General features: G+C 73.4%; 122 protein-coding genes, 12 pseudogenes and 1 riboswitch (2 of these 135 running past the window's edge). Of the genes and pseudogenes, 68 read left to right on the forward strand and 66 right to left on the reverse strand.

Features of this window, described 5'->3' with window-relative positions; all coding sequences use genetic code 11:
• Positions 1-501 carry the 5' portion of a type I methionyl aminopeptidase gene (gene map, locus FF36_RS01685; protein ID WP_044883289.1) on the reverse strand. 270 nt of this gene lie to the left of the window's left edge, so only the first 501 of its 771 coding nucleotides appear in the window; it begins with the start codon at positions 499-501; its stop codon lies beyond the left edge, outside the window.
• Between the two features lie 88 nt (positions 502-589).
• Between map and FF36_RS01690 the strand changes: the two genes are divergently transcribed.
• Positions 590-853 (forward strand): helix-turn-helix domain-containing protein, encoded by a 264-nt coding sequence (locus FF36_RS01690; protein ID WP_044883135.1) that lies wholly within the window; start codon positions 590-592, stop codon positions 851-853.
• Positions 854-1058: 205 nt separating this feature from the next.
• On the opposite strand, the gene FF36_RS01695 is transcribed toward FF36_RS01690, so the two are convergent.
• Positions 1059-1565, reverse strand: a complete 507-nt coding sequence (locus FF36_RS01695) for a MarR family winged helix-turn-helix transcriptional regulator (protein WP_044883136.1) — start codon at positions 1563-1565, stop codon at positions 1059-1061.
• 63 nt (positions 1566-1628) lie between these two features.
• Here FF36_RS01695 and FF36_RS01700 point away from each other — a divergent pair, with 63 nt between their 5' ends.
• The 3 genes from FF36_RS01700 to FF36_RS01710 all read left to right on the forward strand — a co-directional run bounded on the left by FF36_RS01700 (position 1629) and on the right by FF36_RS01710 (position 3854).
• Positions 1629-2426 carry an SDR family NAD(P)-dependent oxidoreductase gene (locus tag FF36_RS01700; protein WP_242422231.1) on the forward strand — a complete coding sequence of 266 codons (798 nt, stop codon included), beginning with the start codon at positions 1629-1631 and terminating at the stop codon, positions 2424-2426.
• Positions 2423-3142, forward strand: a complete 720-nt coding sequence (locus tag FF36_RS01705; RefSeq protein ID WP_044883138.1) for a hypothetical protein — start codon at positions 2423-2425, stop codon at positions 3140-3142. Before FF36_RS01700 ends, FF36_RS01705 begins: the two co-directional genes overlap by 4 nt.
• 73 nt (positions 3143-3215) lie before the next feature.
• Complete coding sequence (locus FF36_RS01710) at positions 3216-3854, forward strand: NAD(P)-dependent oxidoreductase (protein WP_044883139.1); 639 nt, start codon at positions 3216-3218, stop codon at positions 3852-3854.
• Here FF36_RS01710 and FF36_RS01715 read toward each other — a convergent pair.
• The 4 genes from FF36_RS01715 to FF36_RS01725 form a co-directional block, all read right to left on the reverse strand.
• Complete coding sequence (locus tag FF36_RS01715) at positions 3799-4791, reverse strand: EamA family transporter (protein WP_044883140.1); 993 nt, start codon at positions 4789-4791, stop codon at positions 3799-3801. The genes FF36_RS01710 and FF36_RS01715 overlap by 56 nt on opposite strands.
• Positions 4758-5075, reverse strand: coding sequence for a 3-oxoacyl-[acyl-carrier-protein] synthase III C-terminal domain-containing protein (locus tag FF36_RS39855; RefSeq protein ID WP_082121590.1), 318 nt, complete (start codon positions 5073-5075; stop codon positions 4758-4760). Before FF36_RS39855 ends, FF36_RS01715 begins: the two co-directional genes overlap by 34 nt.
• Complete coding sequence (locus FF36_RS35825; protein ID WP_044883141.1) at positions 4957-5271, reverse strand: hypothetical protein; 315 nt, start codon at positions 5269-5271, stop codon at positions 4957-4959. The genes FF36_RS39855 and FF36_RS35825 overlap by 119 nt, the downstream gene beginning before the upstream one ends.
• 277 nt (positions 5272-5548) lie before the next feature.
• A complete protein-coding gene (locus tag FF36_RS01725; RefSeq protein ID WP_044883142.1) occupies positions 5549-5755 on the reverse strand; it encodes a hypothetical protein in 207 nt (68 codons plus the stop codon).
• A 132-nt stretch (positions 5756-5887) separates the two neighbouring features.
• Here FF36_RS01725 and FF36_RS01730 point away from each other — a divergent pair, with 132 nt between their 5' ends.
• Positions 5888-6301: a putative glycolipid-binding domain-containing protein gene (locus tag FF36_RS01730; RefSeq protein WP_255354292.1), complete on the forward strand. Its 414-nt coding sequence runs from the start codon at positions 5888-5890 to the stop codon at positions 6299-6301.
• A gap of 39 nt (positions 6302-6340) precedes the next feature.
• On the opposite strand, the gene FF36_RS01735 is transcribed toward FF36_RS01730, so the two are convergent.
• Entirely contained in the window at positions 6341-6907 is a 567-nt protein-coding gene (locus FF36_RS01735; protein WP_199865298.1) for a DUF6817 domain-containing protein, read from the reverse strand.
• Positions 6908-7018: 111 nt separating this feature from the next.
• Here FF36_RS01735 and FF36_RS01740 point away from each other — a divergent pair, with 111 nt between their 5' ends.
• Positions 7019-7375, forward strand: coding sequence for an ArsR/SmtB family transcription factor (locus FF36_RS01740; protein WP_044883143.1), 357 nt, complete (start codon positions 7019-7021; stop codon positions 7373-7375).
• Between the two features lie 121 nt (positions 7376-7496).
• The gene (locus FF36_RS01745) at positions 7497-7799 is read left to right on the forward strand and encodes a YciI family protein (protein ID WP_044883144.1); all 303 of its coding nucleotides are present in this window, start codon (positions 7497-7499) and stop codon (positions 7797-7799) included.
• A 138-nt stretch (positions 7800-7937) separates the two neighbouring features.
• Here the strand turns inward: FF36_RS01745 and FF36_RS01750 are convergent, their stop codons facing one another.
• From FF36_RS01750 to FF36_RS01775, 6 genes are all read right to left on the reverse strand, one after another.
• Positions 7938-8810 (reverse strand): NAD-dependent epimerase/dehydratase family protein, encoded by an 873-nt coding sequence (locus FF36_RS01750; RefSeq protein WP_044883145.1) that lies wholly within the window; start codon positions 8808-8810, stop codon positions 7938-7940.
• A 103-nt stretch (positions 8811-8913) separates the two neighbouring features.
• On the reverse strand, positions 8914-9393 hold the full coding sequence (locus FF36_RS01755) for a hypothetical protein (protein ID WP_128423241.1): 480 nt from the start codon (positions 9391-9393) through the stop codon (positions 8914-8916).
• 26 nt (positions 9394-9419) lie between these two features.
• On the reverse strand, positions 9420-9929 hold the full coding sequence (locus tag FF36_RS01760; RefSeq protein ID WP_082121592.1) for a cobalamin biosynthesis protein: 510 nt from the start codon (positions 9927-9929) through the stop codon (positions 9420-9422).
• A gap of 7 nt (positions 9930-9936) precedes the next feature.
• Positions 9937-11583 (reverse strand): cobyrinic acid a,c-diamide synthase CobB, encoded by a 1647-nt coding sequence (locus FF36_RS01765; RefSeq protein ID WP_082121593.1) that lies wholly within the window; start codon positions 11581-11583, stop codon positions 9937-9939.
• Positions 11584-11587: 4 nt separating this feature from the next.
• Complete coding sequence (gene cobO, locus FF36_RS01770; RefSeq protein WP_044883147.1) at positions 11588-12196, reverse strand: cob(I)yrinic acid a,c-diamide adenosyltransferase; 609 nt, start codon at positions 12194-12196, stop codon at positions 11588-11590.
• A gap of 1 nt (position 12197) precedes the next feature.
• On the reverse strand, positions 12198-14780 hold the full coding sequence (locus tag FF36_RS01775) for a VWA domain-containing protein (protein ID WP_044883148.1): 2583 nt from the start codon (positions 14778-14780) through the stop codon (positions 12198-12200).
• A gap of 250 nt (positions 14781-15030) precedes the next feature.
• Positions 15031-15144: riboswitch (cobalamin riboswitch) on the reverse strand.
• Positions 15145-15208: 64 nt separating this feature from the next.
• Between FF36_RS01775 and FF36_RS01780 the strand changes: the two genes are divergently transcribed.
• Positions 15209-16060 (forward strand): pentapeptide repeat-containing protein, encoded by an 852-nt coding sequence (locus tag FF36_RS01780; protein ID WP_082121594.1) that lies wholly within the window; start codon positions 15209-15211, stop codon positions 16058-16060.
• A 14-nt stretch (positions 16061-16074) separates the two neighbouring features.
• Here FF36_RS01780 and FF36_RS01785 read toward each other — a convergent pair whose 3' ends face one another.
• Positions 16075-16593: a GNAT family N-acetyltransferase gene (locus FF36_RS01785; RefSeq protein ID WP_052680895.1), complete on the reverse strand. Its 519-nt coding sequence runs from the start codon at positions 16591-16593 to the stop codon at positions 16075-16077.
• A gap of 98 nt (positions 16594-16691) precedes the next feature.
• Here FF36_RS01785 and FF36_RS01790 point away from each other — a divergent pair, with 98 nt between their 5' ends.
• Complete coding sequence (locus tag FF36_RS01790) at positions 16692-17498, forward strand: methylenetetrahydrofolate reductase (RefSeq protein WP_044883150.1); 807 nt, start codon at positions 16692-16694, stop codon at positions 17496-17498.
• A 108-nt stretch (positions 17499-17606) separates the two neighbouring features.
• The gene (locus FF36_RS32225) at positions 17607-18137 is read left to right on the forward strand and encodes a GNAT family N-acetyltransferase (RefSeq protein ID WP_082121595.1); all 531 of its coding nucleotides are present in this window, start codon (positions 17607-17609) and stop codon (positions 18135-18137) included.
• Positions 18138-18229: 92 nt separating this feature from the next.
• Here FF36_RS32225 and FF36_RS35830 read toward each other — a convergent pair.
• Positions 18230-18367, reverse strand: a pseudogene (locus FF36_RS35830) (Tn3 family transposase); the annotation flags it as partial.
• A gap of 205 nt (positions 18368-18572) precedes the next feature.
• Between FF36_RS35830 and FF36_RS01800 the strand changes: the two are divergent.
• Complete coding sequence (locus FF36_RS01800; RefSeq protein WP_044883152.1) at positions 18573-19256, forward strand: formylglycine-generating enzyme family protein; 684 nt, start codon at positions 18573-18575, stop codon at positions 19254-19256.
• A 185-nt stretch (positions 19257-19441) separates the two neighbouring features.
• On the opposite strand, the gene FF36_RS01805 is transcribed toward FF36_RS01800, so the two are convergent.
• The 4 genes from FF36_RS01805 to FF36_RS01820 form a co-directional block, all read right to left on the reverse strand.
• Positions 19442-20053 (reverse strand): dTMP kinase, encoded by a 612-nt coding sequence (locus FF36_RS01805; protein ID WP_044883153.1) that lies wholly within the window; start codon positions 20051-20053, stop codon positions 19442-19444.
• 124 nt (positions 20054-20177) lie between these two features.
• Positions 20178-22031, reverse strand: coding sequence for a hypothetical protein (locus FF36_RS01810; RefSeq protein WP_063925250.1), 1854 nt, complete (start codon positions 22029-22031; stop codon positions 20178-20180).
• A gap of 81 nt (positions 22032-22112) precedes the next feature.
• Positions 22113-23153 carry a hypothetical protein gene (locus FF36_RS01815; protein ID WP_128423242.1) on the reverse strand — a complete coding sequence of 347 codons (1041 nt, stop codon included), beginning with the start codon at positions 23151-23153 and terminating at the stop codon, positions 22113-22115.
• A gap of 899 nt (positions 23154-24052) precedes the next feature.
• The gene (locus FF36_RS01820; protein WP_044883295.1) at positions 24053-25039 is read right to left on the reverse strand and encodes a site-specific integrase; all 987 of its coding nucleotides are present in this window, start codon (positions 25037-25039) and stop codon (positions 24053-24055) included.
• A 319-nt stretch (positions 25040-25358) separates the two neighbouring features.
• Between FF36_RS01820 and FF36_RS01825 the strand changes: the two genes are divergently transcribed.
• Together FF36_RS01825 and FF36_RS01830 are read left to right on the forward strand one after the other, a co-directional pair.
• Positions 25359-25853: a hypothetical protein gene (locus FF36_RS01825; protein ID WP_044883156.1), complete on the forward strand. Its 495-nt coding sequence runs from the start codon at positions 25359-25361 to the stop codon at positions 25851-25853.
• A 148-nt stretch (positions 25854-26001) separates the two neighbouring features.
• Positions 26002-26880, forward strand: a complete 879-nt coding sequence (locus FF36_RS01830) for an LLM class flavin-dependent oxidoreductase (protein WP_220386436.1) — start codon at positions 26002-26004, stop codon at positions 26878-26880.
• A gap of 27 nt (positions 26881-26907) precedes the next feature.
• On the opposite strand, the gene FF36_RS01835 is transcribed toward FF36_RS01830, so the two are convergent.
• The 3 genes from FF36_RS01835 to FF36_RS01845 all read right to left on the reverse strand — a co-directional run bounded on the left by FF36_RS01835 (position 26908) and on the right by FF36_RS01845 (position 29870).
• Positions 26908-27531: an HD domain-containing protein gene (locus tag FF36_RS01835; RefSeq protein WP_044883297.1), complete on the reverse strand. Its 624-nt coding sequence runs from the start codon at positions 27529-27531 to the stop codon at positions 26908-26910.
• Between the two features lie 38 nt (positions 27532-27569).
• Positions 27570-28220, reverse strand: a complete 651-nt coding sequence (locus FF36_RS01840) for a DsbA family oxidoreductase (RefSeq protein WP_044883157.1) — start codon at positions 28218-28220, stop codon at positions 27570-27572.
• A 720-nt stretch (positions 28221-28940) separates the two neighbouring features.
• Positions 28941-29870 (reverse strand): hypothetical protein, encoded by a 930-nt coding sequence (locus tag FF36_RS01845; RefSeq protein ID WP_044883158.1) that lies wholly within the window; start codon positions 29868-29870, stop codon positions 28941-28943.
• Positions 29871-30167: 297 nt separating this feature from the next.
• On the opposite strand from FF36_RS01845, the gene FF36_RS36775 reads away from it, so the two are divergent.
• On the forward strand, positions 30168-31322 hold the full coding sequence (locus tag FF36_RS36775; RefSeq protein ID WP_063870310.1) for a toll/interleukin-1 receptor domain-containing protein: 1155 nt from the start codon (positions 30168-30170) through the stop codon (positions 31320-31322).
• A 28-nt stretch (positions 31323-31350) separates the two neighbouring features.
• On the opposite strand, the gene tatA is transcribed toward FF36_RS36775, so the two are convergent.
• Entirely contained in the window at positions 31351-31695 is a 345-nt protein-coding gene (tatA, locus tag FF36_RS01855) for a Sec-independent protein translocase subunit TatA (protein WP_063870309.1), read from the reverse strand.
• A gap of 261 nt (positions 31696-31956) precedes the next feature.
• Here tatA and FF36_RS01860 point away from each other — a divergent pair, with 261 nt between their 5' ends.
• Positions 31957-32238 (forward strand): GlsB/YeaQ/YmgE family stress response membrane protein, encoded by a 282-nt coding sequence (locus tag FF36_RS01860; protein WP_044883160.1) that lies wholly within the window; start codon positions 31957-31959, stop codon positions 32236-32238.
• Between the two features lie 128 nt (positions 32239-32366).
• On the opposite strand, the gene FF36_RS01865 is transcribed toward FF36_RS01860, so the two are convergent.
• Positions 32367-33248, reverse strand: a complete 882-nt coding sequence (locus FF36_RS01865) for a TIGR03620 family F420-dependent LLM class oxidoreductase (protein WP_044883161.1) — start codon at positions 33246-33248, stop codon at positions 32367-32369.
• 444 nt (positions 33249-33692) lie between these two features.
• Here FF36_RS01865 and FF36_RS01870 point away from each other — a divergent pair, with 444 nt between their 5' ends.
• The 12 genes and pseudogenes from FF36_RS01870 (at position 33693) to FF36_RS01920 (ending at position 41211) form a co-directional block, all read left to right on the forward strand.
• Positions 33693-34319, forward strand: a complete 627-nt coding sequence (locus FF36_RS01870; protein WP_242417935.1) for a fluoride efflux transporter FluC — start codon at positions 33693-33695, stop codon at positions 34317-34319.
• Positions 34316-34690, forward strand: a complete 375-nt coding sequence (locus FF36_RS01875) for a fluoride efflux transporter FluC (protein WP_044883300.1) — start codon at positions 34316-34318, stop codon at positions 34688-34690. The genes FF36_RS01870 and FF36_RS01875 overlap by 4 nt, the downstream gene beginning before the upstream one ends.
• A gap of 300 nt (positions 34691-34990) precedes the next feature.
• Positions 34991-35623 carry a DUF2599 domain-containing protein gene (locus tag FF36_RS01880; RefSeq protein WP_242422233.1) on the forward strand — a complete coding sequence of 211 codons (633 nt, stop codon included), beginning with the start codon at positions 34991-34993 and terminating at the stop codon, positions 35621-35623.
• A gap of 106 nt (positions 35624-35729) precedes the next feature.
• Positions 35730-36641 (forward strand): sigma-70 family RNA polymerase sigma factor, encoded by a 912-nt coding sequence (locus FF36_RS01885; protein ID WP_044883162.1) that lies wholly within the window; start codon positions 35730-35732, stop codon positions 36639-36641.
• A 125-nt stretch (positions 36642-36766) separates the two neighbouring features.
• Positions 36767-37351, forward strand: coding sequence for a SigE family RNA polymerase sigma factor (locus FF36_RS01890; RefSeq protein WP_044883302.1), 585 nt, complete (start codon positions 36767-36769; stop codon positions 37349-37351).
• On the forward strand, positions 37348-38409 hold the full coding sequence (locus tag FF36_RS01895; RefSeq protein ID WP_044883163.1) for a hypothetical protein: 1062 nt from the start codon (positions 37348-37350) through the stop codon (positions 38407-38409). Before FF36_RS01890 ends, FF36_RS01895 begins: the two co-directional genes overlap by 4 nt.
• A 70-nt stretch (positions 38410-38479) precedes the next feature.
• Positions 38480-39058, forward strand: a complete 579-nt coding sequence (locus FF36_RS01900; protein WP_044883164.1) for a TetR/AcrR family transcriptional regulator — start codon at positions 38480-38482, stop codon at positions 39056-39058.
• A gap of 67 nt (positions 39059-39125) precedes the next feature.
• The coding region (locus FF36_RS36780; RefSeq protein ID WP_242422245.1) for a DUF4865 family protein at positions 39126-39669 on the forward strand (544 nt) is incomplete at its 3' end.
• Position 39670: 1 nt separating this feature from the next.
• A pseudogene (locus FF36_RS36785) lies at positions 39671-39815 on the forward strand (DUF4865 family protein); the annotation flags it as partial.
• Between the two features lie 63 nt (positions 39816-39878).
• Positions 39879-40544 carry a class I SAM-dependent methyltransferase gene (locus tag FF36_RS01910; protein WP_044883166.1) on the forward strand — a complete coding sequence of 222 codons (666 nt, stop codon included), beginning with the start codon at positions 39879-39881 and terminating at the stop codon, positions 40542-40544.
• 150 nt (positions 40545-40694) lie between these two features.
• Positions 40695-40898: pseudogene (locus FF36_RS35310) on the forward strand (TetR/AcrR family transcriptional regulator); the annotation flags it as partial.
• A 16-nt stretch (positions 40899-40914) separates the two neighbouring features.
• Entirely contained in the window at positions 40915-41211 is a 297-nt protein-coding gene (locus FF36_RS01920; protein WP_063870308.1) for an SAM-dependent methyltransferase, read from the forward strand.
• A gap of 50 nt (positions 41212-41261) precedes the next feature.
• On the opposite strand, the pseudogene FF36_RS36790 reads toward FF36_RS01920, so the two are convergent.
• Together FF36_RS36790 and FF36_RS36795 are read right to left on the reverse strand one after the other, a co-directional pair.
• Positions 41262-41613: pseudogene (locus FF36_RS36790) on the reverse strand (methyltransferase); the annotation flags it as partial.
• 4 nt (positions 41614-41617) lie between these two features.
• Positions 41618-42044: pseudogene (locus FF36_RS36795) on the reverse strand (class I SAM-dependent methyltransferase); the annotation flags it as partial.
• A 26-nt stretch (positions 42045-42070) separates the two neighbouring features.
• Between FF36_RS36795 and FF36_RS01930 the strand changes: the two are divergent.
• Positions 42071-42901, forward strand: coding sequence for a helix-turn-helix transcriptional regulator (locus FF36_RS01930; RefSeq protein WP_052680897.1), 831 nt, complete (start codon positions 42071-42073; stop codon positions 42899-42901).
• Here FF36_RS01930 and FF36_RS01935 read toward each other — a convergent pair.
• The 6 genes and pseudogenes from FF36_RS01935 to FF36_RS01955 all read right to left on the reverse strand — a co-directional run bounded on the left by FF36_RS01935 (position 42868) and on the right by FF36_RS01955 (position 48427).
• The gene (locus FF36_RS01935) at positions 42868-44190 is read right to left on the reverse strand and encodes an alpha/beta hydrolase family protein (protein ID WP_044883168.1); all 1323 of its coding nucleotides are present in this window, start codon (positions 44188-44190) and stop codon (positions 42868-42870) included. The genes FF36_RS01930 and FF36_RS01935 overlap by 34 nt on opposite strands.
• A gap of 108 nt (positions 44191-44298) precedes the next feature.
• A complete protein-coding gene (locus FF36_RS01940; RefSeq protein ID WP_052680898.1) occupies positions 44299-45216 on the reverse strand; it encodes an SDR family NAD(P)-dependent oxidoreductase in 918 nt (305 codons plus the stop codon).
• Between the two features lie 75 nt (positions 45217-45291).
• Positions 45292-46389, reverse strand: coding sequence for an NAD(P)/FAD-dependent oxidoreductase (locus tag FF36_RS01945; protein ID WP_044883169.1), 1098 nt, complete (start codon positions 46387-46389; stop codon positions 45292-45294).
• A 170-nt stretch (positions 46390-46559) separates the two neighbouring features.
• Positions 46560-46890 (reverse strand): annotated as a pseudogene (locus FF36_RS36800) (class I SAM-dependent methyltransferase); the annotation flags it as partial.
• A gap of 11 nt (positions 46891-46901) precedes the next feature.
• A pseudogene (locus FF36_RS36805) lies at positions 46902-47423 on the reverse strand (class I SAM-dependent methyltransferase); the annotation flags it as partial.
• Positions 47424-47599: 176 nt separating this feature from the next.
• Positions 47600-48427 (reverse strand): MerR family transcriptional regulator, encoded by an 828-nt coding sequence (locus tag FF36_RS01955; RefSeq protein ID WP_044883171.1) that lies wholly within the window; start codon positions 48425-48427, stop codon positions 47600-47602.
• Positions 48428-48510: 83 nt separating this feature from the next.
• On the opposite strand from FF36_RS01955, the gene FF36_RS01960 reads away from it, so the two are divergent.
• A complete protein-coding gene (locus FF36_RS01960) occupies positions 48511-49155 on the forward strand; it encodes a dihydrofolate reductase family protein (protein ID WP_044883172.1) in 645 nt (214 codons plus the stop codon).
• Between the two features lie 62 nt (positions 49156-49217).
• Here the strand turns inward: FF36_RS01960 and FF36_RS01965 are convergent, their stop codons facing one another.
• From FF36_RS01965 to FF36_RS01970, 3 genes are all read right to left on the reverse strand, one after another.
• A complete protein-coding gene (locus FF36_RS01965) occupies positions 49218-49907 on the reverse strand; it encodes a class I SAM-dependent methyltransferase (protein WP_044883173.1) in 690 nt (229 codons plus the stop codon).
• A 119-nt stretch (positions 49908-50026) separates the two neighbouring features.
• On the reverse strand, positions 50027-50521 hold the full coding sequence (locus FF36_RS35315; RefSeq protein WP_157866917.1) for a hypothetical protein: 495 nt from the start codon (positions 50519-50521) through the stop codon (positions 50027-50029).
• Positions 50522-50742: 221 nt separating this feature from the next.
• On the reverse strand, positions 50743-51261 hold the full coding sequence (locus FF36_RS01970; RefSeq protein ID WP_236705920.1) for a GNAT family N-acetyltransferase: 519 nt from the start codon (positions 51259-51261) through the stop codon (positions 50743-50745).
• 222 nt (positions 51262-51483) lie between these two features.
• On the opposite strand from FF36_RS01970, the gene FF36_RS01975 reads away from it, so the two are divergent.
• From FF36_RS01975 to FF36_RS36810, 3 genes are all read left to right on the forward strand, one after another.
• Positions 51484-52269, forward strand: a complete 786-nt coding sequence (locus FF36_RS01975; RefSeq protein ID WP_082121596.1) for a phosphotransferase — start codon at positions 51484-51486, stop codon at positions 52267-52269.
• A 560-nt stretch (positions 52270-52829) separates the two neighbouring features.
• On the forward strand, positions 52830-54371 hold the full coding sequence (locus FF36_RS01980; RefSeq protein WP_242422235.1) for a hypothetical protein: 1542 nt from the start codon (positions 52830-52832) through the stop codon (positions 54369-54371).
• Between the two features lie 308 nt (positions 54372-54679).
• Positions 54680-55225, forward strand: a complete 546-nt coding sequence (locus FF36_RS36810) for a hypothetical protein (RefSeq protein WP_044883176.1) — start codon at positions 54680-54682, stop codon at positions 55223-55225.
• Positions 55226-55302: 77 nt separating this feature from the next.
• On the opposite strand, the pseudogene FF36_RS01990 reads toward FF36_RS36810, so the two are convergent.
• A pseudogene (locus tag FF36_RS01990) lies at positions 55303-56409 on the reverse strand (LysR family transcriptional regulator); the annotation flags it as partial.
• Here FF36_RS01990 and FF36_RS01995 point away from each other — a divergent pair.
• The 4 genes and pseudogenes from FF36_RS01995 to FF36_RS02010 all read left to right on the forward strand — a co-directional run bounded on the left by FF36_RS01995 (position 56323) and on the right by FF36_RS02010 (position 61069).
• Entirely contained in the window at positions 56323-56781 is a 459-nt protein-coding gene (locus tag FF36_RS01995) for a M20/M25/M40 family metallo-hydrolase (protein WP_199865302.1), read from the forward strand. The pseudogene FF36_RS01990 and the gene FF36_RS01995 overlap by 87 nt on opposite strands.
• Before the next feature lie 271 nt (positions 56782-57052).
• Positions 57053-57586 carry a hypothetical protein gene (locus FF36_RS02000; protein ID WP_044883177.1) on the forward strand — a complete coding sequence of 178 codons (534 nt, stop codon included), beginning with the start codon at positions 57053-57055 and terminating at the stop codon, positions 57584-57586.
• Positions 57587-57667: 81 nt separating this feature from the next.
• Positions 57668-60755 (forward strand): annotated as a pseudogene (locus FF36_RS02005) (Tn3 family transposase).
• Positions 60752-61069, forward strand: a complete 318-nt coding sequence (locus FF36_RS02010) for a hypothetical protein (protein ID WP_044883178.1) — start codon at positions 60752-60754, stop codon at positions 61067-61069. Before FF36_RS02005 ends, FF36_RS02010 begins: the two are co-directional and overlap by 4 nt.
• A gap of 34 nt (positions 61070-61103) precedes the next feature.
• On the opposite strand, the gene FF36_RS36815 is transcribed toward FF36_RS02010, so the two are convergent.
• The 3 genes and pseudogenes from FF36_RS36815 to FF36_RS36820 all read right to left on the reverse strand — a co-directional run.
• The coding region (locus tag FF36_RS36815; RefSeq protein WP_339325587.1) for a DNA-methyltransferase at positions 61104-61463 on the reverse strand (360 nt) is incomplete at its 5' end.
• A 1-nt stretch (position 61464) separates the two neighbouring features.
• A pseudogene (locus FF36_RS40570) lies at positions 61465-61607 on the reverse strand (site-specific DNA-methyltransferase); the annotation flags it as partial.
• A complete protein-coding gene (locus FF36_RS36820; protein ID WP_044883179.1) occupies positions 61604-61996 on the reverse strand; it encodes a DNA modification methylase in 393 nt (130 codons plus the stop codon). The pseudogene FF36_RS40570 and the gene FF36_RS36820, both read right to left, overlap by 4 nt.
• Before the next feature lie 99 nt (positions 61997-62095).
• Between FF36_RS36820 and FF36_RS40575 the strand changes: the two genes are divergently transcribed.
• The coding region (locus tag FF36_RS40575) for a hypothetical protein (RefSeq protein ID WP_479686766.1) at positions 62096-62571 on the forward strand (476 nt) is incomplete at its 3' end.
• A gap of 1 nt (position 62572) precedes the next feature.
• A pseudogene (locus FF36_RS40580) lies at positions 62573-63106 on the forward strand (tyrosine-type recombinase/integrase); the annotation flags it as partial.
• A 101-nt stretch (positions 63107-63207) separates the two neighbouring features.
• Here the strand turns inward: FF36_RS40580 and FF36_RS02030 are convergent.
• A complete protein-coding gene (locus FF36_RS02030) occupies positions 63208-63429 on the reverse strand; it encodes a hypothetical protein (RefSeq protein WP_128423244.1) in 222 nt (73 codons plus the stop codon).
• A gap of 385 nt (positions 63430-63814) precedes the next feature.
• On the opposite strand from FF36_RS02030, the gene FF36_RS02035 reads away from it, so the two are divergent.
• The 3 genes from FF36_RS02035 (at position 63815) to FF36_RS02045 (ending at position 65289) form a co-directional block, all read left to right on the forward strand.
• Entirely contained in the window at positions 63815-64567 is a 753-nt protein-coding gene (locus tag FF36_RS02035) for a M20/M25/M40 family metallo-hydrolase (RefSeq protein ID WP_199865304.1), read from the forward strand.
• 85 nt (positions 64568-64652) lie between these two features.
• Entirely contained in the window at positions 64653-64880 is a 228-nt protein-coding gene (locus tag FF36_RS36825; protein WP_044883182.1) for a protein kinase family protein, read from the forward strand.
• A 43-nt stretch (positions 64881-64923) separates the two neighbouring features.
• A complete protein-coding gene (locus FF36_RS02045) occupies positions 64924-65289 on the forward strand; it encodes a hypothetical protein (protein WP_044883183.1) in 366 nt (121 codons plus the stop codon).
• Positions 65290-65466: 177 nt separating this feature from the next.
• Here the strand turns inward: FF36_RS02045 and FF36_RS02050 are convergent, their stop codons facing one another.
• Positions 65467-66840, reverse strand: coding sequence for a hypothetical protein (locus tag FF36_RS02050; RefSeq protein ID WP_044883184.1), 1374 nt, complete (start codon positions 66838-66840; stop codon positions 65467-65469).
• Between the two features lie 396 nt (positions 66841-67236).
• On the opposite strand from FF36_RS02050, the gene FF36_RS35320 reads away from it, so the two are divergent.
• Entirely contained in the window at positions 67237-67614 is a 378-nt protein-coding gene (locus tag FF36_RS35320; RefSeq protein WP_157866916.1) for a hypothetical protein, read from the forward strand.
• Between the two features lie 231 nt (positions 67615-67845).
• On the opposite strand, the gene FF36_RS40585 is transcribed toward FF36_RS35320, so the two are convergent.
• From FF36_RS40585 to FF36_RS02070, 4 genes and pseudogenes are all read right to left on the reverse strand, one after another.
• A partial coding sequence (locus FF36_RS40585; protein ID WP_422615062.1) for a CHAT domain-containing protein occupies positions 67846-68267 on the reverse strand: 422 nt, incomplete at its 5' end.
• Between the two features lie 68 nt (positions 68268-68335).
• A pseudogene (locus tag FF36_RS40590) lies at positions 68336-69130 on the reverse strand (CHAT domain-containing protein); the annotation flags it as partial.
• Positions 69048-69500 (reverse strand): hypothetical protein, encoded by a 453-nt coding sequence (locus tag FF36_RS35845; protein ID WP_044883186.1) that lies wholly within the window; start codon positions 69498-69500, stop codon positions 69048-69050. The gene FF36_RS35845 and the pseudogene FF36_RS40590, both read right to left, overlap by 83 nt.
• A 5-nt stretch (positions 69501-69505) precedes the next feature.
• Positions 69506-69979, reverse strand: a 474-nt coding sequence (locus FF36_RS02070; protein WP_479686769.1) for a hypothetical protein, incomplete at its 5' end; no start/stop codon positions are given.
• Positions 69980-70255: 276 nt separating this feature from the next.
• On the opposite strand from FF36_RS02070, the gene FF36_RS02075 reads away from it, so the two are divergent.
• From FF36_RS02075 to FF36_RS02105, 7 genes are all read left to right on the forward strand, one after another.
• On the forward strand, positions 70256-70663 hold the full coding sequence (locus tag FF36_RS02075) for a hypothetical protein (protein ID WP_044883188.1): 408 nt from the start codon (positions 70256-70258) through the stop codon (positions 70661-70663).
• On the forward strand, positions 70660-70911 hold the full coding sequence (locus FF36_RS02080; protein WP_044883189.1) for a hypothetical protein: 252 nt from the start codon (positions 70660-70662) through the stop codon (positions 70909-70911). The genes FF36_RS02075 and FF36_RS02080 overlap by 4 nt, the downstream gene beginning before the upstream one ends.
• A gap of 73 nt (positions 70912-70984) precedes the next feature.
• Entirely contained in the window at positions 70985-71374 is a 390-nt protein-coding gene (locus tag FF36_RS02085) for a hypothetical protein (protein WP_044883190.1), read from the forward strand.
• 77 nt (positions 71375-71451) lie between these two features.
• Positions 71452-71880: a PadR family transcriptional regulator gene (locus FF36_RS02090; RefSeq protein WP_044883191.1), complete on the forward strand. Its 429-nt coding sequence runs from the start codon at positions 71452-71454 to the stop codon at positions 71878-71880.
• A complete protein-coding gene (locus tag FF36_RS02095) occupies positions 71877-72482 on the forward strand; it encodes a hypothetical protein (RefSeq protein ID WP_044883192.1) in 606 nt (201 codons plus the stop codon). The genes FF36_RS02090 and FF36_RS02095 overlap by 4 nt, the downstream gene beginning before the upstream one ends.
• A 152-nt stretch (positions 72483-72634) precedes the next feature.
• Positions 72635-72913, forward strand: coding sequence for a hypothetical protein (locus FF36_RS02100; protein WP_044883193.1), 279 nt, complete (start codon positions 72635-72637; stop codon positions 72911-72913).
• Positions 72914-73068: 155 nt separating this feature from the next.
• Positions 73069-74022 (forward strand): DMT family transporter, encoded by a 954-nt coding sequence (locus tag FF36_RS02105; protein WP_044883194.1) that lies wholly within the window; start codon positions 73069-73071, stop codon positions 74020-74022.
• A 119-nt stretch (positions 74023-74141) separates the two neighbouring features.
• Here the strand turns inward: FF36_RS02105 and FF36_RS02110 are convergent, their stop codons facing one another.
• A complete protein-coding gene (locus FF36_RS02110) occupies positions 74142-75029 on the reverse strand; it encodes a hypothetical protein (RefSeq protein ID WP_044883195.1) in 888 nt (295 codons plus the stop codon).
• Between the two features lie 284 nt (positions 75030-75313).
• On the opposite strand from FF36_RS02110, the gene FF36_RS02115 reads away from it, so the two are divergent.
• Entirely contained in the window at positions 75314-76312 is a 999-nt protein-coding gene (locus FF36_RS02115) for an NAD-dependent epimerase/dehydratase family protein (RefSeq protein WP_044883196.1), read from the forward strand.
• Positions 76313-76397: 85 nt separating this feature from the next.
• On the opposite strand, the gene FF36_RS02120 is transcribed toward FF36_RS02115, so the two are convergent.
• Entirely contained in the window at positions 76398-77108 is a 711-nt protein-coding gene (locus FF36_RS02120; protein WP_044883197.1) for an MOSC domain-containing protein, read from the reverse strand.
• A gap of 179 nt (positions 77109-77287) precedes the next feature.
• Here FF36_RS02120 and FF36_RS02125 point away from each other — a divergent pair, with 179 nt between their 5' ends.
• Positions 77288-77779 (forward strand): TIGR03618 family F420-dependent PPOX class oxidoreductase, encoded by a 492-nt coding sequence (locus FF36_RS02125; RefSeq protein WP_110431406.1) that lies wholly within the window; start codon positions 77288-77290, stop codon positions 77777-77779.
• On the opposite strand, the gene FF36_RS34795 is transcribed toward FF36_RS02125, so the two are convergent.
• Positions 77767-78057, reverse strand: a complete 291-nt coding sequence (locus FF36_RS34795) for a hypothetical protein (protein ID WP_128423245.1) — start codon at positions 78055-78057, stop codon at positions 77767-77769. The two genes, FF36_RS02125 and FF36_RS34795, sit on opposite strands and share 13 nt — an antisense overlap.
• 120 nt (positions 78058-78177) lie before the next feature.
• Between FF36_RS34795 and FF36_RS02135 the strand changes: the two genes are divergently transcribed.
• The 6 genes from FF36_RS02135 to FF36_RS32260 form a co-directional block, all read left to right on the forward strand.
• The coding region (locus FF36_RS02135; protein WP_242422238.1) for an SAM-dependent methyltransferase at positions 78178-78985 on the forward strand (808 nt) is incomplete at its 3' end.
• A 222-nt stretch (positions 78986-79207) separates the two neighbouring features.
• Positions 79208-79732, forward strand: coding sequence for a PadR family transcriptional regulator (locus FF36_RS02140; protein ID WP_044883200.1), 525 nt, complete (start codon positions 79208-79210; stop codon positions 79730-79732).
• A complete protein-coding gene (locus FF36_RS02145) occupies positions 79729-80514 on the forward strand; it encodes an ABC transporter ATP-binding protein (protein WP_082121600.1) in 786 nt (261 codons plus the stop codon). The genes FF36_RS02140 and FF36_RS02145 overlap by 4 nt, the downstream gene beginning before the upstream one ends.
• A 47-nt stretch (positions 80515-80561) precedes the next feature.
• On the forward strand, positions 80562-81549 hold a 988-nt coding region (locus tag FF36_RS40305), incomplete at its 3' end, for an FtsX-like permease family protein (RefSeq protein WP_339325588.1).
• Between the two features lie 635 nt (positions 81550-82184).
• Positions 82185-82760, forward strand: a complete 576-nt coding sequence (locus FF36_RS40310; protein WP_339325589.1) for an ABC transporter permease — start codon at positions 82185-82187, stop codon at positions 82758-82760.
• A gap of 106 nt (positions 82761-82866) precedes the next feature.
• Positions 82867-83145, forward strand: coding sequence for a hypothetical protein (locus FF36_RS32260; RefSeq protein WP_055408116.1), 279 nt, complete (start codon positions 82867-82869; stop codon positions 83143-83145).
• Here FF36_RS32260 and FF36_RS02155 read toward each other — a convergent pair.
• Positions 83106-83744, reverse strand: coding sequence for a DsbA family protein (locus FF36_RS02155; protein WP_082121602.1), 639 nt, complete (start codon positions 83742-83744; stop codon positions 83106-83108). The genes FF36_RS32260 and FF36_RS02155 overlap by 40 nt on opposite strands.
• Positions 83745-83832: 88 nt before the next feature.
• Here FF36_RS02155 and FF36_RS02160 point away from each other — a divergent pair, with 88 nt between their 5' ends.
• Positions 83833-84468 carry a TetR/AcrR family transcriptional regulator gene (locus FF36_RS02160; protein ID WP_044883203.1) on the forward strand — a complete coding sequence of 212 codons (636 nt, stop codon included), beginning with the start codon at positions 83833-83835 and terminating at the stop codon, positions 84466-84468.
• Between the two features lie 438 nt (positions 84469-84906).
• Here FF36_RS02160 and FF36_RS02165 read toward each other — a convergent pair whose 3' ends face one another.
• Both FF36_RS02165 and FF36_RS02170 read right to left on the reverse strand, forming a co-directional pair.
• Positions 84907-85980 (reverse strand): endonuclease/exonuclease/phosphatase family protein, encoded by a 1074-nt coding sequence (locus tag FF36_RS02165; protein ID WP_157871693.1) that lies wholly within the window; start codon positions 85978-85980, stop codon positions 84907-84909.
• A 519-nt stretch (positions 85981-86499) separates the two neighbouring features.
• Positions 86500-87711: a beta-ketoacyl-[acyl-carrier-protein] synthase family protein gene (locus tag FF36_RS02170; RefSeq protein ID WP_082121620.1), complete on the reverse strand. Its 1212-nt coding sequence runs from the start codon at positions 87709-87711 to the stop codon at positions 86500-86502.
• A gap of 282 nt (positions 87712-87993) precedes the next feature.
• Here FF36_RS02170 and FF36_RS02175 point away from each other — a divergent pair, with 282 nt between their 5' ends.
• Entirely contained in the window at positions 87994-89085 is a 1092-nt protein-coding gene (locus tag FF36_RS02175) for a hypothetical protein (protein WP_128423247.1), read from the forward strand.
• 72 nt (positions 89086-89157) lie between these two features.
• Positions 89158-89712 carry a hypothetical protein gene (locus tag FF36_RS02180; RefSeq protein ID WP_044883205.1) on the forward strand — a complete coding sequence of 185 codons (555 nt, stop codon included), beginning with the start codon at positions 89158-89160 and terminating at the stop codon, positions 89710-89712.
• A 130-nt stretch (positions 89713-89842) separates the two neighbouring features.
• On the opposite strand, the gene FF36_RS02185 is transcribed toward FF36_RS02180, so the two are convergent.
• Together FF36_RS02185 and FF36_RS02190 are read right to left on the reverse strand one after the other, a co-directional pair.
• On the reverse strand, positions 89843-91078 hold the full coding sequence (locus FF36_RS02185) for an epoxide hydrolase family protein (protein WP_044883206.1): 1236 nt from the start codon (positions 91076-91078) through the stop codon (positions 89843-89845).
• An 86-nt stretch (positions 91079-91164) separates the two neighbouring features.
• Positions 91165-91524 (reverse strand): hypothetical protein, encoded by a 360-nt coding sequence (locus FF36_RS02190; RefSeq protein WP_044883207.1) that lies wholly within the window; start codon positions 91522-91524, stop codon positions 91165-91167.
• 89 nt (positions 91525-91613) lie between these two features.
• Between FF36_RS02190 and FF36_RS02195 the strand changes: the two genes are divergently transcribed.
• Entirely contained in the window at positions 91614-92564 is a 951-nt protein-coding gene (locus FF36_RS02195) for a Clp protease N-terminal domain-containing protein (protein WP_199865306.1), read from the forward strand.
• Between the two features lie 121 nt (positions 92565-92685).
• A complete protein-coding gene (locus tag FF36_RS02200; protein WP_044883209.1) occupies positions 92686-94173 on the forward strand; it encodes an amidase in 1488 nt (495 codons plus the stop codon).
• Here the strand turns inward: FF36_RS02200 and FF36_RS02205 are convergent.
• Together FF36_RS02205 and FF36_RS02210 are read right to left on the reverse strand one after the other, a co-directional pair.
• Positions 94157-94798, reverse strand: a complete 642-nt coding sequence (locus FF36_RS02205) for a class I SAM-dependent methyltransferase (protein ID WP_044883210.1) — start codon at positions 94796-94798, stop codon at positions 94157-94159. The genes FF36_RS02200 and FF36_RS02205 overlap by 17 nt on opposite strands.
• A gap of 9 nt (positions 94799-94807) precedes the next feature.
• On the reverse strand, positions 94808-95716 hold the full coding sequence (locus FF36_RS02210) for a helix-turn-helix transcriptional regulator (protein ID WP_044883211.1): 909 nt from the start codon (positions 95714-95716) through the stop codon (positions 94808-94810).
• A gap of 9 nt (positions 95717-95725) precedes the next feature.
• Between FF36_RS02210 and FF36_RS02215 the strand changes: the two genes are divergently transcribed.
• Entirely contained in the window at positions 95726-96271 is a 546-nt protein-coding gene (locus tag FF36_RS02215) for an SDR family NAD(P)-dependent oxidoreductase (protein WP_242422240.1), read from the forward strand.
• A gap of 43 nt (positions 96272-96314) precedes the next feature.
• Here the strand turns inward: FF36_RS02215 and FF36_RS02220 are convergent, their stop codons facing one another.
• The 5 genes from FF36_RS02220 to FF36_RS02240 all read right to left on the reverse strand — a co-directional run bounded on the left by FF36_RS02220 (position 96315) and on the right by FF36_RS02240 (position 99521).
• Complete coding sequence (locus FF36_RS02220; RefSeq protein ID WP_044883212.1) at positions 96315-97175, reverse strand: class I SAM-dependent methyltransferase; 861 nt, start codon at positions 97173-97175, stop codon at positions 96315-96317.
• Positions 97172-98191, reverse strand: a complete 1020-nt coding sequence (locus FF36_RS02225) for a cation diffusion facilitator family transporter (RefSeq protein ID WP_044883213.1) — start codon at positions 98189-98191, stop codon at positions 97172-97174. Before FF36_RS02225 ends, FF36_RS02220 begins: the two co-directional genes overlap by 4 nt.
• Positions 98131-98451: a hypothetical protein gene (locus FF36_RS02230; RefSeq protein ID WP_128423249.1), complete on the reverse strand. Its 321-nt coding sequence runs from the start codon at positions 98449-98451 to the stop codon at positions 98131-98133. The genes FF36_RS02225 and FF36_RS02230 overlap by 61 nt, the downstream gene beginning before the upstream one ends.
• A gap of 39 nt (positions 98452-98490) precedes the next feature.
• On the reverse strand, positions 98491-98898 hold the full coding sequence (locus FF36_RS02235; RefSeq protein WP_044883215.1) for an ArsR/SmtB family transcription factor: 408 nt from the start codon (positions 98896-98898) through the stop codon (positions 98491-98493).
• A gap of 137 nt (positions 98899-99035) precedes the next feature.
• Positions 99036-99521, reverse strand: coding sequence for a group II truncated hemoglobin (locus tag FF36_RS02240; protein ID WP_199865307.1), 486 nt, complete (start codon positions 99519-99521; stop codon positions 99036-99038).
• A 417-nt stretch (positions 99522-99938) separates the two neighbouring features.
• Here FF36_RS02240 and FF36_RS31345 point away from each other — a divergent pair, with 417 nt between their 5' ends.
• Both FF36_RS31345 and FF36_RS02250 read left to right on the forward strand, forming a co-directional pair.
• Entirely contained in the window at positions 99939-100211 is a 273-nt protein-coding gene (locus FF36_RS31345; RefSeq protein WP_199865308.1) for a hypothetical protein, read from the forward strand.
• Between the two features lie 19 nt (positions 100212-100230).
• Positions 100231-100431, forward strand: a complete 201-nt coding sequence (locus tag FF36_RS02250) for a hypothetical protein (protein ID WP_044883216.1) — start codon at positions 100231-100233, stop codon at positions 100429-100431.
• A 137-nt stretch (positions 100432-100568) separates the two neighbouring features.
• Here the strand turns inward: FF36_RS02250 and FF36_RS02255 are convergent, their stop codons facing one another.
• The 3 genes from FF36_RS02255 to FF36_RS02265 form a co-directional block, all read right to left on the reverse strand.
• Entirely contained in the window at positions 100569-101510 is a 942-nt protein-coding gene (locus FF36_RS02255) for a ribose-phosphate diphosphokinase (RefSeq protein ID WP_044883217.1), read from the reverse strand.
• Positions 101511-101649: 139 nt separating this feature from the next.
• Complete coding sequence (locus FF36_RS02260) at positions 101650-102885, reverse strand: ABC transporter permease (RefSeq protein WP_044883318.1); 1236 nt, start codon at positions 102883-102885, stop codon at positions 101650-101652.
• Positions 102878-103714 (reverse strand): ABC transporter ATP-binding protein (locus FF36_RS02265; RefSeq protein WP_242422241.1); only part of this gene is annotated, 837 nt, incomplete at its 5' end. The genes FF36_RS02265 and FF36_RS02260, both read right to left, overlap by 8 nt.
• 662 nt (positions 103715-104376) lie before the next feature.
• On the opposite strand from FF36_RS02265, the gene FF36_RS02270 reads away from it, so the two are divergent.
• Positions 104377-104733, forward strand: a complete 357-nt coding sequence (locus tag FF36_RS02270; RefSeq protein WP_044883218.1) for a hypothetical protein — start codon at positions 104377-104379, stop codon at positions 104731-104733.
• 56 nt (positions 104734-104789) lie between these two features.
• On the opposite strand, the gene FF36_RS02275 is transcribed toward FF36_RS02270, so the two are convergent.
• Entirely contained in the window at positions 104790-105359 is a 570-nt protein-coding gene (locus tag FF36_RS02275) for a TetR/AcrR family transcriptional regulator (RefSeq protein WP_044883219.1), read from the reverse strand.
• Positions 105360-105479: 120 nt separating this feature from the next.
• Between FF36_RS02275 and FF36_RS02280 the strand changes: the two genes are divergently transcribed.
• Positions 105480-106364, forward strand: a complete 885-nt coding sequence (locus FF36_RS02280) for an SDR family oxidoreductase (protein ID WP_044883220.1) — start codon at positions 105480-105482, stop codon at positions 106362-106364.
• 67 nt (positions 106365-106431) lie between these two features.
• On the opposite strand, the gene FF36_RS02285 is transcribed toward FF36_RS02280, so the two are convergent.
• Positions 106432-107439 carry a class I SAM-dependent methyltransferase gene (locus FF36_RS02285; protein WP_044883221.1) on the reverse strand — a complete coding sequence of 336 codons (1008 nt, stop codon included), beginning with the start codon at positions 107437-107439 and terminating at the stop codon, positions 106432-106434.
• 181 nt (positions 107440-107620) lie between these two features.
• Complete coding sequence (locus tag FF36_RS02290; RefSeq protein WP_236706036.1) at positions 107621-107893, reverse strand: hypothetical protein; 273 nt, start codon at positions 107891-107893, stop codon at positions 107621-107623.
• Positions 107894-108237: 344 nt separating this feature from the next.
• On the opposite strand from FF36_RS02290, the gene FF36_RS02295 reads away from it, so the two are divergent.
• On the forward strand, positions 108238-109347 hold the 5' portion of the coding sequence (locus FF36_RS02295; protein ID WP_044883222.1) for an MFS transporter. It continues 420 nt past the right edge of the window; 1110 of the gene's 1530 nt are visible here — the first part of the coding sequence; its start codon is at positions 108238-108240; its stop codon lies off the right edge, out of view.

Here is a 109347-nt window from a genome sequence, read left to right on the forward strand (position 1 = left end):
GATGCCATAGCCGGCGGCGCGCCCGACCCGACCGATGGCGGCGGCGATGTCGCCGAGGCGGCCCCCGGGGACGGCGGCGGCGATGCCGGCGGCCAGCGCCGCGGCGGTGGTGTCGATGAGGGCGGCGTCGCCGGGGTGCGGGGCACCGACGGTGAAGCTGATCGCGGCGTCGCCGACCCAGCCGTCGAGCTCGGCGCCGCAGTCGATGCTGACCAGGTCGCCGTCGCGCAGCGGGGTGTCGCCGGGGATGCCGTGGACGATGACGTCGTTGACCGACGCGCAGATGACCGCGGGGAACGGTGTCGGGGCGAAACCGGGATGGTAGTGCAGGAACACCGGGATGGCCCCGGCGTCGCGGATGATCGTGTGCGCGACCGCGTCCAGTTCGCGGGGGGTGACCCCGACGGCGGCGGCGTCGCGGGTGGCGCGCAGCGCGCGGGCGACGACCGCCCCGGCCGCGGCCATCGCCTCGATCGCCGCGGCCGACTTCAGCTCCACCATCCCGACCACCCTTCCCTGCCCACGCCGACGCGGCGTCACACCCGCCGCACCAGTCCCCAATTACTATACCGGTATTACTATCACGGGTATGGTGCGCACGCCGTTGACCAGGGCGGAACGGGAACGCGGCGAGCGGCTGGGTGCGCTGCTGCGGGCCGCGCGCGGTGAGCGCAGCATGGTGGAGGTCGCCGCCGCGGCGGGGGTGTCCGCGGAGACGCTGCGCAAGATCGAGGCCGGCCGCATCGCGACGCCGGCGTTCTTCACCGTCGCCGCGCTCGCCGCGGTCCTCGGCCTGTCCCTGGACCTGTTGGCCGACGCCTGCGACCCGGCGGCGCTGAGCGCCCTGGACTAAGCCGAGCGCCCTGGACTAAGCCGAGCGCCCTGGACTAAGCGGACCGCCCGCCGGCGGGAGCGGGTACCGAGGACGCCGGCGACGCCGAGGACGCCGGCGACGCCGAGGACGCCGGCGACGCCGAGGACGCCGGCGACATGGTCGGCCAGGGCACGGTGGCCTGTCGGCGCCCCTGCCGCGGCGGCGCCCGAGCGTTTCGGCGCGATCAGGTCGGCGGGGGCTGCTGGTATCCGGGGTGGACGCCGGGAGTCAGCCCCTGCTGGGCGGCGATGGCCGCCAGCAGGCTGGACAGGTGCGCGCGCTGGGCGTCGTCGAGCGCGGCGCAGATCTGGTCCTCGTGGGCGGCGGCGAGCCCGCGCATCCTCGCCATGACCGCACCGCCCTCGGCGGTCAGCTGCAGGGCGTGGTTGCGCCGGTCGGTCGGGTTGCGCGCGCGGGCGAGCAGTCCTTTTCCCTCCAGCCTGTCGACCAGGGCGACGATACGGCTCGGTACCACGCCCAGCTCCTCGGCCAGGGACCGCTGGCTGCGTCCGGGCCGCGCGGCGATCATGCGCAGGATTCCGACCTCGGCGGGGATCAGCCCGAGTTCGCTGATCCGCTCGGCGAACCGTGCCGCGGCGTGCGCGCCGACCTGGGCGAGCAGGAACGCCGTCCCCCTCGGTGGGCGCTGCGCCGCCGCCTCGTCGCGGCCGGTCGGCCGGTGTGTGGTCATGGAAGCGATGGTAGCGACAGAGAATGATTCTATGCTATGAATGGTTCACCATAGAGAACTGAGGTGACTGTGGACATGATCAACGACGCCGGTGCTCGCCGGCCGCACTATCCGGACCTGGCCGGCAAGGTCGCGCTGGTGACCGGCGGCTCCCGTGGGATCGGCGCCGCGACCTGCCGGGCGCTGGCGGCAAGCGGCGCCAGGATCGCGGTGAACGGCCGTGACCACGCTGCCATCGACGTCGTCGTCGCGGCGATCGCCGCCGATGGCGGCACGGCGGTGCCGGCGCCCGGTGACGTCACCGACGCCGCCGTGGTGGGACGCCTGCGCGCGCACGTCGAGCAGACGCTGGGCCCGGTGGAGGTCCTCGCGGTGTTCGCCGGCGGCCAGGGCTCCCCCGTGCCCACCGTCGAGCTCGACCCCGCTCGCTGGCAGGCGGTCCTCGCCTCGGAGCTGACGTCGGTGTATCTGACCGTGACCGCCTTCCTGCCCGCCATGATATCCCGGGGCGGTGGGTCGATCATCACCATGTCCTCCACGGCAGGTCGCCACCCGGGCGGCGCCAACGCCGCGTACGCGGCGGCGAAGGCGGGCGTGGTGATGTTCACCCGGCACCTGGCGAACGAGGTCGCCAGGCACGGCGTCCGCCTCAACTGCCTGGCCCCCTCGGCGGTCCTCAACGACCGCATGCGGCGGTCGATGTCCGCCGAGCAGCTCCAACGGCTGTCGGCGGTGTTCCCGCTGGGCCGCGTCGGGCAGCCCGACGACATCGCCCAGGCCGCGCTCTACCTGGCCTCGAACGCCTCCTGCTGGGTCACCGGGGTCACCCTCGACCTGACCGGCGGGCGCGTGATCCTGTGACGATCGCTGCGCGTTCCGGCCGGCAGGGCGGCGGCGGACCGCCCCTGGGTATCCTCGCCGTGGTGTTCACGGCGCTGCTCGTCGCCGGGCTCGCCGTGAGCACGGCCATGGCGGGCGGCGACATCTTTCCCTCACCGTTCAGCTCGTCGCCGACGATCCTGGCGTACTTCCACGACCATCGCGATCCCGTGCGCGTCAGCGCGTTCCTGCAGTTCGCTGCCTCGGTCCCGCTGGCGATCTACGCGGCCACTGTCTCGGCCCGCCTGCGCACTCTCGGCGTGCGGGTACCCGGCCCCACCATCGCCCTGGCCGGGGGCGTGGTGGCCGCCACCATGCTCGCCCTGTGCGGGCTGGTCAGCTGGGTGCTGGCACGTCCGGACGTCCTCGACGAGCCGGCGGTCGTGCGGGCACTGCACGACCTGGCCTTCGTCACCGGGGGCACCGGGCACGTCGTCTTCCTCGGCCTGCTGGTCGCGGGCGTCGCCGTGCCGGGGCTGCTGGCCGGACTGCTGCCGCGCCCGCTGGCGGTGGCCGGTCTGGTCGTCGCCACCATCGCCGAACTGTCCACGATCACCCTGCTCGTCTCCGACGCGGCGGTGCTGCTGCCCCTAGCCCGGTTCACCGCGTTGGCCTGGCTCGTCGCCACCGGCTTCCTGCTGCCGCGCACCCGGGCCACCAGGGCCAACAGGGCCACCAGGGCCGGCACGAACATCTGAACCCCGGCCGCAACCCCCGGCGGGTGCCGCGGCCCGCGTCGCCTGGGCCCATCGGGGTCCGTCAGGAGCAATCGTGAAGCTGCTCATCTTCGGCCCCACCGGTGGCACCGGCGCCCGGCTGGTGACCCAGGCGCTGCAGGCCGGTCACGACGTCACCGCCGTCGCCCGTCACCCGGACCGGGTCCCCGCGGGCGAGCATGCCCGCCTGACCGTCATCGCCGCGGACATCCTGGCGCCCCCGGGGTGGAAGGCCGCCGTCGGCGGGCAGGACGCCGTGCTGTCCTGCCTGGGCAGCACCGAGCGCAGGCATCCCACCACCGTCTACTCCCAGGGCGCGGCTGCCATCATCGACGCCATGCGCGACGCCGGGGTGCGACGGCTGGTGTGCCTGTCCTCGGCGGGTCTCGACGTCGCGCCGGGCACCGCGCTGCCCCAGCGGCTCGTCACCACCGTGGTCATCCGGCGTCTCTACCGGCACGGCTACGCCGACATGACCATCATGGAACGCCTCCTCGCCGCCAGCGGCCTCGACTGGACGGTGATCCGCGCACCGATGCTCACCGACGGGCCGTTCACCGGGCGCTACCGCACGGCGGTCGACCAGCACCTGGTGAAACCGAAGGCCGTCTCCCGGGCAGATCTCGCCCACTACATGCTCACCCATCTCGCCGACCGCGAGAGCTGGCAGAAGACCGTGCACATCTCGTCGTGAACCGTCCCTGCGTCGGTTGGCTGTCTGGTCGTCGGACCGGCTGCTTCGGATATGCGACGGTCGTTGCCTTGGGTGTGCGCTGTGCACTATCGGGGTCCTCATCGCCGCCCAGGCGGGTGGATGGGCGAGCCGTTCGGGCTGGGGGTTGCTGTACGGCGGGTGGGATGTCCGGAGGGGGCATCTGGGTTCGCAGGTAGAGGACGGCCGCGATGAGAACGGCCGCGCTGATGAGCTGACGCAGGTTGAGGGATTGACCGAGCCAGAGCCCTGCGAGGACGACACCGAAGACGGGTTCGAGAGCGGTGGCGGCGGAGGCCGCCTGCGAACCCGCCCGGGCGACACCCCACGAAAACAGAACGAAAGGTGCGAGGGTGCCGAGAATGCCGACGAGCAGGACGTCGGGGAGATGGCGGGTGTCGGTGAGGATGCGTGGCCAGCCCTGCGGGGCCTGGATGATCACCCAGGCGAGTGCGGAGACGGCGAAGGCTCGGGCCATGGAGGAAGCCGCGCCGTAGGCGCGGCTGGAGCTTTCGCCGAGGACAGAGAACGACGCGACGGCGACAGCGGTCAGCAGGCCGTAGGCGAGACCGGTCAGACTGATCCGGCCGGTTCCGGCGGCCAGTCCGAACACGAGGGTGTGCCGAAACCGCGGGGGGTTCTCGCTGATGGAGGTCCGATCGCCGGCGCGGGCGTGCCAGAGGTAGCTGAACAGGCCAAGTCCCACGGCGGTGACGTACGTACGTGCCTCCACCAGCTCGAGAGGCGCGACTCCGGCGCGGAACGATTTGCCAGCGGTGGCGTCGAACGCCCACAGAACGGTCGCCGCGGTGACAGCGAGAAACCCGACCTGGCTCTGGGAACGGCCGGCCCGCGGCGGCGACGCGCCGCGGGCCGGCCGCCAGCTCAGGCGTGCCAGCGCAGGAGAACACTTCCCCATGTCATGCCTCCTCCGAAACCGAGCAGCAGGACGGTGGAACCGTCATCGAGGCGGCCGGCGCGGACGGCATCGTCAAGAGTGACACGGTGGTGTCGGTGGCAACGAGTATCGCCAGGACGGCCGCCGGGACCACCTGCCAGACGAACTGCCGCACCTCGCGACCGTTCATCGGGAGCCTGTCCCCGTGTGCTCCCGGATGTGCGCCGCCTCCGGTGCACGCCGTGCCTTGACCCGCGGCAGGTCCCGCAGCGCCGCCACGATCGGCGCGCCGGCCGGCGTCGCACCCCCGGCGATTGTTTCGGCCAGCAGCTCCAGGAATCCGGTCACCGCGGCGTAGCGGGTGACCAGCTCGGTACGCCAGTCCGCGTCGTCGTCCTCGGCCTCGTCGGGTAGATACTCCGCGACCGTCGCCAGCGCCGCCTGCAGCTTCTCCCGCGGCACGGCCTGCTCGATCGCGGTCCACATCTCCGCCAGGGTCATCCCTGCCCGTCCCCTGCCAGTGGCACGTCGAGGAGCACGGTGACCGCAGCCGCGACCCGTCCGGCGGCCTTACGGAAGCGGGGCAGCGCCTTGAGCCGCTTGCTGTCGCTGACCCGTTCGGCGCGGGCCAGCAGCTTCGTCGCCAGACGTGCTGAGGGCGCTGTTCGGCTCCGGCTCGGCGCCGCGTCGCTGACGACAACCGGCCGCTGCCGGTCCCCGCACTGCGCTGCGGGCTCGCACGTGCCGGCGGGGGCAGGTGGGCCGTGCGGAAGTGGAGTCAGTCGGCAGCGACCGCCTCGGCGGGGGCTCGAACACCGGGGCGGCGCAGGATCGCCTGGGCGGTGTCGCGCAGTTGGCGGGCGCGCAGGCTGAGGTCGGCGGGGTCCAGGTGCTCGGCGGCGTCGAGGATCGTCGCCCGGGCGCGGCGATGGTCGGCATACCGGGCCTGCTCGTCGGCGGTACGGCGTTCCTGCGGGGTGGCCATGTGTCTCCCTGGTGGGACGGGCCCCGGCGGCGGGATGCCGGTCGGGGTCTGCGCTGGTGACGGCGGGTGGGGAGCAACGGCAGTGGGCCCGCCCGCTCAGTGTGCGCCGGCACCGGTCGGCGAGACGGATTCGTGCCGGGGCCCACATCCCGTGAGGCGACTGTGCGCGGGCGGTCGGCCACTGGATCCCGGTCGGTCACGCTCGAAGCCGACCGCGGCGGGCGATGGCTGGTCAACGGTGCGGTCGCGGCGGATCTGGAGGGCTTCCGCGACGTCGATCTGGAATCGTCGGCGGTGACGAACGCGCTGCCGGTCCGCCGGCTGGACCTGGCCGTCGGGCAGCGGGCCGACGCCCCGGCCGCCTACGTCCGCGCCGTCGATCTGACCGTCCACCGGCTGGAGCAGACCTACACCCGCGCCGCCGACGACGGATCATGTCAGCGCTACGACTACACCGATCCCACGTTCGCCTTCGCCTGCCAGCTCACCTACGACGACTCGGCGCTGGTCGTCAACTATCCAGGGATAGCCACCCGCGCGCTCTGAACGCTCTCGGGACGGCGCCGTGGGCATCGATCCGATCGCTCAGGGCCGCAGAGTCGCGGCGCAGTCCTGCCACGCCACGGCACTGAGGAGCGGACGCGTGCGGGCGAACAGGGCGTGCAGACGGGGACCGACCTCCGCGGCGAACGTCGGATTGTGCCGGGCAAGGTCGAGTTCGTTGGCGGCGGTGAGCTCCATGAACTCCCGTAGCTCCCTGCCGCGGACCGGTTGCACCCGGCCGGTGAACCGGTCGCGGAATTCCACCTGTGAGGCGGCGGAGAGGCGAGGGTAGACCCAGGCTCGATCGCAGCTGGCATACCGGTAGACCAACGTCTCGACGTCCGCGCCCACCATCGTGGCCACCTCGCAGCGCCGGGAGAGGTCCACCAGATGCGGGGCGAACCCGTCGGTGCCGTAGACGGCGTGGCATAGACCCGCCACCTGCAGCACGCTGTCGGCCCGCCACCGCGCGAGCAGGTCACGCACGCGCAGCAGATGGTCGAACAGGGTGCCGCCGGGATGGTCGATCCTGGCCGCTCCCCAGGACAGCAGAAGATCTTCGGCTCCGATGGCCGTCGGGTCGTCGTCGCCGAGACAGTCGCCGATCACGGGCACCATCGTCCCAGGCGCGGACTTACCATGACGGCGGGACCGGCAACGGCGTGACGGTCGCCCGGTGACGGGTTGCCGGCTGCCGGTCCGCGCCGCAGGGAGATGGTCATGACGCAGTCGACGGCCGCCGACGGGCCGGTCCGGACGCCGGCGCGCACGCAGAGCCTCACGCATCGCGACCCGGCGCAGGTCAGCCTGCAGGAGGCCCTCGACGCCCTCGGGGACCCGGTGCGCCGCGCCATCCTGCGCATGCTGGCCGACCACCCGGACTGGACGCTGCCCTGCGGCAGCTTCGAGGTGCCCGTCAGCGCGGCCACCCGCAGCCACCACTTCGCGGTGCTGCGCGCGACCGGACTGCTCGAGCAGCGCGACACCGGCCCCCGCCGGTTCAACCGGCTGCGCCGGGCCGAGTTCGACGATCGTTTCCCCGGGCTGCTCGACCTCGTCCTGCACGAGGACCCCTGAGGACCCCTGAGAACGTCGGAAGATGTCCGAGGACGTCTACTGATCCGGCTACCGACCCCGCAGCCGGGCTCGCCACCGCGGGCGCACGGCGCGTTCCCCGCAGAAGGGTGCCTTCCTGCCGATGTTCGTCATCGTGCTCCGTTACCTTCGCCCGATCGAGGAGGTCGACCGGCTGCTGGCCGAGCATCGCGACTACCTGGCCCGCTACTACGACCAGGGCGTGTTCCTGCTCTCCGGCCCGCGCACGCCGCGCACCGGCGGGGTCATCCTCGCCGACGGCGTCGACCGCGCGACGCTGGAACGCATCCTCGCCGAGGACCCCTTCCAGCAGGCGGGCGTGACCGCCACGGACATCATCGTGTTCGCCCCCGTCGGGCGGTCCCATCCCGACCTCGCCCGGTTCCTCCCCGCATCCCCGGACTGACGGCCCGGCGGCTCGCGGTCAGTCCGCGACGACGGCGCAGCAGATCATGGACGGCGGCGCGCGGAGCGGTTCGACCGCGGGTCGCCGCCGCTGGCCCCTGCGCCGCTGGCGCCGCGTGCGCCTGCGCCGCTCTACGGTCTACTTCGCGCGGGAAGGTCGCCAGCGGTGCCGCGGTGCCCAGCCCAGCAGCGTGCGCGCACCCGAGGTGTCGATCAGTGCCCGGAACGGATCCTGGAGATACTCCGCTCCCCCGCGCCAGGCGACGTCGGGGAGCAGCCGCGTGACCAGGGTACGGGCGTCGTCGTGGGCGGAGGAGATGTCGGCCGCGCACAGCAGCAGCCGATGGTGCCCGGCAAGCGGAGCGGTCAGCGCCCGTTCGACCGCCGACGCGAGGTCCCGCACGTCGAGGAAGGCGCCGTACTCCCAGATCGGCGACCATTCGAAGGCGGGATCGTCACGTCGGGCCCGCCGTATCCCGGCGTAGGTCTGTTCGGTGAACACCCCGGGTGGGCGCAGGCAGACTGTGTAGACGCCGGTCGCGGCGGTGGCCGCCTCGCACATCTGCTCGGCCAGCCATTTCGATATCCCGTACGCACCCGCCGGGCGGGTGGGATGGCGGTCATCGAGGGGAAGGTAGGACGGCCGGCCGCGGCCGGCGAAACAGCCCAGCACGTCCACGCTGCTCATGACGACCACCCGGGGCAGACCGTGCCGTTCGGCTGCCCGCAGCACGTTGCTCGTCCCGACCACGTTGGTCTCGAACACCCGCGTGTCCGTGCCGGTCGTGGCCGGTCCGAACTCCGCCAGGCCCGGATCGTCGACCGGCTCGTCGAGGGCGGCCAGGTGCACGATGGCCCCGCAGCCCGCGGACATCCGCTCGAGATCGGCGCCGTCGCGTACGTCGTGCCCGTTCACCAGATCGAATCCCATCGTCTGGTGTCCGGCCAACGTCAGCGCCGCTGTCACGGCCCGGCCCACCAGCCCCCGGTCTCCGGTTACCAGAACACGCACGGCCCGACAGCCAACCAGCCCGCCCCCCTGTTGCGCGAGTCATATTTCGGCGGAGAAGTCCGCGGCGGAGCGCCGCGCCTGCACGGCGAGGAGACCGGCTGCTTCACGGGAGTCTGGCCACGATGAGATCACCGAGGTGGCGGGCGGTGCCGGGGGCGGCTCCTGCTCCGACGACGACCGAGATGTAGGCCGCGCCCTTCAGGAGGTGGACTTCCTGGACGTTGCCGGGGCTGGTGTAGCTGTAGCCCACGTAGCCGGCACCCGACAGGTCCTGCTGCGGCCGTTGGGCCGGCGCCGCGCGCGACGACTGGTAGCCCGCCTCGGCGTCCTTCGCCGAGCTCCACACGGTGACGAACCCTTTCGAGGACTGGAAGGTGCAGCCGATCGCATCGGTGTCTCCCTCGGAGGCCCCCTGGCGACCCGGACTCCAGGACGCCTCGATCGCGGCCCGAACCTCCGGAGCGTGCAGCAGGGAGCAGGGCGGCACCGGCCGGGGCGCCGCCGCACCCGACGCCGACGAACAGGACGCCGTCACCACACAGGAGACGAGCACCGCACCCGAGGCGAACGCAAGACGAACCATCCGGTAACTGTGCACCAGATCCATGATCACGGGCGTGGAACCGAGCCGCTGACTCCTGACCTCGACGAGGTTGTCCTCCGTGGCGCCTGACCTGGCCACCCGGATGTGTGCGCGCGGTGCGGGCTGTGGCGGGCGACGGCGATCGTGGCGCGCCGGCCGGTGCGTTTGGGGAGCAGCAGGACCGGTCGTGGCGCGGCCGGGTCGAGATCCGGGTCGAGGGGAAGCAGGCAGGCCGCCTCGGCGACGCTCGGTGTGCCGAGTGCGGCGCGCGCGGCGGCGCTGGGGTGGGGGACGTCGACCGTGGCCAGGCGGTGCGGGGGGTATCCCGCGACGGGCCAGCGATGGTGGTCGGCGGCGGCGACGATGCCCGCCTCGTCGCGGCGGGCGGCGACGGTGGCCAGCAGGCGCACGGCGCCCGCCGGCACGCCGAGTTCGCGCAGCGCCGCGTCGATGAGCGCGAGGATCTCCGCCGCGTCGACCCCGGGGCGCGCGCCGACGCCGACGACCAGGTCGGCTGCGGTCCGGGCGGTTGCCATCGGAGGGTCAGGCCGCGCCGGGCCGGCGGCCGTCGCTGCCGGGAATGCCGGGAATGCCGGGAATGCCGTGACTGCCGTGGGTGTCGGGGATGCCGGGGTGGGAGGGCGGGTCGGGGTGGCGGGTGTCGGCGGCATTGTCGCGGCGGTATGCGCGCGCGGCGGCAATCAGGCCGGTGGCGATCTGGGGTCGGCCGGCCCAGTGCAGGTGCAGGTAGGAGGCGTGCACCCGGCGGTGGACGAAGCCCTCGGCCAGCCAGCGCGACGGCGCCTCGGCCGGTCCCGTCACCGGGGGCGCGCCACCCAGGCGCGGCGACCCGGGGGGCGGCGCGGGTGGTAGCGTCGCGCCGGCAGGGGCGGTGGGCGCCGGGTCGACGACGGGCAGCCACCAGGCGGCCGGGGGGCCGCCGGCAGGCGGGGCAAGCAGGACAGTGCGGTGGAACTCGTGGGCGGCCAGGACGCTGCCGGCCGGCGCCAGCGGGCTGGGCGTGGCGGCGACCGCCCGGCGGTAGCCGAGGGTGAGCCGCGGGCCCATCACCGCGGCGACGTCGAGGACGGCGCACATCGGCGCGCCGTCGAGGCTGCGGGCCAGGTACAGCAGGCCGGCGCACTCGGCGGCGACGGGCGCGCCGCGGGCGGCGAACGCGGCGATCTCGCCGCGTAGCCGGGTGTTGGCGGTGAGCGCGCCGACGTGTTCCTCGGGGAAGCCCCCGCCGATGATCAGCGCGTCGGTGCCGGCGGGCAGCGTGTCGTCGCGCAGCGGGTCGACGGCGACGACGTCCGCGCCGGCGGCGGTGAGCAGCTCGACGTGCTCGGCGTAGCCGAAGGTGAACGCCGCCCCACCGGCGACGGCGATCCGCGGCGGCCGGCCCGCCGCCGTGCCTCCCACGGTGGCCAGCGCCGCAGCCGGGTCCCAGGCCTCGGTGCGCAGCGGCGGGGCGGCGCGGGCGACGCGCAGCAGACCGTCGAGGTCGCAGGAGGCGGCGACGAGCGCGCCGAGGCGGTCGACGGCGTCGAGCGCGGCCGGGCGGCGTTCGGCGGCGGGCACCAGGCCCAGGTGACGCGACGGGGTGTGCACGGACTGCTCGCGGGGGACCGCGCCGAACACCGCCACCCCGATGCCGCCCAGCGCCTCGGTGAGCAGCTCGCGGTGGCGCGGCGAGCCGACCCGGTTGAGGATCACCCCGGCCAGGTGGATGCGCCGGTCGAACGACCGGAACCCGGCGACGAGCGCGGCGATGGACCGGGCCGCGCCGGAGACGTCGACGACGAGGATGACCGGAGCGTCGAGCAGCCGGGCGACATGCGCGGTGGAGGCGTGGTCGGCGGCCTCGCCGGGCTGCGGGCGGGCGACCCCGTCGAACAGGCCCATCACGCCCTCGACGACGGCGACGTCGGCACCGCGCGCGCCGTGGGCGAACAGCGGGGCCAGGCGCGCCGGGCCGCACAGCACCGCGTCCAGGTTGCGTCCGGGGCGGCCGGTGGCCAGCGCGTGGTAGCCGGGGTCGATGTAGTCGGGGCCGACCTTGTGCGGGGAGACGCGCAGCCCGCGGGCGCGCAGCGCGGCCATCAGCCCGGTGGTCACCGTCGTCTTGCCGGCGCCGCTGGTCGGGGCGGCCAGCACGAGGCGGGGCAGCGCGAGCGGCGCGCTCACCACGCGCTTACCATTCGATCCCCCGCTGCCCCTTCTGCCCGGCGTCCATCGGATGACGGATCTTCGTCATCTCGGTGACGAGGTCGGCGGCGTCGAGCAGCTCCTGCGGGGCGCGCCGGCCGGTGACGACGACGTGCTGGCGGCCCGGGCGGGTGCGCAGGGTCTCGACGACCTCGGCGACGTCGAGCCAGCCCCAGCGCAGCGGGTAGGTCAGCTCGTCGAGCACGTAGAGCCGGTAGGTCTGCGCGGCCAGGTCGCGGCGGATCTGCGCCCAGCCTTCCGCGGCCGCGGCCGCGGGATCGCCGTCGGGATCGACGCGGTCACGTACCCAGCTCCACCCGGAGCCCATCTTGTGCCAGTCGACGGTGCCGCCCGCGCCGGAGTCGGCGAGCACCCGCAGGGCGCGTTCCTCGCCGATGCGCCACTTGGCGGACTTGACGAACTGGAACACCCCGACCGGCCAGCCCTGCGACCAGGCGCGCAACGCCAGGCCGAACGCGGCGGTCGACTTCCCCTTGCCGTCGCCGGTGTGCACGATCAGCAGCGGCCGGTCGCGGCGTTCGCGGGTGGTCAGTCCGTCGTCGGGGACGCTGGCCGGCTGCCCCTGCGGCGCCATCTCAGGCCGCCTTTCTGGCGCGCGGGCGTGGGCGCGGTGCCGGCGGTGCCGGTGCCGTCGGCGGCGTCGGTGCCGTCGGCGGCGTCGGCCGGGTCGTCGGCGGTGGGGTCGTCGGCGGTGGGGTCGTCGGCGGTGGGGTCAGCAGCGGCAGGGCGTCGAGGGGGATCGTGATCCCGTCGAGGGCGTGGGCGAGCCGGCCGGCCAGCCCCAGGCGCAGGAAGCCGCTCTCGCAGTCGACGACGACGCTGGCCAGCCCGCCGCGGCCCGCGGTGCCCCCCGGGCCGCGCCCGCCGCGGGGCCGACTGGTGGCCGGTCCGCCCGCGCCACCGGCGGCGCGGACCAGGGCGCGGGCCACTGGCAGCGGGTCGGCGCCGGCGGTGGCGCGCCCGTCGGTGACGACGACGAGCAGGGCGCGCCGGGCCGGGTCGCGGCGCCGTTCGGCGCGCAGGACCTGCCCGGCGCGGGTGAGCCCGGCGGCCAGCGGGGTGCGCCCGCCGGTCGGCAGCGCGCGCAGCCGGGCGGCGCCGACCTCGACGCTGGCGGTGGGGGCGAGCACCACCTCGGCGCTCGACCCCCGAAAGGTGATCATGCCGATGCGGTCGCGGCGCTGGTAGGCGTCGGTGAGCAGGGCGAGCACGGCGGTGGTGACCAGGGTCATCCGGGCCTGGGCGGCCATCGACCCGCTGGCGTCGACGACGAACAGCACCAGGTTGCCCTCGCGGCCCACCCGCACCGCGCCGCGCCGGTCGGCGGGCAGCAGGATCGGGGCGGGCCCGTGCCGGCCGCGGGCGTGCTGGTGGGGGGCGGCGGCCAGCAGGGTGGCGGGCAGGTGCAGCCCGGGGGCGTCGGCGGCGGTGGTGACCACCGCCCCGCGGCTGCCGCGGGCCAGGGAGCGGCGCCCGGCGGCACCGGCGGCGGTGCCCAGGCCGGCGACGGCGAGCAGCCGGGGTCGAAACGCCGCCCCGGGCGCCCCGGCGACTCCGACCCCGGCGGCGGCCGGGTCGGGTGGGCCGCCGGCGTGACCCGATCCCGGGGTGCTCGCGGTGAACGGGGGGAACGGTGCCGGTGGGAGGGTGAGATGTCCCCCGCCCGCCCGGTGCCCGCGCGCCGCGCTGCCAGGTCCGGGGCCGGCGGGGCCGCGGTGGGTCCTGCCGGCCGTCGCGGGCAGCCGCGGATCGTCGGCGCCCGGCTGCGCGCCCGGGTCGGCCGCCGGGTCGCCGCCGTCCGCCGGCGACCGCCCGTGCAGCCCGCTGCCAGCGCCGAAGGGGCCGCCGGGGCCGATGTGGTCGTCGCCGTGTGACGCGCCGCCGCCGGGGCCGTCCGGGCCGCCGTCGGGGTCGTTGCCATCGGGGTCGTCGTCCGGGCTCGGGCCGCGGCCGTCCGGGCCGCTGCTGTCGACGCCGCGGCCGCCGTGGGTGTCGCCGGCGGTGTCCCGCCGCGAGCGTGCGCCCTCGCCGTCCGTGCCGTCGGCGTCGCCGTGCGCCGCACGGTCGGGGTCGGCCGCCGCGTCGGCGAGTGCGGTGTCGGCGAGGGCGGTGTCGGCGAGTTCGGCGTCGGCGGTGGCGTCGAGGCCGGCGAGGGCGGCGTCGAGGGCGGCGTCGAGGGCGGCGTCGTCGAGGTCGGGGGCGTCGAACGGGCCGCGGCGGCGCCGGTGCGGCAGGGCCAGGCGCGCGCCGGCGCGGATGTCCGCGGCGCGGACCGTGCCGTGCCCGGACCAGGCGGCCAGCGCCATCGCCGTCTTCGCCAGGACGACGTCCGCGCGCATTCCGTCGACGTCGACCCCGGCGCACACGGTGCTCACCGCACGTAGTGCCGCGTCGGTCAGCGTGACGGTGGCCAGGCGGGCGCGGGCGGCGGTGACGTGGGCGGCGAGGGCCGCTTCGGCCGGCGCCCAGGCGGCAGCGAACCCGTCCGGGTCGGCTTCGAAGGCCAGCCGGCGGCGCACGACCTGCGCGCGTAGCTGCGGGTCGCGGCTGGCGGCGACCTGCACGGTCAGCCCGAACCGGTCGAGCAGCTGCGGGCGCAGCTCCCCCTCCTCCGGGTTCATGGTCCCGACCAGCAGGAACGACGCCGGATGGCGCACGGAGACCCCGTCGCGTTCGACGTGGGCGACGCCGAGCGCGGCGGCGTCGAGGAGCAGATCGACGAGATGATCACCGAGCAGGTTGACCTCGTCGACGTAGAGCACCCCGCGGTGGGCGGCGGCCAGCAGCCCCGGGCGCAGCACGCTGATCCCCTCGGCGAGCGCCCGGTCGAGGTCGACCGACCCGGTGACCCGGTCCTCGGAGGCGCCGACGGGCAGCTCGACGAGCCGCGCCGCCCGGGTGGCCTGCGCCGCGCCGTCGGGATGCGGGCCGTCGGGGCAGTCCGGGTTCGGCGCGCTCGGCGCGCAGGCGAACCGGCAGCCGACGACCACGTCGACGCCGGGCAGCAGCGCCGCCAGCCCCCGCACGGCGGTGGACTTGGCGGTGCCCTTCTCGCCGCGCACCAGCACGCCGCCGAGCGTCGGACTGACCGCGTTGAGTAGCAGCGCCAGGCGCAGGTCGTCGGCGCCGACGACGGCGGACAGCGGGAAGTTCACCACCGCCGCGCCGCCGCGACCACGTGCCGATCGTGCCGATCGTGCCGATGCGGCCGATCGCGCCGATGGGGCGTCCGATGGGACGGTGTTGCAGGCATGCTGATGTCCTCCCGGAGGGTCCTCGCCCTTGGTGATCACCCTGCGACGGCCGGAGTATCCTGGCTCCCGGGTCGACGCGCGCCTTCGGCCTTCCAGCCGCCTGCCGCGGCCGTGACCCGTCGTCCCACCCGGTGCCGGGAAGTCCGCTCCCAGCCCGGGCGCGACGATCACCGGATGTGCCCTCCTGCGCCGCGTCGCGCCGGTGGATCCACCCGGGAAGACGCACTTCCCGGTGACAGTGGCGGGACCGCGCCGGATTCACACCGGCTTCCTCCCGAAGCTGTCGCGTTCGCCAGCATGACATATCCGCCGACGTCGAGGAGGCCCCCGCGGTGACCGACCCGCCGCTGCGCGCGGACTGCTCACACTGCTTCGCGCTGTGCTGCGTCGCCCCGGGCTTCACCGCCTCGGCGGACTTCCCGATCAGCAAGCCCCCGGGGACGCCATGCCGGCACCTGAACGCCCGCCACGGCTGCTCCGTGCACGACGAGCTGCGCCCCCGCGGGTTCCGCGGCTGCGCGGTGTTCGACTGCTTCGGCGCCGGCCAGCAGGTCAGCCAGGTCACCTTCGCCGGCCGCGACTGGCGCACCCACCCCGGCGACGCCACCCGGATGTTCGACACCTTCGCGGTCATGCGCACCCTGCACGAGTCCCTGCACCACCTCGCCGAGGCCCACGGCCTGCTCACCGCCGGCGAGCAGGCCCCCGCTCTCCGCGCCGGCCTGCTCGCCGAGGTGGATGCCACCGCGGCGGCGACCGTCACCCTGACCGGCGCCGACGCCGACACTCTGCTCGCCGTGGACGTGCCCGCCCATCGCCGCGCCGTCCACGGCCTGCTCACCCGCGCCAGCGCCCTGCTGCGTGCCGGGCTCACCCCCGCCGCCGGCGGGCAGGGACGGCTACGCGCCCTGGGCGTCGACCTGGTCGGAGCCCGGCTGGCCGGCGCTGACCTGCGGGGCGCGGAGCTGACCGGTCGGCTGCTGATCGAAGCGAACCTGCGCGGCGCCGACCTGAGAGGCGCCGACCTGCGCGGAGCGGACCTCCGCGGCGCCGAGGTGAGTGGCGCGGACCTGCGCGGGGCGCTGTTCGTCGTGCAGGCCCAGCTCGACGCCGCCCGCGGCGACGAGGCCACCGTCCTGCCCGCGGCACTCGCCCGCCCCGCCCACTGGGCGCCATCCCCGTGAAGGCGCCCGACGGCTCAGCCGGCGGATCGGGGCCAGGGATCGGGCGTGTACGCAGAACCGGTGTCGCGTCGCCACTGCATCCACCGCTCGATCTTCGCCAGGGACGTGAAGCCGCTTGCGGCGTAGTGGGCGTGCGCCTCGTCGGTCACCAGCGTGAACTGCGGGATGTCGCGCACCTGTGGATGCCGCAGCAGCCCGCAGACCAGCCAGCGCCCGACCCCTTTACCGCGATGGTCCGCATCGACGTGGACGTCGTCGATGAAGGCGACGGCCACCCGGTCGGTCACGCACCGGGCGACTCCCCGCTGCCGACCGGCCGGGTCGTAGACGCCCACGGTGAGGGACTGGTCGAGCGAGGTGTTCACCGCCGCCTGGCTGCGGCCACGCGACCAGGCGGACTCCAGCGACAACCATCTCCACACCTGGTGACGGTCCAGGCGTGCGGGATCGTCCGACAGCCTCCACCCCTCGGCCTCCAACCGCTGCCAGGGCGGGTTCACCGGACCGTCCGAAGAGCTGATCACATCCGTCATTGTGTCGCCGGGTGGCCCCCGCCGCTGCCGGGCTCGACGACATCGCCTGGTAGCGCGCCAACGCCGGCGGGTGGATCGTGGCGTCCTATCCTGTCCGGATGCAGGAATCCATGGCGGGTCACGAACGTCCGGCGCGCGGCTTCGAGCTGATCTGCGAGATCGAGCCGCCGACCCGGCCGGACCTGACCCACGCCCGCCACCAGATCGGCGTCCTGAGCCCCGTCACCGATGCGTTCCTGATCCCCGACAACCACATCGGACGCGCGACGGTGTCGAGCATCGCCGTCGCCCACGAGGTGCAGACCATGGGGGGACGCAGCATCGCCTGCGTGAACTCCCGCGACCGTAACCTGCTCGGCTTCCGCCGCGACCTGCTCACCGCCGCGGCCTACGGCGTCGAGGAGTTCCTGTTCGTCCACGGCGACAAACCCACCGCCGGGAACCGGACCAGCGACCTGACCGTGCGCGCGATGATGGACGAGGCCCGCGCGGCCAGCGAGGATCCGGCCTTCGCGGACTCGCCGGCGTTCCGGGTCGGCGCCGCGGCCGGCCTACGTCCACTGCCCGCATGGAAACGAGCGGCCGACTTCCTGTTCGTGCAGGTCAGCTACTCGGTCGACGCCTTGCTGCGCTGGCGCGACGCCCATCCGGTCGCACTGCCGGTCTACGCCGGCGTGATGGTCCTCGCGAGCGCCGGGATGGCCCGCCGCCTCGCCGCGACCATCCCCGACATCGACATCCCCGACGACCTCGTCCACGCGGTCGAACGGGACCAGGTGGCCGGGGTCGAAGCGGCCTGCGACCAGGTACTACGGCTGCGCGACAGCGGCGCCTTCGCCGGTGTGCACCTCGTTCCGGTCAGCCGCTACCGCCAGGTCGCCACCCGACTTGAGGACCTTCTCTAACCCCCCGGGCCGTTTCTCGCAGATCTTGGTACCCCTGCCGGAGAGCGCGGCCGTAATCCCCCCCCCGCTGAAAGCGGTCAGGGAGCGGTAGCGGGCGATCATCGGACCATGGAACCTGTACTGGACCCAGCGCCGGTGGAGATCCGTCTCGCGCGCGGCGACGATCTTCCTGCCGCCCTGGGTGTCTGGCAGGAAGCCAATACTGCCCGCGGACAACCTCCCGGCCCTCAGCGGGTCGCCAGAGTGCGGGCCAAGCTTGCCGCCCCCGATGGTCTCCTCCTCATCGCCGTGGCAGGCACGACAGTTCTCGGCATGGTTTTGGCGGAACCAGGCCGCGCTCAGGACGGCCAGGGACCGAAGCTGGACGGGTTGTGCCACGTTTCGATGGTCTTCGTCCACCCCGACCACTGGGGGCGACGGGTGGGTGAGCTGCTGATCGGACACCTCGCGGACCAGGCCTGTCTCCGCGGCTTTGCATGGCTTCAGCTGTGGACCGGAGCCGGCAATGACCGGGCGCAGCGGCTCTATCGTCGGGTCGGCTTCGTTCCCAGCGGACGCAGACTGCGGCTAGAAAAAGGAGAAGAGATTCTGCACTTCGTTCGCCCGACCGAGTGGTCGGCGGAAACGCCGGAATCATAGTATCCGGATCAGAATGTAAGGGAGATGGTGGCCAGGTCGTCGGGGTCGACCACCTGGCCTTCGGTAACGAGCTGGTTGACCACGCCGGTGATCTGGCCCTGGGTATCCGCATGCACCACATCCGGTGTCACCTCGGACTCGTTGTGCAGCAGGCCGTCGATGATGTGGACCGTCTCCCACACCCCGCAGGGGATGAACCGGCTGAACAGCGCGATGTAGGTGTCGGAGATAACGGAACGATCCGGCCCGGATGCCCCGCGGCGGCCGCGGCAACGACGGCGATGATCGCTGCCGGTCATGACCCTGAGCGGCGCGCCGGCCTCGGCCCCGACCCATCACGGTTCCGCGGAACCGCACCCCACCGCCGGCGGCGCCCCCGATGGAACAGCTCGCGGGCACCTCACCACCGGCTGCCGGCGGTGAGATCATCATCCGATGCAGCCAGACGCGTCCCCCGCGATGCGAGCCGTCCCGCCCGGGCAGGTGACCCTGTCGGACCGGCGCACCCAGTGCCGCTGGTCAGTGGAGCTCGCCCCCTACTGGCTGGCGGCCTTCCCCGTCACCCAGGAGCAGTACACGCGGATCACCGGCCAGCGGCCGAGCAGTATCCACGGCGACGGGCTGCCCGTCGAGGGCATCAGCTGGTGGGACGCTGTCCGATTCTGCAACGCCCTGTCCCGGCACGAGAGGTTGACACCGGCGTACCGGTTGCCTGACGGCGACGGCGACGGCGACGTGATCGCGTGGGATGCCGGGGCCGACGGATACCGGCTGCCGACCGAGGCGGAGTGGGAACACGCCTGCCGTGCCGGCACAACGGGGCCCCGCTACGGCCGGCTCGACGACATCGCCTGGTATCGCGCCAACGCGGGCGGGCGGCCCCAGGACGTGGGCGGCCGGGTGGCCAACGCGTGGGGCCTGCACGACATGCTGGGCAATGTGTGGGAATGGTGCTGGGACGTCTACGACGCCGAGGTCTACGGCACCTACCGGGTGCTGCGCGGCGGCGGGTGGTTCGACGAGGAGTGGAGCTGCCGGGCCTCGGTGCGCCGCCGCAGCCATCCGACGGTGCGCCTCGACGACGTGGGCCTGCGCGTCGCGCGTTCCGTCACCGGATGATCGGATCGCCGGCGGAAAATCGGATGCGCCGGGCCACGGCAGGGTGCGAACCTCACGGCCATGGTCACTTTCGGTTGGCGCCGGCCGTGACCCGCGACGCGTAGACGATCTTGGTGTTCCGCGGAACAGCATCATTTCCAGGCGGGCGGATGCGGATCCCGACGCCCGTGCGGCGCCCTGCGCGGTCAGCGGTTCAGCGCGGCGGTGACGAGCGGGTACAGGGCGGCGTGTACCTCGTCGGTGGTGCCGGAGGCGGGCAGTTCGTGGAACGCGGCGGCCTCGGGCAGGTCGCGGTAGGCCTGGGCGAAGGCGGTCAGCCGGTCGAGGTCCTCGTGGTCGCGGCCGCGGTGTTCGACTCGCTCCTGGGCGAGCGCCGCCGGGACGGTGAACAGCACCACCAGGTCGGGGGTCGGGAATCGGCGGTAGGCGGCGCGCACCCGCCGGCCGTCGCCGTCGCCGCGTAGCCGCATGACCGCGTACTGGCAGTAGGTGTAGCGGTCCATGACCGCGATGCGGCCGGTGAGCCGGGACAGCGCCAGCGCGCGGGTGATCGCCAGGCCGCGGAACGTCGCCTCGACGGCGACGTGGACGCGCGGGCCGAGCAGGTTCGGGCCGTCACGGCGGCCCAGCCTGCGGGCGAGCGGATCGAGCAGCGGCCGGCCGCCGCCGTTTTCGAAATAGCTGGCCGGCTGCCCGGCGGCGGTCAGGGTGCGGGCGAGCAGCCGCGCCTGGGTGGTCTTGCCCACCCCGTCGACGCCGAGTAACGCGATGACCGGGGGACGTCGTCGCCGCCGCATCCGATGATCGTATCGGCTGTCGTGGGCGACCGTGGCCGCCGGAAGCGGGACCAGACGTCGGGTTCGAACGGAGCGTCGGGTTCGAACGGAGCGTCGGTGTCGGGCGGAACGCGGGGTCGGCGGGTCAGCGGGCGTCGGCGGGTGGGGACGGGAAGAGGTCCCACAGGACGGTGCGGCGGTCGGCGCCGGCGGTGGCCAGCAGGCGGCTGTCGGGGGCGAAGGCGACGTCCTGGACGGGGCCGGCGTGGGCGGGCAGGCGGTGGCCGGGGCCGGGACGTTCGGGGTCGGTGATGTCGCGCACCGTCGCGGTGCGGTCGGCACTGGCGGTGGCCAGCAGGGTGCCGTCGGGGCTGAAGGCGACGGCCTGCACGGCGCGGCGATGGTCGGCGATCTCGACCAGGACGGTCTCGGTGGTGGGGTCGGCCACCGAGTAGACCCGCACGGTGCGGTCCTTGCCGGCCACGGCGAGCAGGTCGCCGTCGGGGCTGAACGCCACGCTGAACACGGCCCCGCGGGCGCCGGACAGCGTCACGGTGGCGCTCGGGTGGGTCGGGTCGGCGAGATCCCACAGGGTGACCGTGCGGTCCTCGGCGCCGGTGGCCAGCAGGGTGCCGTCGGGGCTGAAGGCCACCGCCCGCACGGCGCTGCGATGCCCGGCGAGGATCGCCGCGCGCCGCGGCACCCCCGGCTCGGCGAGGTCCCACAGCAGCACCGCCCGGTCGTCGCCGGCGGTGGCCAGCAGGGTGCCGCCGGGGCTGAACCCGAGGTCGTGCAGGTAGCCGCGATGGCCGGTCAGCGTCATCAGCGGCACCGGGCGGGCCGGGTCGGCGACCTGCCACAGCACGGTGGTACCCGCGTCGCCGGCGGCGGCGAGGATGCGCCCGTCCGGGCTGAACGTCACCGCCCGCGCCCACTCCTGGTTGATCCGCCGACCGTAGCCGACGGTGGCGACCAGCCGTGGAGGGTCGGGGAACGCCGCCTGCCACAGCCGGACGGTGGTGTCGGTGCCGCCGGTGGCGAGCAGTGCCGCGGTCGGGCTGAAGCTGACGCTCATCGGATGGCCGCGTTCCTCGGGCAGGACGGCCAGGCGGCGGGCGGCGGCCAGGTCGCGGGCGGCGCCGCGCTCGCGTCGGACGCCGGCGCCGGTGAACGTCGCGCCGGCGCTGGCGCCCGCGGTGCCGCCGCGCGCCGGTGGGCCGGGCGGACGGTGTCCGCCGGCGTCGCCGGGGCATGGGCTCGGCTGGCCGTCGGCGCCGGTGTCGGTGCCGGCGAACGAGGTGGGGGGAAACGGCGGCGGGGTGAGGTCGGTCGCGGGCCGGGGGGCGACGACGGTGACCTGGCGCAGCAGCCAGTCGCGCGCCAGCGTCGCATCCAGGCCGAACAGGTCGAAGGCGAGCAGGCCGGCGAACGGCGCGGGCCGCGAGCAGTCCTCGATCCGCACCAGGATGATCCGCCCGCCGCCCCCCGCGCCGACCCCGGCGGTCCGCGGCGGGCCGGCGTCGCGCCCGGGACGCGTCGTCGGAGGCGCCCCCGCCATCGTCGCCTTGTCCGCCACCGCCGCCATGCCCGGCATCGCCGCATTGCCCGCCACCGTCGCCCTGGCCGGCGTCCCGGCGGCGACCGACCGGGCCGTCTGCGCCCGGTAGGCCGCTGACCAGATGACGAGGATCTCTCCGCCGAGCGTGAGATGGCGATCGAGATCGACCGGCGCCGCCCCGGCGGGCGGGGCGCTGTCGACCAGGGGGTGGCTGAGCACCCGGTAGCCGGCGTGGGCGAGCTGCCAGCACAACCAGCGTGCCCAGGCGGCGTCCGGCTCGGCGACGCTGTGGGAGACGATGATGTCCCACGACGGCCCTGCCGGCACCGTGCGCCCCTCACCGCCGGGCGGACCGCCCAGCTCGCCGGGGCCGGCCCGTCCGCCCGCCGCGGCGGCGTCCGCGCCCGTGCCGGAACCCGGTTCCGCCGCGGCGCCACCCATACTCACACCTGGCAGCCTGCCACGCCCCTGCCCGGACGAGAACCCGACCATGGTGGCCGCGGCGGCGGGCGGGGTGGGCGATCAGCGTGCCGACCCGCGTGCCCGCCCGTCCGCTCGCCGTTTCGCCACCACCTGTCCGGCCGTCCTCGCCGGCGCTGACCGGCTCGGGCGGTCGAGCGGGTCAGGGTACTCGCCCGTCGTCGGCGGATCATGCGGACGGCTCCGCGTCGCGCGAGGGCAGGCCGGTGCCGGGCGGTGCTGTGTCGTCGGGTGCCTGCCGCAGGTGCGCCGCCGCGGCGCCGTGCAGGTCCGTGGCGGCCGGGGGAAGGTCCTTGGACCGGGCCCTCGGTGGCGAGGTCCGCAGCCGTCGGCCTGGCGCAGCCGGGGGGTCGCCCGGACCGTCGGTGGGTGCGGCGTCGGTGGGGGCCGAGCGCGGCGGGCCGTCCGGTGAGGCGAGGGCGGTGGGCGTCTCGACGCCGGTTGCTGGGGGGTGGTCGGGCCGCCTGCGGGGGCGAGCATCTGCCGGTGGTCGCTGCGGTGGTCGAAGATGTAGCCGCGCAGACCGGCGACGAGGTGCGGCGACCCGGCGGCGGCGAGCTCCCGGTCGACCTGCGCGATGTGCGTATCGCACTGGGTGATGGCCTGGAGCTCCTGCGGGCTGAGCGGCTCGCGTGCCTGGGCGCGCAGAAAGGACGCCAGCCGGCGGCATGGGTTGAACAGGCTGCCGACGTCGAGCAGTGGGACGAGTCGGTCGGCCACGAAGCGCACGTCGTCGTCCGACAGGTCCTCGGGAGTGGCGAGCTGCCCCAGGAGTCGCAACGAGTCCTCGACGTTGCGCCGGGCATAGTCCGCAAGGGACTCGTCCTTTGTCTCCGTGCCGGAGTACGGGCAGTCCGTCGCGTCGGGAAAAGCCCGCCGGTACAGCGCCGCGCAGGCGAGGATCCGGGCCGGCCGCTCCGCCGGGGGAAAGCCGAGCAGTATCTCCGACTGAAGGTAGGACCAGCGCTCCGATGCGGCGCCCGAGCCGTTCCGAAAGAAACGTCCAATTTTAGCCGCAAGATTTCGTTGTTTGTCTGTTGGTTCGTCTGGTCGAAGGTACCTGGCGATCTCGTCCAGTAACACTCTGTGATGAAGATACTGTGCGTATCGCTCGGCGAGCAATGCTGTGACATGGTGGTTCCTGTGCGGAACCGGTTCTCGCTGCTGCGCACCCACCATCGCGTTCATCGCTCTCTGTGAGATCTCGGGCACAATATTTCGGGGCTGTGATATGGCACGGAGTGCCATATCGAGGTCCGCGGGCGTGGCGGAAGGCCGGCGCGGGACCGATGCAACATTTCTGTCGCATTCGACGGCTCGACGGTCCACCCCGATCGCGGATGCGGCAGCTTGTCATGCATTCCTGCCGCTCGCTAAGAAGGGTACGCACAGCCCGAATCGTTACCGATGATGTCGTCCACAGGATCGTCCGTGTCGGTGTCCGGGTCTTCCCGGGCCGGCCACCGACCGCGGCGATCCCCCTTTTCTCCAGGAGTGCCGATGCGTCGTCGCCGCTGCCTGCCGCCCCGTCGCCGACCGGGCCGACCGCGCGCACCGCTGGCCCGCAGCGACAGCCATCCCCGCCATCCCCGGCGCTGCGGGGCCGCCCACCGCCGGCGGGGATGCGGCCGGACCAGGCGGGGGGACGCTCGCCGGCCGGCGGCTACGCGCCGCCGCAGGGCCGCAGGCGTCCCGCCACGTCCACGGCGTCCCGCCGGCCGTCGCACCGACGGTGACCGGCGGCGCGGACCGACCACGAGTGCCACCGGCGGTTCGGCGTGGCGCGCCGCGGCGATGCTCGCCGTGGCGTGCACCGTCGCGGTCGGACTGCTGACGGTCGGGCTGGCCGACGCCGGGGCGCTGCTTCTGCAGACGTGGGGGGTGCTGCTCGCCGTCGTCGTCGACCGCGCTCGGCGCCGATGACGAGCGCGTCCCTGCCCGCCGGCCGCCGGCCACCGGCCCGGCCGGCCACCGGCCACCGGTTACAGCCCGACGCGGCCGGAGGGGTTGTCGCGGTCGAACAGGCGCCCGGCGCGGATGTAGCCGTCCAGGGACGCCGAGGAGCGCCAGCGGCCCTGGCGCATGATGGAGCGGTCGGCGACGCCGGCGCGGGCGGCGGCGGTGGCGAACCCCGAGCGCAGCGAATGCCCGGCGAAGTCGGCGGGGTCGAGGCCCGCGGCGGCGACGCGGCGCTGCACGATGCGGGCCACCGACCCGGGGTAGAGCCTCGTCGCGCCGACGTGGCCGTGCCGGCTGACCGCGCGGAACGCCGGGCCCTCACGCAGGTCGGCCGCCTGCGCCCAGGCCCGCCACGCCCGCACCGGGCAGGTCGGCCGGTAGGAGCCGTAGGCGATGCCGACCAGTGCCCCTTCGCCCTCCTGGTCGGTCTTGGACCTGCGGATGGTGAGGATGAGACCGTCGGGTGTCTCCACCAGGTCGGCGACGTCGAGGCCGACCAGTTCGCTGCGGCGCAGGCAGCCGGCGAAGCCGATGAGCAGCAGGGCCCGGTCGCGGGTGTCGGCGACGTCGTCGTCGCGCAGGCCCGCCACGACCCGGGTGAGCAGGTCGGTGTCCAGCGCGGTCTTGCGGGTGGGCCGCACCCCGCGGGTGCGTCGGATGCCGTCCCAGACGGCGCCGACCTCGGGGGCGGCGGCCGGGTTGGGATGGTGGGCGAGCTGGTGGGCCACGGAGATCGCGGCGAGGCGGCGGCGGATCGTCGAGGGCCGGTAGCCGGCGTCGGCGAGCGTGGCCAGGTAGCCGGCGACGGTGGCCGGGGTCGCCGGTAGCGCGCTGGGCGCGGCCGGTTGGCGGGCGCACCAGGCGCGGAACTGGCGCAGGTCGCTGTCGTAGGCGCGCCACGTCGACGCCGACCGCGACGCGCGGGCGTAGTCACCGACGCGCGCGGCCAGCTCGGCGGGCAGCGCGAGCGGCGCGGCGCCCCCGGCGGCGGATCCGCCCGGCACGGGCAGCGGCCGTGCGGCGTCGGCGACGTCGATGTCGGCGGCGTCGATGTCGATGTCGATGTCGATGTTGTCGGCGTCGGTGGACCGCGCGATCTCGCCGGTCACCGGTGTGCGGACCGGCGGTGAAGCGTCATCGCGGCCTACCCTAATTCCCACCGCCGCCGCGGACGCCGGCGGTCGCCCGGCTGTCGGTCCACCTGATCGGCGGCGGTCGCGCGGGCCGCCCGCGACGGGACGAAAACTGTCGGAGGTCGGTCCTATCGTCATCGCCGTCGGCGTTCGCCGGCCGCCGCCACCACGGCGGCCGCAGACGGGAGGGCGGCTCGTGCATCAGGTGGATCCGCGCGCGGAGCAGATCGAACGCGGCGGCGAACTGGCCCGCGGCGGCCGGCGGCAGGCCGCCCGCGGCCTGCTCGCCGCCGTGTGGCGGCAGCTCAGCCCGGTCGACGACGCGCCGCTGCGCGCCGACTGCGCCCTGGCGATGGCGGCCCTGCAGGACGATCAGCACGACCGGCTCGCCTGGCTGCTGCGGGCGCTGCACGCCGGCGAGCAGGTGCGCGAGTCCTACGTGGCGCGCCGCGGGTTGCCACTGCCGCTGCCGGCGTTCTATCCGACGGTGCTGCGCGACCTCGCCGACGCCTACCGGCTGGTCGGCGACGACGTCGGCGCCCGCGCCTGCGAGCAGCGCGTCGCCGCGGGGGTCGCCGGGATCCGCCGGCTCGGTGACGTCGCGTTGCAGGAGATCGCCGCGTTCGCCGTGTCCCGGATGACGGGACGCCACGGCGTGCCCATGCCGGTGCAGGACCCGTGGGCCCGCTGACCCCGCCCGCCGCGGCGGCGGCCAGCGGACCGGCGGGGCGGGTGNACCCCAGGCAGGGGTCGGGTACGGTCGGCGGCGGAACTCCGCTTGCCGTGCTCCACGCACCACGTCGCAGAGGGAGCCGGCTCCTCGCCCGGGTGAGGAGGAGGTGGCGACAGCGCTGTCCGCTGCCCACCTTTCGGAGATCATCATGGACCTCGGTCTCGGCCTGCCCATCAGTGACCCCGCCCGCCTGCTCGACTGGGCCGTCCGCGCGCAGGCGGCCGGTTTCGACTCCCTGGCGCTGCTCGACCGGCTTACCTTCGACAATCCCGAGCCGCTCGTCGCGCTGGCCACCCTTGCCGGTGCCACCACCAGCATCCGGCTGCAGACCGAGGTCCTGCTCGGCCCGCTGCGGGCCACCGCGCTGCTGGCCAAGCAGGTCGCCACCGTCGACCGCATGTCCGGCGGCCGGTTCGTCCTCGGGGTCGGCATCGGCGGCCGCGCCGACGACCACGCCGCGGCGGGGACACCGATGCACCACCGCGGGCGGACCCTCGACGACCAGCTCGTCGCGCTGCGCGCGATCTGGGCCGGGCAGCCCCACCGCGGCGCCCCGATCGGCTCGCGCCCGGCGACACCGGGTGGCCCGCCGATCCTCGTCGGCGGGTTCGCCCCGGCGGCGCTGCGCCGCGCCGCGCGCCACGGCGACGGTTTCGTCTGCGCGGCGCCGCTGGCCTGGGCCGGGCCCCTGGTCCGCGCGGTGGGCGAGCAGTGGGCCGCCGCCGGGCGCGACGGGCGGCCGCGGCTGGTCTGCCAGGTCAATGTGGCCGTCGGCGGGCCGGCCACGCTCACCCGTGTCCGCCGGGCCATCGCGGACTACTACGCCTTCACCGGACGGCCGGGGTGGGGCGAGCCGCTGCACGACCCTGCCGAGATCGTCGACACGGTCGCCGCCTACGCCGCGTTCGGCGCCGACGAGCTGGTGCTCTACTGCTACGCCGACGACCCCGCGCAGGTCGACACCCTCGCCGCCCTCGTGCGCTGAACCCGCCGACGGTTGGTGAAGCGCCGGTCAGCCGCCGCGGACGGTCATGCCGTGGCGGGCGGCGAGGGCGGCGAGGTCCGGGACACCGAACTCGGCGGTCAGCTCGTCGAACCGGGCCACCTTGTCCGCGCCGAAGCGGCGGACGTAGCCGCGGTAGGCCTCCACGGTCAGGAAACTCGACGGGTTGCTCTTCGAGTGGAACTTGTCGGCGTACATGACCAGCCGTTCCTCGACGGTCTGCGCGACGTAGTCCCCCGGCGGCAGCGGCAGATCACCGGCGGCGATGTCGGCGCGGGTCAGCCCGACGCCGGTGTGGCAGGAGGCGAACCGGCAGACGGTCTCGGGCAGCCCGTCGGCGGCGAGCAGCTCATGGCCGAGCACCCCGTGGCGCAGGTACTGGGCGTGATCGAGCTGGCCGGCGTCGTCGTAGAGGCGGTAGACGCCGATGTCGTGCAGCAGCGCCCCGGTGCGCACCAGCCCGGCATCGGCCTGCGGCGCGGCGCCCGCGGCCAGCAGCCCGGCGGCGAGGTCCCACACGATGCGGCAGTGGGTGTGCACGAGGGTGAACGCCGGCTGCGACGGTGCATGTCGGCGGTGCAGCTCGTCGGCGTCCACGGCGACGTCCCACGAGGGCTCCGGCACGATGACCACGCCAGAACCGTACCGGAGCGCCGGGGGCGACGGATCGGTCAGGCCACCCGTTGGGCGCGCCGCGCCCACGCCTGGTCGAGGGTGCGGGCGAACAGGTCCGCCGGGCGCGCCCCGGACACCGCCAGGGTGCGGTCGACGACGAAGAACGGCACCCCGGTGACGCGCATGTCGTGGGCGGCGCGCTCGTCGGCGAACACCCGCTCGGCGTAGTCGTCGCCGGCCAGGACCCGGCGCACCTCGGCGGCGGGCAGACCGGCGGCGGTGAACACCTCGACGGCGACGTCGTGGTCGAACACGTCGCGGCCGGCCCCGAAATGCGCCTGGTTGAGCGCGCTGACCGCCTCGGCCTGCCGGCCCGCCTCGCCGGCCAGATGCAACACCCGGTGCAGGTCGAAGGTGTTGCCGTTGCGCCGGTCGGACCGGTAGGCCAGCCCCTCCTGGCGGGCGGCGTCGGCGACACGGTGCTCCATGCCCTCGATCTCGGCCGCCGGTACGTCGCTGAACTTGCGGGCCAGCGCGACGAGCAGCGACTCGGACCGACCCCGGGGCAGGGTCGGGTTCAGCTCGTAGGAGTGGAAGCGCACCTGCACCTCGTCGCGGTGGGCGAACGTGGCGAGCGCCCGGTCGAACCGGGCCTTGCCGACGTAGCACCACGGGCAGACGACGTCACTCCAGATGTCCACACGCACGGCGGATCACCATCCTCTTCTCACCGCTTCTCGTCCGCGGCTCCCAGGCTCCGACGATCGGCGCACCGCAGCACGGCGGACCCTCGGCGTCGCCACCGGTTCGAGTGAACACCACCGGTGCTGCACCGCGGCCTGCCCGCTGCTGATGAACCGCGCACACCGCCCGCGGGAACCCGCGCCGAATGTCGCCGGACGCCGCTGCCCCGCCCCGGCCCGGCCCGGGCCGCCTTCGGGCCGAAGTGCGACGCGGACAGCGTTGGCAGCCCTGCAAGGTGAACGGCCGGTGGCGGCATGGTCCGTGCTGTGTGCGGCGGCGTCCGGATCGGCACGTATCGGCGGGGTGAGCGCCGCCGGACGCGGCACCGACACCCGGCACGGCCGGCGCCCGCAGGGGCGGCGCCGCCTTCGGGCCGGCGTGACGGCGCAGGTCAGCCCGGAGGCGGCGGGCCGCGGACGGCGGGTGCGTGCTGAACCGCCGCCGCCCGCACCCGCCGTGGCGCCCGTGCCGCCGACCGCGGCGGGAATCGGCTGCCGCCCGGCGACGACCGCCGATTCCCGCGCCTATGGCAGTGCATATGCGTCGTATTTCCGGCCGGTCTGCCGGCGCTCGCACCGCTGGCGGACGCCCCGCCCGGCTGCCGGGACGCCGCCCGCCGGCGTGGGTGCGCGGCGCGCGGGGCCGGTTCACCCTTGCCACCCCGGACCGGGAGCCACATCCGGTCACCCCCCGGCGGCGCACGCCCCCCGCACCGGGACGGCGCCCCGCAGCTCGCCCGGTCCACCGCCGGCGCCCGTCGACGGTGCCGGTCCGGCCTGCGTCGGCTGCGCGGCGTCCGGCCGCGTCGAGTTCGGCTGCGTCGAGTTCGGCTGCGTCGAGTCCGAGGTGGCGGTGAGCGCGGCGACGGCGTGTCGCATCTGCTGGTGGGAGTCGAGGTGGCGACCCGCGGACTGGTGGTAGGCGCGGTGCAGCGGGTACGCCGGGCGCCGCGGGGCGGCCCCGGCCCGCCGCTCGACGTCGTCGATGAGTCGTTCACAGTCGTCGAGGAACGCCAGCGCGTCCCGCGGCCACGGCCGCCCCGCGCGTCCCCGCGCCGTGGCGAGCGCGCTGACGTACCCCCGGCGGCACAGGTTGTAGAGGCTGTCGTCGGGAAACATCATCATCTGCCAGGCCATCGCCTGGTGCAGCTCGCGCTCGGACGCCGTCTGCGCCGTGGGTGCGAAAAGCCACCGGCGCACCTGCCCGGCCAGCCGCACGCCGGTCTCATCGCCGTGTCGCGGTGGACCGGTGAACGTGCAGTCCTTCGCGAAAGGGAAAGCAGCCTGATACAGCTCGGCACATTCTTCCAGGACTTTCGCCCGCGCATCACCGGGAACGCCCAGGACGATGTGAGCGTCCAGATACGCCCAGCGCAGCGAGGTCCCGGACGTCTCGCCACTGAAAGCCCGCAGGACACGTCGCGACAGGGTCCGCGCGGACACGGAGTGGAATTCGCGACGTGATTCGTCGGCGGGGTCGCCGGCCTGGAGGTGGCGGGCTATCCTGCCCGCGGTCACCGGGAACCGCTGCTGCAGCTCGTAGCGAAAGCGCAGGACAGCGTCGTGGCCAGGGTCCGTGACCGCGCGCGGGGGCTTCTGCGAAACACCCGACATGGTTCCTTCTCTCCATACTTTTCCAGATGCGACGACAGCCGTCGCATTGATGCGACGCGGATGTCTCGACCGTCGGCGGGATGCGACCTTCACGTCGCATTCCCGGCGCCATCTCGACTGTTTGTCCGTCCGTGTCGACGGGGCATCCTGCCACCCATTCGCGAAGCTTGTCAGCTAGGGTCTGCAAAACACGGAATGGCACGCTGGTGCCAGCCGCGGGAGTACCCGCCGACCCGCCCGAGCGCGGCGCCGGGGGCGGAACTCCAGCACGATTCACGACCTTCGAAGGAGCAGGCATTGACGACGCCGCGAACCCGCCAGGCGCGGTGGTGGGAGACGGCCCGTGCGACCACCGCACAGCCCATCGGCCGCCTCGCGCCCGCAGCGGTCGCCGCCCTCGACCCGGCGACGGACCCCGCACCGGCCCAGGACCCGGCCGCGGGAGATCCGGCCGCGGGAGACTCGGCCGCCGGCGATCCGGCCGGGCGCGACGATGATCCGCCCTCACCGTGGCCCGCGCCCCGCGTTCCGGCGGACCCGCCCCTCGCCGTGCCTCTCCCGACCCCCGCCGCGCTGTGGGGCGACGTCGCCGGCGGGCCGCGCCGACTCCGAAAGACGATCTTCGTCTCCTATGTCCGGCCGGACCTGGCGTGGGCGCAGTGGATCGCCTGGCAGTTGGAGGAGGCCGGCTACCCGACGCTGATTGAGGCGTGGGACTTCGGCGCGGGCACCCACCCGGTCGACCGGCTGCACCAGGCCGCCACCGACGCCCTGCCGACCCTCGCCGTGCTCTCGACCGCCTACCTGGCCTGCAGCGACGCCCGGGCGCAGTGGCAGAGCGCCTGGCGTCACGAGGCCGCGGGCCGCAGGGGTGCGCTGCTGATCGTCCGGGTCGAGGACTGTGTGCGGCCGGGGCTGCTGGGCCAGCTCGGCACCGTCGACCTGTTCGCCCTCGACCGCGACACCGCCCGCAGGCGGCTGCTCGCCGCCGTGCGCGGCCGCCGCGCCAAGCCCGCCGTCGAACCGCCCTACCCCGGGCTGCGCGGCGCGGCGGCGGACTGCGGCGGCGACGGGCGGGGCGGCCCGCTGGCGACGGCGGATCGCCCGCCGTCACCGGCCTGGGTCCGGGAGGAGTTACGTAACGCCGAGGCACTGCTCGCCCAGGGCCGGCCCGGTCAGTCCGCCCACCGGTTCACCGCGATCGCCGAGCGGCTCGCCGCGGCCGGGCCGGTCGACGATCCGCAGTGGTTCACCGCCCGGTTCGGGCTCCTACGCGCCCGCGACCGCCAGGGCGACGCCCTCGATCGGGGCGAGCAGGCCGAGGCGGCGGACCGGTGCGCGCGACTGGCCGAGGCGGCGCGGGCGGTGCTGGGCGAGCGCCACGAGCTCGTGCACAGCCTGCTCGCCTACCAGCAGGCCAGGATGCGGCACGCCCCCCGGCGGCAGCCGTGAGCGTGACGGCCGCTCGCGGCGGCGCGGCTCAGCGCGACCCGGCGGGTCGGCCGTCCACCGCGCTGTCCGCGGTCGAAGCCGGCCCGGCGACCGCTGCGGCGGCGCCGGAAGCGGCCGGGGACGGCGGGGCGGGGGCCACCGCGGCGGCGTCGACGGGCGAGACCGGCGTCGTCACGGCCGGCACGGCGGGGGCCGCGGCAGCCGGGGCCGGGTCGTCGTCGTCGTGCAGGCCCTTGATCTCGGACTTGAAGATCCGCAGCGAGCGGCCCAGGGAGCGGGCGGCGTCGGGGAGCTTCTTCGCCCCGAACAGCACCACGACGACGACGATGATGATGAGCAGCTCAGGCGTACCGATGTCACCCACGAAAACCATCCTACGGACGGGGTCGGACCCACCGCCGGCCTCAAGAGCATGCTACGGCCGGCCGCGCCGCCGCGGCGACGGGCGGGGCATCCGGCCGTCCGGGCGGTGTCCCACCCGCCGCCACGGGCCCCACCCGCCGCCGGTGTCCTGTCGCCCGCCCGACGGGCGAGGTGATGTTTGACGAAGTGTGGGCGGCGGGTACATCGCGGTCGATCTCATCGCCGATCATCGGCAACCCCGCCGCTGATCCTCACCTGTCGGAGGCCCGCTGTGCTCTGGACCCTCATCACCTGGGTGGTACTTGGTCTCATCGCGGGGGCCGTGGCCCGCCTGCTGGTGCCCGGACCCGATCCGATGAGCATCCCCGCCACGATCCTGCTGGGCGTCGTCGGCTCGTTCGTCGGCGGTTTCCTCGGCTACGTCCTGTTCGACAAGGACTTCGGCGAAGGGGCGCTGCAGCCCTCGGGCATCGTCGGGTCCATCCTCGGCGCCATCGTCGTGCTGCTGGTCTGGCGGGCGGTGGGCGGACGCCGCCACGCGCTGCACCGCTGACCCCCCGCACCCGGCGACCCGCCGCATCTGCGCCGACCCGCCGCGCCCCGGCCACGACATCAGGCCCGCCACCCCGCTGCCGGGGTGGCGGGGTGGCGGGCCGCGTCGGTTCAGGCGGGCCGCGCGGATCAGAGCAGTTCGGCGGCCAGGGCGCGCCATTCCTCGACGGTGGGACGGCCCGTGCGGGTGACCAGGTCGACGTCGGCGGAGATGACCTGCACGGCGACGTGGTCGGCGCCGGCGTCGAGATGGTCGCGCACACGCTGCGCGGCCTGCGCGGGGGTGCCCCAGGCATAGAGGGCGTCGACGAGCCGGTCGCTGCCCGACCCGGCGACGTCGTCGGCGTCGAAGCCCAGCGCCTGCAGGTTGGCGACGTAGTTGGGCATGGCGAGGTAGTAGCGCAGGTTCGACCGGGCCCGCTCGCGGGCATCGCCGGGATCGGTGGCCAGCACGACCTTCTGGTCGGGGGCGAGCAGGACGCCGTCGCCGAGTGTCGCGCGGGCGGCGACGGTGTACTCGGGGGTGACCAGGTAGGGATGGGCGCCGCGGGCGCGGCGCGCGGACAGCTCGAGCGCCCGGGGTCGCAGCGCGGCGAGCACCCGCGCCTGGGCCGGCACCGGGTCGTCGGCACCGTCCAGCCCGTCGAGGAACTGCCCGAGGTGGGCCAGCGGCCGGGTGTACTGGCGGCCGAGTCCCTCCACGACCCGGGCGTGGCTGATACCGAGTCCGAGCAGGAACCGGTCCGGGTACGCGGCGTCGAGGCGGTGGTAGGCGGCGGCGAGCGGGGCCGGCTCGGTCGTCCACACGTTGACGATCCCGGTGGCCACGGCCAGCCGGCTGCTGGCGGCGAGGATCTGTTCGGGCAGGGCCAGGTCTGCCGGGGCGGCGCCGATCCACAGCGCGCCGTAGCCGAGGGTGTCCAGCTCCGCGGCCGCCGCGGCGACGGCGTCCGGTTCGGTCCAGGCGAACGACGGCGACCACACGCCCACCCGTCCCAACAGCACCGCCATGACGGTCCTCCTCACCTCCGCGCCGCTGCCGGCGCCGGCCCCGGGCCCTCGCGCGGCCCGGACACCCCTCACGGTGTGTTCGATGGTCACCGAACACGCTCCGCCTAGTGTACGACGGCGATCGAACAGAGCGGGCGGGGTGCCCACCGCCACCTCCGTCGCCCACCTCGCCTCCCCGTCACCGTTCGCATCCCTGTCACCGTTCGCCCTGTGTCGGCCCGCCGGCGGCTGGTGGCGCGGGCGGGCGGCATCCGGACCGCCGGGGCCGGCAGGCGGGCCGTCCGTCGGCCGGTAGAGTCGCGTGCGGACGGTGCCCGCCCTGCGGCCGCCGGCGGCGGTGGGGCCCGCCGTAGTCGAACCGCGGCAGCGCGCCGCCAACGGTCCCTGCGTGTCCACGGCTGCGCCCGACCCCGCCGGTCGGGCGCCCACGCAGGGAGGAACCTGATGACCGAGCGGCCCGCACCGCAGCGCACACCCCCCGCGCGGCCCGGCACCCCCACCGATCCCGAGGCCGTGACCGATCCCGGGGTCTCGGCCAGTCCGGGAACCGCGACCGATCCGGGAACCGCGACCGATCCCGGGGCCGTGGCCGATCCCGGGGTTGCTACTGCCGCGACCGATCCCGACGTCGACCTGCACCTGCCGGCCCAGCGCGCCGAACTACGCACCCGGCCGGTGCCGCTGCTGGGGGCGATCGCCGCCGGCGGCGCCCTGGGCGCCTGCGCCCGCTACGCCGCGGCGCTGGCCTGGCCGACCCCGCCCGGCGCGTTCGGCTGGACCACCATGGCGGTCAACGCCGTCGGCTGCGCGGCGATCGGCGTGCTCATGGCCCTGCTGGCCGCCGGCCGCCTCGCCCACCCGCTGGCCCGCCCATTCCTCGGCACCGGGATCCTCGGCGGGTTCACCACCTTCTCCACCTACGCCGTCGGCGTCGAAGGGCTCCTCGACGACGGTCGGCCGCGTGCGGCCCTGGCCGCCCTGGCGCTGACTCCGACCGTGGCACTCGCCGCGGTGTGGGCGGCCACGGCCGCGATCCGCCGGCTGCTGGCGCCCGGGCGGCGACGGCGGTGAGCTGGCTGCTGGTGATCCTCGGCGCGGCGGTGGGCGCCCCGCTGCGCTACCTCACCGACCGGGCCGTGCAGGCCCGCCACGACAGCCCGCTGCCCTGGGGCACGATCACGGTGAACACCACGGCCAGCGCCGTGCTCGGCCTGGTCACCGGCGCGGTCGCCGCCGGCGCCGCCTCGACCCGGGTGACGCTGCTGGTCGGCACCGGGCTGTGCGGGGCGCTGAGCACCTACTCGACGCTGTCCTACGAGGTCCTGCGCCTGGTCGAGAGCGGTCGCCGCCGTCTCGCCGCCCTCACCGTCGCCGCCAGCCTGCTCGCCGGGGTCGGCGCCGCCGCGGCCGGCGTGGCCCTCGCCCGCGCCCTGTGGGGTTGACCACACCTGCCACAGCGGACAGATCCCCCACCCGCGGTCCCGACCGCGCATCCGCCATCCGCCGGGCCGGGTCGCTCGCGCCCCGCGACCCCGCCCGGACCTACCCTTCTGCCCGTGCAGACGCCGACCCCCTTTCGCCGTGCCGCCGCCCGGCCCGCCACCTGCGTCCCGCCGACCCCGCAGCACCGTCCGCCCCGCCACCCGGCCGCCCACACCGGACACCACCCCCAGTGCCGCCCCGGACGGCGTCCGCACTGCCACCCGGGACGCCGCGGGCGGCGCCGGCCGCTGCTCACGCCGGTGACCCTGGCCGTGGCCGGGGTGCTGGTGAGCGGGTTGCTCGCCGGCTGCCATTCCGGCACCGGCGCCGACGGCCCCACCCGCGCGGACGCCGCGGCCCGCCCCGCCCCGGCGGTGACCACTCCCGCCCCGTCCACCCCCGCGCCCGCCGCGGCGCCCGCCGCTGCGGCGCCCGCGGCAGCGGCGCCGTACTGCGGGGCCAGCCGCTACGTCGAGGAGATCGTCGTCGAGCAGTGGGCCGACGGCCGGCTGCGGATCTCGGTGCGGCCCACCTCCGCCGCCCGCCACGCCGAGCGCCACGAGGCCACCGACGCGATCTGGACGGCCATCGGCGGCTGCGTGACCACGCTGCCCGCCCTCGGCCGCGACGTCACCGACAGCCTGCACGCCCAACTGGCCTGCCACCAGGACCTGGCCCTGATTCCCGCGCTGGGCGGCGGCCGGGGATACGCCACCGGCGACACCTACGACCTGGAGAGCTGGCGGCCGATGATGCGACCGAACTCGATGTCGACGTGGATCTCCACCCGCTGCGGCAACACCCTCGGCACCGACCCCACCGGCCCACCCGCCCGCGTCTTCCGGCCCGACGGCGTCGCCCCCCGGCACACCGTCGCCGGCGAACACGCCTGACCCGCGCGTCCGCCGGCCCGCGGCGCCACGACAGGCCGCCGAGGCGTCACGCCGGCGGCCTGTGATCCGTCAGGGTTGCGACACCCCGCGACGACGGAAGGCGATCATGGACGAGCAGGAACGAGACGGCGCCCAGGAGCTGCTCGCGGCCCGGTTCGAGGCGCATCGCGGCCAGCTGCGGGCGGTCGCCTACCGCATGCTCGGCTCGCTGACCGAGGCCGACGACGCGGTGCAGGAGGCATGGCTGCGCCTGAGCCGCGCCGACAGCGACGCCGTGACCAACCTCGGCGGCTGGCTGACGACCGTCGTCGGACGGGTGTGCCTGGACATGCTGCGTTCGCGCACCGCCCGGCGGGAGGATCCCCTCGACGACCTCGTCCGCCTGCCCGACCCGGTCGTCAGCCGCGCCGACGGCGTCGACCCCGCCCAGCAGGCGCTGATCGCCGACGCGGTCGGCCTGGCCCTGCTCGTGGTCCTGGAGACCCTCGGCCCGGCCGAACGGCTCGCGTTCGTGCTGCACGACATGTTCGCCGTCCCCTTCGACGACATCGCCCCGATCGTCGGGCGTTCCCCGGCGGCCACCCGCCAGCTCGCCAGCCGGGCCCGGCGCCGGGTGCAGGGCGCGCCCACCACGCCCGACGTGGACCTGGCCCGCCAGCGCGTCGTCGTCGACGCCTTCCTCGCCGCCGCCCGCGGCGGGGACTTCGACGCCCTCGTCGCCGTGCTCGACCCCGACGTGGTGCTGCGCGCCGACCGGGGCGCCGCCGGGATGGGGGCCGCCGGCTCCGGGCGGACCGTCGGGGCACGCGCCGTCGCCGCCCGGGCGATGACGTTCCGCCGCTTCGGCCGCGCCGCCCGCCCGGCGCTGGTCAACGGCACCGCCGGACTGGTGACGATGAGCGGTGGGCGGCCGTTCGCCGTCATGGGCTTCACGATCAGCGGCGGTCGCATCACCGAGATCGACATCCTCGCCGACCCCGACCGCCTGCGCACCCTGGACCTCGACCTGCTCGCCTGAGCCCGCCCCCGCCCACCCCCGCGGCGCGTGCTTCCGGCAGGTCGTCGGCAGGCCGGGTCGGAAAGTTCGAGAAGCCGGGCAACCTGGAGGCGGCCGCCGGCCTTTGTAGGGCGAGGGAGGTCGTGGTGCGCACAGGCGAGGGCGACGACGGCGGGTTCACGGCGTACTTCACGCCGCGGGCCGGTGAGCTGTTGCGGTTCGCCTATCTGCTGACCGGCGACGCCGGCGAGGCGGAGGACCTGACCCAGACCACACTGACCCGCGTGTTCGTCGTCTGGCCGCGGGTCCGCGGCCACGACCGGCCCGACGCCTACGCCCGCCGGGTGATGGTCAACGCCAACACCCACCGGTTCCGTCGCCGGGTCCGCCACGTGCTCGTCGACGTGCCGCCGGAGCGTGCGGAACCGTCGGCGCAGCTCGCCGCCGTCGAGGACCGGGCGGGGCTGGCCGCGGCGCTCGCCATGCTGCCGTCGCGGCAGCGGGCCGTCGTCGTGCTGCGCTACTGCGAGGACCTGTCCGAGGCCGCGGTGGCCGCGCTGCTGCGCTGCTCGGTCGGCACGGTGAAAAGCCAGGCCGCGAAGGGCCTCGCCAAGCTACGCATCCACCCCGCGATCGCCGACCCCGCCGCCCCGCCGGCCCCGTCCCAGGTCCGACCCCCCGTGGGCCGGCGGGATCGGACACCCCTCGCTCCGCGCAAGGAGGCACCGTGAACGGAACCTCGTCCGGCAGTCCCGACGACGCGGTTGCCGACTGGTTGCGCGCGGCGGCCGGCCAGCTCGATGTCCGCACCCCGGCCGAGCTGCTGACCGTGGCGCGGGCCGCGGCGCCCGCCGCTCGCCGCCGCCGTCGCCTCGCCATCGCCGTCCCGGCCGGCGTCGCCGTCCTGGCCGCCGTCCTGGCCACCGTCGTGATCGGGGCCGGTGTCCTCGTCGGCGGCCAGGGGGACGGGCGGACGACGATCCTGCCCGCGGCCGGATTTCCCACCGTGGTCCGCGGCGCCGCGCCGGCAGTCCCCTCCGAGGTCCCCGCTGCCGCAGGCGGCCCGCCCCTGCACCTGCACTACGTCGACACCCCGCGCCTGCTGACCCTCACCGATGCCCAACGCCGCGAGGTCGACGCCCGCTGCGCGCCGCAGGCCCCGCGCCTGTTCGTCGCGGTCGCCGACCGGTGGGGCCTGCAGGTTCTCCTCGCCGGCGAGGACGGCGGGGGGATGTGCCGGACCGTCAACGGACCCGCCGCCGTCCCCGACCTCACCGCCGTCCCCGACCTCACCGGCATCAACGGCCCGATCCTCTGGTCAGGCGGTCGCCATGACCTGACGAAGCCGCCCACGAGGCCTGTCGAGGTGGTCAGCTCCGGCGACGACGGCTCCGGCAGGCTCGGCGAGTGGAACGCGCGGCGGTGGGCCGTCGGCCAGGTGTCCCCACAGGTCGCCCTGCTCGTCGCCGCGCTCCCGACCGGGGACGCCGTCGTGGTCCCCTTCGAGCCCTCGACCGGCGCGTTCATCACCCGCATCCAGGTCACGACCCCGGATCTCGCCCGGTACCAGGCCCTCGGCCAGATGCCGCTGACGCTCTACGCCTACAACTTCGCCGGCACTCTGCTCGCCCGCTCCACGGCCACCCCGTGCGGCCAGGTGCCGGTGTGCGGCACGGGGCCGGCGGCCCCGACCGCCGTACCCCTGCCCTCGCTGTCGTCCTGGCCGCCGGTGGCGCCGAGCTCGGGCACGGGCAGCCCGGTCGCCCCCGCGACCCCCGCCACTGGCTGAGGGCGCGGCGCAGGGTGGCGTCCCTCGGCCGACTCCTCTCTCTGTACCTACTGGTATGTACAGTGGTGGGGTGGATGCGGCGGAGCGGCTGATCGAGAGCACCCGGGTGCTGCTGTGGGAACGCGGGTACGTCGGGACGAGCCCGCGGGCGATCCAGGCGCACGCCGGGGTCGGGCAGGGCAGCATGTACCACCACTTCGACGGTAAGGCGGCGCTGGCACGGGCGGCGATCGAGCGGACCGCCGCCGAGCTGCGGGCGGCGGCCGACGCCCAGCTCGGCGCCGACGGCCCGGCGCTCGCCCGCATCGAGGCCTATCTGCGCCGCGAGCGGGACGTGCTGCGCGGTTGCCCGGTCGGCCGACTCACCCAGGACCCCGACGTGATGGCCGACGCCGAGCTGCGCCGCCCGGTCGAGCAGACGTTCACCTGGCTGCGCGCCCGCCTGGGCGCCGTGCTCGCCGAGGCCACGGCCGCCGGCGAGCTCGTCGGGCTCGACGCGGCGGCCACCGCCGCCACGATCGTCGCGGTGCTGCAGGGCGGGTACGTGCTGGCCCGCGCCGCCGGGCGTGAGGTGCCGTTCGTCCAGGCCGTCGACGGCCTGCTCGCCCTGCTCTCCACCCACGCCGCACCTGCTGCACCCGCCGGCTAGCGACCAGGACAGGACCCAGGACATGTACGCGATGCAGTACACGATCACCCTGCCCGCCGACTACGAGATGGCGATCATCCGCCGCCGGGTCGCCGACACCGGCCACGCCCTCGACGACCGGGCCGGGCTCGCGCTGAAGGCGTACGCGATCCGCGAGCGTGGCGTCGCGGGTGCCGCGGTGAACCAGTACGCCCCGTTCTACCTGTGGCACGACGCCGGGGCGATGGGCCGTTTCCTCGTCGGCGGTGGCGGCTTCGAGCGGATCATCGGCTCGTTCGGCCGTCCGGCGGTCGCGCACGGCACCGTCCTTGCCGCCGTCACCGGCTCGGCGTCGCAAACCGGCCTGACGTCGCAGGTCGACTCGGCATCGCAAACCGGGCCGGTGTCGCAAACCGGGCCGGCCCGTCCCAGGGACGGGGGCGCGTCGCCGCCGGCCGCCTCGGCCGCGTCGCCGACCGCCGCCTCGCGTCGGGTCAGTGCCCTGCCCGCCGACGCCGATACGCGCGACGACGGCTCGGGCTCGGGGCTCGCCGCCCACGTCGCCCGCGAGATCGACGCGCTCGCGGCCCTGGCCGGCCGCGCCGGCGTGCACACCGCCGCGCTCACCCTGGNCCCCCGCCGCTGGGAGCTGACGCGGTTCGTGCTGTGGGCCGACGCCGCGGCCGCCGCCGGCGACGGCGAGGCCACCGAACGCTACGAGGTACTGCACGTGTCCGCGCCGGGCGCGGCACCGCTGCCCAGCGGCCGCGGCTGGTAGCCCGCCGGCCGATCCCCCGACCAGAGCCCGCGGCTGCACCCGGACTCACTACGATCATCGGCCATGGGTGAGGAGCCGGATCTGCGCGTGACCCGCGACGCCTACGACGGCGTCGCCGAACGCTACGCGCAGTTGTTCAGCCGCATGCTGGCCCAGCGTCCGCTGGACCGGGCGTTGCTGGGCGCGTTCGCCGAACTCGTCCTCGCCCACGCCACCGCCACCGGCGCGCCCGCCGCCGTCGCCGACCTCGGCTGCGGCCCCGGCCACATCACCGCGCACCTGCGCGAGCTCGGGGTGGACGCCTTCGGCATCGACCTGTCCCCGCAGATGATCATGCTGGCTCGCCGCGACCATCCCGGGCTACGCTTCGAGGTGGGGAACATGCACCACCTCGCGCTCGCCGACGGCGCCCTCGGCGGCGCCGTCGCCTGGTATTCGATCATCCACACCCCACCGGCGCGGGTGCCGGCGCTGTTCGCCGAGTTCGCCCGGGTCCTCACCCCCGGCGGCCACCTGCTGCTGGCCTTCCAGGCCGCCGACGCCGGCGCCGAGGCACCCCAGCCGCATCCGCACCTGGTCACCCCGTCGCACCGCTGGTCGCCGGAGGCGATCGCCGGCCTGCTGCGCCCGGCCGGGTTCGTCGAGTCCGCCCGGCTGCTACGCGAGCCCGACGCGACCGAACGGCTCCCCAGCGCCGTCCTGCTCGCCCACCGCCCGCCGGCCTCCTGACCAGTCGCATCCCTGACCGGTCGGCTACCCCCTGACCGGTCGGCTACCCCCTGACCGGCCGGGCATCCCTGACCGGCAGGTCCGCCGGGCCGCGCGGCGCAGCCCGACGACGTTCAGTGGTCGGATTTTCCCGACGCCTACGCGGCCAAGGTCCGCGCGGCGCTGCCCGATCTGCCGCCCGGCGTGGTCGCGCTGGCGCTGCGGGTGTGGGGTCGCATGCACGGCCTGGTGGCGCTGGAGAACCACGGCCACGTCCGCGCCGTGTCGAACAACCCCGCCGCCCTGTACCACGCCGACCTGATCGACCTCGTCGTCTCCCTCGGACTCACCCCGCCCGCGACCCCGTCGGCATGATCATCGGGTGGGGTTGATGCGCGATCGGCCGCCGACGCTGCGTCCCGATACGCCAGGGTCGGACCGTCTCGACGCCGACCTGCGGTACCGGCGACGGCGACCCCGTCCTCGACGCTGCGCTGACAGCTACCGTCAGCGCGCCATCACCGCCCGGCTGCGCAGCCGCGCCGAGGCGGAGAGCCTGTTCACCGGGCTGGAGCTGCCCGACCCGGGGGTGGTGTTCGTCCACCGCTGGCGCCCCGACGCCGACGTGCCCGCCGGGCTCACCGACGCGGCGGTGAACATCTATGGCGGCCTGGCCCGCAAGGTCTGACCTGGCCCGCGAGGCCCAACCGGGCTCGAGGGGCCCGCCCGCTCGGGTGACTAGCCCGGCTCCTGCTCCCGGCGGGTCGCCACGACGGTGGTCGCGGGGAACTGGACGTGGATCTGCCCGTCGACGCGCCTCGGGGCGAATCCGGTGGCCGGGCCGCCGTCGAGTTCGGCGGCGAGGACGGCCAGGGCACCGTCGCGGTCGCCGGCGTCGGTCAGCATCTCCGCCACCGCGAACGGTGCGGTCGTCTCGGTGTCGTGGCGGCCCAGCGGGCCGACCGCGGCACGCAACAACGCGGCGAGCTCGTCGGCAAGCAGCACCCCGGCATGCGACGGGTCGATCGTGCGGTGCAGCTCGTCGAACGGCCCGCGCAGCCGCGCGTCGGGGGCGACGAGGTCGGCGACCNCCNCCCGCCCGCCGTGCCGGCAGACCCGGGCCATCTCGGCGACCGCGACCGCCGGATCGGCAAAGTGGTGCAACGCGGCGCGGCAGACGACCACGTCGAAGGAGCCGTCGAGGAACGGCAGCTCAGCGGCGTGGCCGTGCTGCAGCAGCACGTTGGCGATGCCGGCGGCGCGCAGGCGTTCGGCGGCCAGCCCGAGCAGCGCGGCGGTCAGGTCGACGCCGACGACCTGGCGCACCCGCGGCGCGGCCGCCTCGGCGACATGCCCGGCGCCGCAGGCGACATCGAGAACGATCATGGTCGGGTCGAGGGGTTCCAGCCAGGGCAGCGGCGCCGTGCGGCGCTCGGCGAACAGCGCGTCGTCCCCGGTGAACAGCCCGGTCTGCCGGGTGAAGGACCGGCGCACCGTCGCATCGTGATCGGTTGCATCCATACCGCCTATTTGTAGTGTGGTCTGCTATGACCGTCTGTGCGCGTCCGGTCGACAATCCGCCCGTTGCGGCCAGCGTCGTACTGACCGACCCGACCGCGGCCGACCGGATCCGGGCCGGCACCTACGCCTACGACGGCGAGCAGGTCAGCTCCGGCTGGCACGTCCACGACCTCGACCAGATCGAGTACGCCTGGCAGGGCACCGTCGAGGTCGAGACCGCCGCCGCCCACCACCTGCTCCCACCCCGGCACGCCCTGTGGATCCCGGCGGGCCTGGCCCACCGCACGACCCTGCGGCGGGTGCGCACGGTGTCGGTGTTCCTGGACCCCCAGATGATGGGCCTCGCGCCCGACCGGGCCCGGATCCTGCCCGCGGCGGCCCCGATCCGCGAGATGATCATGCACGCGGTGCGCTGGCCGATCAGCCGCCGCGCCGGCGACCCGCTCGCCGACACCTTCTTCACCGCCCTGTCCGGTCTGCTCGTCGAGGGACTCGACGCCGCGACCCCGCTGTGCCTGCCGACCAGCACCGACCCGATCGCCGCCGCCGCCATGCGCCACGCCGAGGGCCACCCGCACGCCGCCACGATCGGCGCGGTCTGCCGGGCGGTGGGCGTCTCCGAACGCACCCTGCGCCGGCGTTTCGCCGCCTCCACCGGCCTGACCTGGCGCCAGTACCTGCTGCACAGCCGGATGGCCCGGGCGGCGGCGCTGCTGAGCGAACCCGGGCCCACCGTGCTCGACGTCGCGATCGCCGTCGGTTTCGACAGCGCCAGCGCCTTCACCCGCGCCTTCCGTCAGCACACCGGCGATACCCCGACGGCCTACCGCCGGCGGGTGGCGTCGGCGGTGGGCTGAGGATCCCGGCCGACGACACGCACCTGCGGGTAGGCCCGGCTCGGCCCGCCGAGCAGCGGCTGCGTCCGCCCGCACAGCCAGCGTTCGACGAACGCCCCGACGTAGGCGCGGGTGATCGCCAGCGCCTGCCGTCCGGTCAACGTCTGCCCCGGCGCCGGGGCAGACGGGGCCGCGGCGGCGGGCAGCGGGATCTGGTCGGCGAGGACGGGATCGTCGGTGAAGCTGAAGTGGTCGGCGCCGTCGACGTCGAGCCACAGCCGCGGCGGGCCCAGGTGCGCCCATGCCTGCGCCCAGCTCGGATCGTCGTCCCCCGCCGTCACGCCACTCGTCGGCGCCGTGCCGTTTTTCGCCGCCGTGCCCTCCCCCGCTGCCGGGGTACTGCCGGGATGGTCCGCCGTCGCGCCGAACAGCAGGAACGCCCGCCCGCCGAACCCGCCGGCACCGACCGGCTCGCCGAGGGTGCCGTCCATGTCGACCCCGGCGCGCACCCGCCGGTCGTGCAGCAGCAGCGACGCCGCCGCCGACCCGCCGAGGGAGTGCCCGACCGCGGCGACGCGCGCCGGGTCGATGAGCTGCGCGCCGCGCCACGCCGGGTGCGCCCCGGTGAGGCTGTCCAGGACGAAGGACAGGTCGGCGGCGCGCCCGCGGCTGGCGGCGCCGAAGTCGGCGTCGGTGCGCATCCGGTCGCACGCCACGCAGGTCAGCATCCGCCCGCCGGGGAACGCCGTGCCGACCGACTCGTAGGCGTGGTCGACGGTCGCGGCGACCAGTCCGCGGCTGGCGAGGTCCTCGGCGAGCCCGGTCAGCGAGCGGCGCCCCACCCCCAGGCCCGGGGACAGCAGCACCAGCGCCCGGCGCCCGGGCAGCGGTCGCGCCCCGACGCGGCTGGCGATGTGCGTGTCGGCCAGCGCCTGCACGGGCAGGGTGTCGGCCAGGCCGAGCGCGGCCAGGTAGCGGCGGATCTCCTCGACCGTGGCGTAGCGGGCCGGGGTGCCGGTGGCGGCCTGCGCCGGGTAGTAGACGTCGACCATCAGCTCGCGGGCGACGCCGGGCACCCACGGGTCACGCCGGTGGCGGTCGACCAGGTGCAGCGTGTCCCGGCCGACCGCGAGGGGCCCGGTGGGGCGGGGCAGGGACAGCCCCGCCACCGGCGCCGTTCCCTGCCTTGGCACCGTTCCCTGCGGGGACGCCGTTCCCTGCGGGGGCGCAGCCGCCGCGGCGCTGCCGGCGCCGGCGACGGGGAGCAGGAGGATCGCTGCGGCGAGGGACACCGCGCGGAGGATTGCCATCACTGCTCGCACTCTAAGTGCCGCTGCGGTTGCCCACCGTGCAACTCGGGTAGTCCGTCAGGCGACACCCCCTNCCGCGTCCGCGCGCCTACCCCAGGTACGACCCGCTCAGGCGGTGTCGCGCACCCCGGCCAGCCAGGCGGGCAGGCGCGCGGCCAGCGCGTCGGTCGACCATCCGGCCGGCCCGTCGGCGTCGAGGTAGGAGATCTCGGTGCGCGTCGTGGCCAGGCCGATCCTCGTGCCGTTGAGCTGGAAGGCACGCCCGGTGATGCGCCGGCCTTCCTCGGTGCACAGGTAGATCCCCAGCGGTGGCACCGTCTCGGGCGCTGCGGGTGCCGGCGGCGCACCGCCGGTGGGGGCGACGCGCGTGCGAAGCTCGGCGAGGAAGCTCGCGGCGCGGTCGTCGAGGCTCGCGACGTAGTCGTCGTGCAGGGCGGTCGCGGTCGCGCCGGGATTGACCGCGTTGACGCTGATGCCGAACGGGCGCAGCTCCTCGGCGGCGTAGCTGGCCAGCACGGCGTTGGCCGCCTTCGCCGCCCGGTAGGCGGCATTGCGCGGAAAGTGGACGTCGTTGACCAGGTCGCCGGTCACGATGATCGTGCCGCCGCCGGCGTCGATCAGATGGGGCACGGCGTGGCGGAGGCAGTGGAACGTCCCGTGGGTGGCGACGGCGAGCACGTCGGTGAAGTCCCGTTCGTCGGCGTCACGCAGGAACCGTGGGCGAACGATCGCGGCGTTCGCGATCAGGATGTCGAGCCGGCCGAAGCGTGCGACCGCGGTCTCGACGAGGCGCCGGGCGCCGTCGAAGTCGGCCACGCTGTCATGGTGGGCGACGGCGACACCGCCGGCGGCCTCGATGCCGGCGACGACGGACTGCGCCGCCGTCGGCGTGCGATCGGCGTTGCCGCGCAGGTCGTTGACGACCACCTTCGCGCCCTCGGCGGCGAGCGCTCGTGCATACGCCGCGCCGACTCCGCGGCCAGCACCGGTCACGATCGCGACGTTGCCTGCCAGCCTGTCCGCCATCGTGGACCTCCTTTCCTCGTAGGAACGTGGGCCAAGCAGGAACCGTGGGCCAAGCAGGAACCGTGGGCCAACCCCTTAGGCGGCGGTGGGGCCGAACTGTTCGACGAAGCGGGCGGTGAACAGGTCGGCGCCCTTGTACTGGGCCACCGTCGTGGCCGGGACGACGGCCGGGCCGTCGGGGGTGGGCAGTTGGCCGACGCCGCCGTGCGGGCCGAGCGGGAGCAGGATCATGGGGTGAGGCAGGGGCCGGTAGGTGGCGGTGGGCTGCTCGCCGCGCAGGCGGGCGGTGATGTTCCTCGCCACGACCTCGGCGTGCTGCCCCGCGTATCCGGCCATCTTGGCCTCGGCGACGCCCGCGAGGTCGCCGACGGCGTAGACGTGGTTGTGCCCGCGGACGTTGAGGGTCTCGGTGACGGGCACCTGGCCCTGCGCGGTGAGCGTGGTGAGCCGGCCGTCGGCGAGGTAGTCGCTGTTGACGTGCACGCCGTAGGCGCGAAACCAGATGTCGGCGGTGATCTCCTCTCCGCCGGTGGTGGTGACGGTGAAGGTCTCGGTCCGGCCGGCCCTGGTCGTCGGCGGCGCGCTCACCCCGGCGCCGAGGCGCAGCCGGACGCCCAGGTCGTCGAGCTGGCGGTGCAGATCCTTGATCATCTCCGGGTGGAAGCCGGGCAGCAGCCGCGCGGCCGGGTCGACGATGGTCACGTGCTTGTGCGGCCAGACCGCCGTGATCTCCCCGGCCAGTTCCAGGCCGACCGGCCCGGCGCCGAGGATCAGGACCCTAGCGGCGGCGGCGAGTTCGGTGTGGGTCCGGCGCAGGTCGGCGCGTGCTTCGCCGGTGGAGTCGGCGGCGGGCTTGGCCGGGTAGGCGTAGCTCGAGCCCGTGGCCAGCACCAGATGGTCCGCCTCGACGCGCCGGCCCGAGGCCAGGGTGACGCCGCCGGGGTCCGCCGAGACCGCGCGGTCGCGGATCACCATGCCCCGGGTGAGCAGCGTGTCGAAGGGGAAGAACAGGTTGCCCGCCCAGTCGGGCCGGGTCAGCGCCCGCAGGGACCCGGCGGCGTTGACGAAGGCGTCCCGGGGATCGATCAGGACGACGTCGGCCTCGGCCTCCAGCGCCTTGGCGACCGCGGCACCCCCATAACCCCCGCCGACGATCACAACCGTTCGACCCATGATGTCCCTCTCCCACCAGCCAGGAATCGGAGCTCGACGGCTGCCGAGCGCCGTCCCCGACTCTCGGGGGCCGCCACGGGGACAGGAAGGCCGGGCGGAGGCTGGTAGCGGCAGGGCACCCATCGCCGCGGCCGGCGCGGCCACGATCGGATGCCCTGCCTGCGTCGCGGCTAGCCGGGGGCGCGGCCCCAGGCGATGGCCGTGGCGAACGACAGGTCGAAGAACGCCGGGTCCGCGAGGGAGTCCAGGGCCTCGTCGAGCAGGTCGTCGGAAGCCAGGCCCAGCTCGCGGATGTGGGGGCGCAGCCGCGTCAGGGTCAGCGCCCAGCACTGGGCGGAGGGGCCCGCGCCGCCCGTGGTCGGCAGGTGCACGCTCACCCCGACGTCGACCAGGCCGCGGGCCTGCAGGGGGGCGGGGAACCCGCGCGCCCAGGCGGAGTCGGTGCCGATGGTCCTGGCCAGCACCTCGTCGATGCTGCGCATGGCCTGGCGGAACGGCGGGNGGGGNGNGGNGTCGAGGGGGAACCCGACGATCGACTCGACGACGAGGACGCCGGCGGGTTGCAGCCAGCCGCGCAGGCGGTCCAGGACGTGCTCGCGGTCGGGGAGATGCTCCAGGACGAACCGGGCGTGGATGAGGTCGAACGGGCCGCCCGGGGGTGCGGGGTCGCGGGTGACGTCGTGGTGCAGGACCGTCAGGTGCGGTCCGGCGAGGCTGTCGAGGTGGCGGGTGTCGACGTCGGTGGCGACCACATGCCCGACCCCGGGGGCGCGGTCGGCCCCGGGGTCGGTGTCGGTAGCCGGGCCGGCGTCGGTGGCGGTGACGCGGTCGGCGAGCCAGGCCGCGATCGACCCGCCGCCGGCGCCCACCTCCAGGCATCGCCAGCCGGCGCCGACGCCGCGTTCGTCGAGGATGCGGATCGTCGTGGGGTCGCAGACCGCGGCCATGGCGGCCAGCCGGGCGCGTTCGGTGTCGGTGGGGCCGCCGAGCACATCGTCGGCGTAGCGTCGCTGCGGGGGCACGGTGTCGGTCATCGCCGCGCCCCCGCAGCGACGCCTGCGGGCTGGGTCGGACGGGCGTCGTCGGGTCGGGGACGCGCGTGACGGCACGGGTCGCGCCGGTCGAGTGAGGTCACACGGGGAGACTCTGCCGCAACGCAGCGCGCCGGGTGCGGGTTCCCGGCCGCATCAGTCCGTCGGCGTTCCAGCCGTCAGCATTCCAGGATCGGCTCCTGCAGTTCGGTCACCCACCGCTCGGGGGCGTGCGGGGGGCAGGCGAGGTAAAGCTCGCGGGGGTAGCCGACGGCCCGGTAGCCGTGGGCGTCGATCCACGCGGCCAGGGCCTGCCCGCTGGAGACCACCTCGTCCATGGACCCGCGGTGGACGAGGGTGGCCGCGGCGGGAACCTCGGGCAGGTCCACGAGCGCGAAGTCAGGGTGGGAGTCGGTCCCGGCCGCGACCGGCAGGGCCGCGTGGACGCTGATCATGCCGGCGCCCTGGGTGGCGTCGGTGTAGTAGGCGACGGCGGGTCCGGTCGGTCTCACCCCGGCGCGGGCCAGCCGGTCGACCAGGTCGTCGAACAGGTCGCTGACGACCGGTCCGATGTTCTCGGGGGCGTAGCTGGCGGCGGTGGCGACCAGCTCCGCGACCCGGACCGGGGTCAGACGCTTGATGAGAACGTCGTCGGTGGGCATGCGTCCCTCGCATTCGATCGCGCGGAGCCTCGCGTGCACCCGGGCCAGCCGTGCGGTGTCGGCCGCGATCGCCGCGGCGAGCTCGGCCTGCCGCAGCCGCAGCATGCCGCGCAGTTCGGCGACGCTCACCTGCTCGTCGAGGATCGCCCGTACCTGCGTCAGGGTGAGACCGAGGTCCTTCAGGGCGATGATCCGGTTGAGCCTGGCGAACTGGTCGGCCTGGTAGAAGCGGTAGCCGCTGACCGGGTCGACGTGGGCGGGCCGCAGCAGTCCGAGCGCGTCGTAGTGCCGCAGCATGCGGACCGACACGAGCCCGCGGCGGGCGAAGTCTCCGATGCTGAACATGACACCTACCGGTCTACGGCCTGCCACCGTGTCAGGGTCAACCGTCGGCGACCGGGACACCACCAACGCATCGGGAGCAGGGCATGGGCCTCATCCACGTCGAGCTGTTCGCAACCCTCGATCTCGTCGGGCAAGCGCCCGGCGGTCCGCAGGAGGATCCGGTGGGGTTCCCGTTCGGCGGCTGGCAGGCGCCCCTGCTGGACGAGGTCGGCGGGGCGCAGGTCGGTGCCGCGTACGAGGGCACGGACGCCCTCCTGCTCGGCCGGCGGACGTATGACATCTTCGCCGCCTACTGGCCGCACCAGGAGGGCGGCGAGGACAACGAGATCGCCACGCTTTTCAACAACGTCCCGAAGTACGTGGCTTCGCGCGCCACGCCCACCCTGTCGTGGGCCGGGTCCACGCAGCTCGGCCCGGATCTGGCCGGCGCGGTGCGCGAGATCCGTGACCGGCACGAGCACGTCAACGTCGTCGGAAGCCTGAACCTGGTGCAGACCCTCCTGCGCGAGAAGCTCTTCGACCGTCTCGACCTGTGGCTGCACCCGGTCGTGCTCGGCGTGGGGAAGAAGGTGTTCGACGGTGGCGCGGTGCCCACGAACCTCACCCTCCTCGACCCGCCGGTCGCCAGTCCGAAGGGCATCGTGTACCTGCGCTACGGGCTCGCCGACGGCACGCCCGGGACGGGAGACATGACCGCCCCCGATCGCGGTATCGGGCGCGACGACTGATGGGAGCTACCGGGTCGGCATAGGGCAGGCTGACGCCGCCCGCGCCGGGTGGGCCTGCCCGCTCACCCGCCGCCGGGGTCCGCCCGGGTGGCGGCCAGCGCCAGCAGGTTCGGGACGGGGTCGTCACCGTCGTCCTCGGCGGTCTCCCGCAGGACGAGCCCGGCGCCCGTCAGCGCGTTCAGCAGCACCGGCAGGGGGACGTTGACCACCCCGACGCGGGAGCGGATCCCGTCGCCGAGCAGTGGGTGTTCCTCGACGCGCCGGTGGTGGCGGTAGCCGGGATGGACGGTGCAGGAGCCGTGGTCGTCGCGTTCGACGAAGACACCGCCGAAGCAGGGGTGCGCGGCGACGACCACCAGGCGTCCCCCGGGGCGGAGCACGCGGTGGGCTTCGGTGAACATCGGGGGCAGGTCGTCGACGTCGGTGGTGGTCATGATCGTGGCGACGGCGTCGAGGGACCGGTCGGCGAACGGGAGCTCCTCGGCGCCGGCGACGACGGCGCTGACGCCCCGGCGGCGGGCGAAGTCGACCTGGCGCGCGGAGACGTCGACGCCGATCACCCGCCAGCCCAGGGCGGCCAGCGCGGGGGCGTGCGCACCGCCGCCGCAGCCCAGGTCGAGGCAGAGACGGTCCTGGCCGGGACCGAGCAGCCGGGCCAGCAGACGGTCGGCCGAGCGGGCGACCGGATGTCCCGCTCCCCTGGCCACGAAACCGTCATACCAGTCGGCGAAGTCGTCGTAGCGCGGTCGCATGCGACAACCCGACCATGGACTGCAGCGTCCTGCCACCGCGTTTTTCGGCGGCCGGCCGAGCGCCTCCTCCCGGTCGGCCCCGGTGGGCAACGCGCCCGCGCGCCGCCCACCGGGGCCGGTCATCCGCCGAGGGCGGTGAACGCGCCGTCGCGCAGGACGGGAACGACCGCGTCGGCGTCGAGCTGTGCGGCGTAGGCGACGTCGTCGTCCCAGCCCAGGTTCAGCACCGCGGTGCTGACCAGGTCGCGCCGACCAGTCCCCAGGTCGGCGTCCACGGCGGCGAGGGCGGCGGCGAACTCGGCGGTGAGCCGTCCTACCGGCGGCCGGTGTTCCAGGTGCCGCTCCGGCCGCCGCCGCTCCAGGCGCCGCCCTGCGGGCCGCTGTTCCAGGTGCCGCTCTGCCCGCCGCCGCTCCAGGCGCCGCTTCGCTGACCGCCGCCCGCCGCAGCACCGGGCGGCCCGGCCTGCGTCGTGGTACCTGCCAGGACGATCGCGAAGACTGCGAATATCAGAACTCCAAGACTCAGTACTCTTCTCGTAACGGTCACCGTCTCTCCTTTCATAGTCGTAATATTGTTCCCGATCGTCCTCCAGGAAAACGGTTCGACCTGCCATCAGATCTATGCGCCGCGAGGTTTGGAGCAGGGCCCGCTCGGTTGCGCATAGTTTGTTGTGCACGCTGAGATCAGCAAAGCGCAGGATGTCGCCGTCCGTACGGGGATTTCATGACAGTCGACGAGAAGGCCGGCGTGGGCGGTGTCGGTCGCGGAGACGTCTCGCCCGGCCGTGGACGGTCGCCGCGCCTTTTCGAGCCGTTTCGCGGCGACCGGGCCGCCTTACTGGCCGCCTGGCCGGATGCGCCGGGCGGCCAGCGGTCGCTGCATCACCCATTCCGGCCGGTCATCGTCAGGGACCGTATCTGCCCCGCTGGTCCGGGTGAACCCGCTGCGCTGGTAGAGCAGGATCGCGTGGTGGTTGCTCGGGTGGACTCTCAGCATGGCCTTGTCGGCGCCCGCCTGCTCGGCCCACGCGACCACGGCCGCGACGAGCAGGTCGCCGACCCCGCGGCCTCGGGCCGCCGGCGCCACCCACAGGGACATCAGCTCGACGGTGTCGACGCCGGTCCGGTCACCGCTGATCATGCCGGCCGGCTGGCCGTCGAGGTCGGCGACGATGTTGACGGCCACCGTCTCGAGTCGTGCTCGCCACCGTCGCACCGTGTCGCCGGGTCCCTGCCAGTCCGCGAGCGGGGAGCCGAAGGCGTGCGGTGCGTCGGCCAACGCGGCCAGCCTCAGCGCGCGCCACACCGGCCAGTCGTCGGCCACCAGCGCCCGCAGCCGGGTCAACAAACGCACCTGACACTGCCGTCCGGCCGGACCATCCGCAAGAGTTCTGCCATGGCAGATGCCCCTCCCGACGTTCCGATCCCAGACGACCCACGACGAACCCCGTTCTCACCTGGCAGCGTAATGCGGTGAGATTCCCAGACGATCGAAGCACAGTCACCGAGACGGCGTCGATGTCGGCCTCGGTGGCCGCGAGGCTCTTCTCCTTGCACTCCTGGTACGGCTCGTTCTATGAACCAGCCGAGGCATGCACTGGTCACGGCCCGAGAACAAGGCGGGCGACGCTTCGGTGTACCGGTGGCCGGTACCGTGATCTTGCGACCACTCCCACCTTCACTGCCGGTCCCGAATTCTGTGCGGATCGGTGCGCCGTCCGCGCGTTTCCCGGAGCCCTGGACCATCATGACGTGGGTTCCCGGCGAGCCGCTGGACGCCACCTCGATCAGCCGCGGCGATCACGCGGCCGACACGCTGGCGGGCTTCCTCGGAGCGCTGCACGTGCAGGCGCCTGCGCTGGCGCCGAGCAGTTCCGACCGTGGGGCTCATCCCAGGAAGTGCACGGACGGCTTCGACCGTTTCTTTCACGTCGTTGTCCCCGGCGGCGTTGCCGGCGTTGCCGGCGGTGTCCGGGCCGTCTGGGATGATGCCGTTGCGGTGCCCGAGTGGGAGGGTCCGCCGGTGTGGGTGCACGGTGATCTTCATCCCGCGAATGTCGCCGTCTCGGACGGGACGCTCTCCGGTGTGATCGACTTCGGTGACATGTTCGCCGGCGATCCGGCGTGGGACCTCGCGGCCGCCTGGGTGGTGCTTCCTGCGGGCGCCGCCGCGCACTTCTTCGACGTGTACGCGCAGGCGGACGCCGTGGCGATTCGGCGCGCCCGCGGGCTGGCTGTCCTGACAAGCCTGGTCCTCATGCTGATGGGCCGGAACGGAGACCGGGGCCTTCCTGGCGGCAGGCCGACCTGGGGGCCCGCGGGACGGGCGGCGCTCGATCGTGTTCTCCGGGAGGCGGTGTGACGCAGGCACGCAGCGACGATCCTCGTCCGATCCTCGCTGCCGGAACTGCCGCGACGCCGCTCGCGCGTCGGGAACCGTAGCGGTAGCGGGCAGACCTGTCACAGCGCGTAATGGAGAATCGCCCCGTTTCGGCCCTGCGAGCAACCTGCCCAGCGCGTAGGTGGCGCGGCCGGTATCGCCCCGGCTGAAGCGGACGCCAGTCCGCTGCGCGCCGATGACGCGTGCGCCGCGCTCCACAGCGAGCTGGACAGCGGCACTCCCGACGCTGCCGGAGGCCCCGTTGATGAGCACGGTGCTGCCCGCTGCCACGCCGAGCTGGTCGAATGAGCGTGCTGCGGTCTCGGCTGCGGCGGGGATCGCTGCTGATTCCGGGCCGCCTCGCCGCCTCGATCCTGACGCCCGATAACCCTCCCTTCTCGGGCGTCAGGATCGGGACACGGGGGACGTCCCGTATCGTCGTTCCGTTCCGTGGTATAACGATCCAAGTTAACGTTTCATCGATGGCGATGATACGAAAATGACGGTACGAGACGGAATGACGAGACGGAATGAGGAACGTGATGAGCCGGGTGCCCCGACCCCCTCGGCAACGCGAGGAGCCGTCCGAGCCGGACGAGCCGTTCCGCCCCCCGACGCCCCGCCCCCCCGTCGAACCCCCCGACCCGACCACCACCGCAGACGGCGCCGCCGACACACCGGGGAACGCGCCGGGGAACGTGCCGGCACAGGCATCCGACACCGCCGCGGACGCGCGCGCGATCCCCTCCCCCGCGCCACCGCCCGGCGCGGACCTGCAGGACACCCCACCCGCCCCGCCCGGTTCGGCGGCCGCGGACATGGCGGCCGCGACCCGGCCCGCCGATCCGCCCGCCGCGCCGACGTCGGCGCCGGCTGGCGCTGCGCCGGCGCGCTGCGCCTACCCGGGCTGCATCCGCCCGCCCGCTCCCGCCGACGGTCCCGGCCGCCCCCCGGCCTACTGCGACGACCCCGCCCACAACCGTCTGTCCGCCTACCGCCGCCGCCGCGAGCTGGCCCACCGCCCCGCCGGGCAGAGCACCCCGGCACCCGGCGCCGCCCGACCCGCCCCGATCCCCCGCCCGCTGGCCGCCGGCCGCGCCCGCGCCGAGGAGCTCGCCGGCCAGGTCCAGTCCCTCGCCGGTGAACTGACCGCCACCCTCGACGCCTTCGCCCGCCAGATGGCGCTGCTCGGCGACGTCACCGCCGCCGAAGCCCAGGTCGAGGCCGCCGAGGCCGACGCCGCCGAACGCGTCGCCGAAGCCGTCGCCCGCGCCGTACGCGCCGAGCAGGCCGCCCGCGCCGCCGGGATCGCCCGCGCCGAATCCGACGCGATCGCCGCCGAAGCCGTCACCGCGCTCGAGGACGCCGAGCGCCGCCTGGTCGCGGCCGAGGCCACCGTCGCCGACGCCGTCGAGGAGTCCGCCGCCGCCGTCCGCGCCGCGACCGCCGCGGCCGAGGCCGTCCGCGCCGACGCCGACACCGCCGTCGCCGACGCCGACGCCCACGCCCGGGCCGCCATCGACGCCGCCGAGCGCGACGCCGCCGCCCGCATCACCGAGGCCCACCACGACGCCGAGACGCGCATCGCCGAGGCCACCGCCACCCGCGACCAGGCCCTCACCGAGCTGGCCACCGCGCGCCGCGACGCCGAACGCGACGCCCGGCAGCGCGCCGAACTGCGCGCCGAACGCGACGCGCTGCGCGAGGACATCCGCGCCGAACGCGCCGAGGCGCTGCGCCTACGCCAGGGCGCCGACGCCGACGCCCAGCGCCTGCGCGCCGACGCCGCCGCCGACCTCGACCGGCTGCGCGCCGAGACGACCGCCGAGATCACCCGCATCCGCGCGGAGGCGGCCGCCGACGTCGACCGCGCCCGCGCCGCCGCGGCCGCCGAGACCGAGCGGATCCGCGCCGAGGCCGAGGCCCGCCTCGACGTCGAACGCCGCGCCGCCGCCGAACGCCTCGCCGTGCTCGGCGAGGCCCGCGCCGAGGCCCGCACCCGCGCCGAACGCGCCGAACGCCAGGCCGACGACCTCGCCGCCGAACTGCGCGCCCTGCGCACCCCCGGGCCCGGCGGGACCTGAGCTCCTCGGTCTCGTCCCCGGCTCTGCGGGGGTCCGCCCGACCGAGGGCGCTGGCAGGATGGGGTGCCGGTAAGAAACGTGTCACCAGCCGCAGACGGCGATGATCTCTCCGGCTGCCGGCTGCCGGCTGCCGGCGGCACGAAGTTCGCGGAGGTCGGGTGGGACCGGTCCCGGTAGCGGGCAGGGTTCCGGCCGCGTTGGTGGACAGGCCGATGATCGTGTGACCCATGCCTGAAGGCCCGCCGCCCGCAGCAGACGTAAGCCTCCACCGGACTACGCCTGTACCGGCACCGAGGGGAAGGAGCGCGGTGGACTGGGGCACACTGGTGGCCACCGCCAGCGGCGCGGTCATCGCGATCGCCGGCACCGTCCTGGCCGATCATCTGCGTGGCCGGCGCGATGACGACCGCGGCCACGTGCAGCGGCGGCGGGATGCCTACATCGCGTTCATCGTGGCCGCGGGTGTCTGCCACACCCGGCTGCGCCAGATCGCCCTGAACAGCTCCGGCACCGGTGACCTCGACGCGGCGTCGCGAGCGGTGCTGGCCGACGCGGGCATCTACGACGTGCGCGAGCGGCTGTTCATCGACGCCACCGCGACGGTCGCCGGCGCCGGCCAGGCGATGTTCGAGCGGCTGCGCGCGTTGCGGCACGTGGTCGCCACGGGCGCCGGCCTGTCGTCGGCGGCATTCCACGACGCCTACCACCCTTATCTCGACGCTGTCTGGCGCTACCGGGCGGCAGTTCGCGCCGAGTTGGAGGCCACCGCACTGTCGCCTATGGACTTCGGCTGGGACAGCTGGGACGGCAACGACCGCTGCCCGCTCTGCCGATCGGCCTCGGGCGACGCCTGACCGCAGACGGTTCCACGATCCCTGCAGCCGCGATCGAGTACGCGCACTGGCAGACCGCCACCGCCCGCCTCCTGCAGCAGATCCCGCAACGTCAGTGCCGCCGGCAGCGGATCAGCGGGCAGCGCTACATGGACGGTCCGGCGCAGGGCGAGGTTGCCGAGCCGGCACAGGGCGAGTTCGGCCGGGACCGCCCAGGCGGCCAGCGAGGGAACCAGCGCAACGCCCAGCCCGGCGGCCACATAGCCGAACTTCCCGGTCCACTCCGCGATTTTGATGATCTTCCTGGGTTCGAAGCCTGCCTGGGCGCAGGCATCGGTGAGCAGCGTGGGACTGCCTCCCGCGGGCGCGTCCTGGAGCCAGGCCTCGTCACGCAGGTCGCGCAGGTCGATCACCCCGGCTCCGGCCAGGGGATGCTCGCGCTGAAGGACGACGAACAACTCGTCCGCCAGCAGGCGGGTCGTCGTGACACCGGCGGCCGACGGCAGACCGGACGGATAGTCGCTGACCACGGCGAGGTCGAGCGCCCCGTCTGCGAGGCGCTGCATCAACGTGCCGCTGCGGCCCTCGATCGCGACGATCTCGACCTCCGGTCTGGCCTGTCTGAACGCCCGCAACGCGGCGGGCACCAGCGAGATGTTCGCGGTCGAGAACGCCCCGACGCGCAGTATCCCGCCGCGACCTGCGTGGATGGCGGCCAGCTCCTGCTGTGCCCGCGACAGACGCTCAAGCACATCCACCGCGTGGCGGTGCAGCTCATGACCGGCAGGATTGAGCCGTACGCCCCGGGGGAGCCGGTCGAACAGCGGCCCACCCGTCTGCTGCTCCAGCAAGGCGATCCGCCGCGACACCGCGGGCTGCGTGTAGTTGAGCTGGACCGCCGCCTTGGTGAACGACCCGGTGCGGACCACGGCAACCAGGAGACGCAGCGCATCGATGTCACACACATTCCCCCCTGCATGGCTCCTATCCAATCTCGTTGCTGGTGGAATGTCTTGTCTCGCCTTAACGTCACCCCTGTCGTCAAGACCGGACCTGGGGGGAAGCGTGCCGTTGTTGGAGAGCGTCACGACACGGAGCTGTGCGACAAGGTGGGGCCGGTGACCGCGGGAGCCGCGATCGCATTGCCCGCGATGCTGGCCGATCTGGAAGAACTCGTCGTCTGTGAGTCCTTCTCGGCCGACCACGCGGCACTGGCCCGTAGCGCCGTGGTCGTCGGCGCCCTCGGCGCGAGACTGCTGGGCCGAGCGCCGGAGACGATCGTGATCGACGGCGTGCCCCACCTGCGGTGGACCTTCGGCACGCCGCAGGTGCTGCTGGTCGGACACCACGACACGGTGTGGCCCATGGGCTCGCTGCAGACCCACCCCTGGTCGCTGGTCGACGGGATCGCCCGGGGCCCTGGAGTCCTGGACATGAAGGCAGGGCTGGTGCAGATGTTCCACGCGCTGGCCTGCCTGCCGTCCCCGGACGGTGTCTGCGTGCTGATCAACGGGGATGAGGAAGTCGGCTCCCCGACCTGGGGTCCGAGGAAGAACCGCGCAGGATTGAACGGTTAGGGCGGCTCGGTCGTCGGCGGCCGCAGGGTCGATGATCTGTGTGTGCCGGTGGAGTTCCTCCGCTGACCTCACGGCCGTCAGCCGCCGCGACCCACGTCCCAGCGGCAAGCGGCAGCTCGGGTCAGGTTGGCGCGCCCACAGTTACGTTCGTTTTCGTTTCAGAAGTCGCGTTTCGCCCTGTTACCCGCCGTGGACGTTTTCGTACCGTCCGTGGGAGGCTCGTGCCCGGGGTGGGTTCCGGTGCGGCCGCGGAGGTTCAGGGGGTGTTGGGTTGGGCTGGCTCCGGCGGCTCGTCTGGCGCGACGACAGCCAGACCGGCGAGTCCCTCGTGATGGACGGCCCGGCGGGGCGCGAGGGGGAACCGCTCGTTTTCCTGCGGGTGATGCTGGCCCTCGGCTGGGTGCTCGGGACGGCCGCGATGATGTACGGCGCGCTGGCCTTGGACACCTGGGACGCACCCGGCGAACCGACGGTCCGAACTCTGGGGTCCGGAATCGCTCGGATCCTGCAATGGGCCGCCGGCCTGGCGGCCGGCGCGCCCTTGGCCGCGCTGCTGCTGGCCTGGTGGGGCCAGGACCGGCAGGCCGCGCGACGGTGGACGGTGGCGTTGGCCGTCGGGCTGCTGACGGCCGGCCTGATCCTCGCCTACCGGCAGACCTATCTGCACCGACTGCACCAGTGCGTGGCGGAGACCCGGGCAGCCGGGGGACAGACAAGCGACACATACTGCGTCGAGAATGCCGACGTGGCCTGCCAGCACCAAAAAACGATCTTCTCCCCGCGGTGCCCGTTCGCGCGGCCGTAGAGGGGTCCGAGGAAGAACCGCGCAGGATTGAACGGTTAGGGCGGCTCGGTCGTCGGCGGCCGCAGGGTCGATGATCTGTGTGTGCCGGTGGAGTTCCTCGCAGATGAGCAGGTTGCGGCGTACGGGCGGTTCGATGGTGAGCCTGTGCGGGCTGAGCTGGAGCGGTTCTTCTTCTTGGATGACGCCGACCGGGAGCTCGTGGGCCGGCACCGGGGCGAGCACTCGCGGCTGGGGTTCGCCGTTCAGCTCGGGACGGTGCGTTTCCTGGGGACGTTCCTGAGCGATCCGCTGGAGGTGCCGTGGGTGGTGGTGGACTACCTCGCGGGCCAGCTGGACGTTGCGGACTCGTCGGTGGTGAAGCGGTACACCGAGCGGCTGCCGACGCAGCATGAGCATGCCCGGGAGATCCGGTCGGTCTACGGCTACCGAGACTTCACCGACCCGCAGGCAGCCGCGGAGCTGCAGGCGTTCCTGGCGAGCCGGGCGTGGACGCAGGCAGAGGGCCCGGTGGCGCTGTTCGGCCAGGCCACCGCGTGGCTGCGCCGTAGCCGGGTCCTCTTGCCGGGAGTGAGTGTTCTGGCTCGTCTGGTGGTCTCCGTGCGCAGCGAGGCCACCGACCGGGTGCACCAGGAGCTCGCCGTCGCGGCTGAGCAGGCCGACCGGCAGCTGGCCGGACGGCTGCGGAATCTCCTCGAGGTGGCGCCGGGTGCCCGGGTGAGCGAGCTGGAGCGGCTGCGGCGGGGGCCGGCGCGGACGTCGGGCCCGGGCTTGGAGCGGGCGTTGGCCCGGGCCGCCGAGGTCATCGTGGTGGGCGCCGGCGAGGTGGACGTGTCGGGAGTGCCGGCGAACCGGCTGGCGATGCTGGCCCGCTACGGCCTGGCGGCCAAGGCGCCGCTGCTGCGTGAGCTCGCCGAGCCGCGGCGTACCGCGACCCTGCTGGCGACGGTGCGCGGTCTGGAAGCGGCGGCGGTCGACGACGCCCTGGATCTGTTCGACGTGCTGATGGCGACCCGGCTGCTCAACCCGGCGCGCCGCGCAGCAGGAACGGCTCGCCGTCCTGCCGAAGCTGGAGAAGGCGTCGGTCACCCTCGCCGGCGCAGCATCCGCGCTGCTGGGCCTGCTGGCCGGCACGGACGGCGAGGCGCTCGACGTCGCCGCAGCCTGGGCGGTCGTGGAGCAGGTCGCGCCGCGGGAACGGGTGCTGGAGGCCGCCGCGCTGGTCGAGGAGCTGGTGCCCGACGACGCCAGCCTGGAGACGGTGATGCGCGCCGAGCTGGCCCGCCGCTATGGCACGGTCCGCCCTTTCCTCCCCCTGCTCGCCGAGGCGCTGCCGCTGGCAGCGACCGGAGACGGCCAGCCGGTCCTGGACGCGGTCCGCCGACTGCCGAATCTGGTCGGCCGACGTCGGATCCGCCCGGACGAGGTCGACGTCGACCTGGTGCCGCCGGTGTGGCGGCGCGCGGCGCTGGCCAACCCGACGTTGCCGGCTGGCACGGTCGACCGCGACGGCTACGTGCTGTGCGTGCTGGAGCAGCTGCATCGGGCGCTGCGCCGGCGCGACGTGTTCGCCTTGCGTTCGCAGCGATGGTCTGACCCGCGGGCCCGGCTGCTCGCCGACGAGGGATGGGACCGGGTCCGCGGCGAGGTGCTCGCCGGTCTCGGCCTGGCCGCCCCGGTCGAGACCCACCTGCGCGAGCTCGCCGGCTCGTTGGACGCCGCGTGGCGCCAGACCGTCGACCGGCTCGCCGAGGCCGGACCGGACAGCCCGGTGCGGGTCGAGCCGGCGGCCGACGGGCGAATGCGCCTGGCCGTGAGCCGGCTGGAGGCGCTCGGTGAACCGGACAGCCTGGTCGCGCTGCGGGCGACGACCGCGGCGATGCTGCCCCGTGTCGATCTGCCCGATCTGCTGCTGGAGGTGCACGCCTGGACTGGGTTCCTCGACGCCTACACCCATCTGGGCGGGTCGGGCAGCCGGATGGAGAACCTGCACATCTCCCTCGCGGCGCTGCTGGTCGCCGAGGCCTGCAACGTCGGGCTGACCCCGGTGACCAAGCCGAGCGAGCCTGCGCTGACCCGTGACCGGCTCTCCCACGTCGACCAGAACTACCTGCGCGCCGACACCCACGCCGCGGCGAACGCGGCGCTGATCACCGCCCAGGCGCGGATCGGGCTTGCCCAGGCGTGGGGCGGTGGACTGGTCGCCTCCGTCGGCGGGCTGCGGTTCGTCGTGCCCGTGCGGACCATCAACGCCGGCCCCAGCCCCCGCTACTTCGGGCTCAAACGCGGCGTGACCTGGCTGAACGCGGTCAACGACCAGGTCGCTGGCATCGGTGCGGTCGTCGTGCCCGGGACTGTGCGCGACTCCCTTTACATCCTGGACACGCTGCTCACCCTCGACGCCGGACCGAAACCGGAGATGGTCGCCACCGACACTGCCAGCTACTCCGACATCGTCTTCGGCCTGTTCCGCCTGCTCGGCTACCGGTTCTCCCCGCGGATCGCGGACCTGTCCGACCAGCGGCTGTGGCGCGCCACCCTGCCCGGCGACGCCGAGGGCGACTACGGGCCGCTGAACGCGATCGCCCGGCACCGAGTCAACCTCGCCCGCATCAGTGATCACTGGCCGGACATGCTGCGGGTCGCTGGTTCCCTGGTCACCAACCAGGTCCGCGCCTACGACCTGCTGCGCATGCTCGGCCGGGATGGACATCCCAGCCCACTCGGGCAGGCCTTCGCCGAGTACGGCCGGATCGCCAAGACCCTGCACCTGCTTGCGCTCGTCGATCCCGTCGACGAGACCTACCGGCGAGCCGTGAACACCCAGCTCACCGTCCAGGAGTCCCGCCACCGGCTGGCCCGGAAGATCTTCCACGGGCAGCGCGGCGAGCTGCGCCAGGCCTACCGGGAAGGTCAGGAAGACCAGCTCGGTGCGCTCGGCCTGGTCCTCAACGCGGTCGTGCTGTGGAACACCCGCTACCTCGACGCCGCCCTCACCACGCTGCGCACCGCCGGCCACGACGTGCACGACCTCGACGTTGCCCGGCTGTCCCCGCTGGCCGACCGGCACATCAACATGCTCGGCCGCTACGCCTTCGCCGCCCCGCCCACCGGCACGGGCCTGCGTCCTCTGCGTGACCCGGGGGGCAAGCACGATCAGGAGGAATCATGACCCAGGATGGCGACCGGCCCGCGGGGCAGGACACGGCGGTGCCCCGGATCGGCCGCCCGACCGGGCGCACACGAACCTTCCACGGCCCGGTGCGGGTCGAGATCGCCAACGAAGACTCCGCCACCCAGGTCATCAGCTTCTACGGCAGCGAGGAGTCCGACCTGCTACACGCCGCCGGCGACTGGATGAACGACCATCTCTACGCAGTGATCCTCGGCTTCGGCTTCGCGGACCTGCGCTATGACGACGACGGCGACAAGCTACCGCCGCAGCTGCGGCTGACGATGACGGTCGACATGTCCTACTACCGCTGATCAACGGCGCCGGGATCGAGCCGCGTGGGCCTGGTCAGGAGGCCGGCTGGTCGATACCGGGCAGCGGCCGCTCCAGCAGCCGGGTACGGAGCGCGAGGCGGTGATAGTCGGGGTTGAGATCGATCCCGACGTAGCGGCGGCCGAGCTGCAGCGCGACCATGCCGGTGGTCGCCGACCCGGAGAACGGGTCGAGCACGACCCCGCCGGGCGGGCAGCCGGTCAGGATCGCCCGCCGCGGGATCTCGGGCGGGAAGACGGCGAAGTGCGCACCGGGGAAGCTGGCGACCGGGATCTGCCAGACGTCGCCCGGATTGCGGCCGGCCTGGTGGGCGGCGAAGTCGCGGTCGGCGGCCGTCACCGACGGCTCGGGGTTGCGGCCGCGACGGCCGGGCACNCCCCGCTGCCTGCGCTGGGCCCACTCGGCACCGCCGGTCGGGTCGACCGGTGTCTCCCGGACCGGGTTGAGGTCGAAGTGGTAGCGGGCCGAGCGGGTCACCAGGAACAGCGTCTCGGTGCGCGAGGCGAACCGGTCGGTCACCGACTCCGGTATCGCGTTCGTCTTGGCCCACGTGATCGCGTTGCGGACCGTTCCAGGCCGATCTGGCCGGGCTCGCCATAGTCGCGCAGCCCGAAGTACGGCGGGGAGGTCACCACGCAGTGCACCGAGGCGTCCGGCAGGCCCCGCAGGACCTGCGCCGCCTGACCGACGTAGAGCGTCACCGTGTCGTCGTCGTGGAACGGCGCGACCGGGGCGGCGCTGGCCAGCGCGCGGCGCCGGGCCCGCTGCCGGCACGCCGGCGAGGCGAAACGGCCCGGCCGGCCCGTCGCGTTGCGGACGACCGTCTGGCCGCACTGGCAGGCACAGAGAGTTTCGCGACCGGTCGTCGCGGGTTTCGTGACGTCGGTCGGGGCGGCGCCCAGGTCCATCGGGGTCCTCCGCATGGTTCTGATACCTACCAGTATCAGAACCATCGTAGCCGTTTGGTTCTGATACTGCGGCCGAACGGCGCTACGATCGTCGGCGGAATGGTTCTGATACCGGGACGCGAAGTCGGAAGGACGTGGTTGGTGACGACCAGCGCCGCCGCACCATTCACCGGCCGCGGCCGGCGCGGCGGCGAGCGACCGCCCGACCGGTACGCCGATCTGTTCGCCGCCTACCGGGCAGAGCTCGACCACGTCCGGCTCGCCGAGCACTCCCGGCGCGCCTACGCCTCCCGGGTCGCCGGGTTCCTGCGCTGGCTCGACACCGACGGCGCCGCCGCGGACCCCACCGGCGCCGACCCGCTGTCCGACGCGCACGCCCGGGACTTCGCCGTCCGTGACTACCGGGCCCACCTGCTTGCCGTCGCGAAAAGGCGACCTGCGACCGTCAACGCGCACCTGACCGCGCTCGACCACTTCTTCACCTGGCGCCACCTCGGCCGCGCCGTCGTCGACCGGGCAGACCTGCCCGAGCAGGCCCCCCGCGCCCTGTCCGATGACGAGGCCCGCCGCGTGCTNCGCGCCGCCGAACGGCTGCCCTCGCTGCGCGACCGCACGATCATCGAGCTGCTCTACAACACCGGCGTCCGCTGCGCCGAGCTCGTCGCCCTCGACGTCGACGACGCCCCGGTCACCGCCCGCACCGGCGCCGTCCACGTCCGGGCCGGCAAGGGCCGCGACGGCGGCAAACCCCGCACCATCCCGGCCAACCCCCGCGGCCGCCGGGCACTGAGCGACTGGAAACCGGCCCGGGCCACCTGGCCGAACGCCGACAACGACCCCGCGCTGTTCCTCAACCGCTACGGCCGCCGCCTGTCGACCCGCACCGTCGACCAGGTCGTCGCCGACCTCGGCCGTTCCGTCGGCATCGACGATCTGAGCCCGCACGTCCTGCGGCACACCTTCGCCACCGCCATGCTGCGCCGCGGCGCCGGCCTCGTCCTCGTCGCCGAGCTTTTGGGCCACGCGCGCACTGACACCACCCGCGTTTACACCAAGCCCACGGAGGCCGACCGCGTCCGAGCCGTCGAGCTCCTCCCCGGCGACTCATGAGGCCCGGCCGCGCCAACCCCTTTTAGATCATCACCACCGGCGAGACGCCTCAGATCATCACGGCGATGCACCGCGAGTATCGGCATCCTGATCACCACCGTCTATGAACCCTGCGTGGTGTCCTGCCTCCGTGAGGCCCGCCGGCCAGGAGGCTTCTGGCGTCGGAACAGGAGAATCTGCAGCACCTGGAGCGCTGTCCGACGGCGGGTGCCATCACGGGTGTACACGGCGGTGAGAGCGACCGTCGCGACCAGCAGCAGGTAGAGCAGCGGGAGAAGCCCAGCGCCGGCCAAGAGCCGGGCGTTGAGCAGATCGAAGGGCACGTCGTCTCCGTCAGCGCGTTCCTTCCGCGCTGACGGGGCGGCCATTTTCCGTCACGGCGAAGAGACCGGTCCCGACGATCTTGTTCGATCGCCGGCCGGAGACGGCCCTGGATTTTTTTAGCGCATGTGGACCAGGACAGAACCTCGCGCGTGACGTGCCTTCTCGTGATCTCGGGTCACGTGGCCGGGCGCTGCCCCGGACGAAGGCGCTCAGTGAGCACGCTCATTCTGGCACAGACGCTCCGCGGATCGGATCTCGGCGGCACGCTGCGCGCCGAGGCCCCGATTCGCCGCGCGCGGGACCGGCCGCAACCGCCTGCCAACCGTTCAATCCTGCCCAGTTCTTCCTCGACCCCCGACCTCCCGGGAGCTGATCGAGCAGTCCGTGCGTGGGTGCGCGGCCGCCTTCGTCCTGGAGGCGGCCGCGAACGAACAGGGCGCCCTCAAGACCGCCCGTAAGGGCACCTCACGCTACGAGGTCGTGGTGTCCGGCAAGGCCGCCCACGCGGGGCTGGAACCGGAGAAAGGGGTCAACGCCGCGATCGAGGCCGCGCACCAGATCCTGGCCATCGCCGGCCTCGCAGCCTCGGTGGAGACCACCCACTCCGTCCTGGGCGCGCCGACCATCACGCCCACCCTGCTCTGCGCCGGCAGCACGCTGAACACGGTGCCCGCGCGGGCGAAGGTATCGGTGGACGTGCGGGTGCCGACCCTGGCGACGCAGGACCGGATAGACGATCTCATGCGGGGGCTCACCGCTCAGACGCCCGGCGCCCGGCTGAAGGTACTGGGCGGCAGGAAGCGGCCGCCCATGCAACCGGAATCCTCCGCCGACCTGTTCACCCTCGCCGCCAGAATCGCCGCGGAGCTGGGCCAGGAGCCGCTGCGGGGAGTCGCCGTCGGCGGCGCCTCGGATGGCAACTACACCGCCGGCGCAGGCTGCCCGACGCTGGACGGACTGGGAGCCGTCGGCAGCGGCGCCCATGCGGACACCGAACACGTCGAGGTCGCCCAGATGGCCCCCCCGCGCCCACCTGCTCGCCGAACTGATCGCCCAGACACGGCAACAGACACGGCAGCCGAGACGATCGACCGCGGCGGACGGATCCCACTCCCACCGACAGAGCCGACCATCTGATGATCGTTGACCGGGAGCGGATCGAGAAGGCCCTGCCCGCCTATCGGATCGGGCAGCAGGTGGGATCGGGCGGTTCGGACTGGCCGTGGCCGTGGCCGCGGCATTGCCGCATGCCCATGGCCAAGGGGTGTTGCACCGTGACATCAAGGCCGACAACATTCTGTTCGCCGCCGACGGCACTCTGAATGCGCTCGGGGTGGTGTTGTACCGGCTGCTGGCCGGTGCCCCGCCGTTCGATGCCGTTCGGTCCGAATCAGTCGTGAAGAGGTTGTCTCAGGTGGGGAGTTTCTTCCAGCAGGTGATCGCGGCATAGGCTGAACCGGCCCGTCAGCCGGAGCTGATCCCAGGGAGCCGCCGTGGCCACCGGAGTACTGATCGCCGAGAGCCTGCGGGTGGGAGCGGTCGTCGACGACCTGGCGCTCACCGTTCGGAAGATCCAACGATCGGCATCCGGGAATGCCACCGCCGACCAGCCATCCGTGTGGACGCTGGTCTACTTCGACGTCGCTGACGCCGAGGCCGCGACCCTGGCCGCGCACCTGAGCGAGGTGCTGGAGGTGCCGGGGTGGTACGTGGACCTGCACACCGCCCAGGAAAGCCTCATCGTGTTCTCCGGTCGAGTCTTCCGCTACCGGCGCGGGGATCCGCGGGGGCGTGCCGAGGCCGAGGAGTACGGCCGTGCCCAGGGCGTCCCCGACTCCCAGCTCGACTGGCCAACCTGACCCGAACACCGGTTCCGAGGTGACGTCCGATCCTGGCGGTCGGTGGCATCGTCGTCCTGGCCAGCGGTTCCCTCGGATGGGTCGTGCACAGGGGGCCGTCTCGCCCGCCCGCGGGACCGGGGCGGGCGGGCGCGACGGCCGTGGTGGGTCTTATTGCTCTGCGGGGCGCCGCGGGGGTCAGGCGTTCGGGATCGCGTCGAGGAAACCGTCGGCGACGGTGGGGCAGTCGACCTCACCCAACGCCGCGGCCTCGTCGGCGGTGAGCGCCCGGCGGGTGCCGTCACGGACCTCGAAGATCTCCCCGTCGCTGTTGCGGGTCAGATAGGTGTGCTCGCGGGGCACCGGGCCGAGAGTCATGACGAAACCGAGCGGGGCGTCGATGACGTCCGGCTGACCGAGCGCGGCGTACTCGGCGGCGCTGAGCGGGTGCTCGGCGCCGGCGACGACCTGGTAGACGATCGCGCTGAGAGGATCACGCAGGAAGTAGCTGCCGACAGGCGTCCGGCTCGCGACGGCGTCGAGGAAACCCGCCGGCACGTCGACGTGGGCGGGGCTGCCCAGACTGGTGTACTCGGCCTGGGTCAGGGGGTACTTCGCCGCGCCGAGGATCTGCCAGACGGTGTGCGTCGCCGCGTCCCGCAGGAAGGTGTCGTCGATCGGCACCACGTCGAGAACGTCGACGAGCCGCGCGGGCACGGTGACCGACGACGGCTTTCCCAGCGCGTCCCAGTCCGCGGGGGTGAGCCGGTACTTCGCGTTCCCGGCGATGAGGAAACGGGTGCCGTCACCGGTGGCCACGATCGTGCCGTCCCGCATCAGCTCCGGCATGTCCTCGAGGGTGTCGGCGGGAATGTCGCGCACCTGCGGGGAACCGAGGGCCGCATATTCCGCCGGCTCCAGTTCGAAGGGCACGCCACCCACGATCAGGTTGATGCCGCCGTCGGGCTCACGCACCAGAGAACCGTCCGAGTTCGGCGGCGGGGAACCGGCCGACCCGGCGCTTCTCGCCGCCAGCAGCGTGGGCCGCGGGGCATTGACCGCCTTACGGTAACGAATCGGCGTGTAGGTGCTCAGTTCGCTCCAGGTGTCGAAACCGATCCTTCCCTGGTTGGTGGGTGCCGTCGGGTTCTCGACGGTTTCCCCGGTGTGGTTGAAGGAGTACACGTACGCGCCGGCGGCGTGGTTCGCCTTGTTCTTCCACTTCACGAACAGCTCGATGTGCTCGCTTCGGAGCAGGGCGTCGCCGGGCCTGAGGTCGTGCAGGCTCGACAGGCGGATCTTCCCCGACCAGGAGGCGAAGGTGTACGTCGTGCGGCTGGACGACAGGTGCCAGGCCATGGACACCAGGCCCGAGCAGTCCCGCCGGTACCGGCGCCCCCGCGGGTCAGGTGCCGAGGCCGACTGGGTGTAGGTCACCTTGTGGTTGACCCAGAACTGGGCCCGGCCGAGAATCTCCGACCGCTGGATCTGCCCGTCGACGCTCGACCCGGCCGGGACCGGGTCCCGCGCGAGGATCCCGAGCTGGGCGGCCGAGAATTCCGTGTCCGTCATCTCCGTGTTCCTTTCCGAGGGTGGAGACGTGCAGGTGGGGTGCGTGCACACGTTCACAACTGTCGGGTGCCGGCCGACCGGAGACCGGAATCCTCCGTGACATCAACCCGGAAGCCGGTCACCGCCGTGACGTCGCCGATGTTTCGGCTTCTACCGCTGGCGGCGACCTCGCCTGCGCTCGACACCCAGTTAGGCGCGCAGCGGCAGCGGAAGGTTGTTGTAAGGCAGCCGACAGGAAATGTCGCCGTCCCCCTCGAGGAGAAAAGTTCGCGGAATTTTGTCGCGGGAAAGCACCGAACCACGCTGATCTTCAGTGCGGAAGGCGGTGTGCAGGGGAACGGTGCCACCTGTCTCCTCCGCAGGGACAAATCGGACGCCGAACCCTGTGGAAGAGCCATGGAGACGCTTTCCCGCGCATCCGCCGCCGATGCACGAGCCGCCGCTCCAGGCGGCGGTCCTTTGTCTGCGGCTGCGTCGCAGCCGACGGCGCCTCTCGCGGCTCCGGGCGCGCGCCTGCTCGGTTGTGGTCGCGACCCGTACGTCTCGCCCGACGACGAGAGCGCGGCCTATCGCGCGTGGAACACCGAGCGGGGTCGTCTTCCGGGCCAGGCGACGCTCCGGGTCAGGGATGGCATCACGGTGACCCCGTGGTTCGATTACCTGGCAGTGTCCCCCGACGAACTGGCTTACCTTGTCGAGAGCTCGCCGTGGCGTCTGCGCGCGGTGCAGCGGGACGGGGCCGACTATCTCGCGGTGCTGGATCTGGCCGGCTGACCCGCCACCCCCGACGGCCCACAGCTGCGGCTGTCTTCGGCTGCCTTCAGACCTCCGCCGGACATCCCGGGATGTGGGTACCAGCCCAGGTCGGAGAACGACCGCAGCGTTCCGCTGGCGACGAGCCAGCGGAAGGCCTGCTGGTCGACCTGCGGGCGTTCCCGGCGACCGACCTGACGGCCGTTGCCTCTTTCTGCCGTATCTCGGTGGCCCCGGTAAGGCCGGGCACGGTCACGGCCCGATGTGGACGTACGGCGCCCAGACCAGGGGTGATCGGCTGTCGTCCCGGTCGCGCAGGCGGCGCACCGCCTGGTGGAGCAGTGCCGCGAGGTCGCGGGTCTGCCCGGCGTCGGCCAGCGCCTGGTAGACGTCCTGGCCGACCTGCGGGGCCACCGCATCGTAGATCGGCCACAGGGTGGCGATGACGTGCCGGAAGCCGGCGGTCTGCAGGGAGGAGGCGAGGTGGATCGCCTCGTCGGGCAGCGTGGCACCTCCCGATGCGGTGGCGCACGCGGACAGAAAGGCCAGTTCGGCGTCGACGGCGCCGAGGCGGGCCACGTCGAGAACGGTGAGGGGTTCGTCGTGGAGCAGGACCGCGTTGCGGGAGGGCTCGTCGAGATCCTGCTGTCCGTGGCAGGCGAAGTGCACCCACGNGTGGCGGCCGAGCTCGTCGAGGATGTGTCGGCGGGTGGCCCTGGGCCCTGGGCCCGGTGACGACGGTGGCGCGGGAGCCGAAGAGCCGGACGAGGGTGTCGGTTTCGCCGGCGACCTCGAGGCCGGGTGCGCCAGGGGTCTGGGGCATGGCCACGACGAGCAGCCGGCGTTGGGCTGGCAGTGCCCGGCCGCGGGCGGTGATCAGGTCGCGCAGGGTGGGAGTGTAGGAGGACACGACCTGGTCCACGGCGGATTCCTGCGTGCCTGGACGGATCGCGGCGTGCAGCGGGAGAAACGACAGCAGCCCGGTGGGGCACCACCAGATCCGGCGGACCGGACCCACCGCGGCGAGCACCGGACCCGTGACGGCCGTCCACAGCCATTCCAGCACGCCGGTGACGCTCTGATGGGTGCGCACGAGCGCGGCCAGGTTCGCGGGAGGATCGTCGAAGGTGCTGAACAGGTCGTCGGCGACGGCCGCACGTGTCCAGCGGACGCCCGCTTCGAGGTCCGCGGGGTCGCCGGCCTCGTCGTAGCGGTAGTAGTAGCTCAGCCCCAGGACCGACAGCGCCCTGGGCTGCGGATCGGTGGACTCCTCGACGGCCCGCCGCAGGACCTCGATGGATTCGTCCAGCGCGCCCAGCGTCCCGGAGGCGTCGTACAGAGCGCACAGGGCGCAGCCGAGAGTGGTCAGGATGTACAGCCCCAGGCTGTCGCTCGGGGGCAGGAGGTCCACCGCACGCCGGGAGGCGGACACCGCCTCGGCGGCGGCGTCGGCATCACCGGTCAGCGTGCATCGTTGTTTGCAGGACGAGGCTGAGCAGGTCGTACGGGACTGCCCGCCGGGCGGGGTCGGCGTCATGCACGCCGTGGACCGCCGACGCGCGCACCACCGCCAGCGCCTCGGCGTTGTCCGACAGCGACCCGCGAGCGGACGCACGGGCGTGCAGGGCGATACCCAGGGAAAGCAGCGCATACAGGTGCTGGGGGGCGGCTGCGGGCCACGCGGCGACGGCGAGCCGGGCGCAGGCGGCGCGCTCGTCGAGATCCCGGTCCTGCGCCAGGGGCACGGCCAGCCGCTGGTCGACGAAGATCGACGACACCGCGGTGATGTAGGTGAAGATGTCGCCGTCGGGGTCGACTGCGGCGAGGGCCGAGCGCGCCGCCTCGGCGAACGCGATGCCGGCCGCGGGAGTGTCGTCGAGGTCCGCCACGGCCTTGAGTGCACGCACGAGGACTAGCGGGCCCTGTCCAGGATCTCGTGGTCCGCGGGAGCGGACTCCAGCGTGGCGCGCAGCCGCGCGACGGCGGTGTCCAGGTCCGGCCGGTTTCCCGCGCGGGCCCCCCGCGTGCTCAGATGCTCGCTGAACAGCACCGAGGCCGTGACCCGGCGCGGGGAGTCCGGCGGCGTCAGGCGTCGCGCGGTCTGTATCGCCGCCATCGCCCGGTCGAGCAGCGCCACGTCCGCCTCCGCGTCCGCACGCTGGTAGGTGAGCCACCACACCCCGGAGAGGTTGAAGAACAGCTCGACGAAGTAGTCCCGTCGTTCACCGTCTCCGGCGAAGTCCAGTGCCACCGGCTCGCCCGCGACGGCGGCGTCGACGACGTCGAACCCGGTCTGCAGCCCGTACGGCAGCGCGTCGGGATCCTGCGCGCGCACCAGGCCGCCCAGGCGGACGGCAGCCGCCAGCTCCTCGTGGGCCGTCGATGCNTCGAGGTGGTGGTGGGCCCTGCGTGGCGTCCCCGGCGTCCTGCCCGGGGTCTGCCGGGCGGCTTCCGGCTGCGCGGTGCCTGAGCCGATCCGCCTCGGCCACGGCGTGCGGCGAGAGCAGTGCGTCGTCGTCACCCGCCTCGTAGGCCTTGATCCGGGCCCACAGTGCGGCACCTGGCCTCTCCGTCACGGCGGCTCCCCCAACCCGCTACTTTCCTGCACTGAATGTACAAGGTTGGACTCGGACCGTGGCGCTTTGTGCTACATCACAGGGCCATGACCGAGGAGAACTTCGACATCCTGCTGGATGCGTCGAGAGCACCCGGGGACCTCCCGGACGACGTGGCGGTGCTCGACCTGCCGCCGGGATGCCGGGCCGTCGACGCCGCGGACGCGCTGGAGTCGCTGTTTGCGACCGACCGCGCCGTGCAGGAGGTCGCCGTCGGTGTCGACGGGCGGATCGTCGGGGTCGCCACCCGGGCGTACCTCGGTGGGCTCCGCGCGAGGGTGCCGCGGTCGGTGGGGGACGGCGACGGAGCCACCCTGCCGGGGGCGTCGCTGCGCTACGAGATCCTCCGCTACCGCTGCCCCACCTGCGGAGCGCTGCGACGACGAATCCACGTCGATGAGCGGTCGGCTCCCGTGTGCCCGAACGGCCACGGCGTGCTGGAACGGCAACGGTGAGCCTCGAAGCGGCAGCCCGGCCGGCCCTGGCGGGAGGCCGGTTCTTCCTGGTCGACTACCTGCCGACGTATGCGGCCGCACTGTTCGTGTTGACGCTGAGCTGGGCCGGCGCCCCCGCAGGCGCCCCGGACTTCGGCCAGGCGTGGCGGACCGCCGCCGATCTGGGCGCGGGCGAGGCCCTGGTCGTCGCGCTCGGCGTCACCCTGGGCGCGGTCCTCGGCCGTCCGCTGCAACTCGCCGTCGTATGAACCCTACGGGCTCGACGCCGTCGTCGCCTGGCCGCGGCTGTATCCGGTCCTCGGCGAGACGACCCGCCTGATCGTGAGCGACCGGCGCAACACGCTCGACGCAGCGGCCCGGCTGTCCGTGACGATGGCAGCCACGGCCGTGGTGGCCGCCGTCCTGCTGCTGCCGTCCTCGAGCTGGTGGGCCTGCCTGGCCCTGATACCGCTCACGATCGCCCGCGTCGCCTACCTCGGTGCCGTCCGGGCGGCGCTCGCCTACGGCGAGTGCGTGTGCACCGCCTTCGACCTGCACCGCTTCGACATGCTGACGGCCCTTCACGTCCCGCTTCCGGGCACCCCCGAGGCCGAACGCGCCCTCAACCGTCAGCTCTGCTCAGCCTGGCGCCAGGGCACCCTGACCACGACGCCCTACGACGACCCGCAGCGGCTGGACGGTCGGGACCGGCCACCGCACGGCGCGGCCTGACCGTCGCGGCCTGCGGCACCCGGCTGACCAGCGTCACCCTACTCGACAATGCAAGGTACCTGGCTTAGTCTGTCCTCATGGCGCCGACGCATGATCCCCAGTTGCTCAAGGGCGTCCTGTCGCTGCTGCTGCTGCGGCTGCTCGCCGAACGGGAGTCCTACGGCTACGAGGTCGTCCAGCGGCTGCGTGAGCTCGGGCTGACCGACATCAGCGAGGGCAGCGTCTATCCCGCGCTGGCCCGGCTGGAACGCGAGGGTCGGCTCCACGGGCGGCTGGTCGCCTCCCGCTCCGGCCCGGCCCGCAAGTACTACCGGCCGACCCCGGCCGGGGACCAGGCGTTGGCGCAGGGCACCGAGAGCTGGCTGTCGCTGGCCGCGGTGGTCCACCCCGTCCTGGTCCGGCGCCTTCCCGATCCGCCCACCGCCGATCCCGCCACCGCCGGCCCGCCCAGGGCCACCCCGCCCACCGTCACCCCGCCCACCGCCACGGAGGACACCGGACGATGACCACCTCGCTGAGCACCCTCGACCGGCTGCGGATCGAACGCGCCGTGTGGACGATGGACACCAGGCTGCAGGACCTGCCGCGCCGATCCCGGGCCGCGCGGCGTCGGGAACTACGCGACAACCTCCACGCCGCGGCCGCGGACGTCGGCGCCCGCCAGGCCGTGCGCCAGCTCGGGGACCTGCGCGTCCTCGCCGCCGGTTACCTCACCGCCGAGTACGGCGAGCTGGCGCGGCGCCCGTCCTGGGCGGCGGCCGCCTTCGCGATCTTCGCCGTCGAGGCCGTCATGATGCTGGTCGACTATGTCGCCAGGAGCGCCTTCGACGCCGGGATCACCGCGACCCCCGAGGCCACCGGCACCTTTCGCTGGGCCGGCGTTCCCTACCTGACCAGCGACGCCACCTTCACCTACCACCACGGAACGCACACCTCGGTCGGTGGGGCGTGGACGCCGCTGGTCTACGTGCTCATGTTCGTCGGGGCTTTCGTCGCCGGGCGGATGTGGCGGCTGCTCTCCGCCTCGCGGCGCCAGCGCCGCCGCACCCCCCTGGCTGTCGGCACCCCAGGCGCCGTCGACGGGAAAGCAGACGGCGGCCGAATCTGACGTCGGGCCCGGATACGCGGCTCGACATTCCTCCCCGCGCCGAGGGGGCTGGCACCACACCGCACGACATGCGCAGAATCAGCACAGGCGCGAAAGCGAGCCCAGGACCAGGACGTCGAACTAGCGTTCGACACGACGGGGGTGCGTGTGCTGTGCTGGTGGCTGTGGAGCAGGATGTGCGGTGGCGGATCAACGTCGCCTGGGACGGCGAGCATCGCTACCTCGCCGACGCGCTCGACTGGCGCCTGACCGACGATCCGCGCGAGGCACAGACCTGGCCGACCCGGCTGCAGGCCGTCCGCGAGGCGAACGCGTTCGCGCGGGCCCGGGCCTGGCGCATCGAATACGGCGGCGCCGTGATCGCCCCGGTGCCGTCCACCGGCACGCCGGATCCGACGGTGCGGTATCTGTCCCCGGAGGCCTCGCCGTAGGGTGGACATCGTGAATGCGATGGCGCTCTCCCCTCCCGTCGCGTAAAGGCGGGCCGCAGCGGAAAACCGTCGTGCCGGAGGAGGACCTCCGGCGCGATGGTCGTGCTGCCCGCACACGGGACGACACGACCATTTCCCGAGGCGGAGAGCGCACCATGTCGAATGCTGTTGACGTCCTGCCCGTCAGGCGGGGCCTGATGTATCTCGCGTGTGCCGGGGCCACCTGGAGCACCACCGGAGCGGCGGTGGACCTTGTCTACCGATCCAGCGACCTGGGACCGGTGGCGGTGTCTTTCTGGCGGTTCCTCGGCGGCCTGGTCCTGCTGCTCATGGCGCGAGCCGTGCGACCGTCGCGATCGGCGAACCGAGTCCCCGCGAGCACCCAGTTCCGCCGCCCGCCGCTGCTCCTACGCGCGGGGACGGCAGCGGGGCTCGCCGTGTTTCAGACCGCCTACTTCGGGGCTGTCGCGATGACCGGCCTCGCGGTGAGCACGATCGTCTCGCTCGGAGCCGGGCCGGTGCTCACCGCCATCGGCGCTCGGTGGGCCTTGGACGAGCGGCTGGGACGCGGCGGGGTTCTGGCGATCACCGGAGCGGTGAGCGGCCTGACGGTGCTCGTCCTGGGTGATCAGGGCGCGGCCGTGAGGCCGGGCGGGGTCGGTCTGGCAGTGCTGTCCGCCGCGGGATACGCCACAGCCACGCTGCTGGCGCGGGGCGCGGGGCGCGCTGGCCGGGGCGAGGACCCCGCCGTCGTGACAGCGTGGTCCTTCGGCATCGCCGCCGTGTGTCTGCTGCCCCTGGCGGTGCCGGCGGGACTGCTGCCGCACACCACGCAGCTCGGCCGTCTCCTGGTGATTGCGGCATACGTGGCCGCCGTACCGACCGCGCTGGCCTATCCGCTCTACTTCGCGGGCGTCACGGTCGTGCGCGCTGCCACCGCATCAACGATCATGCTGATCGAGCCGGTGGGTGCCGCCGTGCTCGCGGTCGTGGTGCTCGGGGAGCAGCTCACGGCGGCGATGCTGGTCGGGGCCGTGCTGCTGCTGTTTCCCATGATCCTTCTGGCGAGGGTGGAGGCGCGGCTCGCGGGTGGGACCGTCGTCTCCTGATCCGGCGTCTCCTGATCCGGCACCGCGGGTGGGGTGCGAGGCGGACGGCCTCGCCTCCCACCCGGCATCGGCCGGTCCGCCACCGTCCGCAGCGGACCTCGGTGAACGCCGCGGACGCGTCAGCCTTCGAGGAAGACGATGTGTTCCGGGGGGACGGTCAGGGTGACCTTCTCCTGCCCGGTGGCGGGATCGGTCCGCACCCGGACCAGGGTGTCCAGGGCGGTGGCCTGTCCCGCGGGGACGGTGAACAGCCTGTCGTCGCCGGCGGCGAGGAAATCCGCGAAACCGGCCAGATCGACCCCGCCGGTCTCGTCGAGGGTCAGATATTCCGCCAACCGGCGGAACAGCTTCGGCAGGATGACCAGATCGTCGGTGAGCTGCTCGCGGGAGGTCACGGTGAAGCCGGACGTGGTGGCGTCGAGCTTCCAGATGCCGCTCGCCGCACGGCGCACCGCCGCGGTGGTCGCGGCGAGATCGGCGCGCAGGTCGACGTACAGCTTGGAATAGAACGTCGGGTACACCCAGCCGGCGGCCAGCAGCCGGTGGTTGACCGACCGGTGCAGCCCGTCGACGTCGAGGAACACCGCCGCGCCGTCGGTCTGCCCCGCCGGCGGCGCGCCGGCGAAGGCCACCGCCACCGCCCGGCCGTACTTGTCGGCGAAACGGGTCAGGATGTACCCGTCGGCCTGGGTGGGGGTGGCGGCGGTGACGGTGCCGCGGGCATCGCGGGTGACCTCGGTGAAACCCAGTTCGTGCAGCAGGGCGTCGGCGGCACCCCGGCCGAACTCGGCACGCTGATGCCATTCCCGGCCGTGCGGCGGGGTGTAGTGCGTCTCCAGTGCGTCGATGGCGTCCAGGCGAAGCTGCACTCCACCCGCCCGGTTGGCCTTCACCGTGATGCCCGCCCGGCGGAAAGCCTGCGGATTGTGCGGGTAGAAGCGGACCGAGTCGCCGTCCGGGGAGGCGCCCACCACCCGGAAGGTTCCGGTGATCAAAGTCAAAGGCATGGATCACACGTTCCCCTGCGGCACAGGCGGAATGCGGATCGTCACCGTGAATGTCCGATGAACCCTTGCCGTCGTGCGCGATGATTCGCCGTCACGGGCGTCACCGCCGCAGCCGTCACGCCCGGCGCTGCTATGGTTGTCGCCGTCGGAGTTACCTGAGGGAGATGACGGTCCTATGGGTGCGGTGAGCGTGTTTCGCGATGCCCCCATCCGGGTCACCGACTGAGGCGGTCTGCGCACCGCCGTGGCCCGGACCACCCACACCTCGTCCGGAGTCGCACATCATGCCAGGCACCATCTCCCGACCGCGCAGCATTCTCGTCCTCGGTGGCACCCGCTTCGTGGGCCGAGCCCTCGTCGAGGCCGCGCTGGCCGACGGCCACCAGGTGACCCTGTTCCACCGCGGTCAGACCAATCCCGGGCTGTTCGCCGCGGCCGAGACCGTCCTCGGGGACCGCACCCGTACCCGTGACCTGTCCGCTCTCGCCGAGCGCCGTTTCGACATCGTCATCGACGTCGCGGGCTACGACCCGCAGGTCGTGCGGCGCGCCGTCGAGGCGCTGCACGGCCGGGCCGCCCACTACGTCTTCATCTCCTCGGTGTCGGTCCTCGCCGACCAGGACACTGCGCAGAACGAGGACGGCGACCTGCTGGAACTCGGCGACGGCACGCCGCCCGAGAAGCTCTACGGGGCGCGCAAGGCGGCCTGCGAGCGCCTGGTCCGCGACGCCTTCGGGGCGCGGGCGCTCATCGTCCGTCCCGGCATGATCGTCGGACCGCATGATCCGACGGACCGCTTCGCCTACTGGCCACGCCGGTTCGCCCGCGGCGGGCGCATCCTGCTGCCCGGGGGCCCGACGGACCTCGCGCAGTTCATCGACGTGCGGGACCTGGCGAGCTGGACCCTGCGCTCGGCGGCGGCGGGCCTGGGCGGAGTGTTCAACGTGACCGGCCGGCCGCTGGCGTTCGCCGCGTTCTTCCAGGCCTGCCAGGCCCTCGCCGGCGCGACGGGCACGCCGGCCTGGGTGCCGAGCGATCGGCTGATCATCGCCGGGGTCAACCCGTGGATGGGGATTCCGCTGTGGATCGCCGTCCCCGGGTGCGCCGCCATCAACCAGATCGACGTGTCGCGGGCGATCGCCGCCGGGCTGACGATCCGCCCGCTCGCGCAGACCCTGGCGGACACGCTCGCGTGGGACACCGCCCGCGGTGGCCCGGCGCCGGGCGACGAAGGGCTCAGCGAGCCGGAGGAACGCCGGCTCCTGGGTGAGCTGGTGGGCTGACCCGCCCGGCAAGGAGAGCCGGTCGCCCCCCGCCTGACGACCGCCACCGGGCGGGGGGCGTCGGCTGTCGGCCGTCGGTGCTGCGTCAGGAACGGCGGCGGCGCGGCGGAGCCGTGCGCTCGCGGGCCCAGTCGTACCAGGACGCCGGCAGGTCGGGGGCGCCCAGCACCGCCGTGGCCAGCGCCGCGTCGTGCCCGTGGTAGGCGCGGGCGAGCGCGCTGACCCCGACCGCCGTCGGCGCACCCGGCGTGACGTCGATGGCGTCGCCGGCGCCCAGCTCCCCCTCGGTGAGCACCCGCAGGTAGATCCCCGGCCGCCCGGCGGCGGCGAACCGCCTCGGCAGGCTGCGATCGGCGAAGCGGATCCCGAGCTTGAAGCACGGGATGCGCGGCTGGGCGACCTGCAGCCGCGCCGACCCGATCGACCACACCTCGCCGACGACGACCCCGGCCGCGTCCAGCCCGGCGATGGTCAGGTTCTCCCCGAACGCCCCCACCGGCACGTCGCGGCCCAACTCCCCCGCCCACCAGGCGAGATCCTCCCGGGTGTAGGCGTAGACGGCCTTGTCCGGACCGCCGTGGTTGACCAGGTCGGCCTGCCGGTCGCCGTCGAGATTGTGCCGGCGCACCGAGACCCGCCCGGCCACCGGCTCCTTCCAGATCGCCGTCATCACCTCGCCGCCGTCGCCGGTGCCGTCACCGCCGGTGCCGCGGGGGACGGCACGGGGTAGACCCACGTTGACCGACACCACCCGTGGGCCTCGCACCCCACCGATCGGGCCGTGCACACCACTCATCCCAGCCTCCCGACCCCGCCCCCCGCGGAACTTTCCACCAGGGCGTTTCTACGTCGCCGCAGGCACCGGCACATCCCGCCCGCCGTCGCCACCCGCACCCCGCACCCTGCGACCTGCAAGCGACACCGGTCACCCCGGGCAGAGCTATACGGTGGAAATCGTTACCACAAGGACGGACAGTGACGAGGCCGCACGGTCGGATCCGGGCCATCGCGACGAAGGGCGAACAAGCCGTGACCAGCTTCGAGGACGCCGCCGCCCTCAGCCGCGCCGAGAGCGGCCTCGCCGTCATCTCCACGCTGCGCGACGATGGCGGCATCCAGGCATCCGTCGTCAACATCGCCTTCATGCGCCATCCGCTGACCGACATCGAGGTCGTCGCGTTCGTGACGTACGGCGCGGTCAAGCTCGCCCACCTGCGGGCCCGCCCGCAGGCCAGCGCCACCGTGCGCTCGGGCTGGCGGTGGGCCACCGTCGAGGGCGTCGCGGAGATCATCGGCCCCGACGACCCGCGCCCGGGGGTCGACGCCGTGCGGCTGCGGCTGCTGCTGCGCGAGGTCTTCCTCGCCGCCGGCGGCACCCACGACGACTGGCACACCTACGACCGGGTGATGGCCGAACAGCGCCGCACCGCGGTGTTCCTCACCCCCACCCGCATCTACGGCCCCTGACCCGCAGGTGCTGACCGTGCGCTCTGCTCGATCCGGGTCGCGGGGACACTCGGATTGCAGGTTCGCGTCGTCGCGAGCGCGATGCGCACGGCCGGGGTGAGCGAGCCGTTGACCCTCGCGCAGGCGAAGTCGTGGCGGGCGATGACCGTCGAACCGCCGGCCTGGATGATCGCTCTGCTCGTCGACGCGGCGACCCGCCGCAGTCGCCGGGAGCATCGTCGAGCCACGCAGCGGCGCCGCAGTCGCCAGGCCGGACGGGCGGTGGGCTCCGTCGACACGGAACCGGAACCAGGTCGGGACGATGCGTGTGTATCCGTTCGGTCTGCCCTGTTCCCTGCCGGTAGGGTGACCGTCTGATGGCATGAGCGTGAGGGGGCTGAGCGTGAGGGGGCAGGGCGATGGCGGACCCAGGTGCTGACACGGGCTCGACGGGCACGACGCTGCGGACGGATCTGCCGCACCCGGCGCGGATGTATGACTACTACCTCGGCGGCAAGGACAACTTCCCGGCCGACCGGGAGGCCGCCGAGCTGGCGATCGCCGCGTTTCCGAACGCGCGGGTGACCGCCCGGGAGAACCGGGCCTTCATGACGCGGGCGACGCGTTACCTGGCCACGGAGGCAGGGATCAGCCAGTTCCTGGACGTCGGGACGGGGATTCCGACGTCGCCGAACCTGCACGAGGTGGCCCAGAGCATCGTCGCCGAGGCCCGCGTCGTCTACGCCGACAACGATCCGATCGTGCTCGCCCACGCCCGCGCCCTGCTCACCGGCACGCCGCAGGGCCAGACCGCCTACATCGACGCCGACATCCGCGACCCGGCCGCGATCCTCGACTCGCCCGAGCTGCGCGAAACCCTGGACCTGGCCCGGCCGGTCGCCCTGTCCCTCGTCGCGATCCTCCACTTCGTTGCCGACGAGGAGGATCCCCACGCGATCGTGCGTCGCCTCGTCGAGGCGTTGCCGTCGGGGAGCTATCTGGTCCTCACCCACGGGACCGCGGATTTCGACCCGGAAGCCGAGGAGTTCGCGGCCGCCTACCGCAAGCGTGGTCTGCCGTTCCAGCTCCGCACCCACACCCAGGTGGAACGCCTGTTCGACGGACTGGAGCTGATCGAACCGGGCCTGCTCCTCGCGCACCACTGGCGGCCCGACGACGACCGGTCCACCACGCTGCGCGACGCGCAGGTCGGCATCTACGGCGGGGNCGCCCNGNAANCGNGATCGGGGNCTGTTCGCCACTCGTCATGATGACGACGTAGCGCTCCGATGGCCACGACGTCGCGATCGGGGAGCCGTTCTTTCCGGACCCGATTCGGACCCGATCCGGTCCCGATCGCACCGCCGACAACCTGGCGCCCCGCGCCCGCCAGGCGACCCGCGACGGCATTATTGACCGCGTGTATACACCCGATGTAGACATGGGGGTGTGACAGTCCCCATGGCCCTGCTGGGCCTGCTCGAGCGAGAGCCGAGCCACGGCTATGACCTCAAACGCGACTACGACGCCTACTTCGGCCGCGGCAAGCCCCTGCCGTTCGGCCAGGTCTACGCCACCCTGGGCCGCCTGGCCCGGGACGGAAAAGTCCTCGTCGGCGAGGCCGAGCCCGGCGCCGGGCCCGACCGCAAGCGTTACGTGATCACCGAGCAGGGGGTCAGCGAGGTCGAGGCGTGGCTGCACGAGCCCGTCGCACCCGAGCCCCACCTGCAGACGGTGCTGTTCGTCAAGGTCGTGCTGGCCCTGATGTCGGGGCGCTCCGCCGAGGGCTACCTGGACCGCCAACGCGCCGCCCACCTGCAGCGGATGCGCGAGCTGACCGCGCTGAAACGGACCGGCGGCCTCGTCGACGCGCTGCTGGCCGACCACGGACTGTTCCATCTGGAGGCCGATCTGCGCTGGCTCGAGCTGACCGCGGCCCGCCTCGACGCGCTCGCCGCGGCGGTGCGCGCATGACCGCCGAGACGGCCCAGACCGCTGGGACGGCCCAGACCGCTGGGTCCGCTGGGACCGCCGCCCGGGCGCGATCCGACGCGGCCGGAGCGTTGATCGAGGCACGGGACGTGACGTTGGCGTTCGGGCCGACGCCGGCGCTGCGCGGCGCCAGCGTCACGGTGCGGGCCGGGGAGATCCTGGCCGTCATGGGGCCCAGCGGCTCGGGCAAGTCGACGCTGCTGCACTGCCTGGCCGGCATTCTCCTCCCCGACAGCGGCGAGATCCTCCTCGACGGGCGCCGGGTGGACACGATGCGCGAGAACGCCCGCAGCGCGCTGCGCCGCGACCGCTTCGGGTTCGTGTTCCAGTTCGGCCAGCTCGTCCCCGAACTCAGCGCCGAGGAGAACGTCGCGCTGCCGCTGCTGCTGCGCGGCATCCCCCGCGCCGAGGCGCTGGCCCGCGCCCGGACCTGGTTCACCCGCCTCGAGCTCGGCGCAACCCGGACCCGGCGCTGCGGTGAACTCTCCGGCGGGCAGGCGCAACGCGTCGCACTCGCCCGCGCCCTGGTCGCCCGCCCCCAGGTCCTGTTCGCCGACGAGCCGACGGGCGCGCTGGACTCCCTGACCGGCGAACACGTCATGGACCTGCTGGTCGCCGCCGCCCGCGAGCAGGGCACGACCGTCATCCTCGTCACCCACGAGCCGCGCGTGGCCGCCTACGCCGACCGCGAGATCATCGTGCGCGACGGCACGGTCACCTCCTACGACCTCGCCCCGGTCCCGCCCGCGCCGGTTGCGTCGTGATCCGACTCGGTCTGCGCCTGGCCCTGCGCGGCGGCCGGGAGGCGGCCGTGCGCCTCGCCCTCATCGCCGGCGCCGTCGCCCTCGGCGCCGCCCTGCTGCTGGCCACCCTCGCCGGGATCAACGCCGTCGACACCCAGAACGCCCGCTACGCCTGGCTCGCGACCGGCACCGCGTCGAACGAGGCGACACTGCCGGCCGGCCGTGCGGCCGATCCGCTGTGGTGGCTGCTCAGCGTCGACGAGTTCCACGGCAGGCAGATCGGCCGGATCGACCTCGCCCCCACCGGCGCGCACCCACCGCTGCCCCCGGGCCTGACCCGCCTGCCCGGGCCGGGCCAGTTCTACGCCTCCCCGGCGCTGGCCACGCTGCTGCGCACCACCCCGCCCGCCGAACTCGCCGCCCGCTACCCGGGTCGGCAGATCGGCACCCTCGGCCCCGCGGCGCTGCCAGCCCCGGACTCGTTGATCCTCGTCGTCGGCCGCCGCGCCGACCAGCTCGCGCGGACACCGCAGGCCACCCAGGTCACCGCCATCGCCACCACACCGCCCAGCGGCTGCAGCGGGCAGTGCCTCGACGTCGGCATCAACGCGAACGGCATCGACCTCGTCCTGTCCGTCGTCACCGCCGCGCTGCTGTTCCCGGTCCTGATCTTCATCGGCACCGCGACGCGGCTGTCCGCGGCCCGCCGCGAACAGCGCTTCGCCGCGATGCGCCTGGTCGGCGCGACCCCGCGGCAGATCTCGGTGATCGCGGCGGTCGAGTCGAGCGTCGCCGCGGTCGGTGGCGTCGCCGCCGGGTTCGGGCTGTTCGCCCTGCTGCGCCCGGCGCTCGCGCCGATCCCCTTCACCGGGGAACGGTTCTACACCGCCGACCTGTCGTTGAACCTGGCCGACATCCTGCTGGTCGCGTTCGGCGTGCCGATCGCCGCCGCGGCGGCGGCCCGCCTGGCGCTGCGCCGGGTGACCCTCTCCCCGCTCGGCGTCACCCGGCAGGTGACCCCCCGCCCCCCACGGGCCTGGCGGATCCTGCCCCTGCNGGCCGGTCTGGGCGAACTCGTGTGGTTCGTCCACGCCGGCCAGCCCGCCAGCACCGCCGGTCAGGTCCAGGCCTACCTGTCCGGGATCCTGCTGACCATGATCGGGCTGATCGTCGTCGGGCCGTGGCTGATTCACGCCGGGGCCCGCCTGGCAGCCCGGCGCGCCCAGCGGCCCGCCGTGCTCATCGCCGGGCGTCGCCTCGCCGACAACCCGCAGGCGGGCTTCCGCGCCGTCGCCGGTCTCGCCCTGGCCCTGTTCGTCACCAGCGTCGCCGTCGGGATCATCACCACGATCAACGCCTACGGCACCACCGGCACGCGCGACCACGTCGCCGCGCGTGGCCCGGCGCAACGCCACACCCTCATCGACCGCTTCACCACCTACACCCCCGCAGGACCGCAGGACATCGCCTCGATCCCGGCCTCCCTGCTGCGCGATCTGCGCCGGGTCCCCGGCGTGCGCGGCGTGACCGTGATCCATCGGCCTCCCGGCGCGGGGCGCGTCGACCCGCTGATCGGCGTCGTCTCCTGCGCCGAGCTGTCCGGCACCCCGGCGCTCGGCCGCTGCGCGGCCGGCTCGGACACGGCCACCCTCAGCACCGACTTCGAGGCCAGGTTCGGCGACCACGCCGGGATGGTCCGGCCGGCGGCCCTGTCCCCCGACGGTCTGCGCCACCTTCCGGTCCAGTCCCTCGCCGTGGACACCGACGGGCCGGCGGCGGTCGAGCGGGCCCGCACCGTGCTCGACCTCGCCTACCCCTCCGCCTACCTGTCCGTCACCATCGCCGAGGACCTCGACCGCGGCAGGCGGCTGACCACCGCCTACCAGCAGTTGGCGAACGTCGTGATCCTCACCAGCCTGCCGATCGCCGGGTGCAGCCTGGCGGTCAGCGTGGTGGCCGGGCTCAACGACCGCAGACGACCCTTCAGCCTGCTACGGCTCGCCGGCGCCCCCCTCGGGATGCTGCGCCGCGTCATCCTGCTGGAAAGCGCGCTGCCGCTGCTGGTCCTCACCGTCGTGTCGATCGGCACCGGATTCCTCGCCGCCGGCCTGTTCCTACGCTCCCAGCTCCACGAGACGCTCCGGCCACCCGCGGGCGAGTACGATCTCATCGTCCTCGCCGGCCTGCTCGCCGCGCTCGCGGTCCTCGCCGCCACGTTCCCCCTGCTGCGCCGCATCACCGGACCCGAGGCCGCCCGCAGCGACTGACCGGCACCGCGCACGCCGTTTCGCCACGATGCCAGCCCCCTTCTGTCGTGCCAGAAGGGGGGGCGGTGGGCGTCGATCACTGCCGACGATCGACAACTTCGCGCCTGTGGGTATTGTTTTCGTTACTGTCGGGAGCGTCTGGTGCGGCGGCGCCGTCGACGTGCTCGGTGCCCCGCTGGTCCACCCCTCAGCCAGGGATGGTGCCGTTCGCGACTTCAAGCGCCACCTGAAGGCCGAGCGTCGCAAGCCGACCACGGTCAACAACCACCTCGCCGCGCTCGCCGACTTCTACGAGCGTCCTTCGCCGCGCACTCCACTTTCCTTCGGGGTGCATGAGGTGGGTGGTCAGACCTGGGTGGTCAGTGAGGTGAAGGCGCGGGCGTAGTCGGTGACCGTCGCGCCGCCGGCCAGCACGACGCGGTTGTCGATGACGATGTAGGGCACGCCGGTCGCACCTCGGTCGAGTGCTTCTTCGCGGTCGCGTGCCACCTCGGCCTTGAAGCGGTTGCCGGACAGCACGTCCGACACGTCGTCGGCGTCCATGCCGCCGGCCACGGCCGACCTGGTGAGCTCCGCGGGATCGAACGGGTTGATGGTTCCGCCGAAATAGCCTTGCTGGAGCTGGGCGAACCAGGACGCTTCCAGCCCGTGGGTCTTGGCGAGCTGCAGGACGCGCAGGACATCGTGTGTGTTGGAAGCAAGTCGGTCCGTCGTGAACGGCAGGCCCACGTCGTTCGCGAGGCCGGCGACCCGCCTCTCGGCAGCGATGGCGTCGTCGATGGTGCCGCCGTGCTTCTTCACGAAGATCTCCGGGATGGAGATCGTCGTGGTCCTGGAACCCGGGTCCAGCTCGAACGCGTGAAGTCTCAGGTCCAACGTGGCGTTCAGGTTCGCCTGCTCGAACCCGAGCTCCAGGCGACGACGCCCCACGTAGCCCCACGGGCATCCGAGGTCGGTCCACATGTCGGCGCGCACAGTTCTCATATCGCTCCCTGCCTATGTGGGGAACTTCCCCCACATAGGAAGCTACCACGAAGTGGGGAAGATCGTCCACTTAGGTTAGGATGGGCGCGTGACTACCGGCGGCAGCAGCCCGAGCAAGCCGTTGCGGGCCGACGCGGAACGCAACCGGTCCGCCATCCTGGCTGCCGCGGCGCGGCTGCTGGCCAAGAACGGCCTGTCGGTGTCACTGGACGACGTGGCCGCGGAGGCCGGAGTCGGAAGCGCGACCATCTACCGGCGCTTCAGCAGCAGAGACGAGCTCGCGTCGGACGTCCTCGGGCAACAGATGGCCGAGTACGTCGCCCGGACCGAAGCAGAACTGGCCCGATCCCAGGACGACCCGTGGGGGGCCCTGACGTCGTACACCCACTTCGTGGTGGAACGCCAGATCGCCGATCGCGCCTTCGCCGAGGTCCTCTCCTCGCCCGGGCTGGGCACCGCCGCGCTTCGAGAAGACCTCGATCGGACCTACCGAGACTTGCAGGCCATCGTTCAGAACGCACTGGACGCCAAGGTTGTGCGACCGGACATGCACTGCAGCGACCTGCTCATGCTCTTCCGTGCGGTCAACGGCCTCATCGCGGCTGACGCCGAAACGGCCACAGCGGCGTGGCCACGGCTCGTGGCCACCTTCCTCGCGGCCTGGCGGAGCGACGGTCCTCCGCTGCCGCCGGTGTCCGCGGTGTGGGATCGGACAGAGGCCTAACCCGGATCTTTCAGCGGCGGCCCTGCCTGATGCGAAGGTCGCGGTGCTGGCCGCGTCGCGGACATGCCGCGCCTCGAGTCCTGGTCTGCCTCGCCGGAGTACGCGGCGGCGACGAGACGACCCTCCTCAACCACGCCCTTCTCCAAGCATGCCGCCGCGGCGGCGGCTGACCCTCGTCCCACCCGGCCACGACCTGGTCGGGGATCCTCTGCAACCACGCGATCCCCGACCAGACGATCCCCGACCAGACGATCCGTTCCGATCCCGCTCAGAACCTGATACGCCTACCCGCCTCCACGACCTGTCTGCCGCGCGGCGGAGTGGTGACGTCTCGTAGCTCTGGTGGCAGGCTGATCGGCCATGGGCACGGGAAACCAGACCACCTCCCGCGAGCTACGGTGCGCCACCGACACATTGCAGGGTCAATGCCGTGCAGGGTCAATGCCGCCGCGGGGAAACGGCGAGCACGGCTACGACACCCGCATGATCAGAGGGCCACAGCCCGGAACGGGTCCGGTCGCGTAGCTTGTCGCCAATCACGGTCGCCCGCACCGCCTGGACCTGTTCGAGGCCGGGGTGCGCGGGACGCGTAGGTTGGTACAACACGTAGTCGATGCGCCGATCAAGGTCTGCGGGTACGGCATCGAGCTCGATCTGTGTGGCGGTGAAGCCGTTGTTCGGGCCGTGGATCGCCGCCCACGCGTCCGTATATCCGCCCTGGGTGAACTGGCCATGCGGGCCGGTGGAGTCACTCGGTCGCGAATTCAGATCGCCGAGCAGGACCACCGGGTGTTCCGCGGTGGCGAGTGCGGCATGAAGCTCTTTCGCCTGGTCGTTACGAACCTGCGCGTCGACGGGTTCCAGATGGGTGTTGACGACTCGTACCGTCCGGCCCCGAGCGGTCACGTCGACTGCCGACCAGCCGTCCGGGAGCGTGAACGGCCCAGCCGCGGTCGGGACAGTCAGTCGAGCCGCGTACTCGTGCGACTCGGAATGGCTGGCTCGCCACCTGCCGGGGATGCCGGTTCGCACCAGAATCGCATCGTGGTCGGTGAAGCTCACCTGTCTGGTGGCGCTGATCGGCAACTGGCCGGAGAAGTTGGTGTTCTCCGCGGCGACCGCATAGTCCAGGCCGTGTTTCTTGAGCGCCTTCAGCAGGATCGGCAGGTAATCGACAGTAGTATGCAGTGGACCACCGATCGGGCCCTCTTTCCACAGTGCGACCTCCTGCAGGCCGAGCACGTCGGGCTGCTGCCGGGCGAGCAGCTTCGCGATGGCCTGCGCCCGCGCCGGAAAGTCGGCCCACAGCACGTGCTTGTAGGCGGTCCTGGTCCGACGGACTAGCTCCTGCTGGTCCGGGGCGGTGGCAATCGGGGTGAGATCGGCGCCAAGATACAGGTTGTAGGTGTTGACCGTGAGTTGCTGGGTCGGCTCCGTTTCGGCCAGTGCTGGCATGGCAAAGGTAAAACTGGCTATCAGCACCGATGCCGATATCGTGAGGCGTCGCCGCATATAGGGTCTCATACGTCCTTCAACTTCCGAAAGATGATGCAAGAAACAAGAGATCTCGACAGGCCGCAAGGGCAAGGCATCCTTCCGACGCGGAAAATATCAAGTCCGCGCGAACCACTGAAGCGACGCGCCGCGGTGATCAGCGCAAAAAAATACTGCGCATGACCGGATGAGATGGTTTGCATGCGGCCCGGGCGGGCATTCCAGGAAAACGACCCGGGGATGACACCGGAAGTCGCTGGCACGCGAGCCAGGAAGACGCACATATACGGAACCGGCCGAAGACATCACAGGTCCGGAGAACGGCGAAGCCGCGTTCTGAACTCCTGACCCTCCGACAGGATCAGGCCTGCGGTGCGGCGGGTCGCGGCGTGCGGTGCGCGGGATCGGGGTCAGGGAAGGCGCACGGCACGCCGCAACGGTCCGTCGCACCGTGCCCGGTGAGACGGACGGCGGGGGGCGGGGCCGGCGTGGTGGCACAGCCGGCCCCGGTGGTGGGCCGTCAGGCGTGGTCGCTCGTCAGGCGGCGGTGAACACGAGGGTGGCGTTGTGACCGCCGAAGCCGAACGCGTTGGCGACGGCGGCGTGGACGGTGTCGTGGCGGGCGGTGCCGGTGACCACGTCGAGTTTGATCGCCGGGTCGAGGCGGTCGAGGTTGCGCACGGGAGGGATCGCGCCGTCGCGCAGGGCGCAGATCGTCGCGATCGCGCCGATGGCGCCGGCGGCGCCGAGGGTGTGGCCGGTCATCGACTTCGTCGCGGTGACCGCCGGGTGGGTGCCGATGGTCTGGGCGATCGCCTCGGCCTCCAGCGGGTCGCCGACCGGGGTGGAGGTGGCGTGGGCGTGCACGAGGCCGATGTCGGTCGGCGCCAGGCCCGCCCGGGCCAGGGCGGTGCTGATGGCGCGGGACTGCCCGGCCGGGTCGGCGGTGACGATGTCGAGGGCGTCGGAGTTGACCGCGGCGCCGGCGGCGACGGCGTGCACCCGGGCGCCGCGGGCGGCGGCGAAGGACTGCCGTTCCAGCACGACGATGCCGGCGCCCTCGCCGAGGACGAAGCCGTCGCGGTCGGCGTCGAAGGGGCGGGAGGCGGCCGCGGGATCGTCGTGGCGGGTCGACAGGGCCCTCATCTGCGCGAACGCGGCGAGCGGGAGGTTGTCGATGGCGGCCTCGACGCCGCCGGCGACGACGACGTCGGCGAGGTCGTGCTGGATCATCTCCAGGCCGATGGCGATCGCCTCGGCGCCTGAGGCGCAGGCGCTGACCGGGGTGCGGGCGCCGGCACGGGCGCCGAGGTCGATGCTGACCCAGGCGGCCGGCCCGTTGGCCATCAGCATGATCACCGCGTGCGGGGACATCTTGCGGGCGTTGCCCGCCTCGACGATGCGGTGCTGGCCGAGGGTGGAGGCCACCCCACCGTAGCCGGTGCCGATGACGACGGCGAGGCGCTGCGGGTCGACCTCGGGGCGGCCGGCCTGCGCCCACGCCTCGCGGGCGGTGACGATCGCCATCTGCTCGCAGCGGTCGAGCCGGCGGCTTTCCTTACGGGGCAGGGAGGCCGCCGGGTCGACGGGCAGCGGGGCGGCGAGGCGCACGGGCAGGTCCGCCGCCCAGGCGTCCTCGAGGACGGTGACGCCGGAGCGGCCCGCGAGCAGCCCGCTCCACGTGGTGTCGAGGTCACCTCCGAGCGGGGTCATCGCGCCGATCCCCGTGACCACGATCTTCTCGTGCACCACCCTGTCTCCCCTTCGCTGTCGTGGTGGCGCGGGACGGCCATGTCACCGTCCCGCTACCGTTGTCCGGGGTTCACCTTCGCAGCCGCGCCGCGCCCGGCCCAGCTCTGACGGCGCCGAGGTCGGCGCCCTGTCCTTGTGGCTTTCCCACAAAGGACGACCGTGAGCACCGGCCTCACGCGTAGGCCTCGGTGGAGACCGGGCAGGTACGTGCCGGATCGCCTTCATCGTGGTCACCGATCCGCATCACCCGGTTGCGCATCCTGTGTCACGGTGTCGGTCATGACGTTGCTTGGGGACGCACTGGAAGCGATGGTCACGTGCGGCGAGCGGTGGACCTCCCTGCGGGCCGAGCTGCACTGGCGGGCCGACGGCGAGGCACGCTGCGCGGCGCAGACGGCGACCCAGACGGCACTCGGACAGCCCCCCGTGATCCACCCGCCCGGTGCCCCCGGGCCGACCAGGGCGGCCGGCGCGGTGGACCAGCGCAGCGGTTCCCTGCTGGCCACCCCGGACCTGCTGCGGATCGACTGGCACGACGACGACGCCGTGACCCTGGTGCACGGCGACCAGTGGCGTCGGCGTCGCGACGGTCGGGTGCAGGGTTCACGGCCCGCCGAGCCCGGTAATCGGCTGGTCGCCCTGTGGATCTCCGAGATTGTGCTGGTGCGGCCCTGGCAGGTCCTGTCCGCCCTGTCGCTGTCCGTCCGTGCCGTGCAGGACCGGCAGGGGCGGCGGGCGACCTGGCTGCGTGGGGTGCTGCGCGAGCCGGGTGCGCTGCGTCAGATCCACGGCCTTCCCGAGGGCGACGCCTACGACCTGGTCGTCGACGACGCCACCGGACTGCTCCTGGAGCTGACCGCCTGGTCCGGCGAGCGGGAGGTCGAGCGGGCCACCCTGCGCCACCCGCAGGTCGACGGGCCACTCGACACAGCCCGCTTCGACCTGGATACGGTCGGCACGGTTGACGCGTCCGAGTCGCCCGTCGGCCGGTCGCGGCCGCTGGCGACGTTGGCCGGCGAGGTGGACTTCACCCTGCTGTGTCCGCGCGACGAGGCCTACTTCGGCAGCGTCGATCCTGACGACGAGGACGGGATCGCGGTGATGGCGCACCCCGCCGGGGGACGCCCACTCGACCGTCGCCTGTGGTTCATCCAGTCCCGGGGAGCAAGAATGGCGGACCCGGCCGCGTGGGAGACGATCGTGTTGGCGGACGGCACCCCCGCACGCTGGTGGTCGCCGGCCGCCGACCCCGAGCAGGGCCATCTGCGGTTCGAACGGGCCGGCACCCAGGTGTGGATCCAGGGCCGCGGCCACCAGGACATCCACGATCTTGCCGCCGCCCTCGCACCGGTGCCGCCGGAGCGCCTCTAGGCTTCGGGTGTGTCGCGCACACCTCGTCCTGGTGATGGTGGTGCTTTATCGGGCCCGGAGACCGCCCGCGCGTTGCGGACGCGGCATCGCCGGGCCTGGGGGACGGTCGGCATCGGCGTGCTTCTGATGGTGGTGGCGTTCCCGGTGGGCCTGATCGGTGATGGGGGCCTGGCGATCGCGCCGTTCGCGTTCGGCGCGCTGGCGGTTGCCGGCGGACTGGTCGCGCTCGTCCACGTGGCGCGGATGCGGTTCCTCCTGGCGCGCAACCCGTGGACGGTGCGGCCGTGCAGGTTCGGATCGGTGGGTGGCGGCAACGGCCAGCCGACGCTGGTCCTGTGGCCACCGGAGCCGCCGAGTGACTCCGAACAGCTCGGGCCGGCCGCCGTCGAGCCGCGCGGGCCGTATGAAGCCGTCATGTCCGTGGTGTCGGTCGTCTGGCGATGGGGCGCGCTCGAAGCCTGCGATGGTGCGACGGTCTGGTTCGTGGGAAGCCGGCGCTGGGGCGGGGTGGTAGCCGCGCCCGGCACGATGGAACTGTTCTGGGTACGCCCCCTGCGCATCCCGCCGCTGCGGTGGTTCCTGGCACGCCGCGTTCTCGATGCGGGCGGTCAACGGAACCGGCGGTAGCGGATCATGCGGCTGTGCGACGGCTGCTGTTCTGGCGTTACCTGCCGATCTGGCAGAAGCCGATCACCCCAGAAGGCTGACGACCAGGCACGTTCATCCGTTGTCGCATCAGACGAGCCCGCAGGGTCGTTCAGGGCCTGCGGCCGTGGAAGGTGCGGCGCAGGTCGCTGACCCAGGCGTCGGGGTTTTCCCAGGGGATGAAGTGGCCGCCGTGGTCGTGGGCGTTGACGTTGACGTGGTTGAACCAGGCGGCCTGCGGGCCGGTCGTGAACGCCTGGACGCGCTCGTCCGCGGTGTGGATGCCGGGCGGGTTCTCGTAGGTGACGAAGGTGAGGCCGACCGGGGCCTGCACGACCGGGGTGCGGTCGTGGGCGGGGGCCCAGGGGTAGCGGTTGGCGTTGGCGTAGTACCGCATCGACGTGGCGATGGAGTTGTTCACCCAGTAGATCGTGGCGTGGGTGAGCAGGTCGTCCCTGGTGAAGACGGACTCGACGTCGCCGCCGTTGTCGCTCCAGGCGTTCCAGCGTTCCAGCAGCCAGGCGAGCAGTCCGGCGGGTGAGTCGGCGAGCCCGTGGGCCAGGGTGGCGCCGTCGAGCGTGTGCACGGCGAGGTGGGACGCCGAGCGGTGGTCCAGCTCGATGATCCGGGCGCGGACGTCGGCGGGCTGGTCGTCGGTGAGGGGCCGGTTGCGGGCGAGGTCCCAGGCGCGGGGGCCGGTGAAGAAGTCCAGCGGCAGCCCGGAGCCGATGTGGATGCCGTACAGCTCGTCGGCGTACTTGTGGCCGAGCTGGCTGGCGACGATCCCGCCGATGTCGCAGCCCCCGGCGGCGTACTTGTCGTAGCCCAGGGTCTCGGTCATCAGGGTGTGCCAGAGGTCGGCGACCTTCCAGAAGTTGACGTCCGGAAAGCCGGTGAGCGGGCCGGGGAAACCGAAGCCGGGCAGGGACGGCACGAGGACGTCGAACGCGTCGGCGGGGTCAGCGCCGAACGCGGCCGGGTCGGCGAGCGGGTCGATCACCTTCGACCAGTGCCAGAACGTCCACGGCCAGCCGTGGGTGAGGATCAACGGAATCGGGCGGGGGCCGCGGCCGGGTTTGCGCAGGAAGTGCACCGGGACACCGGCGACGCTCACCTGGTAGTGCTCGTAGGCGTTGATGGCGGCCTCGGCCTTGCGCCAGTCGTAGCCGTCCCGCCAGTAGGCGACAAGCTCACGCAGATAGCTGTCCGGGACGCCGTAGGACCAGTCCCCGTTCCCCTCGTCCAGCGGCGGACGGGTCAGGGTGAGACGGACGCGCAGGTCATCGAGGACCTCGTCGGACACATGAATCGGGGCGGGCTGGAGGGGGAAGGCGCCCAGGAGGGTCATGACGTGATTCTCCCGTGCGCGCCATCCAGGCTCGGGTGCGGGAGCACTGTGCCGGCAACCCGCTGGCATGGTGCTGCTCGCGCCGGTCACTTCCGTTCCAGTGCGGCGAGCCGCAACTCAAGCTGGTCAACCCGGTGCCGTAGCAGGGTGACCTGGGCTTCCAGGCTGACTTCCCGTTCCGCCCTGCGCTGAATGCGCGGTGACGCGGCGGCGCGCTCGATCACCGCGTCCAACTGGACCAGGCGCTGCGGCCCGTTCGGGCCGTCCACCAGCCGGGACTGGATCTCGCCATTGCGGTACCAGGACCGCAGGGCCGAGCGGGAAACGCCGGTCTCGGCTTCCGCCTTGGCCAACGTGACCCAGGGTTTCTCGTCCAGCTGCTCGAACAGCTCCAGCTCATTCTGCCAGCGCGCGAGCCGATCCTCCCAGTCCGACGGTGTCTCCATCACACCCTCCCTTCAGCAGGGTGACCATATCAGTAACAGTGTATTGACACGGTTGAGAGCATGGAGCCATGTCCTTTGAAAGGTTCACGGTGGAAGCCCGCAAGGTGGTCGTCACGGCTCAGGAGGAGGCAAGGCTGCTCAAGCACAACTACATCGGCACGGAGCACATCCTGTTGGGGCTGCTCGACGCGCCGGACAGCATGGCGGCGAAAGTTCTGCACCAGTTCGGGTACGACAAGGAGACGGCGCGGGTCGATATTGCCGCGGTGGTCAAGCCCGGCACGCAGGAGCTGAGCGGCCATATCCCCTTCGCGCCGCGCGCGAAGAAGACGCTGGACCTCGCCCTGCGCGAGGCGCAGCAGCTGCACCACAACCACATCGGTACGGAACACATCCTGCTTGCCCTGGTCAGGGAAGGTGAGGGCGTCGGCGCGACGGTGCTTGCCGAGCGGATCAATCCGATCAGCAGGATCCGTGCCGCGGTGCTGGCGTCGTCGGAGGGATCGCAGGACGTCGCGGCCAGCCGATGGCCGACCGGCACCTCTGCCACCGAGGACACCGTGTCCGCCGCCAGGGCGCTGGCCGGTGGCGCACCGGTCGGCAGCCATCACCTGCTTGAGGCGATGCTGCGGGCGGAGAACAGCATGGCGGCCACGGTGCTGCGCGAACTCGGGGTCGACCCGGACGCGGTCGCCGCCAAGATCGACGAACTGGATCCGGAGACGACCACGGACGCGAACCCGGAGGAGGCCGCCGCGCGCAAGATGGAAATCCGGCTGGTCGACGACGAGGTGCACCTGATCCTGCGGGACCCGACAACGGTCACGATCGCCAAGAAGGTCACCGAGCTGTCCCATGGCCCGATCCAGGGCGTCGGACCGGTGGCCGGCATGTTCGTCCCGCTCTGGCGCTCGACCAACCACCTGCTGCTGCAGATCCAGCGTGTGCTGGAACCGGAACCCGGCGAAGAGGACGGATCCGCCGCGAGCAACGTGGCCAAGGTCGTGCGCACGGTCCTCGCGCCCCGGCTCCGCCGGTGAACCGGCTGATCAGCAGGCCGGAGCCTGTTGTTCCACCGAGTAGCTGACCTGTACGAACAGGAAATCGGCCGCTCGTTTCCATATTTTATGACCTATTCCAGGGGGCGGTAGCGTCGGAATCATGGAGTGGAGTTTTCGGTCAGCCGAAGAGCTCGCGGCCGCGTTGCGTGCCGGTGACGTGACCTCGGCGGAGCTGACCGACGAGGCGATCGCCCGTATCGAGCGGGACGACAAGGTGATCAACGCGATCTGCGTGCCGGACTTCGACCGTGCGCGGGAGGCCGCGCGCGGCGCCGACCAGGCGCGCGCCCGCGGCGAGGACCGGCCGCTGCTCGGCATTCCGGTGACGGTCAAGGAGTCCTACAACATCGCCGGGCTGCCCACGACCTGGGGCATGCCGCAGCACGCGAACTACCTGCCGGCCGAGGACGCGGTACAGGTGTCGCGGCTCAAGGCCGCAGGCGCGGTGGTGCTCGGCAAGACCAACGTGCCGTTGGGGCTGCAGGATATCCAGAGCTTCAACGAGATCTACGGCACCACCAACAACCCGTGGGATCACGATCGCACGCCGGGCGGCTCCTCCGGTGGATCGGCGGCGGCCCTGGCGTCCGGGTTCGGCGCGCTGTCCATCGGCTCCGACCTCGCCGGTTCGCTGCGCACCCCCGCGCATTTCTGCGGCGTCTACGCGCACAAGCCGACACTCGGGCTGGCGGCGACCCGCGGCATGGTCGCGCCTGCCGCGCCGGCATTGCCGACCGACCTCGACCTCGCCGTCGTCGGTCCGATGGCGCGCACTGCCCGCGACCTCACCCTCCTGCTCGACGTCATGGCCGGACCGGACCCGCTGACGCTCGGCGTGGCGCACAACGTGGCGCTGCCGCCCGCGCGCCACGAGCGCCTCGCCGACTTCCGGGTCCTGGTCCTCGACGAGCACCCGCTCCTTGCGACCGGGTCCGCTGTGCGGGCGGGCGTGCACCGGGTGGCCGACGCGCTTGTCGGCGCAGGAGCCCGCGTCGAACGGCACACTGCGCTGCTGCCCGATCTGACCGAAGCCACGACGCTCTACACGCAGTTGCTGTTCTCGGGCTCCGTCGCGCGTTTTCCCGTCGAGGCGTACGAGCAGCTGCGGACCCGCGCCGCCGGGCTGAGCGCGCACGACCAGAGTCTCGACGCGGCGCGGCTGCGCGCCATGGTGTTCAGCCACCGCGACTGGATGGAGGCGAACAACCGTCGCGAGCTGCACCGCCACGGCTGGCGGCAGCTGTTCGCCGAGTTCGACGCCGTGGTGTGTCCGATCACGCCGACTCCCGCGTTCCCCCACGACCACAACCCCAATCCGCTGGAACGCCGGATCGACATCGACGGCGTCGAGTACCCGTACTTCGACCAGCTCGTCCTGGCCGGCCTGGCCACCATGCCGGGCCTGCCGGCCACCGCGATACCCGCGGGCCGGTCCCCCGCGGGCCTGCCGGTGGGAGTGCAGCTCATCGGCCCGATGTTCGAGGACCGCACCCCGCTGCGGCTGGCCGAACTGCTCGAGCAGAAGATCGGCGGCTTCCAGGCACCGACACCGGGCGGCCGAGCCCGGCCCGTCAGCCGGCCGGGGTGATCGGCTTGTGCCAGACCAGCAGGTAACGCCAGAACAGCAGCCGTCGCACCCGCACGCCGGGCAGCATGGCGGCGGCCTGGCGGGCAACCTCCCGAGTGGTCAGCGGCGGGTTCATGACCACGGGCATGCTTGCGTGCGCCGGGTCCTTCGCGAACCCGCTTCCGCGTCCCAGCAGCCTGGTCGCGAGGAACACCGCGCCCAGCAGACGATGTCCGAACGCCGCGACGATCTCGACGGGCAGTTCGTGACGCAGATCCGTCCGGGGCAGGGCGACGACGGCCAGGACCCCGCCGGGACGCAGGGCGGCCGCGAGCACCCCGAGCGCCTCCGGCAACGGCATGTGGTGCAGCGCGCTGATCGAGAAGATCGCGTCGTAGTCCTTGCCCGGCAGCGGGTCGGTCAGCACATCACCGAGAACGCAGTGCACATTGCGCGGGGTGGCTCGCCTCGCCTGCTCGATCATCTCGGCGGAGCGGTCGACGGCGTCGACCTGCTCACTGCGCCGGGCGAGCCGGGCCGCGAACGCTCCGGCGCCACAGCCGACATCCAGCACCCGCCGGCCCGGCTGCGGCAGCTGGCGCAGCAGCAGCCGCTGGTAGTAGGCGTTGTGACTCCAGTCGAGCATGGCCGTACGCTACCCAGCCGCACGCAGACGCTGATCTCCGCCCGGCTGCGACAGCGTCTGGGTGCCGAGGGCGGCGAGCAGCGCGAGACGTTCGGCGTCGGGCGAGCCCGGTTCGGCCGTGTAGACCAGGATGCGCAGGTCGCTGCCCGCGACGCTGAGCACGTCGCAGTCCAGCGTCACGGCGCCCACCTGCGGATGATCGATGGTCTTACGCCCCGCCTCCGGCCGGCTCACCGCGGCGGAGTCCCACAGCCGCGCGAACCGGTCACTGCGCCCGCGCAGCTCGGCGATCAGGCGACGCAGCCGCTGGTCCGCCGGATACCGGCGCGCCGCCGCCCGCAACGCGCAGACCTGCGAGACCTCGAGATCGTCCTGGGACTGCGCGGTGTGGCGCACGCGGCCGGGCGCGCCGAGGAAGGTGCGCCAGACCGCGTTGCGCTCGCTGCCGCGGCGCTGCCCCATCAACGCCGTGTACAGCGGGTTGGCCAGCAGCAGCGTCCACGCCGCGTCGCTGACCGCCACCGGGGTCCCGGTCAGCCGGTCCAGCAGCCGCTGCACCCCCGGGGTGATGTGGGCGGGCACCGTGCCCCGCCCCGGCGGCACGAGCCCGGCGATCCGGAACAGATGCTCACGCTCGGCCGCCGACACGCGCAACGCCCGCCCCAACGCCTCGACGACCTGCTCCGACGGGTTGGTTGCCCGGCCCTGCTCCAGCCGGGTGACGTAGTCGACCGAGATCCCGGCCAGCAGGGCGAGTTCCTCGCGGCGCAGCCCGGGCGCACGCCGACGGCCGCCGACGGGCAGCCCGGCCGCCTGCGGGGAGACCCGGTCGCGCCAGCGCCGCACCGTGCGCCCGAACTCGCTGCGCCCGAGCTGCCAGTGTGCGGCCTCCCGGTGCTGGGACTCCGGGCGCGCCATGACGCCACTGTGCACCGCGTCACCGACGATGCCTCCGTGCAGGCCGCGGCAAGCGCCGTCGCCGCCGACGGAGGACTCGACGTACTGATCAACAACGCCGGCATCGCGCCGAGCGGTGACCCGGGAGCCGCGGACGTCACCGCTGAGGTGATGCACGCGGCGTTCGAGACGAACGTCGTCGGCGCGGTGCGCGTCCTCCACGCCTTTCTGCCCCTGCTGGCCCGGTCCGCCGCCCCGGTCGTGGTCAACGTCAGCAGTGGCCTGGCCTCGCTGACCGCGGCCACCACCCCGGGCACCGCCCGATACGCCTACCCGGGCGTCGCCTACCCCGCCTCGAAGGCCGCCCTCAACATGATCACCGTGCAGTATGCGAAGGCGTTCCCGACCATGCGGATCAACGCCGTGGAACCCGGCTTCACCCGGACCGACCTCAACGCCAACACCGGCACGCAGACCGTCGAACAGGGCGCCGAGATCATCGTCCGCATGGCGATGGTCGACCCCGACGGCCCCACCGGCGGCTACGTCGACGCCGACGGCACCCTGCCCTGGTGAGCGAGCCCCGGGCCGCCGCCTGATTGTTCCCATAGAGACGTGTTCAGTGCGCCGCGCGCACCGCCGAGACCAGTCCACCAGTGCCCTCGTCCTGCTGCGACGGGGTGAGCACCGGACGGCCATAGGCCTCGGCGCGCTCACGCAGGGTGAAGGTCTCCGCCTCCCAGCCGAGGCCGTCCAGCCAGCCGACCGGGTCCTGCGGCATCTCCGAGACCCACATCGACGCTGCCGACCCCGAAGCGGCGTCCCCCCGGAAGCGTTCGACCACACCGCGCGGGCCCAGTGTCAGGCCCATCCTGCTGCCTGCGGCGGACAGCGCGCCGACCCGTTCGAGCAGCGACTGCACCGCGTCCTCGGGCAAATAGATCAGCAGTCCCTCGGCGATCCACACCGTCGGCTGCGCCGGATCGTGCCCGGCCGCGGCCAGTGCGCCGGGCCAGTCCTCGCGCAGGTCGACCGGGACGGTGATCCGCGCGCAGCGCGCAACGGCCCGCTCCTGACGCAGCACCGAGGCCTTGAAGCTCAGCGGTTCAGCCGTGTCGACCTCGAACAGCCGGGTCCCCGCAGGCCAGTCCATCCGGAAGGCCCTGCTGTCCATCCCGGCTCCGAGCAGCACGACCTGCCGGACGCCGGACGCGACCGCCCGGTCCAGCAGGTCGTCCAGGAACTTCGTCCGGATGACGATCGAGAAGGCCACACCGAGCCAGCGGCGCCGCGCCGCCTCGTCCGCGCGCGGGGGCGGCGGCGTCTCGGGGCCTCTTCCGCCGGCCGTGGCGAAGGCCAGCGCCAGCGGGTCCCGGAACAGCGGCTGCTCGCATGCCGTCTCCATCGCCCTCACCCGGGCCACGCCCACGGCTGTGGCCCACACCCCGGACGGCTCGACCCGGCCCGCCGCATCAGTCATGCGTTGGCGCCGTCGGGGGCGTGGCTGCTGACGGCAGTCGATCGGCCGCGGCCGGCCCTGGACGTCCTCGGCTCGCCGGCCGCCGCCCGGTCGCGGGCGATGCCGCACGGGTCGTCGTGCGGGGGGGTGCACGGCTCGCACTCGGACTCGATCGTCACGTGGGTGATGGCGTACCGCTCGGCGAGCATCGCCTTGATCCCGTCGGACACCGCCCGCGCCTGCGCGAGGCTCGGATGGCCGTCCTGCACGCCGTCGAGATGGCCGAGCTCCAGGTGCACCGACGCGGCGAACACCCGGTCGGACAGGCTCCACACATGCAGGTCGTGCACGTCGAGGACATGGGTGTCGCGCAGGATGTCCGCGCGCACCGCGGCGACGTCCAAGCTCTCCGGCGTCGCCTCCAGCAGCACCCGCGACGCGCTGACCAGCAGCTTCACCCCCTGCCCGGCGATCAGCACGGCGATCAGCAGCGAGACCAGCGGGTCCAGCCAGTACCAGCCGCCGACCAGCCAGATCACCAGACCCGCCGCGGCGACCGCCACCGACACCGCCGCGTCCCCGGCCAGATGCAGCACGGCCGCGCGGGTGTTCAGATCGGCGTCGCGCTCGTGGACGACCAGGGCGCTCACCGCGTTGACGACCGCCGCGGCGAGCGCGACGCCGACGACCACCGGGCCGTCGACCGTCCCGTGCGCGCCGAGGCGGCGCAGCGACTCGACGGCCAGCAGTGCCGTCACCACCAGCACCGCCGCGGCGTTCGCCTGCGCGGCGAGCACCGGCCAGCGCACCCCGCCGAACGTGCGCCGCGCCGACGGCGGACGCTGCGACAACGTCAACGCCACCAGCGCGAGCAGCACCCCAGCCGTGTCGGTCAGGTTGTGTCCGGCATCGGCGAGCAGGCCGACGGACCCCGCGGCGAAGCCGGCCACCGCCTGCCCGACGACGATCGCGAGGTTCAGCCCGGCCGCCAGCCACAGCCGGCGCCGCTGGCGCGCGCCCCCCCGCCCCGCCGGCACCCCATGGCCGTGTCCATGGCCGTGCGCGTGACCGTGCCCTGCACCGGAGGTAGGGCCGGCGTCGCGCGCAGGACCGGCGCCATCGCCCTGACGGCCATCGCCATCATGAGGATGGTGGCCGTCGCCGTCACGGTGATCGTGCCCGCCGCGATGATCGTGCTCGTGCTCGTGCTCGTCGTGCTGGTCATGGCCGTCACGGTGTTCTTGACGGTCATGACGGTCATGACGGTCATGGCGGTCATGGCGGTCGGGACGGTCATCGTGGTCGTCACGGTGGTGGCCGTGGCCGCCGGGTACGCTCATGATCCGTGCCCGTCGGTCAGGGGTGCGGCCGCGCGTGCGCCCACCCCGGCCCCGACCGGCTCCCGCGACGTCGCGACGCCACCGGCGTCGGGGTGCACGTGCTCGGTGTCGACGTCGACGGCGAGGACGACGTCGAGCAGATCCCCCAGCGCGTGGCGGAGCTTGTCGTCGGCGAGCTCGTAGCGCTGGCGGCGACCCTCGGGGGTGGCGACGACCAGCCCGCAGGCGCGCAGGCAGGCGAGATGGTTGGACAGGTTCGTGCGGCCCACGCCGAGGATCTCGGCCAGCTCCGACGGGTAGGCCCCGCCGGAGCGCAGCACCAGCAGCAGCCGCGCCCGCGTCGGGTCCGACAGCGCGTGACCGAACCGGGCGAGGACCTCCGCGGGTGAGGCGAGCTTAACCATGTCCCAACGGTACAGCGGACGCTGACATCAGCCAATCCTGACCTGTTCCCCGCCGTGCCGCGGGCCACAGGTCCCCCGCCCCCGCCGGCCGTCCGCCTCGGCCCGTGAGGAACAGCGGAACGAACGGAGAGTCCAAGTCAGGGCTGGTACGGAGGCGCGACGCCCCAGCCCCAGTGCGGCACCGGGGCGTGCTCGAGCACGACTGCCCCCGGCTGGGAGTTGTGCTGAGCCAGCCGGGTGCCCCACTCGAGGTAGCCGACCAGCGCCGCCCTGAACTCCGGGTCGTCCGGCAGGTGGGCGTCGTCGGCGGCCCGGCTCATCGTGGACGCGAACCGGAACCGCTGCTCAGGGGTGATCCCCAGCTCCCGGTGGTGGGCCAGCATGGCCTCGTACCCGCCGAGCTGGTCGGTGTAGTCCGCCGGACCGCCGAACACCTCGATCCACCAGCGGCTCACATGGGCGCGGTGGCTCTCGCTCACGCCACCCGGGAAGAACGGACTGAGCAGGTCGTCGGCCTCCACCCGGTCGTAGAAGGCGTCGATGAGCCGCCGGAGAGCGGTCGGTCCGCCGGCCCATTCCAGCAGCGACGGCACCGCGGCCGCGTCACCCTCGGTCGTTGTCAAGTCTCAGATCCTCCCGCTCGGATAATCGGCGACGCTGATTACAGCATTACACAACACCATCAGTGCGGCTGCCGCGTCGCCCGGCGGCGGTGCGTGACGGTGAGTCGAGGCGTCGGTGGGCCAAGTGCCTCACCGACGCCGGGCGCAGAGCCGTCTCCCCTGCTGGTGTGGACCTACGCGAGCCCTACGGCCGCGCTGACTCACCTCGAACTCCGCATCTCCCTCTCAAGGAGGGCCCGGAAGGCGCGCGGGGGCCGACCGGTGAGACGGTGGACGGTGTCGGTGACGCGGTCCTCCGCCCCTCCGGCGATGGCACGGTCCAGGTCGGCCAGCATTGCGGCGAACTCCACCGGGACCTCCGCCGTGAGGCGATCGCGCATCTGTCTGTAGGACAGACGGCGGTGGACGACGGGCCGAATGATGCCCTCGTCGCGGATGCTGCGAGCGTGCGCGTGCGTGCCGGTGAAGTTCTGCATGAACCACGAGGGCCGCAGTCTGGAGCAGATCCCCGGCCTGACCGACAGCGGCTTCACCGCCCACGCCCTGCTCGCCCCCATACGAGCCGACCTCGTCGAGCACCTGGCCGGCGAAGAGCGCATTCCGCGGGAAAGTATGCGGGCACAGTTGGCGAACTTCGTCACCAGAGTCCTGGCTTCCGGTCCACTGCAAGGGTTGACCGCCGAGGAGTGATCGAGGATCGGGCGAGTCCTTGATCAGCGGGGGCCTCTCGCAGACGACCACCGTGCTCCGCCGCAGGGCGCTCGGCGAGTCCGTCGAGCAGATCCAGCCCGACCTGATCATCTCCACCGGCAAACGCAGCAGGACGCCGGCGCCGGGCCGGCCGAACGGCAGCCCGACGAGCGCACCGACCCCGACCAGCACGCTACAGCCGGCGTCGGGGGCACCCTGAGTCGAGACACTCGCGATGTCTGACTCCGCCTTCCTTCTTCCTCGCCCTTCCGGGAGGGTTCCGCGTCCGGTTTGTTCCCTCTGGAAAGGCAAGGAAGTGGCACGACGAGGGCGGCGGGAGGCTGCCCGGCGTCGGGGTCAGGCGTCGAACAGGGCGCTGACCGACTCGCCGTTGTGGATGCGACGGATCGCCTCGGCCAGCGGCGGCGCGACCGTGAGCACCTCCAGCTTCGGCACCCGGTCGTCCAGCGGGATCGGCACCGTGTTCGTGCACACGATCTCCACGACGTCCGGCTGGTCGGAGATCCGCTTGAGCGCCCCGGCGGAGAACAGCCCGTGCGTGCACGCCACCCGCACCGAGCGCACGTCGAGCTCCCGCAGCCGCTCGAGCAGTTCCAGCACCGTGCTGCCCTTGGCGATCTCGTCGTCGAGGACGATGACGTCACGGCCGGCCACATCCCCGATGACCGTCGAGATGCTCACCCGGTCGTCGGCGAAACGCTGCTTGGCCCCGGCCGCGACCCGCACCCCGAGCATCCGCGCGAACGCCGCCGCCTCCTTGGCGTTACCGAGGTCCGGCGACACCACCGTCGTGTTCGACAGGTCGTGGCGGCGGAAGTGCTTGGCGAGCTCCCGCAGCGCGTGCAGATGGTCCACCGGGACGCTGAAGAAGCCGTGCACCTGCGGCGAGTGCAACGTCATCGCCAGCACCCGGCTCGCCCCGGCGGCCACGAGCAGGTCCGCGACGAGCCGCCCGCCGATCGAGATCCGCGGCGCGTCCTTCTTGTCGGAGCGGGCATAGGCGTAGTGCGGCAGGACCACCGTCGTGCGCGCCGCCGACGCCCCGCGCGCCGCGTCCAGCATCAGCAACAGCTCGACGAGGTTCTCCTGCACCGGGGCGACCAGCGGCTGGATGAGGAAGACGTCGCGCTCCCGGCAGTTCGCCGGCAGCTGCACCTCCAGGCAGTCGTTCGCGAACCGCTGGACCCGCACCCGGTGCAGCGGCACGTCGAGGTGCGCGCAGATCTCCTCGGCGAGGATGGGGTGGGCACTGCCGCTGAAGACGGCGATGTCTCGCACGAACCGCTCCCTGTTCTCTTTTCCCTGGCCGGCCGGCGTCGGTCGTCGCCGGCCTGGCGCCGCCGGCATGGCCGGCGCCCGGTCGATCGTTCCGGATGCTACCGATCGCGGCGCGCAGACGGCGGGCTCGGGCGGGGGCTCAGGCGGCGCGCAGGGCGTCGCGCAGCGCCACCCGCGTCCCCGAACGCTTCACCGCGTTGCCGTACACCCGCCCGGCCAGCCAGACCAGCACCGCGATCCACGCCAGGGTCAACGCCAGCGCGACCAGCACCTGCCAGACCGCCACACTGCCGATCCCGATCACCATCGGCATCAGGATCGGCGCGAACAGCGGGACGATCGCCAGGGCCAGGATCAGGCCGCTGTCCGGGGACGACGGCAGCACCGAGAAGCCCAGCACGTACGGGATGAGGATCATGGCGATCATCGGGGCGGTCACCCCGCCGGCGTCCTCCTGGCGTGACACCAGCGCCCCGGCGGCGGCGAACATCAGCGCATACATCGCGAAGCCGACCAGGTACCACAGCAACGCCAGCGCCACCGACCCCACGGCGACCCCCGCCGGGATACCGAGCTCCCCGGTGGCCAGCCCCAGCCCGACCCCGACCGCGCCGATCAGCACGAGCTGGCCGAGGGCCACCACGCCGATCCCCAGCACCTTGCCCGCCATGAGCTGCCACGGGCGGATGACGGCCAGCAGCAGCTCCACCACCCGGCTCGTCTTCTCCTCGATCACACTCTGCGCCACCACCGGGCCGAAGATCAGCAGCGAGATGTAGATCAGACCACCGGCGAGCAGCCCGAGCACCAGCCGCGCGGAGTCCCGCTCGGGCTGCGGGCGCAGCGCGGTGACGGCGACCCCCGCCGTCGCGACCGCCTGGCCCACCGTCGCCGGATCACCACCGAGGGCGGAGATCTGCCCCTCCAACGCCGCCTGACGGGCCGCGACGGTCAGCACGGACGTCAGCGAATCCCCCAGCTCGGAGTCCACCACCACCCGGTAGCCGCCGCCCGTCCCCGCGGCCCCGCCCGCCGGCGGCGCCGCCAGCACGAGGGCGTCGACGTCCCCGTCGAGCACCGCCTGCCGCCCGGCCGTGGCGTCGGCATAGGTGCGCACCTCGACGTCGACGCCGAGCGAACGCGCCGCCGCCCCGATCGCCGCCGCCTGCGTGCCGTCCGCCGCCGTCACCGCGACCCGCCGCACGGACGGACCGCCGCCGACGGCGCTGGTCACCAGGACGCTCGCGGCGATCGCGACGACGAACAGCGCCGTGGTGATCTGGAACGCCCGCGACCGCACCCGCGTGCCGACCTCCCGGCCGGCGACCAGGCGCAGCACCCGCCACGACCCCAGCTCGCCGTCCGCCTCATCCATCGCCGGCTCCACCGCCGCCATGACCGCCGCCATCGCCGGCGCCGACCACATCGCGGAACAGCTCCGCCAGCGACGGCCGGCGGGGATGGAACTCGCGCACCGGACCGCTCGCCAGCGCCGCGCGCAGCACCGCCTGGTCGTCGGCCCCCGGCTCGAGCTCGAGCACCGTGCGCGACCCGTCCCGCCCGCGCACCCGCACCCCGACCAGACCGTCCGCCCAGTCCGCCGGCGCGTCCGGGGCGTCCACGACGAGCCGCCCGCCACCGCCGGCCCGCAGCTCGTCGACCGGCCCGCAGGCGACCAGCCGGCCCGCCCGCACGATCCCGACTCGATCACACAGCCGCTCGACGAGGTCGAGCTGATGGCTGGAGAACACCACCGGCACCCCGGCGGCGCGCCGCTCCCGCAGCACCTCGCTCATCACGTCGACCGCGACCGGGTCCAAGCCGGAGAACGGCTCGTCGAGCACCAGCGCGACCGGATCGTGCACGAGCGCCGCGGCGAGCTGGACCCGCTGCTGGTTGCCGAGGCTGAGCTTCTGCACCTCGTCGTCGCGCCGCGCGGCGACGCCGAGCCGCTCGGTCCACCGTGCCACCGCCCGGCGCGCCGCCGCCGGCCCCAGGCCGTGGAGCTGGGCGAGGTAGTGCAACTGCTCAGCGACCTTCATCTTCGGGTACAGCCCGCGCTCCTCGGGCATGTAGCCGATCCGCCGACGGGTGCGCAGGGTCAGCGGCGCACCGTCGTAGCGGACCTGGCCGGCGTCGGCGGTGACCACCCCGAGGATGATCCGCATCGCCGTCGTCTTGCCGGCGCCGTTGCTGCCGACGAANCCGAACAGCTCGCCGGCCCGTACCTCGAACGACATCGCGTCCAGCGCCACGACGTCGCCGTAGCGCTTGGACACGGCGTCGACCTCCAGCCCCCCGTCGCCCATTCCCACCGCCTTCCTGCGCGATCCCGCGACCGCTTCGCGCCCCTGCACCAGGGACCGTTCGGACGAACATCCTCCCAGCAGCTCGGTTAGCGTGTTCGCGCCCACTTCGACCGCAGAATCGCACACCGCGCCAGCGGGTCGGGCGGCCGACTGCGGTCTGTCGGCGGCGCGGTTCCGGTGCCGACGGGTGGCGATGCCCAGCAGGAGGAAGCCGGCGAGACACAGGATGCAGCCAGCCGCGGTGCAGGTGCGAGTCTCGGCGGAAGTGGCGCCGGCCAGGCGCGGAATCGTGTTGAGGGGCGCCGCGCAGTAGAACAACAGCAGGACCCAGCCGCGCGTGCGTATCGGCGCCAACCATGTACGCAGGCGGCGGGGCACCCGGTTGGCGGCCAGGACCAGTCCCGCGGGCAGCACCGTGAGGGAGAACAGGGCCAGGCCGATCCACTGCCACATCATGATGCGGGGACTCCTCTGCTGAGGCGCCGTGCTCGTGCTGCCGTTCGCGAGCGGCAACGACGATTACCCGTGATTGCGGGCTTGTCGCCCTATCCTGAGGCATGGACACCGTGCCCCCGGGTGGCTACAAGTGGATCGTCGGGTTCTCGACGGTCAACCTCGTGGTGGCAACCGTGGGGTCCGCGGCCGTCCGCCGACGGTTCGGTGACACCGCAGCGCAGACCTTCCAGCGTCGCGCCGGCACAGTGGTCAGCGGCCTGTTCATCGTGTGGGCGGCAGTCTTCTGGGGCCTCTTCCCCTATGGCCTCTTCGGCGCGGGGCTGTTCCTGGTGTCGTTCCTCGTCGAGTGCTACTGCCGTCGGCGGGCACGCGCGGGGAGACCGCCGACCACGGACACGCGCTCACAGACACGCCGTGACGATCCGACTGCAGACCAATCGCGCTCGACAGCGGATTGACGCCAGAGCCCCTCGGATGTCCTGCTGACCACTCCCCCGGCCGGTATCGGGCACCGTCAGCTCGACGGGACGAGCAGTCCCGCCATGGCGAGCTCGACGAGCCGGCCGGCCTGGTCGGCGGACATCTGCTCGGCGACCCAGGCGGCGGCGTTCATGAGGGCGAAGATGTCGGCGCCCGTCGCCTCGCGCCGCAGCGCGCCGGCCTCGCGCGCCCGCGCGATGAGCCGGTCACCGATGTCGGTCATCTCGACGCACGCCTGGTGCAGCTCGGAGGCCTCGTCGTCGACGCCCTCGGCAAGCACGGCGGCGAGCCCCTGGTAGGCAGCGGCGTGCGCGATGACGGCGTGCACCCAGGCGGTGAGCGCCGCGGCGGCGCCGGGCTCGTCGAGCAGATCCGCCCCGCGTGCGAACAGGGCGTCGTTGCGCTGGTGCAGCAGCGCGCCGAGCAGCGCGCGGCGGTTGGGAAAGTGTGCGTAGAGCGTGCCGATCGCGACCCCGGCGCGGCGGGCGATGCCCTCCAGCGAGGCGTTCGTGCCCTGGGCGCGAAACACTGCGTCGGCCTCGGCCAGCAGCCGCTCGCGGTTGCGCCGCGCGTCGGCGCGCGGCCGCCGCCCGGACTCGGTCATTCACCCTCCATGGGCATCCATCCTCGGACGAACATCCGTCCTCGACAAACCTGAGGTTGCCTCGGAATACTGTTCCTGAGGCATCCTCAGATTAGCGGACGAGACCTTCGGGAGACACGGATGATCCTGGTAACCGGTGCCACCGGCTCCATCGGACGACCCCTCGTGCGCCGGCTGCAGCGCGCCGGGGCAGCAGTGCGGGCGCTGGTCCGCGACGAGGCGAAGGGCCGCGCGCTGGGCTGCGAGTTCGTCGTCGGCGACTTCGACGACCCCGCGTCGATCGTCGCCGCCCTGGCCGGGGTCGACCGCCTGTTCCTCAACGGCGCGGGGGCGCAGCCGGCCGACGGGGAGCAGCCGATGGTCCGCCAGCAGAAGACGATCATCGACGCGGCGGTCGCCGCCGGCGTCGAGCGGGTGGTGAAGGTGTCGGTCTGGCACGCCCAGGAGGGCGAACGGCTCGCCGGGGGCGCCCACTGGCAGATCGAGCAGTACCTGAAGGCGTCGGGGCTGGGCTGGTCGATCCTGCAGCCGAACGGCTTCATGCAGAACTTCATCACCGGACAGGGGTCCTTCACCGCCGACGGAAACCTGGTCGGCGCGTACGGCGACGCCGCGGTCTCCTACATCGACTGCGCGGACATCGCCGCCTGCGCCGCCGCGCTGCTGACCGACCGGCCCGGCGACGGCGAGACCTTCCTGCTGTCCGGGCCGCAGGCCCTGACCCACGCGCAGATCGCCGAGAAACTCTCCGCCGCGCTGGGGCGAACCGTGCGCTACGTGAACCTGACGGTCGAGGAACTGGCCGCCGCGCTGAGGGCCCAGGGGCTGCCGCCCCGGTTCACCGAGGACGTCGCCGTCCTGACGCAGGGGCTGGCCAGCGGCACCGCGGCGCCGACGACCACGGCGGTGCGCGACCTCACCGGCCGCGCGCCCCGCACCTTCGACGAGTTCCTGGTCGCCCACCACGAGGCGCTGGCCGCCCTCGCCCCGGTGCTCCCCCGTTGATCGACACGTCGCAGGTAGCGGGACGCCGTCAACACTGTTGATTATCGGTCGGGGCGGCCTGCGGCCCTCACGCGGGTGCCGAGACGCGGTCGGCCACGAGGATGCGGCCGTTGCGCAGCGAGCGGCGGTGCTGGACCGGGGTGCCGAGATCCTGCGCGAGGGTGAGCAGGGAGTCGTCCCGGGTGACCGCGAAGCCGTGGACGCCGACGGCGCGGCGCAGGGCGGCCGGCGTCCACACCGAGCGGTTCGGCTCGCGGGTCATCGGATTCGCCTGCCGGGACAGGGCGCTGAGCAGGCGCGCCGCCCCCCGGCCGAGCGGCGCCGAGGGTGCCGGGGTGTGGTAGTGCACGATCAGGCGGCTGCCCGCGGCGGAGCGGTCGCCGACGATCCGCAGCGTCCGGGTGACCTCGCCGCGGGTGAGGTAGGGCACGACGCCCTCCCAGATCCAGATCGTCGGGACCGACCGGCGGTGGCCGGCGGCGGCCAGCGCCGCGGCGAGGTCGTCCCGGCTGAAGTCCACGGGCACGAAATGCGGCGACGCGCCCGCCGGCGCCAGCTCGCCGGCGCGGTCCCGCTTGTCGCGCTGCGACGCCGGATGGTCGACCTCGAACACCGGCGTGGCGGCGAGTTCCGCCATCCGCCACGCCCGCCCGTCCAGCCCCGCCCCCAGGATGACGACCTGCGCCGCGGCAACGGGCACGCCGGCCCCGACCTCGACCTCGACGTCGGGGCCGGGGCCGGCGTCAGGGTCAGGGCCGACGCCGACGCCGGCGCCTGGGCCCGCGGGGGCTTCGCCGGTGGCGGGTAACGCCTGGCGGACGGCCTCGTCGATCGCGACGGTGCGCGGCGCCATCACCTCGGCGCAGGCGCGCACCATCTCGAAGGTCAGCCGCGGCCCCCAGCCCGCCGGCGCGTCCTCGGATCGCACCTCGTCGACGATGCCCCGCTCGGCGGGAAGCAGGAACGCCCTCGCCGTCGGATCGTCGAACCGGCCCGGGGCGAGCCGCCCGTGGGCGACAGCCCGTCCCTGGCAGACCATCACGGCCGTGCGGCTGGCACCGCCCGTTCCGCCCATCGGCCGATGACCTCTCCCCCGCGGCCGTCCTGCGGCAGAGCCCCGTGCCCTCATCGCCCGCCTCCCTCACCCTCCCCCGCCGGCCGCGGCCCGCCCCGCCGGGCGCCCCGCGTCGACGACGCCGGAGTTCCGGCCCTCATCGTCGCAGCCCACACGTCCCGGCGGCCCGGCCAGGGTCCCTTCACACCGCGTCGGGCGGCCTGTCCCGCTCGCCGCCCGCCGCGGGCCCGCGGTCGCCGGGCTGCGGATGGCGGGCGTAGTCGCCGCCGGCGAGCACGGTGATCCCGGCAGCCACGGCGAGGGCGATGACGGCGATCCGCCCGGCGGTGTCGTCGAAGATCCCACCGATGGCGTCGAAGATCTTCACGACCACTCTGGCGGTGACCGCGGCCATGACGGCACGGCCGAGGATCCGCACCACGATCGCGGCGGTCGAGCGGCCCCCGCCCGTCATGTCCCGCTCCGGCCAGGACGCGCCGCGCGCGCCGCCGCCCCGGCCCGCCACGGCACCCGCCGCCCCGCGATCATCGGATCCACTGGACCATCCACTGTCCTCATCCCCACGTGCCCCGCCGGTCCGGCCGGCGTCCGGTTGCCCCGTCACCGGTGTCGGCGTGCCGCGGTCGTGCCCGCGATGTGCCGCGGCACGGCGGCGGTGCTTCGCCGCCGGCGGGCGGGATATCGGCGGCGGAAGCGGGCAGAGAGCCGGAGGTCAACGTCATCCGTGGGGACGTCCGCCGCGGCGGGAACCGGTCGCGGCGGACGGCGAGCCCGCAACGGCGAAGGTATGGGGGTGGCATGCCCGGCAACGACAGCGGCGGGTTGGGGACGATCCGCACGGCGATCCCGGCCCGACTCGACCGGCTTCCCTGGGCCCGGTTCCACTGGATGATCGTCATCGGGTTGGGGACGGTGTGGATCCTCGACGGCCTCGAGGTGACGATGGTGGGCGCGGTGGGTTCACGCCTCACCGAATCGGGCAGCGGAATCTCGCTGTCCGCCTCCGACATCGGCACCGCGGCCGCGATCTACGTGCTCGGAAGCTGCCTGGGTGCATTGTTCTTCGGTCAGCTCACCGACCGTTTCGGCCGGAAGAAACTGTTCCTGCTGACCCTCGGCGTCTACATCGTGGCGACGACGGCGACGGCGTTCTCGTGGGCGCCGTGGTTCTTCTTCCTGACCCGGTTCTTCACCGGCGCCGGAATCGGCGGTGAATACGCGGCCATCAACTCGGCGGTCGACGAGCTGATCCCGGCACGGGTACGGGGCCGGGTCGACCTGCTCATTAACGGCTCCTACTGGCTGGGCTCCGCGGCGGGCTCGGCACTGACCGTTTTCTTCCTGTCCGAGCGCATCTTCCCGACCGATGTCGGCTGGCGCCTCAGCTTCGGCCTCGGCGCGGTGCTCGGGCTGGTCATCCTCGTCGTGCGCCGGCACGTGCCGGAAAGCCCGCGCTGGCTGTTCATCCACGGCCACGCCGACGACGCCGAACGGATCGTCGGCGACGTCGAACAGACCGTCGAGGCCGAGACGGGCATTCGGCTGGCCGCCCCGGACAGGCAGATCACCGTCCGCCAGCGCACGGTCATCCCGCTGCGGACGATCGCCTCGACGGCGTTTCGCACCTACCCCCGCCGCGCGGTGCTGGGACTGGCGCTGTTCGTCGGGCAGGCCTTCCTGTACAACGCGTTCACCTTCGACCTGGGCACGATGCTGACGACGTTCTACGGGGTCAGCTCGTCGGCGGTGCCGGTGTTCCTCGTCGTCTACGCCCTGGGTAACTGCGCCGGCCCGCTGCTGCTCGGCCGGCTGTTCGACACCGTCGGGCGCAAGCCGATGATCGCGTCCACCTATCTGGCCGCCGCCGCGCTGGCCGTGCTGCTCGCCGTGCTGTTCGACGGCGGCGCG

Source organism: Frankia torreyi (assembly GCF_000948395.1).
GTDB classification, from domain to species: domain Bacteria; phylum Actinomycetota; class Actinomycetes; order Frankiales; family Frankiaceae; genus Frankia; species Frankia torreyi.

Excerpts from the sequence above, each read along its gene's own strand:
- FF36_RS01965 (WP_044883173.1), bottom strand. The coding sequence starts at position 49,907 with ATGCGACCGCGCTACGACGACTTCGCCGACTGGTATGACGGTTTCGTG.
- FF36_RS01960 (WP_044883172.1), top strand. The coding sequence starts at position 48,511 with ATGGGCCTCATCCACGTCGAGCTGTTCGCAACCCTCGATCTCGTCGGG.
- FF36_RS02120 (WP_044883197.1), bottom strand. The coding sequence starts at position 77,108 with ATGAGTGGTGTGCACGGCCCGATCGGTGGGGTGCGAGGCCCACGGGTG.
- FF36_RS01865 (WP_044883161.1), bottom strand. The coding sequence starts at position 33,248 with ATGGCGGTGCTGTTGGGACGGGTGGGCGTGTGGTCGCCGTCGTTCGCC.
- FF36_RS02205 (WP_044883210.1), bottom strand. The coding sequence starts at position 94,798 with ATGCTCGACTGGAGTCACAACGCCTACTACCAGCGGCTGCTGCTGCGC.
- FF36_RS32225 (WP_082121595.1), top strand. The coding sequence starts at position 17,607 with ATGGAACCTGTACTGGACCCAGCGCCGGTGGAGATCCGTCTCGCGCGC.
- FF36_RS02285 (WP_044883221.1), bottom strand. The coding sequence starts at position 107,439 with ATGGGCGGAACGGGCGGTGCCAGCCGCACGGCCGTGATGGTCTGCCAG.
- FF36_RS01800 (WP_044883152.1), top strand. The coding sequence starts at position 18,573 with ATGCAGCCAGACGCGTCCCCCGCGATGCGAGCCGTCCCGCCCGGGCAG.
- FF36_RS01945 (WP_044883169.1), bottom strand. The coding sequence starts at position 46,389 with ATGGGTCGAACGGTTGTGATCGTCGGCGGGGGTTATGGGGGTGCCGCG.
- cobO (WP_044883147.1), bottom strand. The coding sequence starts at position 12,196 with ATGGCGCCGCAGGGGCAGCCGGCCAGCGTCCCCGACGACGGACTGACC.
- FF36_RS02190 (WP_044883207.1), bottom strand. The coding sequence starts at position 91,524 with ATGGAGACACCGTCGGACTGGGAGGATCGGCTCGCGCGCTGGCAGAAT.
- FF36_RS02175 (WP_128423247.1), top strand. The coding sequence starts at position 87,994 with ATGACGTTGCTTGGGGACGCACTGGAAGCGATGGTCACGTGCGGCGAG.
- FF36_RS01725 (WP_044883142.1), bottom strand. The coding sequence starts at position 5,755 with ATGGCCACCCCGCAGGAACGCCGTACCGCCGACGAGCAGGCCCGGTAT.
- FF36_RS01755 (WP_128423241.1), bottom strand. The coding sequence starts at position 9,393 with ATGGTTCGTCTTGCGTTCGCCTCGGGTGCGGTGCTCGTCTCCTGTGTG.
- FF36_RS01785 (WP_052680895.1), bottom strand. The coding sequence starts at position 16,593 with ATGACGGATGTGATCAGCTCTTCGGACGGTCCGGTGAACCCGCCCTGG.
- FF36_RS01790 (WP_044883150.1), top strand. The coding sequence starts at position 16,692 with ATGCAGGAATCCATGGCGGGTCACGAACGTCCGGCGCGCGGCTTCGAG.
- FF36_RS02095 (WP_044883192.1), top strand. The coding sequence starts at position 71,877 with ATGACCACCTCGCTGAGCACCCTCGACCGGCTGCGGATCGAACGCGCC.
- FF36_RS01810 (WP_063925250.1), bottom strand. The coding sequence starts at position 22,031 with ATGGGTGGCGCCGCGGCGGAACCGGGTTCCGGCACGGGCGCGGACGCC.
- FF36_RS02280 (WP_044883220.1), top strand. The coding sequence starts at position 105,480 with ATGATCCTGGTAACCGGTGCCACCGGCTCCATCGGACGACCCCTCGTG.
- FF36_RS01935 (WP_044883168.1), bottom strand. The coding sequence starts at position 44,190 with ATGGCAATCCTCCGCGCGGTGTCCCTCGCCGCAGCGATCCTCCTGCTC.
- tatA (WP_063870309.1), bottom strand. The coding sequence starts at position 31,695 with ATGGTTTTCGTGGGTGACATCGGTACGCCTGAGCTGCTCATCATCATC.
- FF36_RS02115 (WP_044883196.1), top strand. The coding sequence starts at position 75,314 with ATGCCAGGCACCATCTCCCGACCGCGCAGCATTCTCGTCCTCGGTGGC.
- FF36_RS02235 (WP_044883215.1), bottom strand. The coding sequence starts at position 98,898 with ATGGTTAAGCTCGCCTCACCCGCGGAGGTCCTCGCCCGGTTCGGTCAC.
- FF36_RS35315 (WP_157866917.1), bottom strand. The coding sequence starts at position 50,521 with ATGGCAGGTCGAACCGTTTTCCTGGAGGACGATCGGGAACAATATTAC.
- FF36_RS02270 (WP_044883218.1), top strand. The coding sequence starts at position 104,377 with ATGGACACCGTGCCCCCGGGTGGCTACAAGTGGATCGTCGGGTTCTCG.
- FF36_RS35320 (WP_157866916.1), top strand. The coding sequence starts at position 67,237 with ATGGAGACGCTTTCCCGCGCATCCGCCGCCGATGCACGAGCCGCCGCT.
- FF36_RS02185 (WP_044883206.1), bottom strand. The coding sequence starts at position 91,078 with ATGACCCTCCTGGGCGCCTTCCCCCTCCAGCCCGCCCCGATTCATGTG.
- FF36_RS01845 (WP_044883158.1), bottom strand. The coding sequence starts at position 29,870 with ATGTCGGGTGTTTCGCAGAAGCCCCCGCGCGCGGTCACGGACCCTGGC.
- FF36_RS02010 (WP_044883178.1), top strand. The coding sequence starts at position 60,752 with ATGACCCAGGATGGCGACCGGCCCGCGGGGCAGGACACGGCGGTGCCC.
- FF36_RS02110 (WP_044883195.1), bottom strand. The coding sequence starts at position 75,029 with ATGCCTTTGACTTTGATCACCGGAACCTTCCGGGTGGTGGGCGCCTCC.
- FF36_RS02155 (WP_082121602.1), bottom strand. The coding sequence starts at position 83,744 with ATGAGAACTGTGCGCGCCGACATGTGGACCGACCTCGGATGCCCGTGG.
- FF36_RS01760 (WP_082121592.1), bottom strand. The coding sequence starts at position 9,929 with ATGGCAACCGCCCGGACCGCAGCCGACCTGGTCGTCGGCGTCGGCGCG.
- FF36_RS01740 (WP_044883143.1), top strand. The coding sequence starts at position 7,019 with ATGACGCAGTCGACGGCCGCCGACGGGCCGGTCCGGACGCCGGCGCGC.
- FF36_RS01715 (WP_044883140.1), bottom strand. The coding sequence starts at position 4,791 with ATGGGGAAGTGTTCTCCTGCGCTGGCACGCCTGAGCTGGCGGCCGGCC.
- FF36_RS01745 (WP_044883144.1), top strand. The coding sequence starts at position 7,497 with ATGTTCGTCATCGTGCTCCGTTACCTTCGCCCGATCGAGGAGGTCGAC.
- FF36_RS31345 (WP_199865308.1), top strand. The coding sequence starts at position 99,939 with ATGATGCCCTCGTCGCGGATGCTGCGAGCGTGCGCGTGCGTGCCGGTG.
- FF36_RS02050 (WP_044883184.1), bottom strand. The coding sequence starts at position 66,840 with ATGACGGACACGGAATTCTCGGCCGCCCAGCTCGGGATCCTCGCGCGG.
- FF36_RS01920 (WP_063870308.1), top strand. The coding sequence starts at position 40,915 with ATGCGCGATCGGCCGCCGACGCTGCGTCCCGATACGCCAGGGTCGGAC.
- FF36_RS02290 (WP_236706036.1), bottom strand. The coding sequence starts at position 107,893 with ATGACGGGCGGGGGCCGCTCGACCGCCGCGATCGTGGTGCGGATCCTC.
- FF36_RS01975 (WP_082121596.1), top strand. The coding sequence starts at position 51,484 with ATGAACCAGCCGAGGCATGCACTGGTCACGGCCCGAGAACAAGGCGGG.
- FF36_RS01885 (WP_044883162.1), top strand. The coding sequence starts at position 35,730 with ATGGACGAGCAGGAACGAGACGGCGCCCAGGAGCTGCTCGCGGCCCGG.
- FF36_RS01870 (WP_242417935.1), top strand. The coding sequence starts at position 33,693 with ATGACCGAGCGGCCCGCACCGCAGCGCACACCCCCCGCGCGGCCCGGC.
- FF36_RS01940 (WP_052680898.1), bottom strand. The coding sequence starts at position 45,216 with ATGGCGGACAGGCTGGCAGGCAACGTCGCGATCGTGACCGGTGCTGGC.
- FF36_RS02200 (WP_044883209.1), top strand. The coding sequence starts at position 92,686 with ATGGAGTGGAGTTTTCGGTCAGCCGAAGAGCTCGCGGCCGCGTTGCGT.
- FF36_RS02090 (WP_044883191.1), top strand. The coding sequence starts at position 71,452 with ATGGCGCCGACGCATGATCCCCAGTTGCTCAAGGGCGTCCTGTCGCTG.
- FF36_RS01980 (WP_242422235.1), top strand. The coding sequence starts at position 52,830 with ATGAGCCGGGTGCCCCGACCCCCTCGGCAACGCGAGGAGCCGTCCGAG.
- FF36_RS02220 (WP_044883212.1), bottom strand. The coding sequence starts at position 97,175 with ATGACTGATGCGGCGGGCCGGGTCGAGCCGTCCGGGGTGTGGGCCACA.
- FF36_RS36820 (WP_044883179.1), bottom strand. The coding sequence starts at position 61,996 with ATGGACCTGGGCGCCGCCCCGACCGACGTCACGAAACCCGCGACGACC.
- FF36_RS02075 (WP_044883188.1), top strand. The coding sequence starts at position 70,256 with ATGACCGAGGAGAACTTCGACATCCTGCTGGATGCGTCGAGAGCACCC.
- FF36_RS35825 (WP_044883141.1), bottom strand. The coding sequence starts at position 5,271 with ATGACCCTGGCGGAGATGTGGACCGCGATCGAGCAGGCCGTGCCGCGG.
- FF36_RS02260 (WP_044883318.1), bottom strand. The coding sequence starts at position 102,885 with ATGGATGAGGCGGACGGCGAGCTGGGGTCGTGGCGGGTGCTGCGCCTG.
- FF36_RS01690 (WP_044883135.1), top strand. The coding sequence starts at position 590 with ATGGTGCGCACGCCGTTGACCAGGGCGGAACGGGAACGCGGCGAGCGG.
- FF36_RS01805 (WP_044883153.1), bottom strand. The coding sequence starts at position 20,053 with ATGCGGCGGCGACGACGTCCCCCGGTCATCGCGTTACTCGGCGTCGAC.
- FF36_RS01910 (WP_044883166.1), top strand. The coding sequence starts at position 39,879 with ATGGGTGAGGAGCCGGATCTGCGCGTGACCCGCGACGCCTACGACGGC.
- FF36_RS02230 (WP_128423249.1), bottom strand. The coding sequence starts at position 98,451 with ATGACCGTCCCGACCGCCATGACCGCCATGACCGTCATGACCGTCATG.
- FF36_RS01955 (WP_044883171.1), bottom strand. The coding sequence starts at position 48,427 with ATGTTCAGCATCGGAGACTTCGCCCGCCGCGGGCTCGTGTCGGTCCGC.
- FF36_RS40310 (WP_339325589.1), top strand. The coding sequence starts at position 82,185 with ATGGTCCGGCCGGCGGCCCTGTCCCCCGACGGTCTGCGCCACCTTCCG.
- FF36_RS02145 (WP_082121600.1), top strand. The coding sequence starts at position 79,729 with ATGACCGCCGAGACGGCCCAGACCGCTGGGACGGCCCAGACCGCTGGG.
- FF36_RS02275 (WP_044883219.1), bottom strand. The coding sequence starts at position 105,359 with ATGACCGAGTCCGGGCGGCGGCCGCGCGCCGACGCGCGGCGCAACCGC.
- FF36_RS02165 (WP_157871693.1), bottom strand. The coding sequence starts at position 85,980 with ATGCGGCGACGCCTCACGATATCGGCATCGGTGCTGATAGCCAGTTTT.
- FF36_RS02105 (WP_044883194.1), top strand. The coding sequence starts at position 73,069 with ATGTCGAATGCTGTTGACGTCCTGCCCGTCAGGCGGGGCCTGATGTAT.
- FF36_RS01695 (WP_044883136.1), bottom strand. The coding sequence starts at position 1,565 with ATGACCACACACCGGCCGACCGGCCGCGACGAGGCGGCGGCGCAGCGC.
- FF36_RS02210 (WP_044883211.1), bottom strand. The coding sequence starts at position 95,716 with ATGGCGCGCCCGGAGTCCCAGCACCGGGAGGCCGCACACTGGCAGCTC.
- FF36_RS01930 (WP_052680897.1), top strand. The coding sequence starts at position 42,071 with ATGACCGTCTGTGCGCGTCCGGTCGACAATCCGCCCGTTGCGGCCAGC.